At 71.5% G+C, this 115,081-nt stretch carries 103 protein-coding genes; 56 read left to right on the plus strand and 47 right to left on the minus strand.

Going from position 1 to position 115,081, the window contains the following annotated elements; all coding sequences use genetic code 11:
• The 10 genes from infB to ABD340_RS45770 all read left to right on the plus strand — a co-directional run.
• Positions 1-2,079: translation initiation factor IF-2 (gene infB / locus ABD340_RS45725; RefSeq protein ID WP_344598206.1), on the plus strand; the 2,079-nt coding region annotated here is incomplete at its 5' end.
• Between the two features lie 184 nt (positions 2,080-2,263).
• The gene (locus ABD340_RS45730; RefSeq protein WP_344598207.1) at positions 2,264-2,572 is read left to right on the plus strand and encodes a DUF503 domain-containing protein; all 309 of its coding nucleotides are present in this window, start codon (positions 2,264-2,266) and stop codon (positions 2,570-2,572) included.
• 37 nt (positions 2,573-2,609) lie between these two features.
• Positions 2,610-3,092: a 30S ribosome-binding factor RbfA gene (gene rbfA, locus ABD340_RS45735; RefSeq protein WP_344598208.1), complete on the plus strand. Its 483-nt coding sequence runs from the start codon at positions 2,610-2,612 to the stop codon at positions 3,090-3,092.
• Entirely contained in the window at positions 3,085-4,359 is a 1,275-nt protein-coding gene (locus tag ABD340_RS45740; protein ID WP_344598210.1) for a DHH family phosphoesterase, read from the plus strand. The genes rbfA and ABD340_RS45740 overlap by 8 nt, the downstream gene beginning before the upstream one ends.
• A gap of 73 nt (positions 4,360-4,432) precedes the next feature.
• A complete protein-coding gene (gene truB, locus ABD340_RS45745) occupies positions 4,433-5,326 on the plus strand; it encodes a tRNA pseudouridine(55) synthase TruB (protein ID WP_344598212.1) in 894 nt (297 codons plus the stop codon).
• A gap of 144 nt (positions 5,327-5,470) precedes the next feature.
• Positions 5,471-6,130: a PAQR family membrane homeostasis protein TrhA gene (gene trhA, locus ABD340_RS45750; RefSeq protein ID WP_344598490.1), complete on the plus strand. Its 660-nt coding sequence runs from the start codon at positions 5,471-5,473 to the stop codon at positions 6,128-6,130.
• A 151-nt stretch (positions 6,131-6,281) separates the two neighbouring features.
• Positions 6,282-7,223 carry a bifunctional riboflavin kinase/FAD synthetase gene (locus ABD340_RS45755; RefSeq protein ID WP_344598492.1) on the plus strand — a complete coding sequence of 314 codons (942 nt, stop codon included), beginning with the start codon at positions 6,282-6,284 and terminating at the stop codon, positions 7,221-7,223.
• Between the two features lie 281 nt (positions 7,224-7,504).
• Positions 7,505-7,774: a 30S ribosomal protein S15 gene (gene rpsO / locus ABD340_RS45760; protein ID WP_344598213.1), complete on the plus strand. Its 270-nt coding sequence runs from the start codon at positions 7,505-7,507 to the stop codon at positions 7,772-7,774.
• 598 nt (positions 7,775-8,372) lie between these two features.
• The gene (locus ABD340_RS45765) at positions 8,373-10,694 is read left to right on the plus strand and encodes a polyribonucleotide nucleotidyltransferase (protein ID WP_344598494.1); all 2,322 of its coding nucleotides are present in this window, start codon (positions 8,373-8,375) and stop codon (positions 10,692-10,694) included.
• A 674-nt stretch (positions 10,695-11,368) separates the two neighbouring features.
• Positions 11,369-12,694 carry a M16 family metallopeptidase gene (locus ABD340_RS45770; protein WP_344598215.1) on the plus strand — a complete coding sequence of 442 codons (1,326 nt, stop codon included), beginning with the start codon at positions 11,369-11,371 and terminating at the stop codon, positions 12,692-12,694.
• Here ABD340_RS45770 and ABD340_RS45775 read toward each other — a convergent pair.
• A complete protein-coding gene (locus tag ABD340_RS45775; protein WP_344598216.1) occupies positions 12,684-13,763 on the minus strand; it encodes an AI-2E family transporter in 1,080 nt (359 codons plus the stop codon). The two genes, ABD340_RS45770 and ABD340_RS45775, sit on opposite strands and share 11 nt — an antisense overlap.
• A 136-nt stretch (positions 13,764-13,899) precedes the next feature.
• Between ABD340_RS45775 and dapB the strand changes: the two genes are divergently transcribed.
• Genes dapB through ABD340_RS45790 form a run of 3 tightly spaced genes read left to right on the plus strand, consistent with a single transcriptional unit; the run spans position 13,900 to position 16,125 of the window.
• A complete protein-coding gene (gene dapB, locus ABD340_RS45780) occupies positions 13,900-14,643 on the plus strand; it encodes a 4-hydroxy-tetrahydrodipicolinate reductase (RefSeq protein WP_344598217.1) in 744 nt (247 codons plus the stop codon).
• Positions 14,640-15,233 carry a transglutaminase-like domain-containing protein gene (locus ABD340_RS45785; RefSeq protein WP_344598219.1) on the plus strand — a complete coding sequence of 198 codons (594 nt, stop codon included), beginning with the start codon at positions 14,640-14,642 and terminating at the stop codon, positions 15,231-15,233. The genes dapB and ABD340_RS45785 overlap by 4 nt, the downstream gene beginning before the upstream one ends.
• Positions 15,234-15,279: 46 nt before the next feature.
• Positions 15,280-16,125 (plus strand): SCO6745 family protein, encoded by an 846-nt coding sequence (locus ABD340_RS45790; protein ID WP_344598220.1) that lies wholly within the window; start codon positions 15,280-15,282, stop codon positions 16,123-16,125.
• A gap of 6 nt (positions 16,126-16,131) precedes the next feature.
• Here ABD340_RS45790 and modA read toward each other — a convergent pair whose 3' ends face one another.
• Positions 16,132-16,905 (minus strand): molybdate ABC transporter substrate-binding protein, encoded by a 774-nt coding sequence (gene modA / locus ABD340_RS45795; protein ID WP_344598222.1) that lies wholly within the window; start codon positions 16,903-16,905, stop codon positions 16,132-16,134.
• 124 nt (positions 16,906-17,029) lie between these two features.
• Here modA and ABD340_RS45800 point away from each other — a divergent pair, with 124 nt between their 5' ends.
• Positions 17,030-17,719, plus strand: a complete 690-nt coding sequence (locus tag ABD340_RS45800) for a uracil-DNA glycosylase (protein WP_344598224.1) — start codon at positions 17,030-17,032, stop codon at positions 17,717-17,719.
• Positions 17,720-17,774: 55 nt separating this feature from the next.
• Here ABD340_RS45800 and ABD340_RS45805 read toward each other — a convergent pair whose 3' ends face one another.
• From ABD340_RS45805 to ABD340_RS45820, 4 genes are all read right to left on the minus strand, one after another.
• A complete protein-coding gene (locus ABD340_RS45805) occupies positions 17,775-18,641 on the minus strand; it encodes a 1,4-dihydroxy-2-naphthoate polyprenyltransferase (protein ID WP_344598225.1) in 867 nt (288 codons plus the stop codon).
• Between the two features lie 34 nt (positions 18,642-18,675).
• Complete coding sequence (locus ABD340_RS45810; RefSeq protein ID WP_344598227.1) at positions 18,676-20,532, minus strand: MFS transporter; 1,857 nt, start codon at positions 20,530-20,532, stop codon at positions 18,676-18,678.
• Between the two features lie 192 nt (positions 20,533-20,724).
• A complete protein-coding gene (locus ABD340_RS45815) occupies positions 20,725-21,279 on the minus strand; it encodes a GNAT family N-acetyltransferase (RefSeq protein WP_344598229.1) in 555 nt (184 codons plus the stop codon).
• A gap of 28 nt (positions 21,280-21,307) precedes the next feature.
• On the minus strand, positions 21,308-21,901 hold the full coding sequence (locus ABD340_RS45820; protein ID WP_344598230.1) for a CGNR zinc finger domain-containing protein: 594 nt from the start codon (positions 21,899-21,901) through the stop codon (positions 21,308-21,310).
• Positions 21,902-22,053: 152 nt separating this feature from the next.
• Between ABD340_RS45820 and ABD340_RS45825 the strand changes: the two genes are divergently transcribed.
• Complete coding sequence (locus tag ABD340_RS45825) at positions 22,054-22,395, plus strand: VOC family protein (RefSeq protein ID WP_344598231.1); 342 nt, start codon at positions 22,054-22,056, stop codon at positions 22,393-22,395.
• Between the two features lie 28 nt (positions 22,396-22,423).
• On the opposite strand, the gene ABD340_RS45830 is transcribed toward ABD340_RS45825, so the two are convergent.
• Positions 22,424-23,818 carry an aminotransferase-like domain-containing protein gene (locus ABD340_RS45830; RefSeq protein WP_344598233.1) on the minus strand — a complete coding sequence of 465 codons (1,395 nt, stop codon included), beginning with the start codon at positions 23,816-23,818 and terminating at the stop codon, positions 22,424-22,426.
• 16 nt (positions 23,819-23,834) lie between these two features.
• On the opposite strand from ABD340_RS45830, the gene ABD340_RS45835 reads away from it, so the two are divergent.
• From ABD340_RS45835 to ABD340_RS45905, 15 genes are all read left to right on the plus strand, one after another.
• Positions 23,835-24,878 carry a DMT family transporter gene (locus ABD340_RS45835; RefSeq protein WP_344598235.1) on the plus strand — a complete coding sequence of 348 codons (1,044 nt, stop codon included), beginning with the start codon at positions 23,835-23,837 and terminating at the stop codon, positions 24,876-24,878.
• A 15-nt stretch (positions 24,879-24,893) separates the two neighbouring features.
• Positions 24,894-25,919: a hypothetical protein gene (locus ABD340_RS45840; RefSeq protein WP_344598237.1), complete on the plus strand. Its 1,026-nt coding sequence runs from the start codon at positions 24,894-24,896 to the stop codon at positions 25,917-25,919.
• A gap of 57 nt (positions 25,920-25,976) precedes the next feature.
• Positions 25,977-27,011, plus strand: coding sequence for a glycoside hydrolase family 18 protein (locus ABD340_RS45845; protein WP_344598239.1), 1,035 nt, complete (start codon positions 25,977-25,979; stop codon positions 27,009-27,011).
• A 245-nt stretch (positions 27,012-27,256) separates the two neighbouring features.
• Positions 27,257-27,445 carry a hypothetical protein gene (locus tag ABD340_RS45850; protein ID WP_344598241.1) on the plus strand — a complete coding sequence of 63 codons (189 nt, stop codon included), beginning with the start codon at positions 27,257-27,259 and terminating at the stop codon, positions 27,443-27,445.
• A 556-nt stretch (positions 27,446-28,001) separates the two neighbouring features.
• Positions 28,002-28,937, plus strand: coding sequence for a 4-hydroxy-tetrahydrodipicolinate synthase (gene dapA / locus ABD340_RS45855; RefSeq protein ID WP_344598243.1), 936 nt, complete (start codon positions 28,002-28,004; stop codon positions 28,935-28,937).
• The gene (locus tag ABD340_RS45860; protein WP_344598245.1) at positions 28,934-30,619 is read left to right on the plus strand and encodes a ribonuclease J; all 1,686 of its coding nucleotides are present in this window, start codon (positions 28,934-28,936) and stop codon (positions 30,617-30,619) included. The genes dapA and ABD340_RS45860 overlap by 4 nt, the downstream gene beginning before the upstream one ends.
• A 122-nt stretch (positions 30,620-30,741) precedes the next feature.
• Positions 30,742-33,429 (plus strand): FtsK/SpoIIIE family DNA translocase, encoded by a 2,688-nt coding sequence (locus ABD340_RS45865; RefSeq protein WP_344598246.1) that lies wholly within the window; start codon positions 30,742-30,744, stop codon positions 33,427-33,429.
• Positions 33,430-33,702: 273 nt separating this feature from the next.
• Complete coding sequence (locus tag ABD340_RS45870; protein WP_344598248.1) at positions 33,703-34,470, plus strand: helix-turn-helix domain-containing protein; 768 nt, start codon at positions 33,703-33,705, stop codon at positions 34,468-34,470.
• A gap of 77 nt (positions 34,471-34,547) precedes the next feature.
• On the plus strand, positions 34,548-35,948 hold the full coding sequence (gene rimO, locus ABD340_RS45875; RefSeq protein WP_344598250.1) for a 30S ribosomal protein S12 methylthiotransferase RimO: 1,401 nt from the start codon (positions 34,548-34,550) through the stop codon (positions 35,946-35,948).
• Positions 35,945-36,526: a CDP-diacylglycerol--glycerol-3-phosphate 3-phosphatidyltransferase gene (gene pgsA, locus ABD340_RS45880; protein WP_344598252.1), complete on the plus strand. Its 582-nt coding sequence runs from the start codon at positions 35,945-35,947 to the stop codon at positions 36,524-36,526. The genes rimO and pgsA overlap by 4 nt, the downstream gene beginning before the upstream one ends.
• Positions 36,527-36,532: 6 nt before the next feature.
• Positions 36,533-37,045, plus strand: coding sequence for a DUF1990 domain-containing protein (locus ABD340_RS45885; RefSeq protein ID WP_344598254.1), 513 nt, complete (start codon positions 36,533-36,535; stop codon positions 37,043-37,045).
• Between the two features lie 60 nt (positions 37,046-37,105).
• Positions 37,106-38,365, plus strand: a complete 1,260-nt coding sequence (locus ABD340_RS45890; protein ID WP_344598256.1) for a CinA family nicotinamide mononucleotide deamidase-related protein — start codon at positions 37,106-37,108, stop codon at positions 38,363-38,365.
• Between the two features lie 138 nt (positions 38,366-38,503).
• Complete coding sequence (locus ABD340_RS45895; RefSeq protein ID WP_344598258.1) at positions 38,504-38,857, plus strand: helix-turn-helix domain-containing protein; 354 nt, start codon at positions 38,504-38,506, stop codon at positions 38,855-38,857.
• A 288-nt stretch (positions 38,858-39,145) separates the two neighbouring features.
• Entirely contained in the window at positions 39,146-39,613 is a 468-nt protein-coding gene (locus ABD340_RS45900; RefSeq protein WP_344598260.1) for a Dps family protein, read from the plus strand.
• Between the two features lie 171 nt (positions 39,614-39,784).
• The gene (locus tag ABD340_RS45905; protein WP_344598262.1) at positions 39,785-40,198 is read left to right on the plus strand and encodes a hypothetical protein; all 414 of its coding nucleotides are present in this window, start codon (positions 39,785-39,787) and stop codon (positions 40,196-40,198) included.
• Here ABD340_RS45905 and ABD340_RS45910 read toward each other — a convergent pair.
• Complete coding sequence (locus ABD340_RS45910) at positions 40,182-40,589, minus strand: ATP-binding protein (protein ID WP_344598264.1); 408 nt, start codon at positions 40,587-40,589, stop codon at positions 40,182-40,184. The genes ABD340_RS45905 and ABD340_RS45910 overlap by 17 nt on opposite strands.
• Positions 40,590-40,760: 171 nt before the next feature.
• Here ABD340_RS45910 and ABD340_RS45915 point away from each other — a divergent pair, with 171 nt between their 5' ends.
• The 3 genes from ABD340_RS45915 to ABD340_RS45925 are packed head-to-tail and all read left to right on the plus strand — an operon-like array spanning position 40,761 to position 42,906.
• Positions 40,761-41,624: a helix-turn-helix domain-containing protein gene (locus tag ABD340_RS45915; RefSeq protein WP_344598265.1), complete on the plus strand. Its 864-nt coding sequence runs from the start codon at positions 40,761-40,763 to the stop codon at positions 41,622-41,624.
• A complete protein-coding gene (locus ABD340_RS45920) occupies positions 41,621-41,950 on the plus strand; it encodes a DUF397 domain-containing protein (RefSeq protein WP_344598267.1) in 330 nt (109 codons plus the stop codon). Before ABD340_RS45915 ends, ABD340_RS45920 begins: the two co-directional genes overlap by 4 nt.
• 59 nt (positions 41,951-42,009) lie before the next feature.
• Complete coding sequence (locus tag ABD340_RS45925) at positions 42,010-42,906, plus strand: helix-turn-helix domain-containing protein (protein ID WP_344598269.1); 897 nt, start codon at positions 42,010-42,012, stop codon at positions 42,904-42,906.
• Here the strand turns inward: ABD340_RS45925 and ABD340_RS45930 are convergent.
• On the minus strand, positions 42,793-43,974 hold the full coding sequence (locus ABD340_RS45930) for an MFS transporter (RefSeq protein WP_344598270.1): 1,182 nt from the start codon (positions 43,972-43,974) through the stop codon (positions 42,793-42,795). The two genes, ABD340_RS45925 and ABD340_RS45930, sit on opposite strands and share 114 nt — an antisense overlap.
• A 308-nt stretch (positions 43,975-44,282) precedes the next feature.
• On the opposite strand from ABD340_RS45930, the gene ABD340_RS45935 reads away from it, so the two are divergent.
• Positions 44,283-45,266, plus strand: a complete 984-nt coding sequence (locus ABD340_RS45935; protein WP_344598272.1) for a hypothetical protein — start codon at positions 44,283-44,285, stop codon at positions 45,264-45,266.
• Here ABD340_RS45935 and ABD340_RS45940 read toward each other — a convergent pair.
• From ABD340_RS45940 to ABD340_RS45955, 4 genes are all read right to left on the minus strand, one after another.
• Entirely contained in the window at positions 45,263-46,099 is an 837-nt protein-coding gene (locus ABD340_RS45940) for an undecaprenyl-diphosphate phosphatase (protein WP_344598273.1), read from the minus strand. The two genes, ABD340_RS45935 and ABD340_RS45940, sit on opposite strands and share 4 nt — an antisense overlap.
• Before the next feature lie 189 nt (positions 46,100-46,288).
• Positions 46,289-46,582 (minus strand): hypothetical protein, encoded by a 294-nt coding sequence (locus ABD340_RS45945; protein ID WP_344598274.1) that lies wholly within the window; start codon positions 46,580-46,582, stop codon positions 46,289-46,291.
• Entirely contained in the window at positions 46,579-47,151 is a 573-nt protein-coding gene (locus ABD340_RS45950; protein ID WP_344598276.1) for a hypothetical protein, read from the minus strand. Before ABD340_RS45950 ends, ABD340_RS45945 begins: the two co-directional genes overlap by 4 nt.
• 1 nt (position 47,152) lies before the next feature.
• On the minus strand, positions 47,153-48,073 hold the full coding sequence (locus ABD340_RS45955; RefSeq protein WP_344598278.1) for a LysR family transcriptional regulator: 921 nt from the start codon (positions 48,071-48,073) through the stop codon (positions 47,153-47,155).
• Positions 48,074-48,230: 157 nt separating this feature from the next.
• Here ABD340_RS45955 and ABD340_RS45960 point away from each other — a divergent pair, with 157 nt between their 5' ends.
• Entirely contained in the window at positions 48,231-48,668 is a 438-nt protein-coding gene (locus tag ABD340_RS45960) for a PaaI family thioesterase (RefSeq protein ID WP_344598280.1), read from the plus strand.
• On the opposite strand, the gene ABD340_RS45965 is transcribed toward ABD340_RS45960, so the two are convergent.
• The 6 genes from ABD340_RS45965 to ABD340_RS45990 form a co-directional block, all read right to left on the minus strand.
• A complete protein-coding gene (locus tag ABD340_RS45965) occupies positions 48,613-49,422 on the minus strand; it encodes a DNA-formamidopyrimidine glycosylase family protein (RefSeq protein ID WP_344598282.1) in 810 nt (269 codons plus the stop codon). The genes ABD340_RS45960 and ABD340_RS45965 overlap by 56 nt on opposite strands.
• Before the next feature lie 4 nt (positions 49,423-49,426).
• Positions 49,427-49,891, minus strand: coding sequence for an RrF2 family transcriptional regulator (locus ABD340_RS45970; RefSeq protein ID WP_344598284.1), 465 nt, complete (start codon positions 49,889-49,891; stop codon positions 49,427-49,429).
• A gap of 49 nt (positions 49,892-49,940) precedes the next feature.
• A complete protein-coding gene (locus ABD340_RS45975) occupies positions 49,941-51,395 on the minus strand; it encodes a glycoside hydrolase family 3 protein (protein ID WP_344598286.1) in 1,455 nt (484 codons plus the stop codon).
• A 5-nt stretch (positions 51,396-51,400) separates the two neighbouring features.
• Positions 51,401-52,261 (minus strand): carbohydrate ABC transporter permease, encoded by an 861-nt coding sequence (locus ABD340_RS45980; RefSeq protein ID WP_344598287.1) that lies wholly within the window; start codon positions 52,259-52,261, stop codon positions 51,401-51,403.
• On the minus strand, positions 52,258-53,262 hold the full coding sequence (locus ABD340_RS45985) for a carbohydrate ABC transporter permease (protein WP_344598289.1): 1,005 nt from the start codon (positions 53,260-53,262) through the stop codon (positions 52,258-52,260). Before ABD340_RS45985 ends, ABD340_RS45980 begins: the two co-directional genes overlap by 4 nt.
• 101 nt (positions 53,263-53,363) lie before the next feature.
• On the minus strand, positions 53,364-54,644 hold the full coding sequence (locus ABD340_RS45990) for an extracellular solute-binding protein (protein WP_344598495.1): 1,281 nt from the start codon (positions 54,642-54,644) through the stop codon (positions 53,364-53,366).
• Between the two features lie 278 nt (positions 54,645-54,922).
• Between ABD340_RS45990 and ABD340_RS45995 the strand changes: the two genes are divergently transcribed.
• Positions 54,923-56,134: an ROK family transcriptional regulator gene (locus tag ABD340_RS45995; protein WP_344598291.1), complete on the plus strand. Its 1,212-nt coding sequence runs from the start codon at positions 54,923-54,925 to the stop codon at positions 56,132-56,134.
• A gap of 76 nt (positions 56,135-56,210) precedes the next feature.
• On the opposite strand, the gene ABD340_RS46000 is transcribed toward ABD340_RS45995, so the two are convergent.
• Positions 56,211-56,369: a hypothetical protein gene (locus ABD340_RS46000; RefSeq protein WP_344598293.1), complete on the minus strand. Its 159-nt coding sequence runs from the start codon at positions 56,367-56,369 to the stop codon at positions 56,211-56,213.
• Positions 56,370-56,868: 499 nt separating this feature from the next.
• On the opposite strand from ABD340_RS46000, the gene secA2 reads away from it, so the two are divergent.
• Positions 56,869-59,142 (plus strand): accessory Sec system translocase SecA2, encoded by a 2,274-nt coding sequence (secA2, locus tag ABD340_RS46005; RefSeq protein WP_344598294.1) that lies wholly within the window; start codon positions 56,869-56,871, stop codon positions 59,140-59,142.
• Between the two features lie 172 nt (positions 59,143-59,314).
• Here the strand turns inward: secA2 and ABD340_RS46010 are convergent, their stop codons facing one another.
• Positions 59,315-59,887, minus strand: coding sequence for a TetR/AcrR family transcriptional regulator (locus ABD340_RS46010; RefSeq protein WP_344598295.1), 573 nt, complete (start codon positions 59,885-59,887; stop codon positions 59,315-59,317).
• Between the two features lie 94 nt (positions 59,888-59,981).
• Between ABD340_RS46010 and ABD340_RS46015 the strand changes: the two genes are divergently transcribed.
• The gene (locus ABD340_RS46015; protein ID WP_344598296.1) at positions 59,982-60,923 is read left to right on the plus strand and encodes a DMT family transporter; all 942 of its coding nucleotides are present in this window, start codon (positions 59,982-59,984) and stop codon (positions 60,921-60,923) included.
• 34 nt (positions 60,924-60,957) lie between these two features.
• On the opposite strand, the gene ABD340_RS46020 is transcribed toward ABD340_RS46015, so the two are convergent.
• Positions 60,958-65,574 carry an ATP-dependent helicase gene (locus tag ABD340_RS46020; RefSeq protein ID WP_344598298.1) on the minus strand — a complete coding sequence of 1,539 codons (4,617 nt, stop codon included), beginning with the start codon at positions 65,572-65,574 and terminating at the stop codon, positions 60,958-60,960.
• Positions 65,575-65,692: 118 nt separating this feature from the next.
• On the opposite strand from ABD340_RS46020, the gene ABD340_RS46025 reads away from it, so the two are divergent.
• Together ABD340_RS46025 and ABD340_RS46030 are read left to right on the plus strand one after the other, a co-directional pair.
• On the plus strand, positions 65,693-66,970 hold the full coding sequence (locus ABD340_RS46025) for an alpha/beta hydrolase fold domain-containing protein (RefSeq protein WP_344598299.1): 1,278 nt from the start codon (positions 65,693-65,695) through the stop codon (positions 66,968-66,970).
• Positions 66,971-66,979: 9 nt separating this feature from the next.
• Positions 66,980-67,174, plus strand: coding sequence for a DUF3046 domain-containing protein (locus ABD340_RS46030; protein ID WP_344598301.1), 195 nt, complete (start codon positions 66,980-66,982; stop codon positions 67,172-67,174).
• Between the two features lie 76 nt (positions 67,175-67,250).
• Here the strand turns inward: ABD340_RS46030 and ABD340_RS46035 are convergent, their stop codons facing one another.
• The 4 genes from ABD340_RS46035 to ABD340_RS46050 form a co-directional block, all read right to left on the minus strand.
• Positions 67,251-67,700 (minus strand): DUF350 domain-containing protein, encoded by a 450-nt coding sequence (locus tag ABD340_RS46035; protein ID WP_344598303.1) that lies wholly within the window; start codon positions 67,698-67,700, stop codon positions 67,251-67,253.
• A 90-nt stretch (positions 67,701-67,790) separates the two neighbouring features.
• Positions 67,791-68,951, minus strand: a complete 1,161-nt coding sequence (locus tag ABD340_RS46040; RefSeq protein ID WP_344598304.1) for a glutathionylspermidine synthase family protein — start codon at positions 68,949-68,951, stop codon at positions 67,791-67,793.
• Between the two features lie 4 nt (positions 68,952-68,955).
• Positions 68,956-69,333 (minus strand): hypothetical protein, encoded by a 378-nt coding sequence (locus ABD340_RS46045; protein WP_344598306.1) that lies wholly within the window; start codon positions 69,331-69,333, stop codon positions 68,956-68,958.
• Between the two features lie 181 nt (positions 69,334-69,514).
• Entirely contained in the window at positions 69,515-70,375 is an 861-nt protein-coding gene (locus ABD340_RS46050; protein ID WP_344598308.1) for an ATP-grasp domain-containing protein, read from the minus strand.
• 191 nt (positions 70,376-70,566) lie between these two features.
• Between ABD340_RS46050 and recA the strand changes: the two genes are divergently transcribed.
• The 3 genes from recA to rny all read left to right on the plus strand — a co-directional run bounded on the left by recA (position 70,567) and on the right by rny (position 75,014).
• Positions 70,567-71,694, plus strand: a complete 1,128-nt coding sequence (gene recA, locus ABD340_RS46055; protein WP_344598310.1) for a recombinase RecA — start codon at positions 70,567-70,569, stop codon at positions 71,692-71,694.
• A 642-nt stretch (positions 71,695-72,336) separates the two neighbouring features.
• Positions 72,337-72,924, plus strand: coding sequence for a regulatory protein RecX (locus tag ABD340_RS46060; protein WP_425547548.1), 588 nt, complete (start codon positions 72,337-72,339; stop codon positions 72,922-72,924).
• A gap of 515 nt (positions 72,925-73,439) precedes the next feature.
• Positions 73,440-75,014 carry a ribonuclease Y gene (gene rny, locus ABD340_RS46065; protein WP_344598312.1) on the plus strand — a complete coding sequence of 525 codons (1,575 nt, stop codon included), beginning with the start codon at positions 73,440-73,442 and terminating at the stop codon, positions 75,012-75,014.
• A gap of 4 nt (positions 75,015-75,018) precedes the next feature.
• Here the strand turns inward: rny and ABD340_RS46070 are convergent, their stop codons facing one another.
• The 7 genes from ABD340_RS46070 to ABD340_RS46100 form a co-directional block, all read right to left on the minus strand.
• A complete protein-coding gene (locus ABD340_RS46070; RefSeq protein ID WP_344598314.1) occupies positions 75,019-75,537 on the minus strand; it encodes a hypothetical protein in 519 nt (172 codons plus the stop codon).
• A complete protein-coding gene (locus ABD340_RS46075; RefSeq protein WP_344598315.1) occupies positions 75,534-75,749 on the minus strand; it encodes a helix-turn-helix domain-containing protein in 216 nt (71 codons plus the stop codon). The genes ABD340_RS46070 and ABD340_RS46075 overlap by 4 nt, the downstream gene beginning before the upstream one ends.
• A gap of 50 nt (positions 75,750-75,799) precedes the next feature.
• Entirely contained in the window at positions 75,800-77,764 is a 1,965-nt protein-coding gene (locus tag ABD340_RS46080) for a S9 family peptidase (protein WP_344598317.1), read from the minus strand.
• Between the two features lie 399 nt (positions 77,765-78,163).
• Positions 78,164-79,156, minus strand: a complete 993-nt coding sequence (locus ABD340_RS46085; protein ID WP_344598319.1) for an amino acid ABC transporter permease — start codon at positions 79,154-79,156, stop codon at positions 78,164-78,166.
• Entirely contained in the window at positions 79,153-79,854 is a 702-nt protein-coding gene (locus ABD340_RS46090) for an amino acid ABC transporter permease (protein ID WP_344598321.1), read from the minus strand. Before ABD340_RS46090 ends, ABD340_RS46085 begins: the two co-directional genes overlap by 4 nt.
• 179 nt (positions 79,855-80,033) lie before the next feature.
• Complete coding sequence (locus ABD340_RS46095) at positions 80,034-80,903, minus strand: glutamate ABC transporter substrate-binding protein (RefSeq protein ID WP_344598323.1); 870 nt, start codon at positions 80,901-80,903, stop codon at positions 80,034-80,036.
• Between the two features lie 198 nt (positions 80,904-81,101).
• Positions 81,102-81,905, minus strand: a complete 804-nt coding sequence (locus tag ABD340_RS46100) for an amino acid ABC transporter ATP-binding protein (RefSeq protein WP_425547549.1) — start codon at positions 81,903-81,905, stop codon at positions 81,102-81,104.
• A gap of 373 nt (positions 81,906-82,278) precedes the next feature.
• Between ABD340_RS46100 and miaB the strand changes: the two genes are divergently transcribed.
• A complete protein-coding gene (gene miaB, locus ABD340_RS46105) occupies positions 82,279-83,823 on the plus strand; it encodes a tRNA (N6-isopentenyl adenosine(37)-C2)-methylthiotransferase MiaB (RefSeq protein WP_425547550.1) in 1,545 nt (514 codons plus the stop codon).
• Between the two features lie 10 nt (positions 83,824-83,833).
• Positions 83,834-84,751: a class III extradiol dioxygenase subunit B-like domain-containing protein gene (locus ABD340_RS46110; RefSeq protein ID WP_344598324.1), complete on the plus strand. Its 918-nt coding sequence runs from the start codon at positions 83,834-83,836 to the stop codon at positions 84,749-84,751.
• A gap of 57 nt (positions 84,752-84,808) precedes the next feature.
• Here ABD340_RS46110 and ABD340_RS46115 read toward each other — a convergent pair whose 3' ends face one another.
• The gene (locus ABD340_RS46115; protein ID WP_344598325.1) at positions 84,809-85,042 is read right to left on the minus strand and encodes an antitoxin; all 234 of its coding nucleotides are present in this window, start codon (positions 85,040-85,042) and stop codon (positions 84,809-84,811) included.
• A gap of 111 nt (positions 85,043-85,153) precedes the next feature.
• On the opposite strand from ABD340_RS46115, the gene miaA reads away from it, so the two are divergent.
• A complete protein-coding gene (miaA, locus tag ABD340_RS46120; protein WP_344598499.1) occupies positions 85,154-86,074 on the plus strand; it encodes a tRNA (adenosine(37)-N6)-dimethylallyltransferase MiaA in 921 nt (306 codons plus the stop codon).
• Positions 86,075-86,084: 10 nt separating this feature from the next.
• Positions 86,085-86,939, plus strand: coding sequence for a diaminopimelate epimerase (gene dapF / locus ABD340_RS46125; protein WP_344598326.1), 855 nt, complete (start codon positions 86,085-86,087; stop codon positions 86,937-86,939).
• Positions 86,940-87,248: 309 nt separating this feature from the next.
• Here the strand turns inward: dapF and ABD340_RS46130 are convergent, their stop codons facing one another.
• Together ABD340_RS46130 and ABD340_RS46135 are read right to left on the minus strand one after the other, a co-directional pair.
• Positions 87,249-89,258 (minus strand): sensor histidine kinase, encoded by a 2,010-nt coding sequence (locus ABD340_RS46130; RefSeq protein ID WP_344598327.1) that lies wholly within the window; start codon positions 89,256-89,258, stop codon positions 87,249-87,251.
• Between the two features lie 357 nt (positions 89,259-89,615).
• Complete coding sequence (locus tag ABD340_RS46135; RefSeq protein ID WP_344598329.1) at positions 89,616-90,239, minus strand: TetR/AcrR family transcriptional regulator; 624 nt, start codon at positions 90,237-90,239, stop codon at positions 89,616-89,618.
• A 101-nt stretch (positions 90,240-90,340) separates the two neighbouring features.
• Between ABD340_RS46135 and ABD340_RS46140 the strand changes: the two genes are divergently transcribed.
• The gene (locus ABD340_RS46140) at positions 90,341-91,324 is read left to right on the plus strand and encodes a hypothetical protein (RefSeq protein ID WP_344598331.1); all 984 of its coding nucleotides are present in this window, start codon (positions 90,341-90,343) and stop codon (positions 91,322-91,324) included.
• A gap of 72 nt (positions 91,325-91,396) precedes the next feature.
• Here ABD340_RS46140 and ABD340_RS46145 read toward each other — a convergent pair whose 3' ends face one another.
• From ABD340_RS46145 to aceB, 5 genes are all read right to left on the minus strand, one after another.
• Positions 91,397-92,065: a hypothetical protein gene (locus tag ABD340_RS46145; RefSeq protein ID WP_344598333.1), complete on the minus strand. Its 669-nt coding sequence runs from the start codon at positions 92,063-92,065 to the stop codon at positions 91,397-91,399.
• 194 nt (positions 92,066-92,259) lie between these two features.
• Positions 92,260-93,579, minus strand: coding sequence for a (Fe-S)-binding protein (locus ABD340_RS46150; protein WP_344598334.1), 1,320 nt, complete (start codon positions 93,577-93,579; stop codon positions 92,260-92,262).
• A 31-nt stretch (positions 93,580-93,610) separates the two neighbouring features.
• Positions 93,611-94,867: an FAD-binding oxidoreductase gene (locus ABD340_RS46155; protein ID WP_344598336.1), complete on the minus strand. Its 1,257-nt coding sequence runs from the start codon at positions 94,865-94,867 to the stop codon at positions 93,611-93,613.
• Complete coding sequence (locus ABD340_RS46160) at positions 94,867-96,402, minus strand: FAD-linked oxidase C-terminal domain-containing protein (RefSeq protein ID WP_344598338.1); 1,536 nt, start codon at positions 96,400-96,402, stop codon at positions 94,867-94,869. Before ABD340_RS46160 ends, ABD340_RS46155 begins: the two co-directional genes overlap by 1 nt.
• Before the next feature lie 253 nt (positions 96,403-96,655).
• Entirely contained in the window at positions 96,656-98,263 is a 1,608-nt protein-coding gene (gene aceB, locus ABD340_RS46165; protein WP_344598340.1) for a malate synthase A, read from the minus strand.
• A 390-nt stretch (positions 98,264-98,653) separates the two neighbouring features.
• Here aceB and hflX point away from each other — a divergent pair, with 390 nt between their 5' ends.
• The 6 genes from hflX to holA all read left to right on the plus strand — a co-directional run bounded on the left by hflX (position 98,654) and on the right by holA (position 107,565).
• Positions 98,654-100,099: a GTPase HflX gene (gene hflX, locus ABD340_RS46170; RefSeq protein WP_425547551.1), complete on the plus strand. Its 1,446-nt coding sequence runs from the start codon at positions 98,654-98,656 to the stop codon at positions 100,097-100,099.
• 825 nt (positions 100,100-100,924) lie between these two features.
• Complete coding sequence (gene hutI / locus ABD340_RS46175) at positions 100,925-102,139, plus strand: imidazolonepropionase (RefSeq protein ID WP_344598343.1); 1,215 nt, start codon at positions 100,925-100,927, stop codon at positions 102,137-102,139.
• Between the two features lie 66 nt (positions 102,140-102,205).
• Complete coding sequence (locus ABD340_RS46180; protein ID WP_344598345.1) at positions 102,206-103,042, plus strand: DegV family protein; 837 nt, start codon at positions 102,206-102,208, stop codon at positions 103,040-103,042.
• 297 nt (positions 103,043-103,339) lie between these two features.
• Complete coding sequence (locus ABD340_RS46185) at positions 103,340-103,828, plus strand: helix-hairpin-helix domain-containing protein (protein ID WP_344598346.1); 489 nt, start codon at positions 103,340-103,342, stop codon at positions 103,826-103,828.
• Between the two features lie 440 nt (positions 103,829-104,268).
• Positions 104,269-106,377, plus strand: a complete 2,109-nt coding sequence (locus ABD340_RS46190) for a ComEC/Rec2 family competence protein (protein ID WP_344598348.1) — start codon at positions 104,269-104,271, stop codon at positions 106,375-106,377.
• A 228-nt stretch (positions 106,378-106,605) separates the two neighbouring features.
• On the plus strand, positions 106,606-107,565 hold the full coding sequence (gene holA, locus ABD340_RS46195; RefSeq protein WP_344598349.1) for a DNA polymerase III subunit delta: 960 nt from the start codon (positions 106,606-106,608) through the stop codon (positions 107,563-107,565).
• Positions 107,566-107,576: 11 nt separating this feature from the next.
• Here the strand turns inward: holA and ABD340_RS46200 are convergent, their stop codons facing one another.
• The 3 genes from ABD340_RS46200 to rpsT all read right to left on the minus strand — a co-directional run bounded on the left by ABD340_RS46200 (position 107,577) and on the right by rpsT (position 108,915).
• Positions 107,577-107,993 (minus strand): SRPBCC family protein, encoded by a 417-nt coding sequence (locus ABD340_RS46200; RefSeq protein WP_344598350.1) that lies wholly within the window; start codon positions 107,991-107,993, stop codon positions 107,577-107,579.
• A 16-nt stretch (positions 107,994-108,009) separates the two neighbouring features.
• Positions 108,010-108,555 (minus strand): RNA 2'-phosphotransferase, encoded by a 546-nt coding sequence (locus ABD340_RS46205; protein ID WP_344598351.1) that lies wholly within the window; start codon positions 108,553-108,555, stop codon positions 108,010-108,012.
• Positions 108,556-108,645: 90 nt separating this feature from the next.
• Positions 108,646-108,915: a 30S ribosomal protein S20 gene (gene rpsT / locus ABD340_RS46210; RefSeq protein WP_344598352.1), complete on the minus strand. Its 270-nt coding sequence runs from the start codon at positions 108,913-108,915 to the stop codon at positions 108,646-108,648.
• A gap of 249 nt (positions 108,916-109,164) precedes the next feature.
• On the opposite strand from rpsT, the gene lepA reads away from it, so the two are divergent.
• Positions 109,165-111,012: a translation elongation factor 4 gene (gene lepA / locus ABD340_RS46215; RefSeq protein WP_344598353.1), complete on the plus strand. Its 1,848-nt coding sequence runs from the start codon at positions 109,165-109,167 to the stop codon at positions 111,010-111,012.
• A 100-nt stretch (positions 111,013-111,112) separates the two neighbouring features.
• Positions 111,113-111,964, plus strand: a complete 852-nt coding sequence (locus ABD340_RS46220; protein ID WP_344598355.1) for a Uma2 family endonuclease — start codon at positions 111,113-111,115, stop codon at positions 111,962-111,964.
• A 1-nt stretch (position 111,965) separates the two neighbouring features.
• Here ABD340_RS46220 and ABD340_RS46225 read toward each other — a convergent pair whose 3' ends face one another.
• The 3 genes from ABD340_RS46225 to ABD340_RS46235 form a co-directional block, all read right to left on the minus strand.
• Entirely contained in the window at positions 111,966-112,385 is a 420-nt protein-coding gene (locus ABD340_RS46225; RefSeq protein WP_344598356.1) for a magnetosome magnetite crystal formation protein family, read from the minus strand.
• Between the two features lie 151 nt (positions 112,386-112,536).
• The gene (locus ABD340_RS46230; RefSeq protein ID WP_344598357.1) at positions 112,537-113,937 is read right to left on the minus strand and encodes a hypothetical protein; all 1,401 of its coding nucleotides are present in this window, start codon (positions 113,935-113,937) and stop codon (positions 112,537-112,539) included.
• Positions 113,938-114,028: 91 nt separating this feature from the next.
• Positions 114,029-114,982, minus strand: a complete 954-nt coding sequence (locus ABD340_RS46235) for a hypothetical protein (protein WP_344598359.1) — start codon at positions 114,980-114,982, stop codon at positions 114,029-114,031.
• Positions 114,983-115,081: the final 99 nt, after the last annotated feature.

Consider the following 115,081-nt stretch of genomic DNA (forward strand, 5'->3'; position numbering starts at 1 on the left):
CGTCCCGGCGGCGGTGGCCGTCCGGGCGGCGGCGGTCGTCCCGGTGGCGGCGGCGGCTTCGGCGGCCCGCGTCCCGGTGGCGGCGGCGGAGGCGGCCGTCCCGGCGGCTTCGGCGGTCCCCGCCCAGGTGGCGGCGGCCGTGGCCGCGGCGGCACGCAGGGCGCGTTCGGACGTCCCGGAGGCCGTCCGGCCCGCGGGCGCAAGTCCAAGAAGCAGCGGCGCCAAGAGTTCGACAACATGCAGGCGCCGGCGATCGGCGGCGTCCAGGCTCCGCGCGGCAACGGCAAGACCATCCGGCTGCCGCAGGGCGCCACGCTGACCGACTTCGCCGAGAAGATCGGGGCGAACCCGGCCGCGCTGGTCGCGATCATGATGCACCTGCAGAAGATGGTCACCGCCACCCAGTCGGTGCGGGAGGAGGACCTCCAGGAGCTCGGGCTGGAGCTGGACTTCGACGTCCAGGTCGTCAGCCCGGAGGACGAGGACCGCGAGCTGCTCGAGTCGTTCGACATCGAGTACGGCGAGGACGACGGCGGCGAGGACCACCTCCAGTCGCGTCCGCCGGTGGTGACCGTCATGGGTCACGTCGACCACGGTAAGACCAAGCTGCTGGACGCCATCCGGAACGCCGACGTCCAGGCCGGCGAGGCGGGCGGCATCACTCAGCACATCGGCGCCTACCAGGTGCAGACCGAGGTCGACGGCGACGAGCGCAAGATCACCTTCATCGACACCCCGGGCCACGCGGCGTTCACCGCCATGCGTGCCCGCGGCGCCGACACCACCGACCTGGTGGTGCTGGTGGTCGCCGCCGACGACGGCGTCAAGCCGCAGACCACCGAGGCGATCGACCACGCCACGGCGGCCGGGGTGCCGATCGTGGTCGCGGTCAACAAGATCGATGTGGAGGGCGCGGATCCGCAGCGGGTGCGGGCCCAGCTCACCGAGTACGGCCTGATCGCCGAGGAGTTCGGCGGCCAGACCCAGTTCGTCGACGTCTCCGCCCGCCATGGCACCAACATCGACGGGCTGCTCGAGGCGATCGTGCTGACCGCCGACGCCGAGCTGGAGCTCAAGGCCAACCCGGACATGCCCGCCCAGGGCTCGGCCATCGAGGCCAACCTCGACAAGGGCCGCGGCGCCGTGGCGACCGTGCTGGTGCAGCGCGGCACGCTGCGGGTCGGCGACTCGATCGTTTGCGGCGTGGCGCACGGCCGCGTCCGGGCGATGCTCGACGAGAACGGCAACAACGTCGAGGAGGCGCTGCCGTCGCGTCCGGTGCTGGTGCTCGGCCTGACCTCCGTGCCCGGCGCGGGTGACAACTTCCTGGTCGTCGAGGACGACCGGATCGCCCGGCAGATCGCCGACAAGCGGGTCGCCCGCAAGCGCAACGCCGAACTCCTCAAGAGCCGCAAGAGCAGCACTCTTGAAGAGATGTTCAAGGATCTGGAGAAGGGCGAGCGGGAGGAGCTGCTGCTCATCCTCAAGGGCGACGTGTCCGGTTCGGTGGAGGCGCTGGAGGACTCGCTGACGAAGATCGACGTCGGCGACGAGGTCAACCTGCGGGTCATCCGCCGCGGTGTCGGCGCGATCACGCAGGACGATGTCACCCTGTCGCTGGCCTCCGACGGCGCGGTCATCATCGGCTTCAACGTGCGGCCCGAGCGCAACGCGCAGGAGCTGGCCGACCGCGAGGGCGTGGACATCCGCTACTACTCGGTCATCTACCAGGCGATCGAGGAGGTCGAGCTCGCCCTCAAGGGCATGCTGAAGCCGGAGTTCGAGGAGGTCCAGCTCGGTACCGCGGAGGTCCGCGAGATCTTCAAGGTGCCGCGGATCGGCAACGTGGCCGGTTCGATGGTCACCTCCGGCATCATCCAGCGCAACGCCAAGGCGCGGCTCATCCGCGACGGTGCCGTGGTCTCCGACAACCTCACCGTGTCGTCCCTGCGCAGGTTCAAGGACGACGCCACCGAGGTCCGCGAGGGCTTCGAGTGCGGTATCGGCGTCGGTTACAACGACATCAAGCTCGGCGACGTCATCGAGGTCTTCGAGATGCGGGAGAAGCCCCGCGACTGAGGCCCCGCGATCGAGCGGGCCGTCGTGCACGCGTGACACGGCGCCAGGCGGACCTTCCGACCTGGCGCCGTGTCGCGTCGGCGGCCCATGCCGGCACCGGTCCCGCGGGTCGACGCCGCGCAGCACAGGGGCCCGGGGAACACCCCAGGCCCCGCCCGTCGTTCCAATCCAACAGAATCGCGAGGTGATCCATCAGGTGTACGTGGGCGCGCTGACACTCGATCTGCTCTTGGGGGACGTCCGGTCGCTGAAGCAGAAGCGCTCGGTCGTCCGCCCCGTCATCGCCGAGGTCCGCAAGCGGTTCCCGGGCGTGGCCGTCGCCGAGACCGGCGCCACCGACCTGCACCGCCGCGCGGAGATCGGGCTGGCGGTGGTGTCGGCCACCGCCGGCAACTGCACCGAGGTGCTGGACCAGTGCGAGCGGCTGGTGGCCGGCCGCCCGGAGATCGAGCTGCTGTCGGCACGGCGGCGGCTGTACAACGGCGAGGACTGACAACCCCTCGCGAGACCCATGGAAAGGGAGTGCGATCATGGTGGACGCAGCTCGCGCGCGTAAGCTCGCCGACCGCATCCAGCAGATCGTGGCGGAGATGCTGGAGCGGCGGATCAAGGACCCGCGGCTGGGTTTCGTGACCGTGACGGACACCCGCATCACCAACGACCTGCGCGACGCCACCGTCTACTACACGGTGTACGGGTCGGACGCCGAGCGGGCCGAGACCGCCGCCGCCCTGGAGAGCGCCAAGGGAGTGATCCGCACGGAGGTCGGCCGCAAGACCGGTGTCCGGCACACCCCGAGCCTGACCTTCGTCGCCGACTCCCTGATGGAGAACGCCGCGCACATCGACGACCTGCTCGCCCAGGCGCGGGAGAAGGACGCCGAGGTCGCCAAGGCCGCCCAGGGCGCCACCCACGCCGGCGACGCCAACCCCTACCGGGCGGACGATGACGACGATGTCGATGAAACCGGCGACGACAAGGGCGGCGAAGCGGGACACTCGTCACGTGAGTGAACCGGTGGCGGGGGGCGCGCGGACACCGGGGACCGTCTGGACCAGCGACCACGAGGCTCCTGCGCTGGGCTGGTGCGTACCGGCCACGTCCTGGGGCTACGCCGCCGAGCACGTGGATCATTCGCTGCGCTCGGCGGCCGGTCCCGCACCGCGCCTCCCGGACGAGTTGAACGTTCTGGTGGCGCCCGAACGCGCCGCCGTGCCGATCCGCCGAGCGGGGTCGCGCGAGCCCGCGCCGCCCGTGGCGGCCGTGCCGTCCGTCCCTGGCGGCGGCGGCACGGACGGTCCCGAGCTCGACTGGGACCGGGCCGTGGAGGTCCTGCACGCCGCCGAGGAGATCGTCCTGGCGTGCCACATCGCCCCGGACGGCGACGCGCTCGGCTCCATGCTGGCCCTGGGGCAGGCGCTGCGCGGGCTGGGCAAACGCTGCAGGGCCTCGTTCGGCGAGCCGTTCACCATCCCGGTGAGCCTGCGCTTCCTGCCCGGCCAGGAACTGCTGGTGGAGCCGTTCCGGGTGGCCGAGCGCCCGGAGGTCATGATCACGCTGGACGCGGCGGGCGTGGAGCGGCTGGGTTCGCTGGCCGGGCGCGCCGCCGCCGCGTCCGCGCTGATCGTCATCGACCACCACGCGTCCAACACCGGTTTCGGCGCGGTACGGCTGGTCGACCCGGACGCCGCCGCGACCGCCGTGCTGGTCGACGAGCTGATCCGCAGGCTGGGCGTGCCGCTCACCCGCGACATCGCCCAGGGCCTGTACGCGGGCCTGGCCAGCGACACCGGCTCGTTCAAGTACCCCTGCACGACCCCGCAGGTGCACGACCTGGCGGGCCGTCTGCTCGCCGCGGGGGTGCGCCCGGAGGCGGTGAGCCGCGAGCTGTGGGACCGCGCCCCGTTCGGCTACCTGATGGTGCTGGCGGGCGCCCTGGCGCGGGCCCGGCTGGAACGTGACGCGGCCGGCGGCATGGGCCTGGTCTGGACGACCATCGGCCGTGCCGACCGGGACAGCCGGGGCGTCCCCTACGACCAACTGGAAGGCGTGATCGACCAGCTCCGCCGCACCGACGAGGCCGAGGTGGCGGTGGTCTGCAAGCAGAACGACCAGGGCGACTGGTACGTCTCGACCCGTTCCAAGGGCCAGGTCGATGTAGGCCGCGCCTGCGTGGCGCTGGGCGGCGGCGGCCACCGTACCGCCGCCGCGTTCACCATGCACGCCGAGCCCGCCGCCATCATCGACCGGCTGCGGAACGCGCTGCGGGAGGCGGCATGACCGAGCGAAGCGAGGGCATGTCCGCTTGCTTTTGCCGGGGGGTGCGGGGGGTCGTCCCCCACAGGGAGGCTGCATGACCGGGCGGAGTGGGCGCGGGGCGGAGTCCGGGCTGGTGGTCGTGGACAAGCCTGCGGAGTGGACCTCGCATGACGTCGTGGGGAAGCTGCGGCGGCTGGCGCGGACCCGGCGGGTCGGCCACGCGGGCACGCTGGATCCGATGGCGACCGGGGTGCTGGTCGTCGGGGTGGAGAAGGCGACCCGGCTGCTCGGCCATCTGGCGCTGACCGAGAAGGGTTACGACGCCACGATCCGGCTCGGGCAGTCCACCAACACCGACGACGCCGAGGGCGAGATCACCGCGTCCGCGTCGGCGGCGGGTGTCGCCGACGCGGCCCTGGAGGCCGGGGTGGCCGCGCTGACCGGTGAGATCCGCCAGGTGCCGCCGCAGGTCAGCGCGATCAAGGTGAACGGCGAGCGCGCGTACAAGATGGCGCGCAAGGGCGAGCGGGTGGCCCTGGAGGCGCGTCCGGTGACGGTGCACGCGTTCACCGTGACGGCGGTGCGGCGCGAGGGCGACCTGATCGACGTGGACGCCTCGATCTCGTGCTCGTCGGGCACCTACATCCGGGCGCTGGCGCGCGATCTGGGCGCCATGCTCGGCACGGGCGGGCATCTGACCTACCTGCGCCGGACCCGGGTGGGCCCCTACGACCTGGGCATGGCCCGCACGATCGACCAGCTCGCCGAGAGGCTGGAGGTCGTCCCGATGGGGGAGGCGGTGGCGGCGGCGTTCCCGCGCCGCGAGGTGGACGCCGACGACGCGCGCAAGGTCATGCACGGCGGGCGGCTTCCGGCGGTCGGGCTGGGCCCGGGGCCGGTGGGGGTGTTCGCGCCGGACGGGACGCTGCTGGCGCTGGTCGAGGAGCAGGGGCGGGCCGCCAAACCGCTCGCCGTCTTCGTCCCGTAGCGCCGCGTCCCGGTGACGAGGTTCACTGCGCGAGGGTCCCCACAAGTAACCTACGGTCGCGTAACCTACGTATGCGTAGGTTATTGAGCGAGGAGGTTGCCCGTGGCCATATCACGCGATCGCCCGTCCACGGCGTCCCCGTCACTGCCCCGCTCCACATCGGTCTCGTCGCCGACCAAGCCCCGGCTGCGCGGCTGGCTGCATCTGGGAGCGTTCCCCGCCGTGCTGGTGGCGGGGCTGGTTCTGGTGGCGCTCGGCCCCACCGTGCAGGCGCGGCTGGCCTCGGCCGTCTACGTGGCCACCTCGGGCCTGCTGTTCGGGATCTCGGGCACCTACCACCGGCAGCGCTCCAGCCGGCTGGTCGAGCTGCTGCGCCGCTTCGACCACGCCAACATCTACCTGATCATCGCCGGGACGTACACGCCGTTCGCCGTGGTGGCCCTGGACGGCGCCGCCCGCGTCGGGGTGCTCGCCGTCGTGTGGACGGGTGCGATCGCCGGAGTGGTCTTCCGCACCGCCTGGGTCACCGCGCCGCGCTGGCTGTACGTCACCCTCTACATCGCCCTGGGGTGGGTGGCGGTGTTCTTCATGCCGCAGTTCCTCGACGGCGCCGGGCTCGCGGCCTGCGTCCTGGTCGCGCTGGGCGGGATCGCCTACAGCGTGGGCGGCGTGGTGTACGGCCTGCGGCGCCCTGACCCCTCGCCGCGCTGGTTCGGGTTCCACGAGGTGTTCCACGCGTGCACGCTCGCGGCGTACGTCCTGCAGTACATCGCCGTGTCGTTCGTCGTCTACCAGTCCGGCTGACGGGGCTACCCGCGGGTAGAATTCTTCAGCGGGAGCCCCTCGGTCAGCTCGGTTCCGGCCGCATGGCACTCTTTAAGGCGACAGCAACGCCTTCGGGCGACGGCAGACCGGCCCCGGGCCGGGCAGGCAGGTCCAACGCAGGGAGAGCATGGTGCGGCGCTGGCACGGCCTCGACGAGGTTCCCGCCGACTGGGGCAGGTCGGTCGTAACGATCGGCGTGTTCGACGGCGTGCACCGCGGTCATCAGCGGATCGTCCGCGCCGCCGCCGAGCTGGCCCGCGAGCGCGGCCTGCGCTCGGTCGCGATCACCTTCGATCCGCATCCGGACGAGGTGGTCCGGCCCGGCACCCATCCGCCGCTGCTGACCACCACCCGCCGCCGGATCGAGCTGCTGGAGGGGCTGGGCACCGACGCGGTCGCGGTGGTCCCGTTCACGCTGGAGCTGTCCAAGGTGCCGCCGGACGAGTTCGTCCAGTCGGTGCTGGTCGAGCGGCTGCACGCGGCGCACGTGATCGTGGGGGAGGACTTCCGGTTCGGGCACCGTGCCAAGGGCGACGTCGGGCTGCTGACCGAGCTGGGCGACAAGTACGAGTTCACGGCGGCGGGGATGCCGCTGGTGGCCAACGGCGACACGATCTCCTCCACCTACATCCGGGAGCGGCTGGAGGCCGGCGAGGTCGAGGAGGCCGCGCACGCGCTGGGCCGCCCGCACCGGGTGGAGGGCGTGGTCGTGCGCGGCCACCAGCGGGGGCGGGCGCTGGGCTTTCCCACCGCGAACCTGGAGACCCTGCCGCACACCGCGATCCCGGCCGACGGGGTGTACGCCGGCCGGCTGGTCGGCGGCTCCGACCGCTACGCCGGCTTCCGCTGGCCGGCCGCCATCTCGATCGGCACCAACCCCACGTTCGAGGGCGAGGAGCGGACGGTCGAGGCCTACGCGCTGGACCGCGACGACCTCGACCTCTACGGCGAGCACATGGGAGTCGACTTCCAGGCCCGGATCCGGGACACGCTCAAGTTCGACTCGATCGACGCGCTGATCGAGGAGATGCACCGCGACGTGGAACGCGCCCGCGAGATCACCGCGTCCTGAGGCGCCGATCGGGACCGCTCCAGGCCGCGACCGGCCGGTCCCGGTCGTTTCCGGACGGACCCCGATGATCTGGCAGTGATCGGTAAATGCCCTGATCAGGGCGGGTTCGCTCGCAGGGCCGGGGGGCCTGACCGGCATGGTACGGTGAAGAGTCGCCGGAAAAGGTCCCGGCGCGGTGAGCTGCACCCTCATGCGGCTCGCCACGATTTCCCCACGCACCATGCGGACCGCCGTGCCGAGCAGGCCCGATCTGCGGGTGACGATCCCATCGAAGGAGCCACGTGTCGCTGGACACCGCCACCAAGAACAAGATCATCGCCGAGTACGCGACCACTGAGGGTGACACCGGATCCCCGGAGGTCCAGGTCGCGCTGCTGACCAGGCGGATCAACGACCTGACCGAGCACCTCAAGGAGCACAAGCACGACCACCACAGCCGCCGCGGCCTGCTGCTGCTGGTCGGCCGTCGCCGCCAGCTCCTGAAGTACCTGAGCAACAAGGACATCAACCGCTACCGGCAGCTGATCGAGCGTCTCGGTCTGCGCCGATAGTCAGGTGAGGGAGTGGCTCGGCGGCCGGGCCCCGCGCCCGGCCCGCACGGGTGCCTGGGGCGTCCCCGGGCCCCGCGGCCGCTCCCTCCGTCGTATCGGCCGGAAGAGTTGCCCGCGGATCGCTCCGTGCGGACTTCGGCACTGGCCGTATCGGCCCCTGAGGCCGTACGGTCGTAAGCAGTCGCCCGGCGGCGTGGAAACGCCGCATCGGGGGAATGCGAGATCGCAGGGCGCGACCCCGTGATACGACGGAACCGCCGAGCGGCGGCCACGCGTGACAGGCGGAGCCGCCGACGCCGCTACGGCCCCGGGCCCACCCATGGCCCCGGCCGGCGGCCACCCGGGCGGCCGCCCCGATGGCGGCCGTGACCGGTCAACGGACGGCGCCACCGGCGCCCGCCCCGTACAACTGGAAAGCAAGCCCCGCGGACACCGCCCTGGTGCGGCCGGTCCTCGGTAGTGGCTTCCGGAACGCGCCCCGGCGGGGTGACCGCTCCGGGTGCTTCGATCGAAGACCGGCACTGCGCGAAGCCACGGGAGACGACCGCGGGAGACGACCGAAACCTGAGGAGGTTTCCCCGTGTCAGATGCCGTGCGCATCGACGGCGCCCACAGCGCCGAAGCAGTGATCGACAACGGTGCCTTCGGCACCCGCACCATCCGGTTCGAGACCGGCCGGCTGGCCCGGCAGGCCGCCGGCTCCGCCGTCGCCTACCTCGACGACGAGACGATGGTGCTGTCGGCGACCACCGCGTCCAAGAAGCCCAAGGACAACCTGGACTTCTTCCCGCTGACCGTGGACGTCGAGGAGCGAATGTACGCGGCCGGGCGCATCCCCGGCTCGTTCTTCCGCCGTGAGGGCCGGCCGTCCGAGGACGCGATCCTCACCTGCCGGCTCATCGACCGGCCGCTGCGCCCCTCGTTCGTCAAGGGCCTGCGCAACGAGATCCAGGTCGTCGAGACCATCCTGTCGCTGCACCCCGACCACCTCTACGACGTCGTCGCGATCAACGCCGCGTCGATGTCGACCCAGCTGGCCGGGCTGCCGTTCTCCGGCCCGATCGGCGGCGTCCGCGTCGCGCTGATCGACGGCCAGTGGATCGGCTTCCCCACCCACCCCGAGCTCGAGCGGGCCACCTTCGACATGGTCGTGGCGGGCCGGGTGCTCGAGGACGGCGATGTCGCGATCATGATGGTGGAGGCCGAGTCCACCCGCGACACCATCCGCCTGGTCGGCGAGGGCGCCGTGGCACCGACCGAGGAGACGGTCGCGCAGGGCCTGGACGCCGCCAAGCCGTTCATCAAGGAACTGTGCAAGGCGCAGAGCGAGCTCGCCGCCGTGGCGGCCAAGCCGACCACCGAGTACCCGCTGTTCCCCGACTACAACGACGACGTCCTGGAGGCCGTGACCGCCACCGTCTCGGCCGAGCTGGCCGAGGCGCTGACCATCGCGGGCAAGCAGGAGCGCGAGACCCGGCTGGACGAGATCAAGGCGTCCGCCGCCGAGAAGCTGGCCGCCGACTTCGAGGGCCGGGAGAAGGAGATCTCCGCCGCGTACCGCGCGGTCACCAAGAAGCTGGTGCGCGAGCGGGTCGTCCGCGACGGGCTGCGCATCGACGGCCGCGGGGTCCGGGACATCCGGCAGCTGACCGCCGAGGCGCACGTGGTGCCGCGGGTGCACGGGTCGGCGCTGTTCGAGCGGGGCGAGACCCAGATCATGGGGATCACCACGCTGAACATGCTCCGGATGGAGCAGATGATCGACACGCTCAACCCCGAGCGCACCAAGCGCTACATGCACAACTACAACTTCCCGCCGTACTCCACCGGCGAGACCGGCCGCGTGGGGTCGCCCAAGCGCCGCGAGATCGGGCACGGCGCGCTGGCCGAGCGGGCGCTGCTTCCCGTGCTGCCCACCCGCGAGGAGTTCCCGTACGCGATCCGGCAGGTGTCGGAGGCGCTCAGCTCCAACGGCTCCACCTCGATGGGGTCGGTGTGCGCGTCCACCATGTCGCTGCTGGACGCGGGCGTGCCGCTGAAGCAGATGGTGGCGGGCATCGCGATGGGGCTGATCCACGAGGGCGGCGAGCACGTCACGCTGACCGACATCCTCGGCGCCGAGGACGCCTTCGGCGACATGGACTTCAAGGTCGCCGGCACCCGTGACCTGATCACCGCGCTCCAGCTGGACACCAAGCTCGACGGCATCCCCGCCTCGGTGCTGGCCGCGGCGCTGAAGCAGGCCAAGGGCGCCCGGCTGGCGATCCTGGACGTGATGTCCGAGGCGATCGAGGCGCCCGCCGAGATGAGCGAGTTCGCGCCGCGGATCATCACCATCAAGGTCCCGGTCGACAAGATCGGCGAGGTCATCGGCCCGAAGGGCAAGATGATCAACTCGATCCAGGACGACACCGGCGCCGACATCACCATCGAGGACGACGGCACCATCTACGTCGGGGCCACCGACGGCCCGTCCGCCGAGGCCGCGCGGCAGGCGATCAACGCGATCGCCAACCCGCACATGCCCGAGGTCGGCGAGCGCTACCTGGGCACCGTCGTGAAGACCACCACGTTCGGCGCGTTCGTGTCGCTGCTGCCGGGCAAGGACGGCCTGCTGCACGTCTCGCAGATCCGCAAGCTGCACGGCGGCGCCCGGATCGAGAACGTCGACGACGTCATCGCGGTCGGCGAGAAGATCCAGGTGGAGGTCACCGAGATCGACCAGCGCGGCAAGCTGTCGCTGGTGCCGGTTGAGGTGGTGGAGCGCGAGGCCGCCGCCAAGGAGGAGGGCGGCGACGGCCAGGCCGCGCCCGAGGCCGGCGACACCGACACCGAGGGCGACGGCGAGGAGCGCCGCGCCCCGCGCCGCCGCCGCACCCGCCGCAGCGGAGGCGACGACGGCTCGCAACGCAACTCCTGAACGACCGCCGACCGACCGGCCTGCCCGACCCGGGCAGGCCGGTCGGCCGCGTTCCCCCCACCCCCCGACGAGCCCGCGTTCATGGATCAACGTTCAAAGACGCGACACCCCCAGCCGCCCTGCCCACCGAGCAAGGCCAAGCCTCCTGCCAACCGACCCCCGTCCCGGACCCGGCCTAACCAGGCCGTCGGCCAAGAGCAGGTCTACTCAGTCGGGCCGTGCTGCACGGTCGGGCCGCGAGGCGAGGCCGCGCTGCGTGCCGGGGTCGGGCTGCCAGACAGGAGCAGATTGTCTGCTCAACGGGCTTGTCGGGGAAGGCCGGGGCTGGGGCGGGCTGTCAGGCGGAACCAGACCTGGTCATACTGGGCGCCAGGCAAGGGCGGGTCGAGTGCCGGGGTTGGGCTGCCAGCCGGGCTGTGGGCGTCGGGCGCAGGAAGGCCGACGGGTTGGCTGTGCGCGCCTGGACGTTGCCGGTGGCGGACGGGATTCGCGACCGTCCCGTGTGGTTCGAGGATGTGTCCCCGTTGTCCGCGTTCGGAACGTGTGATGGCTGTGGGGCACAGATCTCGGGTGGCTCTGGCAGCCTTGGAGTTCAGGGACGAACTCGTTGGGCGGCGCGGGGTCGGGCCTTGTAGTTCTTCGTGTTCTGTTCGATCGATGATGGGAAGTGGCCAGTGACGCTGCCGGCCAGGGTGCAGGAACCCGGGACCACGCAAACGATTCACAGCGGTGAGGGCGGGGCCGGGGCGGTGCGGCGCACCGTGCTGCCCGGCGGGCTGCGGGTGATCACCGAGTCGATGCCGACCGTGCGGTCGGCGGCGTTCGGCGTCTGGGCCGCGGTCGGCTCCCGGGACGAGTCCCCGGAGGACGCGGGGGCCAGCCACTACCTGGAGCATGTGCTGTTCAAGGGCACCCGGCGGCGGTCCGCGCTGGAGATCTCCGCCGCGATCGACGCGGTCGGCGGGGACCTCAACGCGTTCACCGCCAAGGAGTACACCTGCTACTACGCGCGGGTGCTGGACGACGACCTGCCGCTGGCCGCCGACGTGGTGTCGGACATGGTGGCCTCGTCGGTCAACCGGCCGGAGGACGTCGAGGCCGAGCGCGGGGTGATCCTCGAAGAGATCCACATGCGCGACGACGACCCCGGCGACCTGATCCACGACGAGTTCTCCATCGCCCTGTACGGGGACGCCCCGTTGGGCAGGCCCATTCTGGGCACCGTCGAGTCGATCAACGCGCTGACCCGCGACCGGATCCACGGCTACTACGAGCACCACTACGTCCCCAGCGACCTGGTGGTCGCGGTCGCCGGGAACATCGACCACGACCAGGTGGTGCGGCTGGTCGAGCGGGCGTTCGCGGACCGGCTCACCGGCGGCGACCGGCCCTCGCCTCCGCGCGTGGACGGGGAGCCGGTGCCGGCGACGCCGTCGGTCCGCGTCCTGGACAAGGACACCGAGCAGGCGCACGTGGTCATCGGCGGGGTCGGCGTCTCCCGCACCGACGAGCGCCGGTTCGCGCTGGCCGTGCTCAACGCGGCCCTGGGCGGGGGCATGTCGTCGCGACTGTTCCAGGAGATCCGCGAGAAGCGGGGCCTGGCGTACTCGGTCTACAGCTACACGTCCCAGTACGCCGACACCGGGATCTTCGGCGTGTACGCGGGCTGCCAGCCCGGCAAGGTCGACGAGGTCCTGTCGATCTGCCGGGACGAGATCGCCCGGATCGCCGACCAGGGCGTCGAGGGCGAGGAACTCGACCGCGGCAAGGGCCAGCTGCGCGGCGCGATGGTGCTGGGCCTGGAGGACAGCGGGTCGCGCATGAGCCGCATCGGCAAGAGCGAGCTGGTGTACGAGTCGCTGCTTCCGGTGGACGAGGTGCTGGCCCGCATCGAGGCCGTGACGCCGGACGACATCCGCGCCGTCGCCCAGAGCGTGCTGGGGGCACCCCAGGCGCTGACGGTCATCGGCCCGTTCGGGGACCGCGACTTCACTCTTTAGGGCCGGGTCTTCGGCGCGCGGGTTCGCGGGCGGCGGGCTGGTCGACCGCCGAGGTGAGCAGGCCGGTCAGCCAGTGCTTGGACGGGTCGAGGTCGATCAGCAGGGCCCGTGCCAGGGTGCTGAGCGGGACGGCGAGGATCGCGCCCAGCGGGCCCAGGACCCATGCCCACAGGATCAGGGAGATCGACACGAGGGTGAACGACAGGCCCACCGCGTCGCCCAGGAACTTGGGCTGGATCAGCGACTGCAGCACGAAGTTGATGGCGCTGTAGGCGACGATGATCCAGATCATCGTGCCGACGCCGCCGGTGAGCAGGCCCAGGACGGCCGGCGGCGCCAGCCCGATGACGAAGCCGACGTTGGGGATGTAGTTGGTGAGGAAGGCCAGCAGCCCCCACAGCAGCGGCAGCGGGACCTGGAAGGCGTACAGCACGATGGTGTCGAACACGGCCACCACGAAGCCGAAGATCGTGCTGACGACCAGGTAGCGGCAGGTGTCGCGGGCGAATCCGCGCAGCGCCGCGACCAGTTCAGGACGGTCGCCGGCGAGCCGCTCCAGCTGGCGGACGGTGCCGGTCGCGTCGATGCACATGCCGAACAGCATCAGGACGATCAGCAGGATCGCGGACGAGGCGTTGAGCAGGCCGGCCAGGAAGCCCTGGACGAAGGTGAACAGCTCGCCCGGGTCGAGCCGGGAGACGGCGTTTCCCACCTTGCCCTGGTCGATGCCGTAGCGGGTGAGCGTCTTGGCGAAGGAGTCGACGAGCTGGTTGAACTCGTCGGTGTAGTCGGGCAGCAGGGCGGCCAGCTGGGCGACCGAGACCGCCAGCGCGGCGCCGAGCCCGAGCAGCAGCGCGATCAGCACGGCCAGGGGGACGGCGACGCAGACCCAGAACGGGGCGCCGCGCCGGTCCAGCCATCCGCGCAGCGGGCTGACCGCGATCGTGAGGATCAGCGCCAGGACGATCGGGCCGACGATGGCGGAGGCCGATCTGAGCCCGGCCAGCATGATCACGGCGGCGGCCGAGCCGATCAGGATCGCCAGGCTGGACGAGCGCACCGTCTCCATCCGTCACCTCCGGATAATCACTGACCGCAACATTATCGTTGCGCTCTGACAGAATCGCCGGTGGAGGGTCCGCGTGCCCCCTGAGCGGGCCCGACGCCGCGATAGCATCGCCCGGACGCCGGATCGGGAGGAACTTGTGATCAAGGTTGGGGTGCTGGGCGCGCGGGGCCGCATGGGGGCCGAGGTGTGCCGGGCCGTGGCGGGCGCCGACGGCATGGAGCTGGTCGCCGCCGTCGACGAGGGGGACGCGCGGGACGCGCTCACCGCCGCGGACGTCGTGGTCGACTTCACCCATCCCGGCGTGGTCATGGACAACCTGCGCTGGTGCGTGGAGCACGGCCTGCACGTGGTCGTGGGCACCAGCGGCTTCGATCCGTCCCGGCTGGACGCGGTGCGCGGGTGGCAGGCCGAGTCGTCCGGCGCGGGCAACGTGCTGATCGGGCCGAACTTCGGGATCGGCGCGGTGTTGATGATGCACTTCGCGCAGAAGGCGGCGCCGTTCTTCGAGTCGGTGGAGGTCGTCGAGCTGCACCATCCCAAGAAGGTGGACGCGCCGAGCGGTACCGCCTACCGCACCGCCGAGCTGATCGCGGCGGCGCGTGCCGAGGCGGGGGTGCCGCGGTCGCCGGACGCGACCACGTCCGAGCTGGACGGCGCGCGCGGCACCGACGTGGAGGGGGTGCGGGTGCACGCCGTCCGGCTGTCGGGGCTGATCGCCCACCAGGAGGTGCTGCTGGGCGGGCACGGCGAGGTGTTCACCATCCGGCACGACTCGATGAACCGCGAGTCGTTCATGCCGGGGGTGCTGCTGGCCGTCCGGAAGGTCGCGGAGCTGCCCGACCGGCTGACGGTCGGCATCGATCCGCTGCTGGGCCTTTGACGGCGCTGGAGTTCGCCGCCGAACCCTGGGACTACCTCGCCGCGAGCGGGGCGGTCGACCTTGAGCACGAGCTGGTGCAGTCGGCCGCGTCGGTGCTGCGCACCGGTGCCGACATCGCGTACGCGAAGGGCGCGTTCGAGCTGGTCCGCGACCGGATCACGCATTCGATGGACGTGCGCGACCGCAGGGTAACCTGGCGGGCGTCGGACGTGCTGCGCGAGGGTACCGGCCTGTGCTACGCGAAGGCGCACGCGTTCGTGGCGCTGCTGCGCGCGGGCGGCATCCAGGCGGGGTTCTGCTACCAGCGGTTGCGCGCGGACCAGGGGTTCGTCCTGCATGGTCTGGCCGCCGCCCTGATCGACGACAGGTGGGTGCGGCTCGACCCGCGCGGCAACAGGCCGGGCGCCGCGGTCGTCGAATTCTCCGCGGACGAGGACAGGCTCGTCTACACGCCCGACCCGGCGCTGGGGGAGTCCGACTACCGGATGGTGTACGCCGACCCGCACCCGGCCGTCCTGGACGTGCTGAAGGCCCACGACGACTGCGTGCGGATGTGCGAGACGGGCGGGCTCCCGTCCGCCGAACTGTGATCGCCGCTCTATCCGCGGTCCGGCCGGGCGCGGCAGAATGCCCGGCATGGAGGATTCGTACGCGCGGACGCTGTGGACGGCCATCGAGCCGGTGCATGTGGTCACCTACTTCTCGCCCGAGTGCGTGCAGGCGCACAAGGACGTGGGCCTGAAGGGCTACTGGATGGGGTACTTCGGGGGCCGGGCGGCTCCCATGGGGCCGGTCTCGGCCGGTGTGATCGACGCCACGTTCTACGGGTTCGAGCCGGAGCGGGTCCGCAGGGCCGTTCCCGACGCGTGGTCGTTCGCGTCCCCGCGGGACATCCTGCGTACGCGCGAGGCGGCCGCGGTGCAGGCGCTGCGCCGGCTCGCCCCGGCGGTCGACGACATCGCGCCGAAGGCGGCGCCGCTGCTGCGCGAGGTCGTGGAGGCGGCCGAAGGGCCGGGGCGCCCGCTGTTCTGCGCGAACCGGGACCTGCCCGTCCCGGACGACGCCGTCGCGGCCCTCTGGCTGGCCGCGACCGCGCTCCGCGAGCACCGCGGGGAGGGCCACCTGATGATCCTCACGGCGGAGGGCGTGAGCGGGCCCGAGGCCAACGTGCTGTCCGCGGCGGTCGCCGGGGACGGGTTCGACCTGATCCCCCTGAGCCGCGGCTGGACGGCGGAGGATCTGCGCGCGACCGTCGCCAGGCTGGCCGGCCGCGGGCTGCTGAACGCCGACGGCACGGCGACCGAGGAGGGGCGCGCGTTCCGGCGGCGCATCGAGGACCGCACCGACGCGCTGGCCGCGCCGCCGTACCGGGTCCTGGACGATCCCGAAGAGCTGTTCGCCCTCCTGGAGCCGGTCGCGCGCGCCGTGATGGACTCGGGCGAGATCCCCTTCCCGAACCCGATGGGCCTGTCCAGGGACTGACCTGCTTCAGGGCTGGGGCGTGACGAAGCCGTACTTGTTGAACAGCTTGCGGGCGGTGGGAGAGGTCAGCCAGGCGACGAAGGACGCGGTCTCCTTCTCGTGCTCGGTCTCCTTGACCGCCGCCGCGAGGTAGGTGGCGGTGACGTTCTCCAGCGCGGGGATCGGCACGCTGCTCGCGGCGGCGCCCGCCGACCTCAGGTCGGTGATGTAGACCAGCCCGGCGTCGGCCTCGCCGGTGCGGACCCGGTCCAGCACCGCGCGGACGCTGATCTCCTCCGACGACGGCCGCACCGTGATCCCCGCGCCCGCGAAGATCTGCCGGGCGTAGGTTCCGGCCGGGACGGTGGACGCCGCGACGGCGACCCGCAGGCCGGGCCGGGTGAGGTCGCGCAGCCCTTGGACGCGGCGCGGGTTCCCGGGGCCGACCGCGATCGTCATGGAGTTGTGCGCGACGATCCGGCGGCGTCCGGTGAGGTGGCCGTCGGCGCCGTTCATCGTCTTCTCGTCCGCGGTCACCAGCACGTCGCCGCCGGCCGGCTGCGACAGCCGCTCGGCGACCTCCTGCGAGCCGCCGAAGGCGAACCGCACCTGGACGCCGCGGTGCTCCTGCTGGTAGGCGTCCCCCAGTTCGCGCATGACCTCCTGGGTGGACGAGGCCGCCAGGACGGTGAGCGTCGCGCTCCCGGCGCCGCCGCCGCAGCCGACCGCGATCGCGCCGGAGACGAGAAGGATCAGCAGGGCGCATGCGGCGATACGCCGCGGGCGGGGGGTGTCGGGCATATATTCAGATCTTAGGGTCAGGGCCTCTTCGGGTTGTTCTGCTCCGGTGATTCGCCGCGCAGCGTGTCAGAGGCCGCCGCTAGGGTGCCGGTAGCGAACGACACCTTCCCCGGAGGCCTTCTTCATGTCCCTCGACCTCATGGAACTGCTGCCCGGCGACTGGCGGGAGCGGCTCGAGCCGCTCGTCGACCCGCTGGGCGTCGCGGCACTCGGCGCGTTCGTCGCCCAGGAGTACGAGGAGCAGACGGTCTACCCGCCCCGGGAGGACCTGTTCAACGCGTTCCGGCACTGCCCGTTCGACAAGGCCCGCGTGCTCATCCTCGGCCAGGACCCCTACCACGGCCCAGGGCAGGCGCACGGTCTGAGCTTCAGCGTCCGGGACGGCGTCAAGCCGCCGCCCTCGCTGCGGAACATGTACAAGGAGCTGGCCGCCGACCTGGACGTGCCGGTCGCCAAGACCGGCGATCTCACGGCCTGGGCCGACCAGGGCGTGCTGATGCTGAACGCGGTGCTGACGGTGCGGGCGTCCGAGGCCGGTTCGCACGCGGGCAAGGGCTGGGAGGACTTCACCGACGCCGCGATCCGCGCGCTGAACGCCAAGCAGGACCGGGTCGTGTTCGTGCTGTGGGGCGGCTACGCCCGCAAGAAGGCCAAGCTGATCACCGGCGAGCGGCACGTGGTGCACGAGTCGGCGCATCCGAGCCCGCTGAGCGCCAAGAAGTTCTTCGGGACGCGCCCGTTCAGCACCGTCAACAAGGCCCTGGCGGACGCCGGCGAGCCCGAGATCGACTGGACGGTCACGCCCCGCCCCTGACGCCGTCGTCCGCGGCGCCCGGTCGCTCCTCCACGCGGCCGGGCGCGAGCGGCGGTCAGAGGGCCAGGCCGACGGCCAGCAGGGCGCCGTAGGCGAGCTGGAGCCGTCCGGTGCCGCCGAGCACGGGGATGAGCGCGGGCCCGGTCGCGCCCTTCAGCACGGTCTGCGTCGGCGGCACCGACAGCGGCGCGGACAGCAGCGCCAGCAGCGCCCATGGGTGCGGGGCCGCGACGGCCAGCACGATCGTGTACGGCAGCGCGGTGCACGCGGCGTACAGGATCCGGGTCCGGCGGTCGCCTAGCACGACGGCGAGGGTGCGCTTGCCGGTGACCGCGTCGGTGGGGATGTCGCGCAGGTTGTTGGCCACCAGCAGCGCGCAGGCCAGCAGCCCGATCGGCACCGCCGCGGCCCACGCCTCCCACGGGATCCCCTCGACCTGGACGTACACCGTGCCGACCACGGCGACCAGGCCGAAGAAGACGAACACCGAGATCTCGCCGAGCGCCCGGTAGCCGTAGGGGGTCTTGCCGCCGGTGTAGAACCAGGCGGCCAGGATCGCCACCGCGCCGACCAGGATCAGCCACCAGGTGGTCACGGCGGCCAGCACGAGCCCGGCGACGGCGGCGGCGAGGAAGCAGCCGAGGGCGGCGGCCAGCACATGCCGGGGCTTGGCGACCTTGGAGCCGACCAGGCGGAGGGGGCCGACGCGTTCCTCGTCGGTGCCGCGGATGCCGTCGCTGTAGTCGTTGGAGTAGTTGACGCCGACCTGGAGCACGAGGGCGACGAAGGCGGCGAGGAGCGCGCGCCACCACACCGCCTGGCCCTCGCCGGCCGCGACGCCCGTGCCGACGACGACGGGGACGAGGGAGGCGGGCAGGGTGCGGGGCCGCGCTCCGGCGACCCATTGGGAGAGCGTTGCCACTGGTTACCGTTGGTTCTCGTGGGGCGACAGGAAACTAGCCTGCCAATTGTCCCGGATCGCGGGCCGGTCGCGCATTCCGCCCCGGCCTCGCGCCGGACGCGGGGCGCAGTCGCAGGGAGAGGACCAGGCCGAGGGCCAGGATCGCGGCCGTGGCGAGGACGGCCCGCCGGGTCGCCTCAGCCAGGCTCGCGTCGGCCGCCGCGGCCAGCATGCGGGCGCGGTCGTGGCGCCAGGGCGGCTCCGTCGCCGTGCCGCCGGAAGCGTCGGTGGCGATGACGGTGTCGTTCGGCCTGGCGGTGCGGACGAGGTCGGTGCCCCGGGCCACCCCCGTCAGGCTCTTGTCGGCCGCCGCGGCCATGCGGTCGCCGTCGGCGAGCTCGTGCAGGTCCCGGGCGTACGTGCCGGCGCTCTCCCGCAGTTCGCGGGCGATGGCGGCCTGCTGCGCGGCGGGCAGGTCGGTGCCGCGCAGCCGGTCGGCCATGGCGTGGCCGAGGCCGGTGGCGAAGACCGTCCCGATCAGCGCGATGCCCAGCGCGGCGCCGACCTGCCGCGCCGTCGACTGCGTGCCGGACGCCTGCCCCGCCTGCCCGGGCGGGACGTCGGCGAGCGAGACGTTGGTGAGCTGCGCGGAGGTCAGGCCCAGCCCGAAGCCGTACATCAGCATCCAGGGGGCCAGGCCGAAGCCGGTGGTGGTCGCGGTCAGCGTCAGCGCCAGCGCGGTCACGGCCGCCACCTCGAGCGCCATGCCCAGCTGGACGACCCGGTGCGCCCCGTACCGGTTCGCGAGCCTGCCCGCGCCGCCGCCGGACAGGAACGCCCCGGCGGCCAGCGGCAGCAGCGCCACGCTGATCTGCAGCGGCGCGGTCCCGTGCACGCCGAGCAGGAACAGCGGCAGCACGAACACCAGGCCCAGCTCGCCCACGTTGATCAAGGCGGAGGCGAGGTTGCCGTGCCGGAAGTTGGGGATGCGGAAGAGCGTCAGGTCGAGCATGACGGGACGGCCCACGGCGGCACGCGCGCGTTCCACCACGACCAGGGCGGCCAGCAGCACGGCGGCGAGGCCGAGCACGATCGGGACGGGTGACAGCCCGTCCCGCGGCCAGGTGAACGACCCCATCGTGAACGGGCGGGTCGCCGTCCACCAGCCGTAGGACTGGCCCTCGATGAGCCCGCAGACCAGGGCGCCGAGCCCGAGCGCCGAGAGAGCCCCGCCCGGCCAGTCGATCTCGCGCAGCGCGTTCCGGAGGGCGCCGCGCCCCCTGGCCGAGTCCGGCCGGGGGGCGCGGGTCTCGGGCATCAGGACGGCCGCGGCGGCGATCAGCGCCAGGCCGAGCGGCAGGTTGACCCCGAACGCCCAGCGCCAGCCCGCCGAGCTGGCCACCGCGCCGCCGATCAGGGGGCCCAGCGCGGCCATCCCCGCGATCAGCGAGCCCCAGATCCCGAACGCGGCCGCCCGCTCCCGTCCGGTGAACATCGCGTTCACGGTGGACAGCGTGGCGGGCATGAGCATCGCGGCGCCGACGCCCTGCAGGGCACGCGCGCCGATCAGCGCCGACCCGTCCTGCGCGAGCGCGGCGACCACGCTGGCGGCCGCGAAGACCGCGACGCCGGCCAGGAACGCGCGGCGCCGCCCGAACAGGTCGCCGGCGCGCCCGGACGGGATCAGCAGCGCCGCGAACACCAGCGCGTACACCGAGGTCACCCACTCGGCGTCCGAGGTGGTCAGGCCCAGCCCGGACACGATCTGGGGCATCAGGACGCCCACGATGGTGGCGTCCACGACGATCAGCGAGACGCCCAGGCTCATGACGACGAGGGCGAGCCTGCGGCGGCGGGACGCGGGGCCGGGCGCGGGAGCGTTGGACGACGTCGCGGAGGTGGTCACGGACACGGCTTCCAACTTAAGCCCGCCGTTCCGATGCTCTTCACCGACCCTGTACTTATTGCAATCACGGCCCAGGGGCTCGCCTGGCGGCTCGCTCCCTGACCGTGCTTGGGGCGAGCGCGACATCGCTTCGCGATCTGGCCGGTGAGGCTCGCCTCCGGCGTCGCCCCACCGGCCAGGTAGCGCGCTCGCGCGGCCCTAGGGCCCGGGGGCGGCTGTGATGTCGGTGTGCAGGCGGATCTGCCGTACCGGCTCGCCCATGTCCAGGTCGCGGGCGGTGCCGTCGGGCGCCCATCCGGCCGCGCCCAGGAACGCCCGCAGCACCTCGTCCCGCTCGAACGCCCAGGTGATCAGGGTGGTGAAGCCGTCCTCGCGCAGCAGGTCGACGGTCGCGGCCAGCAGCCGGCTGCCGTGCCCGGCGCGGGCGTGCAGGGGGTCGACCAGCAGGGTGATCAGCTCGGCGGTGGCTGCCGGGTCGTGGTCGGGGTCGTTCTCGGCCGGGCCGTGCGCGGCGAAGCCGACGACCAGGTCGGAGGAGACCGCGACCAGCAGCCGGTGCCGCGGGCCCGGCGGGGCGGTGACCGCCTCCGTCCAGCGCTCCCGCCACATGTCCCGGGCCTGCGGGCCGGTCACCTCGGCGAGCACCCCGGCGGGCAGCAGGTCGCGGTACCCCTGCCGCCAGGCGCGCACCTGGATGTCGGCGACGGCGGCGGCGTCCGCGCGGCGGGCGGGCCGTACGCCCACATCGGCCATGGTGTTCCACGTCCTCTCGTTCGGTGGTCTAGCGGGGCGCGGTGCGGGTGCGGCGGCGGGCGCGGTAGGCGCGGGTCTTGGTCCGGTTGCCGCACACCCGCATCGAACACCAGGAGCGGCTGCGGTTCTTGGAGGTGTCGAGGAACGCCCACAGGCAGGTGTCCTCCAGGCAGACCTTGAGCCGGGGCCAGCTGCCGTCGGCGGCCGACTCGGTGACGGCCGCGGCGATCCGCGCCAGGCCGCCGGCGGCGCCGCCGCCGAGGGGGATCAGCGCGGGCGCCCCGTCGGCGAGCGTGAGCCGCAGCGGCAGCCGGCCCAGGGCCCGTTCCAGTTCCTCGGGCAAGGTTGGCGGGGCCAGCGGCGAGGCGGGGTCGCCGGGGCCGTGGTGGGCGAGCATCGCGGTGCGCAGGCCTTCGCGCAGGATGCGGGCCAGGTCGACGTCGGCCTGGTCGGCGTGGACGCGCGGCGATGCCGGCCCGCGCGCGGCGAGCCATTCCGCCAGCCGCGCGGGCGTGTCGATCGCGTCGGTCGCGCACTCCACGTCGAGCGTGTTGACGAAGTCCCGCAGCAGCAGGGCTGCGGTGGACTCGGCCCGGCCGCCGGTGCGCCGCTGCTCGTCCATACGCTCCGTTCCTGCCGTCGGCCGCACTTTACCAGCTACGACACCGGCGTTTACCGATGGACGGTTGCACGTGGTTCGACACCTGCGTACCGTTTTAGGTGGTGTCGCAGCGAGAAGACCAGTCAGGGGTGAGGGCCGGGATGGTGCCGAAGGTGTCGAACGTCGTGATCGACTGCACGGATCTGGACGTCATGATCGCGTTCTGGGGCGGGCTGCTCGGGATGAAGGTGACCGAACGCCAAGACGACTGGGTCGACCTGGAGGCCCTCGGTACGGACGGGCCGCTGCTGGGCTTCCATCTCGTCCCCGAGTCCAAGAGCGGCAAGAACCGGGTGCACCTGGACATCGAGGTGCCCGACGTGCGCGCCGCCGGCGAGCGCGCCCGCGAGCTGGGCGCGACCCCGCACGGCGAGCCGATGGGCGAAAACCCCGCGCGGCCGTTCCAGGTCTGGCTCGACCCGCAGGGCAACGAGTTCTGCTTCGTCACCGCCTAGCGTCCACCACGCCTGGAGGTGGGGCGCCTCACCGCGAGCGGACGACCTCGGCGAGGCGGCGGACCCCCTCGGCCAGCTCCGCCTCGGTGGCCGCCATTCCGTAGCTGACCCGCAGGTACGGGCCGGGCGGCTCGGCCGGGAAGAACGGCCGCCCGGCGCTCACCAGCACCCCGGCGCCCAGCGCGGCGGCCGTCACTTCGACGTCGTCGGTGCCGTCCGGCAGCCGGACCCACAGGTGCGGCCCGCCGTCGGGACGGTCGACCCGCAGCTCCGGCAGTTCGCGGGCGAACGCCGCGCGGGCCGCGTCCCGGCGCGCCCGCAGCGCCGTCCGCACGGCTCTCAGGTGCCGCGCCCAGCCCGGGGAGCTGACCAGTTCGAGCAGCGTCTCCTGCAGCGGCCTGGCCGGGAAGAACCCTTCGACGAGCTGGGTCGCGCGGATCCGTTCGGCGACCGGGCCGCGGGCGATCACCGCGGCCACCCGCATGCTGGGCGCGGTGCCCTTGGTCGGCGAGGCGATGTGCACGACCCGGCCCTCCCGGTCCGCGCCGACCATGGGGGGCGGGACGGGGTCGATGGCGAGGTGGCGGGCGAAGTCGTCCTCGATCACGAACGCGCCGGCCGCGCGGGCCGCCTCGATCACCCGCGCCCGCCGTTCCACCGGGAGCACGGCGCCGGTCGGGTTGTGGAAGGTGGGCTGGAGGTAGACCGCGCGGGCGCCGGTCATGTCGAACGCCTCGGCCAGCAGGTCCGGCCGCAGCCCCGCCTCGTCGGCCGGGACCGGCACCGGATGCAGCCTCCCGGCCCGTGCGATCGCGAGCGCGCCCAGGTAGGTGGGGGACTCGACCAGGAGCGCGGAGCCGGGCGGCAGGAGCGCGCGCAGCACCGTGGTCAGCGACTGCTGCCCGCCGCCGGTGATGAGCACGTCGGCGGGCGCGATCTCACCGCCCGGCGCGGCCGTGCGGGCGAACCAGGCGCGCAGCTCGGGCAGCCCGCCCACCGGGGGCATGGCCCAGGCGTCCGGGCGGCGGGCGGCGCGGGCGGCCGCGGTCGCCAGCGCCCGCAGCGGCTGGAGCGAGGGATGCAGGTACCCGCCGCTGAGCGCGATCGCGCCCTCGGGCGCGGGGGTCAGGAGCCGGGCCACGCCGCCGGCGTCCACCGCGCGGTCGCCGAGCGCCACGGCCTGCCAGCCCAGGTCGGCGGGCCCGGCCGCCGCTCCCGGGGCCGAACCGGGACGTTCGGCGGCGAAGGCGCCGCTGCCCGGCCGCGTGACCACCAGCCCCTCCGCGGCCAGCAGCCCCAGCGCCCGCGCCACCGTGACGGGGCTGACCTGGTAGCGGCGGGTCAGCGCGCGGCTGGACGGGAGCCGCTGCCCGGGGTGCATCCCGTGCAGCTCCGCCCGCAGCCGCTCCGCCAAACTGGCCACACTGCTATCCTGTTGCATGAGCCATAAGGATAGCGCTACTGCACCCGGGTCGATAGCGGTCCAGGCCGCGTCCGAGTCCGATCCAGGGCCCGGTCCCGGGTTCGGTCTGGGCCTCGCAGGGCTCGGCGTGCTGGTCTTCTCGCTGACCTTCCCGGCCACCGCCTTCGGGCTGGAGGGTCTCGACCCGTACCTGATCGGCATCGGACGCTCCGCGGCCGCTACCGTCCTGGCGGTGGTCGCGCTGCTCGCGTTCCGCGGCGGGTCCGGGTCGGCGCGCCGGCCGCGCGGCCGGCAGTGGGGCGCGGTGGCCGTCACCGCCGCCGGGGTGATCTTCGGTTTCCCGGTGCTGTCCACGCTCGCCCTCGAGCACGGCTCCTCCTCCGCGCACGCCGCCGTGGTGGTCGGCCTGCTGCCCGCCACCACGGCGGTGTTCGCGGTGGTCCGGGCGGGCGAGCGGCCCTCGCCCATGTTCTGGCTCGCCGGCGCGGCCGGCGCGGTCCTGGTCACCGGATTCGCCGTGATCCGCGGCGCCGGCCATGTCACCGCCGCGGACCTGCTGCTGTTCGGCGCCCTGCTGTCCGCCGCGGTCGGCTACACCGAGGGCGGCCGGCTGGCCCGCGAGATGCCGGGCTGGCGGGTCATCTCGTGGGCGCTGGTGCTGGTCGCGCCGATCACCGTCCCGGTCACCGGCCGGCTGCTGGCCACGACGGACCCGCAGTGGACGGGCAGGTCCGCGTTCGGTTTCGGGTACGTCGCGCTGCTGTCGGCCTACCTGGGCTTCTTCGCCTGGTACGAGGGGCTGGCCCGAGCCGGGATCGCGCGGGCCAGCCAGGTCCAGCTGAGCCAGCCGCTGCTCACCTTGCTCTGGTCGGGGATCCTCCTGGGCGAGCTGATCGACGGCTTCACCGCGCTGGCCGCCGTGGGCGTGCTGGTCTGCGTCGCCCTGACCCAGCGCGCCCGGGTGGGGAACGTGCGGGTGCAGGCCGTGCCGGACGGTTCGGAGCTTGCGGAATGTGACACGTTCACGCACGATGGGAAGGAAAGCGTCACATCGTCGTGAGCGCAGGGAGCCCGCATGGACGACAAGGTCACCGTTCCCGAGGGCGGGTTCTGGCCCGCGCCGGAGATCCCGCAGCCGAACATCTATCCGATGGAGTGGCGGGTCGAGACCGACAAGCTCGCCGCCATCTACGAGAAGTCCAAGCGGACCGTGTGGAACCCCGCCGACCTGCCCTGGGACGGGATCCGCCCGGAGGACTTCAGCGTGGAGCAGCGGCTCGGGATCATGTACTGGTTCTCGGTGCTGGCCAACTTCGACGCCTCCGGTCCCGCCGTCTTCGCCCGCGCCACGATCCACGCGTTCGAGCAGCACGAGGAGGACCCGGTCCGCAAGTGCTTCTTCTCGATCACGCGGGACGAGATGAACCACGAGGAGTGCTGCCAGCGCACCATCGCGAAGATCTGGCCCGGCGGGCCGCTGGACTGGACGCCCGGCACCGGGCTCGAACACGCCGCGCACAACAACATCAACTGGCTCTACTACAACGGCGGGCGGTACTGGCAGGGATATAACACGGCCGTCCGCAAATACTCGCTGGCCGTTCTGTTCACCAGTTTCATGATGGGCGAGATGGCCGCGTCCACGCTGTTCCGCGGCATGGCGTCCGGAACCCGGCATCCGGTGTTCGGGGAGATGTTCCAGCGCATCGGCCGGGACGAGTCGCGCCATCTGCAGATCTGCATGACGATCCTCGACAAGGAGTGGCCCGGCCTGAACGAGGAGGTCAAGGACCAGATCACCAAGCAGTTGCGTGCGGGGTTCGTCTTCCTGTCGATGATCCTGTGGGAGCCGCCCGAGGGTTTCTGGGACCTGCCGCCCTACTTCATGGCCAATCACCGGGTGCTGATGAACCACGCGCGGGAAGCGGGCCTGGGCGTGCTGTCGTTCGAGGAGCAGGCGGAGAACTGGAGGCAGGCCATCGCCCGCGTACGCGCCATCGTCGAACGCTGGGGCATCGCCTTCCCCGCCATTCCGGAATTGGACATCGCAGGGGTCAAGGTCGATTTCATCGACCCGGAGGACATCATTCCGGTCTTCTGAAGCGGAGCCCTTGGCGCGCCTGGCGCGAGACGTCCGGTTTTCCGGGATCATGGCCCGATGACGTGGATGAGGAGGGGCGTTCGGGTTCTGCGCTGGGCGGGCTGGGCGCTGGCGTACGTGCTGGGCCTGGTGGCGCTCGTGTTCGCCGGCGTGTGGGTGTGGTGGCAGCCCGAGCCCGAGGCGCGCGGCACCGTCGTGAACGCGCTCTGGGCCCGGCACCAGTGGGTGGGGGAGGAGCACACCGAGCAGGAGTACCGCGACCTCGGCCGCCTCCTCCGCGAGAACCGCATCACCGACGTGTTCTTCCACGCGGGCCCGTTCGAGGCCGACGGCACCGTCCCGCCCGCCAAGTACCGCAACGCGGGCAAGCTGATCCAGGCCATGCGGAAGCACGCGCCGGGCGTGCGCGCGCAGGCGTACCTCGGGCAGATCCGGAAGGTGGACGGCTACGGCATCACCGACCTGGACGACCCGGCCGTGCGGGAGCGGGTGCTGCGCACCGACGCGACCTTCCTCGACCTCGGCTTCGACGGGATCCACTACGACTTCGAGCCGATCTACACCGGCGACGCCGCGTTCCTGGAGCTGATGGAGCGGACCAGGGAGCTGACACGGGCGAGGGGCCGGGTGCTGTCGGTGGCCATCGAGCAGCTCACCCTGGTGGACGCGGCGCAGCCGGTCTACCGCGCACTCATCCCGCGCGGCCACGGCCGGTTCCACTACCCGCCGCGGCCGACCAAGAAGTACCTGCGCGATCTCGCCGACAGGGCCGACCAGGTCGCCGTCATGACCTACGACGTGTCGCTGCCGACGCGGTCCCTGGCGGGCCGGCATTTCGCCTGGCACACAGAGCAGACCCTGCGGCTGATCGGCGACCGCACCACGGTCTTCATGGGAATTCCCACCTACCGCCCGATGTTCGATTGGGCGGAGGACCTTCCGGTCGCCCTCAGGGGCGTGCGGAGAGGGCTGGACGCCCTCGACCGGCCACCGGCCCGCCCCTACGGGGTCGGGATTTATGCGGAATGGACGACCATACCCCCGGAATGGGCACTTTATCGGGCTAACTGGCTACCGCGCGGGTCAGCATGATTTGGCCATGACGGCACCCTCCCCGTCACGTTTCCGCTCTCGCGTCCCCGCAGGTCAAAACGCTTGTTGAAGGTGCCCGCCGGGCGGGTAGGCAAGCAGCGGCGAAACCGGCAGGTCCGGACATACCCGTAGAGAGCGGGCAGAGCGAGCGGGCGGGCCGGTCGTGCCGGGCATGAGCGGCCGCCGCCGGGCAGAACCGGCGGGACCGGATAGGACGATGGCACAGGAGTGGGGGAGTGACGCCGATGGGCATCCAGCGGACCGCGTGGTACGAATCCGACCAGCTGACCGAGCTGTCGGCCGAATTCGCCGGGTGGCGGATCGGCCGCGGCGGCTCCGGCCATTGGTGGGCGGTGCGGGGCAACGAACTCGTCCGCACCCCGGACGTGGACGAGCTGCGCGCGCGCCTGTACGAACTCAGCGAGAGGCGGTGACACCCGCCGGCCGCCGGTGACCCCCGAGGACCGGTGACCCGCCGCGGCCCCGAGCCGCGGCCCGGGTGCCCTCCGGAGACGCGTCCGCGACCGGGGACGGGGCGGACGGCCCGCGACCGGCACTTACGGAAGGCCTTTCCGTAAGTCGGTTACGGAAAGTCGCTCCCCGCTGCACGGCCGCTGCGGACGCGTTATCCAACCGAGTCCGGGAAGTAGCCGGACTGACCCCGTAACGAGGCATTTGCGTGCCACGATGTGGAATGAGAAGCCGCCCGCCACGCGTACCCCCGAGCGTGTGGCGGGCGGCTTCTTCTCATTCCGGCCATTCCGGCCGGCCCGCCCGCGGGGTTGCGAATCGCGTGGCGCGTCCGGAATCGCACCCGCCCCGGACGGCCTCGTGGGCATACCGCCCCAAACCCCCACCGATGCCCCGTCCAGTCTCCCGGCTCACGCGCGACTCCGCTGGTCGGCGGCCCGCGTCACGGGTCCGCGACATTGCTCCTTAGTGGGGACCTGTGGGTCCAAGCCGGCCGCCCGGAACGGTACCGTTCGATGCATGGCACCCAGCACAACAAGCGGCGCTCCCTTCGGGAGGATGCTGACCGCGATGGTCACGCCGTTCCGGCCCGACGGCGGGGTCGACTACGACGGCGCCGCGCGCCTGGCGACCTACCTGGTCGACGAGCAGCGCAACGACGGCATCGTCGTCAACGGAACGACCGGAGAGTCGCCGACGACGAGCGACGCCGAGAAAGACCGCCTGCTCCGCACCGTCATCGAGGCGGTGGGTGACCGCGCCGTCGTGGTGGCCGGTGTCGGCACCAACGACACCGCGCACAGCCGCGCCCTGGCCCGGGCGGCCGAAGAGGCCGGCGCGGACGGCACGCTGATCGTCACGCCGTACTACAACAAGCCCCCGCAGGAGGGGCTGCTGCACCACTTCTCCGAGGTGGCCGACGCGGCCGTGCTGCCGGCGATGCTGTACGACATCCCGGGCCGCTCGGGGGTGCCGATCCTCACCGAGACGCTGCTGAAGCTGGGCGAGCATCCGCGCATCGTCGCGGTCAAGGACGCCAAGGGCGACCTGTTCGGCGGCTCCCTGGTCATGGCGGGCACCGATCTGGCCTTCTACTCCGGCGACGACGCGCTCAACCTGCCCTGGCTGTCGGTGGGCGGCTGCGGGTTCGTCAGCGTGGTCGGCCATGTCGTAGGGGCCGATCTCCATGAGATGATCGACGCGTATCTCGCCGGCGACCGGGAACGGGCGCAGCAGATCCATCGCCGCCTGCTGCCCGTGGTCGCGGCGATCATGACCCGTACGCAGGGCGCCATCGCCGTCAAGGCCGCGCTGAACCTGCTGGGGCTGCCGGGCGGCACGGTCCGCGCGCCGCTGGTCGACGCCTCGCTGGAGTTCGCGGCGCGCCTGCGCGAAGACCTCACGATTGGGGGAGTCAAAGTGCCGGAGGTAACCATTCCGGAGGTCGCCCGGTGAGTCATCCTCACCCCGGGCTGTCCGCCCCGCCCGCCCTTCCCGGCAACGGCCTGCGCATCGTTGCGCTGGGCGGCCTCGGGGAGATCGGCCGCAACATGACCGTGTTCGAGTACGGCGGGCGGCTGCTGATCGTCGACTGCGGGGTGCTGTTCCCGGAGACCGAGCAGCCCGGCATCGACCTGATCCTGCCCGACTTCGAGTACATCAGGGACCGGCTCGACGCGGTCGAGGCGGTCATCCTCACGCACGGCCACGAGGACCACATCGGCGCCGTCCCCTACCTGCTGCGCGAGCGGCCCGACATCCCGCTGGTCGGCTCCCGGCTGACGCTGGCGCTGCTGGAGGCCAAGCTCGCCGAGCACCGGATCAGGCCGCGCACGGTGGAGGTCAAGGAGGGCGGCCGGAGCTCGTTCGGCCCGTTCGACTGCGAGTTCCTCTCGGTCAACCACTCCATCCCGGACGCGCTGGCGGTGGCGATCCGCACCCCGGCCGGGCTGGTGCTGGCCACCGGCGACTTCAAGATGGACCAGCTGCCGCTGGACGGCCGGCTGACCGACCTGGCCGGCTTCGGCCGGCTCGGCGCCGAGGGCATCGACCTGCTGATGTCGGACTCCACCAACGCCGAGGTGCCAGGGTTCGTCACCAGCGAGCGCAACATCGGCCCGGTGATCGACGACGTGTTCCGCACCGCGCAGGAGCGGATCATCGTGGCCTGCTTCGCCTCGCACATCCACCGGGTGCAGCAGGTGCTGGACGCCGCCGTGGCCAGCGGCCGCCAGGTCTGCTTCATCGGCCGGTCGATGGTGCGCAACATGGGGGTGGCGCGCGAGCTGGGCTACCTGGACGTCCCCGAGGACATCATGGTCGAGCCCAAGCAGCTCGACGACGTGCGGCCCGACCGCTTGGTCCTGGTGTGCACCGGCTCGCAGGGCGAGCCGATGTCGGCGCTGTCGCGGATGGCCGCCCGCGACCACCAGATCCGCGTCACCGAGCGCGACACGGTCATGCTGGCGTCCTCGATGATCCCGGGGAACGAGACCGCGATCAACCGGGTCATCAACGGCCTCACCCGGTGGGGGGCGCGCGTCGTCCACAAGGGCAACGCGCTGGTGCACGTCTCCGGGCACGCCTCGGCGGGCGAGTTGCTGTACGTCCTCAACATGACCAGGCCGGGCAACTTCATGCCGATCCACGGCGAGTGGCGGCACCTGCGGGCGCACGCCAAGCTGGCCGCGCTCACCGGCGTCCCGGACGAGAACATCGTCATCGCCGAGGACGGCGTGGTGGTCGACCTGGTGGACGGCCAGGCCGCGATCGTCGGCGCGGTCCCGGCCGGGTACGTGTACGTCGACGGGCTGTCGGTCGGCGAGGTCACCGAGACCTCGCTCAAGGACCGCCGGATCCTGGGCGAGGAGGGGTTCGTCTCCATCGTCGTCGGCATCGACTCGACCTCCGGCAAGGTGGTTGCGGGCCCGGAGATCCACGCCCGCGGCGCCGGCATCGTCAACGAGGACTTCCAGGAGGTCATCGAGCGGGTCGAGGCGGTGCTGCGGGACGCGGGCGCCGACGGCGTCAACGACCTGCACCAGATGAACCAAGTGGTGCGGCGCACGGTCGGCAAGTGGGTCAACGACAACTACCGCCGCCGCCCGATGATCATCCCGGTGGTCGTCGAGATCTGATCGCCCGGCCGCCCACCCGCCCCTTACGCACTGTGGTTTCCGGTGCGTGCGGGACGGGTGGGCAACACGCCGGGTGCGGTTATTGACGGGAACGCGCGAGGTCCTTGGTTAGTCTCATAACCATGGCCACACGTGCGTCCGGGGGAGCCAAGGCGTCCTCGCGTACCCGGTCCGGCGCCGGTGCGGCCCGCAAGACCGCGGGCTCGGCCCCCCGCAAGCGCCCCAGCGGCGGTGCGAAGGGCGGCGGAGGCCGCGGCTCCGGGAAGGGACGTCCCCCGCAGAGACCGGATCCGATCCCCCAGCTGTTCGTCGGCTTCTTCAAGCTGCTGTTCAAGCTCTACCACCTGGCCGCGGTGACGGTCGGCTCGGTCTTCCGCGCGTACCGGCGCGGCGCCCAGGGCCTGGACGCCGAGCACCAGCGCGACGGGCTCGGCCTGGCGCTGCTGGGCGGCGCCATCGTGCTGGCCTCGGTGACGTGGTGGCGGCCCGAGGGCGTCGTCACGGTCGCGATCGAGCAGGTGGTGCGGGGCGGCATCGGCGTGCTGGCGATGGCGCTGCCGGTGATGCTGGCCGTGCTGGCCTGGCGGACGCTGCGCCATCCTGAGCACAACGACGACACCGGGCGCATCGTCATCGGGCTGACCGCGCTGGTCGTCGGCGCGCTGGGCATCGTGCACATCGCCGCGGGGATCCCCACCCCGGCCCGCGACATGGCCGGGGTGCGGCGGGCCGGCGGGGTGGTCGGCTGGCTGTCGTCGGCCCCGCTGGAGGCGGGGCTGAGCGGCTGGGTGGCGGTGCCGCTGCTGATCCTGCTGTCGTGCTTCGGGATGCTGGTGATCACCGCGACGCCGATCGCGCGCGTCCCGGAACGGCTCAACGAGCTGTGGTCGGTGGCCACGCTGCAGGGCCGTCCCGGCCGGGCCGTGGAGCGGGACGAGGACGACGGCGAGGCGGGGGAGTCGCCCAAGCCCAAGCGCCGCCGCAAGAGCAAGGCCGCCAAGGACGGCGCGGACGGCGAGCCCGGCGACGGCGAGCTGGAGGTCGGCGAGCACTCCAAGCCGTACGACACGCCCGTCCTGGAGGACGCGCCCAAGAAGGGCAAGGGCGCGCGCGACCTGGCCGACGACCTGTTCGAGCCGGACCCGTTCGGCTCCGCCCCCCCGCCGCCGCCCGAGCCGGAGCCGGACGCGGCCGGGGACGCCGGGGACGTCTTCGAGCCCGAGACGGTGCCCGATCCGGCCGCCTCGTCCGAGCGGCGCACACCCGACCCGACCCCGGCGCCGCGCCGCGTGGAGCAGCTGCCGCTGTCGTCGTCCGGCGAGATCTACGAGCTTCCCGACGCGGCGATGCTGCGTCCGGGCAGCGTCGCCAAGCCGCGCACCAAGGCCAACGACACGGTCGTGAACGCGCTCAGCGGGGTGCTGGAGCAGTTCGACATCGACGCGCAGGTCACCGGGTTCACCCGGGGGCCGACGATCACCCGGTACGAGATCGAGCTGGGACCCGCGGTGAAGGTCGAGAAGGTCACCGCGCTCACCAGGAACATCGCCTACGCGGTGAAGAGCGCCGATGTCCGGATCATCTCCCCGATCCCCGGCAAGTCGGCGATCGGGGTGGAGATCCCCAACGTCGACAAGGACATCGTGAGCCTGGGCGACGTGCTGCGCTCCCCGGCCGCGACCAACGAGCACCACCCGATGATCGTGGGACTGGGCAAGGACGTCGAGGGCCGTACGGTCGTGGCCAACCTGGCCAAGATGCCGCACATCCTGATCGCGGGCGCGACCGGGGCGGGCAAGTCGACCTGCATCAACGGGCTGATCACCTCGGTGCTGATGCGGTCCACCCCGGACGAGGTGCGGATGATCCTGGTCGACCCCAAGCGGGTCGAGCTCACGATGTACCAGGGCATTCCCCATCTGATCACTCCGATCATCACCAATCCGAAGAAGGCCGCCGAGGCGCTGGACTGGGTGGTCGGCGAGATGGACCGCCGGTACGACGACCTGGCGGCCTCCGGATTCCGGCACATCGACGATTTCAACAAGGCGGTGCGCGCCGGGAAGCTGACCGCTCCGCCCGGCAGCGAGCGCGTTTACCAGCCCTACCCGTACATGCTGGTGATCGTGGACGAGCTGGCCGACCTGATGATGGTCGCGCCGCGCGACGTGGAGGACTCGGTCGTCCGGATCACCCAGCTCGCGCGGGCCGCCGGGATCCATCTGGTGCTGGCCACGCAGCGGCCGAGCGTGGACGTGGTGACCGGGCTGATCAAGGCGAACGTGCCGTCCCGGCTGGCGTTCGCGACCTCCTCGCTGGCCGACAGCCGGGTCATCCTCGACCAGCCGGGCGCGGAGAAGCTGGTGGGGCAGGGCGACGCGCTGTTCCTGCCGATGGGCGCCAGCAAGCCGATGCGGCTCCAGAACGCCTACGTCGCGGAGAAGGAGATCCACGGTGTCGTCGACCACTGCAAGGCGCAGATGGAGGCGGTGTACCGCGAGGACGTCACCGACGTCGCCGGTCCGAAGAAGGAGATCGACGAGGAGATCGGCGACGACATGGACCTGCTGGTGCAGGCGATCGAGCTGGTCGTCAGCACGCAGTTCGGGTCGACGTCGATGCTGCAGCGCAAGCTGCGGGTCGGGTTCGCCAAGGCCGGACGGCTGATGGACCTGATGGAGAGCCGCGACATCGTGGGTCCCAGCGAGGGGTCCAAGGCACGGGACGTGCTCGCCAAACCCGACGATCTGCCCGGCGTGCTCGCCGAGCTGCGCGGTGGAGGCGGCGCGGGCGGGGACGCCCCCGGATGAACGCGGCCGCCGTTCCCAGGTCGGGGCACCCAGACGTTTTCCTCGATTTCCGGACGCGTTCCCGGTCAGGCCGATTCCCGGCGTACCTTCCAGGCGATCTTGAGGCCGTTCCGCGATGATCTCGTAACGGGGTTCTCGCCGTCCTGGCGGAATGATGCGAAATCTTGCCCTGTTTCGAACGTGTTGCCGCTCGCTGAGTGGGCATTGCGGTTCCTAGACTGGTGTCGCTGGAGTGTGGGGTTTCGGTCATGGTGCGCTCTAAGGAGGCCCGGCGTGAGCATCGGTGAGACCTTGGCGAGGGAGCGCGAGCAAGCCGGTCTCACCCTGACTCAGGTGAGTCTGCAGACCCGGATCCGAGAATCGGTGATCCGGGCGATGGAACAGGACGACTTCAGCGGCTGCGGCGGGAACTTCTACGCCCGCGGGCACATCCGGTCGGTCTCCCGCGTGATCGGGATCGATCCCGAGCCGCTCGTCCGCGAGTACGACGACGCGCACGGCGGCGCCCCGATGCCGCTGTCGGCGGTGGCCGCGTTCGAGCCGGAGCGGGCGGTGGTGTTCCGCGAGCGCCGCTCCCCGAACTGGAGCGCGGCGATGGCGCTCGCGCTGGCCCTGGTGGTGATCTACGGGGTCGTCCAGGTGGTCGGCACCGGCGGCGACCGTGAGCGGCGCACCGCCCGGCAGGTCGCCGGCACGCCGGCCGCGCCCGGCCGCGCCCCGGCGTCCCCGACGCCGACCGCGGCGCCGCCGAAGGCCAACGACCCGGTCGCGGTCGCGCCCCGCAAGAACGTCAAGATCCAGGTCAAAGGAGTCCGCTCTACCTGGGTGAACGTGCGCGGCGACAAGGGCCGTCAGCTGTACAGCGGCATGATCCGGGCCGGCCAGACCCGGCGCTGGACCGATCCGAAGAAGATCAGCATCCTGATCGGCAACGGCGGCGGGCTGCGGCTGGTGGTGAACGGCGAGGACCTCGGCACCCCCGGTGAGGGCGGCGGCGTCTACCGCATGAGCTTCACCCCGGACGACCCCGACGAGGCGTGAGCCCGACGCGGGACCGGCCCCCGGTGAGAGACGGGTACCGGTCGGCGTAGGGCACGGAGACCATTACCGTTAGGGGCATGTCCACTCGCCGTACGGTCTCCCTCGTCACGCTCGGTTGTGCCCGCAACGAGGTCGACTCCGAAGAGCTCGCCGCCCGGGTGGAGGAGGCGGGCTGGGGCCTGACCGACTCCGCCGACGACGCCGACGTGGTCGTGGTGAACACCTGCGGGTTCATCGACGCGGCCAAGAAGGACTCCATCGACACGCTGCTGGCCGCGCACGACTCCGGCGCCAAGGTGGTCGCGGCGGGCTGCCTGGCCGAGCGGTACGGCGCGCAGCTGGCCGCCGAGCTGCCCGAGGCCGACGTGGTGCTGAGCTTCGACGACTACGCCGGGATCGGGGAGCGGCTCGACGACGTCATGGCGGGCCGCAAGCGGGCCGCGCACGAGCCGCGCGACCGCCGCAAGCTCCTGCCGATCAGCCCGGTGGAGCGGTCGGCGGCCCAGGTCGCGATTCCTGGACACGGCGAGCTTCCGGACGGCGTCGCCCCCGCGTCCGGCCCCCGGGTGCTGCGGCGGCGGCTGGGCGGCGGCCCTGTCGCGCCGCTGAAGCTGGCCTCCGGCTGCGACCGGCGCTGCACGTTCTGCGCCATCCCGGCCTTCCGCGGCGCGTACGTGTCGCGCCCGCCCGCGGAGGTGCTGGCGGAGGCGGGCTGGCTGGCCGAACACGACGTGCGCGAGCTGGTGCTGGTCAGCGAGAACTCCACCTCCTACGGCAAGGACCTGGGCGACCTGCGCGCCCTTGAGACGCTCCTGCCGCGGCTGGCCGCGGTGGAGGGGATCGAGCGGGTGCGGGCCAGCTACCTGCAGCCCGCCGAGCTGCGTCCCGGGCTGATCGAGGTGCTGGCCGGCACCCCGGGCGTCGCGCCGTACTTCGACCTGTCGTTCCAGCACGCCAGCGGCCCGGTGCTGCGCTCGATGCGCCGGTTCGGCGACCGGGAGCGGTTCCTGGAGCTGCTGGACCGCGTCCGCGACCTGGCGCCCGAGGCGGGGGTGCGGTCCAACTTCATCGTCGGCTTCCCCGGCGAGTCGGAGGACGACCTGGAGGAGCTGATGGCCTTCCTGACCGACGCCCGGCTGGACGCCATCGGCGTCTTCGGATACTCCGACGAGGACGGCACCGAGGCCGCGTCCCTGGCGGGCAAACTCGACCCGGCCGAGGTCGCCGCGCGGGTGGAGGAGGTGACCGTGCTGGCCGAGGAGCTCACCGCGCAGCGCGCCGAGGACCGGATCGGCACCGAGATCCACGTGCTGCTGGAGGAGAAGGCCGCCGACGGGATCGAGGGCCGGGCCGCGCACCAGGCCCCCGAGGTCGACGGCACGGTTCTGGTCCGCGGCGACGGCCTGCCCTTGGGCGAGATCGTCGCGGCGCGCGTCGTCGCGTCCGACGGCGTCGATCTCGTGGCGGACGTGACATGACCGCCGGCGCCGCGGGCACCGCGGACTCGACCCCGCCGCAGGCCGGGCTGTGGAACATCGCCAACGTGCTGACGCTGGCCCGGATCGCGCTGGTCCCGCTGCTGGTCTGGCTGCTCTTCCTGGAAGGCGACGGCGCGCGGCTGGCCGCGTTCGCGGTCTTCGCCATCGCCTCCATCACCGACAAGATCGACGGCGATCTGGCGCGCAAGCGCAACATCGTCACCGACTTCGGCAAGATCGCCGATCCGATCGCGGACAAGGCGCTGACCGGCGCCGCACTGATCAGCCTGTCGATGCTTGGCGAACTGTGGTGGTGGGTGACGATCACCATCCTGGTCCGCGAGATCGGGATCACCGTGCTGCGGTTCGTGGTGATCCGGTACGGGGTCATCCCGGCCAGCAAGGGCGGCAAGCTCAAGACGATGCTGCAGGTCATCGCGATCGGCCTGTTCATCCTGCCGGGCCCGTTCGACCCGGTCCGCTGGGCGGCGATGGCGGCGGCGATGGCGGTCACCGTGGTCACGGGCGTCGACTACGTCGTCCAGGCGTGGCGGCTGCGCCACGAGGCCCGCTCCTAAGGGCGGATGCCCGTGCACGAATTCACCTATGACGAAGTCGGCGCGACGCGGAACGCCGACATCCCGTCCGGCTACCGCTGGCTGCGGGTGCGCACCGAGCTGGGCTCGGGGCCCGAGGTCATGCGGAACGCGGCGGACGCGCTGATGGAGTTCTGGATGCACCGGGCCCTGCCGGCGAAGGTCACCGCGTCCGCGCCGCGCGCGGCCGCCGGCGTCGCCGTCGAGCTCCGCCTCGGCGCGGGGCCGCTGCGTGTGTCGGCGCCCTGCCGCGTGGTGTGGGCGGAGGACGGCGATCGCCGCGCCGGCTGGGCGTACGGGACGCTGCCCGGCCATCCCGCGTCCGGCGAGGAGGCGTTCGTGGTGCACATGGACGACTCGGGGGACGTATGGCTCACCGTCACCGCGTTCAGCCGCCCAGTGAGCCGTGTGATGCGCCTGGCGGGCCCGCTGGCGCCGATCTTCCAGCGAGCCTACGCCCGCCGCTGCGGAGCCGTGCTGAGCCGTCTGGCGCGCCCCTGAGCCCTACTGCGGCACCGGCTTGCCGTACATTCGGACCTTCCGTCACGCGAGGAGGACGCGATGCGCGTCGAACTGGTCACCATCGGGGACGAGTTGCTTCTGGGCGACACGGTCAACGGGAACGCGGCCTGGATCGGCCGGCGGCTGGCCGAGCACGGCCTGGAGGTCACCCGCAGCGTCGTCGTGGGAGACGAGCTGGACGTGATCATCGAGGCCGTGACCGAGGCACTGGCACGCGCCGACGCCGTCATCACCACCGGCGGCCTCGGCCCCACCTACGACGACCTGACCCGGGACGCACTGGCCAAGGCTGCCGGGGCCGCGCTCGTCCGCGATCCCGGACTCGAGCGGCGGCTGCGGGAGCGGGTCGCGGCGGCCGGGCGCGAGCTGCAGCCGATGGCGCTGCGCATGGCCGACGTCCCGGACGGCGCCGGGATCCTGGTCAACTCCGCGGGCAGCGCCGCCGGGCTGCGGGTCGAGCTGGAGGGCGGCGCGGTCTACGCGCTGCCGGGCGTCCCGTTCGAGATGCGGACCATGATCGACGAGGTGGTGCTGCCGGAGCTGGCCGGGGAGCACCGGGTGGCGCGCCGAACACTGCGCACCGCGCTGCTCTGGGAGTCGGTGGTGGCCACCCGGCTGGCCCCGGTCGAGGCGATGGACGGGATCAAGCTGGCCTACCTGCCCGACTCGCCCGAGGTGCGGATCCGGATCAGCGCGACCGGCCCGGACGTCGAGGCCCGGCTGGCGGAGGCCGAGCGGCAGGCCCGGGAACTGCTCGGCGACGCGGTGTACGGCACGGGGGAGGAGACCCTCGACCGCGTCGTGCACGGGCTCCTGGCGGAACGGTCCGCGACGGTCGCCGCCGCCGAGTCGCTGACCGGCGGCCTGATCGGTGCGGAGCTGACCAGGATGCCGGGATCGTCGGCGACCTTCGCCGGGGGAATCGTCGCGTACGCCACGGCGTTGAAAGAACAGTTGCTGGGCGTCCCGGCGGACCTGCTGGAGGCGCACGGAGCCGTCCACCCGGACGTCGCGGCGGCGATGGCCGTCGGGGTGCGGGAGAGGCTTGGAGCGACGTACGGGGTCGCCGTGACAGGTGTGGCGGGACCGGACGCGCAGGACGGGCGACCCGTCGGAACGATTTTTGTCGGAGTGGCCTCACCCGGCGGTGAACCCAGAGTGGCGAGCCCATCGCTCCCGGTTTCCGGCACGAGCCCCGAGAACCGCGCCGTGATCCGCAGGATGACCGTCGCGCACGCCCTTGAGCAGCTACGACGCGTGATTCTCGGGCTCGGCACGGGCCCGGCGCAGAAGGAGTGAGCACGACGTTCGGGAAGAGTTCCCCTGATTACAGCGTTACGTTTCCAGCGAACACGAAATCCACGGTCTGCCACGGTCACCTCTGGGCCGGGTACGGTGGAACCCAAGATGGTCCGAACTGAGGGAGGGAGCGAGACGATGGTCCTGCTTCGCCAGCTGCTCGGTGATGTACTGCGGCAGCTGCGGCTGCGCCAGGGACGCACCCTCCGTGAGGTGTCCGCGGCGGCACGGGTCTCCCTGGGCTATCTCTCCGAGGTCGAGCGAGGGCAGAAAGAGGCGTCCTCCGAACTGCTGTCCTCGATCTGCAAAGCCCTGGGAGTGCCGCTCTCGCACGTGCTGCGTGAAGTCGCCGACCAGCTCGCGCTGGCCGAGCTTCAGCACGAGCCGGTCATGGCCGGCGCGCCCGAGCACGAGCGCATCACCACCGAAAGCATTCCAGCCACACCAGAGGGAATCGCCGACGAGTTCCGCGCGGACATGGTAGCGGCCTGAGGGGCCGGGATTGGGGGAGGTGTGTCCGCGGAGAGCGCGGACCGATGCCCCTCCGTCATGTCGCCCAGGGGGGCGACCCCCTGGAACCCCCGTGTGGTGCACGGGGCGGGTGTCTGCGAAGGTCAGGGACCGTTGCCCCTTGGCCCTCGGAACGCCTGATGTGGGGGTTCCGCCCCCCTTTGGGGCTTCGTCCTGAGATGTGGGCCGGTTCACGAGTGAACGCGGCATGACCGGGGACTTCTGTGTGTTGTAACGCCTAGATCGCTACAACGCGGAAGGAGCCCAATCATGGTGGCGGTGAAGAGCCCGCTCTCGGACCAGGCCCAGAAGACCGCGGGGAACGCGCTTCAGGGGTCGCTCATCGATCTGATCGACCTCGCGCTGCTGGCCAAGCAGGCGCACTGGAACCTCACCGGCCGCAACTTCAAGGTCGTGCATGAGCACCTGGACGAGGTCGTCGACCTCGCCCGCCAGTACCAGGACGAGGTCGCCGAGCGCGCGGTGGCGCTCGGGGTCAACCCCGACGGCCGTTCCCGCACGGTCGCCGACCGCACCCCGATACCGCAGCTCGAGGCCGGTTACCTCGCCGACGACAAGGTCGTCGCCCTGGTGACCGACGTCCTGGCGCAGCTGATCGGCCGGTTCCGGGAGCGCGTGGCCGCGACCGACGAACCCGACCCGGTGACCCAGGACCTGCTGATCCAGGTGACGGCCGCACTCGAGAAGCAGCACTGGATGTTCCAGGCTCAGGTGTGAACCGACGAAATCCCCGGCCTCGCGCCGGGGATTCGTCATGTCCGGACGCAACCACCGCGGCCGCCACCGCGTCCAACCGTGATGGGCCCCTATTTGAAAGCCGCGGCACTGGTATCCGGCCTGGCATTACTGACCGCATGCGGCACCGGCGCGCAGTCGCGGCCGTGCACGATGATCGCGTCCAGGCAGGGAGTCGGCCTCGACATCCGCCCCCCGCAAGCCGCGAAGGTCGCCGAGGCCACGATGAAGGTCTGCTGGAACGGCACCTGCCAGCAGCCGAAGATCCACCTGATGGACGGCGGCACGTCGGTGCCCCAGGGGTGCACGGGCGACGACTCCGACGACGTCTGCGGGGCGTCCGCCTCACCCGACGGCAGCAAGCACGGATTCGCCGAGCTGGACGGGCTGTCCACCACACCCGTCCAGGTCACCGTGATCCTGCGCGATGCCCGGGGCAAGCGGCTGCTCGACCAGAAGGTCGACGTGACACCGCAGGCCACCTACCCCAACGGCAAGCGCTGCGGCAAGGGCGCCCCCCAGGCCGGCCTGATCGTGCAGGACGGCAAGGTCACCGTCCGCCGCTGACGACGAACCACACCCGGTGCCCGGGATCCACCCGCTCGACCCCCCACTCCGCGGCCATCGCGTCCACGATGAGCAGCCCCCGGCCGCGCACCTCCGTCCCGCCGGGATCGCGCAACCGCGGCGCGGACCGCGAGCCGCCGTCGTCGGTCACCTCCACCCGCACCCGTTCCGGGGCGGCGAACACCTTGATCAGGATCTGCCCGCCTCGCCCCGAGTCGGTGTACCTCAGCGCGTTGGTCATCAGCTCCGACACGCACACCGTGCAGTCGTACAGCCTCGGGTCGTCCTCCAGGAAGTCGCGCAGCCACCGCCGCACGTCCCCCACCGCCCGCTCCACCCCGGGGACGAGCATCCCCTCAAGCCGTTCCGTGGACGTGCCGTTCGCGTGCATCTACAGGTCCTCTCCTCGACGACGTCCCCGCAGGATGAACCGGCCTCCGCACGAATCATGATGAGATCGGCCCGAACGGCCGCTGTTCCCCAGCCACACCCGCCCCCGGTCACATGTGACAGTTAGCCGGAACCGCTGGTCAAATGCGCTGTGTAGTCGCACGATTACGTCATGTCGGATCAACGTCGCCCGACCCTCCGCCGCCGCAGACTCGGCAACGAACTCCGCCGGATCCGTGAGGAACGCGGCCTGACGCTCCAGCAGGCCGCGAGGATGCTGCACCGCAGCCACTCCGCCATGTCCAAGCTGGAGACCGGCAAACGCGGCATCTACCGTCCCAGCCTGGAGAACATGCTCGACCGCTACGGCATCGAGGACCCTGCCCAACGCGAAGCCCTCTTCCGCCTGGCCGAAGAGGCCCGCAGCGACGCCAAAGGCTGGTGGCAGGCCTACGACGGCACCGTCTCGCCAGAGACCATGGACCTGATCAGCCTCGAAGCGGACTCCACGCTAATCGAGTTCTTCGACCTGGTCCTGATCCCTGGGCTGCTCCAGACCGAGGACTATATGCGGGCGGTGATTCGCGCTCGTCGTGTTGAGCAGTCACCCGAACGCATCGAGCGCATGGTGGATGTCCGGATGAGGCGTCAGCAAGTAATCAGGCGGGCCGCCCCGACTCGGCTGCACTCGGTCGTGGACGAGGCAGCGCTGCACCGCATGGTGGGCGGTCCGAAGGTTATGCGAGGTCAGTTGCAACACCTCACGGAGGTGTCACTACTCGGCCATGTGGCACTCCAAGTGGTGCCCTACGGTGTAGGCGCACACGCTGGTATGACATCCAGCTTTCAACTTCTGCATGTCGGAGTTCACGAAGATCTGCGGGTTGTGGTCGTCGATTCCCTGACGCAGATCGCGTACAGCGAGGAGGCGGATGAGGTCCGTGCTTACTGCGAAGCATTCGAGGCACTCAAGGCAGATGCGTTTTCGCAAGCGGATTCCGGAACGCTGATCGAGCGCCTACTGTCTGAGATATGACCAGTCAAAATCCTTTGCTGATCACATGGCGAAAGAGCAGCTACAGCGGTGGCGAGGGCGGGAGCTGCGTCGAGGTCGCCGCTGGTTGGCGCAAGAGCAGCCGCAGCGGTGGGCAAGGTGGCCAATGCATCGAGGTGGCGCCGGGGTGGCGGAAGAGTAGCCACAGCGCTGAGCAAGGCGGTCAGTGCGTCGAGGTCGCGGTGGGGGAGCGGGTGATCTTGGCGCGGGACTCCAAGATGCCGGACGGGGCGGTGCTGTCCTTCGAGGCGGCGGAGTGGACGGCGTTCGTCCGGGAGGTCAAGCAGGGCGGCCTCGATCTGGTTTGAGTTCGGGAATAGGCGATGGCTCGGGCTGTGCTGCTTCTCGTGTGACCAACGTCGTGGAGATGACACGAGCACGAGCGGATGCGGCCGTACCGGAGATGACGTGGGAGATGTCGAGCCTGCACCGCTTCCGGGTTCAGGCCGATGCGATGCTCACCGAACTCGCGGGGCCGCGATGGGCGCTGGTATTGGCGGGTGGTGTCGAGCTCGAGACGGTGGCAGGACATCACCTTCTCGCCGAAGGCGACGCGGCCCTCGTCGATGCTCGCACCGCCCACCGGATCACCGGGTCAGGGCGGGAGTCTTATCTCGCTGTCGCTGATCTTCGTGTGGTCGCCCCGGCGTATCGGCTGCCGAGTCCGCTGGTCGTGCGTGGCTTCGGGACCCGGCACGACGGTGTCGCGGCGCTCGTCGGGAAGTGCCCGCTTGAGAACGAGTGCCGGCCGTCCCTGTTCGCCGCGAGCTACGGCAACCTCATCGGCGCGGCGATGACCACGTCCTGGCTCGAAGACCAGGGCACCCCCGCCACCGAGCGGGACGAGGCCGTCGCGGCCGTGGTCGCCGCCGTGACCGCCCGGCCGGGAGAGAGTTGGACCGTCGAACGGATGGCGCGCCTGGTGCACCTATCGCGCTCCGCTCTTGGCGAGCGGTTCCGCCGCGCCCTGGGCCGCGGCCCCGCGGAGGTGCTCCGCGAGGTGCGGATGCGGGAGGCGCGGCGGCTGCTCGGCGACCTCTCGTCTCCGGTGGAGCACGTGGCGTTCGCCGTGGGGTACGGTTCCACCGCCGCTTTCAGCAGAGCGTTTTCGTCCCACCACGGGGTCGGGCCGCAGGCCTGGCGCGACGCCTCACCCGCGCGGGACGCGGAGAGTCGCGAACACCACCCCGGCCGCGGCGGCGGACGCCGTGCCGACCAGGAACGCGGTCGTGACGCCGTGGGCGTCCAGGAGGACGCCTCCTGACGCGGACCCGAGCGTGATCGCCACCTGGAACGCGGTCACCTGCAACGACAGGGCCGACTCGACGCGCTCCGGTTCGACGCGGGTCACCCACAGTTGGGTGGCGACGGGGACCATGTTGAATCCCAGACCCCACACCACGACCCCCACCGCGAGCAGCGGCATCGACGTCGCCGTCGTGGTGAGGACGAGACCGGCGCCGAGCAGCACCGGTGCAGCCGTGACCACGGCCCGCAGCCGGCCGGCGAACCGTCCGGCCGCGAGGTTGCCGACCAAGCCGCCCACGCCCCAGAGCAGCAGCAGCCACGCCGTGCTCCCGGGAGCGGTCTCCTCGATCGCGAGCCTGATGAAGGGGTAGGCGGCGAAGTTGCCGAACGCGACCAGGACCACACCTGCTACGCCGGCCATCAACCACCGGTTGGCGACCGCCTGCCGCAGCATGGTGAAACCGGCGGACGGGTGCGCGGGCACCGGCGGCAGCACCGCGGCCAAGGCCAGCGCGCCCACCGCGCTGAGGGCGGCGGCGCCGCCGAAGACGGTGCGCCAGCCGACCTGGTCGCCGACCAGGGACGCCAGCGGGACGCCCGCGATTGTCGCGATGGTGACGCCCAGCGCGATGGACGTCGAGATCACACTGTCGCGGCCCGGAACGGCATGGGTGCCCGCGCCGAACGCGAACGACCAGTACCCCGCGATGGCGATACCGAGGACCAACCGGCCGGCGAGCAGGACGGCGAACCCTGGAGCGACCGCGACGGCCAGGTTCGCGACCATCGCCGCGACCAGCAGCCCGACGAGCACCGTCCGCCGGTCGGTCCGCGGCAGCAGCACCGCGATGCTGGGAGCGGTGACCGCGCCGGCGACCGCGGTCGCCGCGACCGCCAGGCCCGCGGTGCCCTCGCTGACCCCGAGGTCGGCCGCCATCGCCGGCAGCACGCTCGCGGGCAGGAACTCGCTGGCCACCAGCACCGCGATCCCGGCCGCGAGCGCGACTATCGGTGACCAACCGGCACGACTACGGGACGACAGTGCGAGGGGCGGAGAATCAGAAGACGACTGAGTAGTTGGCATGAACACAGCCTCGCCGCGCCCGCACCCTCGTGGTTGATCGTGTGACGCGTACGGTTGATCGCCTGACCGGCATGGGGAACCTTCGGTCGGCGCCGATCACGGGGACGTCGCACGCCGACCAGGACTTCGAACGGGCCCTGACAGGACGTTTGGGGCGTACTCCCGAGCCGGAGGCGCGGCCATGCTGCACGATCTTCGGTATGACGAATACGCCCCCCACCGCGGACCGCAGGATCTCTTCCCAGGCAGGCATCCTCATTGGCAGCTTCGGATCCCTGTTTCTGATCTTCCTGTGCGCGGTGCCATGGATGTGGTGGAGGCTGGCGAAGGCCCTGGCCGTCGCTGAGGAGGATCACCCTGCGCCGCTCAACCCGTGGCTTGTGCTGGGATGGGCGATCCTGGCCGGCGGGTTGACGGTTGGCGCGGGCGCGGTGCTGTGCCTGCCGCGGTTCTTCCGCCGCTTCCCCGGTTTGGGCCCCCTGATGGTCTTCAGTTGGGTCTTCGTCTCGCTGGTCTCCCAGGGCGCCTTCACCGGCCTTCACCCCGCGCTCTACGACACGATGCGCGATCTCGACTCGTGGCGGAGCGGTGACACCCGCACCGACCCGGCCGTTCTGGCCGCGCGGATGGATCGCCTGCTGGTGGACGTGCTCTCCGCGTCACCTGGAGCGGTGGTCTTCGCGCGGCCCGCCTTCGCGGGGAAGGGGCGCAAGGGCGGCAGGCTCGGCCTGCGGGCGGGCGGCGCGATCGTCCCGGTCAAGGGGCGGGAGCCGGACACCTGGCAAGTGCTGGAATCGTGGCTCGCGGGCCGCATGACCAGGCTGAAAGCGGGTGCCGGTGGCACTGCATTCAAGGCGAGCGAGGACATCGTCGTCGAGATTCGCATGGACGACACCCGGAGCCTGTTCTCCCTGACCATCAGCACGCCGAAGCCCACCGGCCGTTTCACCCGGCCGCGGACGGCCCGGGACGCCGCGACGGCCGCGCAGGTCGCCGGGCTCGCCCGCGTGCTGGACCCGAAGAACAGACCCGCGGTGCCGGAGGGCGTGGCGACCTTGCCCTGCTCGGCCGGAAAGGCCACCGTCTATTCCGCCAGCGACGATCTCAGCGAGGCGGTGTCCTCGGCGCTGCTCGTCCGGGGCGGTGCCGCCCTCACCACCCCGGACGGACGACGCGGAACGCTCACCCACATCACCGACTTCGGCGCCCGCGTGGCCGTGGGCACGATGGACGGGCTCCATGTGGGAGTCCGGCAGGGTGAGATCGTCAGCGTCTTCCAGCGGTGTCGCTAGGAGGCCGCGACCGCGCCGGTGGCGACCAGTGCGAGCACGATGACGCCCAGGATCACGCGGTATCCGATGAAGACGCTGTAGGTGTGCTTGGCGACGAACTTGAGCAGCCAGGCGACCGCGACGTAGGCGACGATGAAGCTCACCACCGTGGCGGTGATCGTCGCGGGCCATCCGACGCCGTTGGTGATGGCCTCGAACTCGGTGACGATCTGGAGTCCGCCGGCGGCGGTCAGCGCGGGGACCGACAGGAAGAACGACAGCTTGGTGACCGTGACGCGGTCCAGGCCGCGCAGCAGGCCGGCGGACATCGTCGCGCCGGAGCGGGAGACGCCCGGGATCAGCGCCAGGCACTGGACGACCCCGATGATGAGGGTGTCCTTCCAGGTGACGTCCTTCTCGTTCCTGGACTGGGTGGCGGTCTTGTCGGCGAAGTACATGACCCCGCTCCAGAGGATCAGCGCCGATCCGACGAACCAGAGGTTGCGCAGCGTCGTCTCGATCTGGTCCTTGAACAGCAGGCCGACGATGCCGATCGGGATGGCGCCGAGGAGCACCGCCCATGCCTGGCGGTAGTCGAGGTCGTTGCGGTGCTCGCGGCTGAACGCGCCTCGTAGCCATGCGCCGATCAGGCGCACGAAGTCGGCGCGGAAGTAGATCAGGGTCGCCAGGACGGCGCCGACCTGGATGATCGCGGTGAACGCCGTGATGTCAGGGTCGTCGGGGGAATATCCGAGCAGGCTCTCCAGGATCGTCAGGTGCCCGGTGCTGGAGATCGGCAGGAACTCGGTCAGCCCTTCCACAGCACCGAGGAAGACCGCTTCCAGGATGTTCAAAGGTGGCCCTCGTATCGCTCATTGGTGTACGCCACGACACAGGCACGCTCGTCCACAGCGACCGGTTCGATCGCGTGTGCAGGGGGTGTGCGCCGCTCGCCGGGAAGCCCCCCGTCGGCGATGCCGGATCGAGGGACTCTTCAGCGCCAGAGGGTACGGTACTGGTCATCGCCAGATGGACAAAACCCACTATCGGCACGGGGTGCGCCGGTGCCGGCCTTGCTCCAGCAGGCCGGCCACCTGTGGGTGCTCCGCAGCGCGTTCGGGCAGGTTCTGCTTGGGATAGTGCTTGCGCCAGGCGCGGTGCTCGGCCAGCCAGGTGAGCAGGGCTATGGGGAGCAGGATCACGCCTGCGATTGCGTCGTATTCGCTCGTGCATTCGGAGCAGGAGGGGATGTCGACCGTCCGCGGGGGTTCGCCCAGTTCGATCGGGCAGGTCTGGTCCGGGCGGACGGCGTGCTCGCAGAACCAGCAGGCGGTCACGTGGGGCCGGGGGAGGGGCTCTCAGGAATCAGGTCGGCCCCCTTGCATTGCGGGGACGTCTTGTACACCTGGTTGAGCGCCGGGTTCTGGGCGAAGAGCTGCTGCATCCCGTTGTCCTTCGGGACGGCCGATTGGATGGTGTTGGCGACGACCGCCGGGCTGGGGACGTCTTCCTTGGTCTTCTCGAGCTTGGCCACGGCGGGTTTCAGCGCGTTGATGTAGGCGGCGACGGCCTGGTCTCCCCCTGCTACGGGCGAGGGGCCCGTCTTCTCGAACATCTCCAGGGTCTCCTGGAGGTCCTTGTGGGACACCTTGGCGAAGTGGACGATCTGGTCGCGGCTCGGCCGGCGCGGGACCATGCTCAGGGCGGCGATGCGGGACGCGTGCCTCTGCACCTGAAGGTCGGCGTCGGCGGCGCATACCTTCCCCAGCCACGTGATCACGGCCTGGCCGGGGGCCGCGGACTTGGAGCGGGTGTCCTCGGCTTTGGACGGGGTGTCCTCGCCGGAGCACCCGGTCAGGACGGCTGCCAGCAGCGGGAGCGTGGCCCAGAGGAGTGGTCGTCGCATCTCAGGAGGGTAGGAGTCCGGGTCCGGGAGGGGTCCCAGGGCGCAGGTGTGCCAGGACGGTCTCGGCGAACTCGATGGCCAGGGGGCTCAGGTCCGTCCAGCGGCGGGCGGCCCAGCCCGCGGACAGCGGGGACAGTTCGGGGATCGGGATGAGGCGGACGATGCTGCCCGGTCCGTACGTCCAGCCGGGCAGGGCGGGCAGGATGGCGCGGCCCAGGCCCAGTTCGGCCAGGAGCAGCGCGGTGTCCCAGTCGGCGACGCTGGCCGTGGGCATCAGCCGGACGCCGTGCCGCTGGAGCTGCCCTTCCAGCTGGACGCGGGACGTGGCGTGCTCGGGCAGTTCGATGTGCGAGATCCCGTCGAGATCGGCGAGTGTGATCGTCTCCCGGTGCGCTATGGCGTCGTCGGTGCGGGCGACCAGCACCCAGGGCATCTCGTAGGAGGCGTGCTGCTCCACCCCGTCCAGCTGCGGGCCGATCGTGACCCAGGCGAGGTCGGCCTGCCGGGTCTGGACGGCCTCCAGGCAGCGGCGGCTGGAGCCGGCCGTCTCGAACGCCAGCCCCACCTCGGGGTGGCGTTCGCGGAAGGCGGCGACGCCCGCGGACATGAAGTGGCGGACGGTGGTCGCGCCCGTGGCGATCCGTACGGTGCCGCCGACGCCGCGGCGGATGTCGTCCAGGCGGCGCAGCGCCGCGGCCAGCCCGCCGAGTCCTTCCGCGGCGGCCTGGTAGAGGATCTGCCCGGCGCCGGTGGGGGCGACACCGCGGGGCCGCCGTTCCAGCAGGAGCAGTCCTGTCTCCCGTTCGAGGCGTTTGACGTGCTGGCTCACCGCCGACTGGCTGCACGACAGGTCCCGCGCGACGGCGCTGAGGTTGCGCGCCTCGCACACGGCCACGAAGACGCGCAGATCGTCCAAGGTCATGGTGTGCAAGGTAGGACTGGGGGATTGTTAAGTAAACCCTAGAATTGACTTGGGTAAAGGGTGAGGCGAGGATTTTCGTGCGGGCGCAGGATCCGGCGACCCGTATAAGGCGGCGACCCGTTCGGGGGCGGGCGCCGACCCGGCGGACGGGAGGGCCATGGCGGATCTCCGCGAGCTCGGGCGCGCACTGGGCGCGACCCGGCAGGGGCTGGACGAGCGGATGGGCATCGAGTTCCTGGAGGCGACCGCGGAACGCGTCGTCGCCCGCATGCCCGTCGACGGCAACAACCAGGCGTACGGCACGCTCCACGGCGGCGCGTCCTGCGTGCTCGCCGAGACGACCGGCTCGCTGGGCGCCGCGGTGCACGCGGGCGCGGACCGGATGGCGCTCGGCATCGAGATCAGCGCGACCCACCACCGGACCGCGGCGTCCGGCCACGTCACCGCGGTGGCCACGCCGCTGCACCTGGGCCGGACGCTCGCGACGTTCCAGGTGGTCATCACCGACGATCGGGACCGGCGGATCTGCACCGCCCGCGTCACCTCGCTGCTGCGCCCTCGCCCGGAGGCTGGCAGCGGGGGCACCAGAAAGTGACGCGCTTGCGCCCTTCGGGCCCCTGGTCGGCGCGGCGGACGCGGGTGCCGCAGCGGCGGCAGGGGCGCCCGGCACGGCCGTACACCCAGTGCTCGTGGCCGGGACGGCGGTCGCCGGTGGTGACGTGCCCGTGGCGCTCCTTGTTGGCGTCCAGGGCACGGTGGCACAGGTCGACGATGCCGGGCAGATCGGGGACGTCGCGCACCGGGGTCCAGGGGTCGATCCCGCGGAGGAAGAGGATCTCGGCTTTGTAGACGTTGCCGATCCCGGCCAGCCGGCGCTGGTCGAGCAGGGCATCGCCGATGGCGTCGCCGGGCTGCCTGGACAGCCGCCGCACGGCCTCGGCGGCCAGTTCGGGCGACCAGCCGGGGTCGAGGAGGTCGGGGCCGAGCCGGTCGACGACCCGGGACTCCTCGGTGGACGCGAAAAGTTCGACGACGCCGAGGGAGTAGCCCAGGGCCTGGGACTCGGCGTTGCCCAGGACGACCCGCAGCCTGTGGTCGCGGGGCGGTGGCGGCCCGGCCTCGCGCACCCGCCAGTGGCCGTCCATGAGCAGGTGGGTGTGCAGGGTCAGATTGCCCTCGAACCGGAGCAGCAGGTGCTTGCCCCGGGACACCACCTCGCGCACGGTGCGGCCGCGCAGGTCGACGGTGGAGTACCGGGGCACGCGGAAGTCGGTCAGCGTGAGCTCCCGCCCGGCCAGCGCCTCGCGCAGGCGCCGGGCGGTCAGCCAGACCGTGTCGCCTTCGGGCATTCGATCAGATGAAGGACGGGCTCTCCCAGGCGGCGGGGTCTTCGGTCAGCTTGCGGATGGGCTCGGGAAGCTCGCCCTCCGCGATGTGGGCGAGGCTCACCCGCTCCAGGATGGCGCGCTCGCTGGCGCGCAGCGCGATCCAGACCTCCTGGAGCGAACGCGCGGGGCCTTCGTACCCGACGTGCTCCGGGCGCTCGCCGCGGACGCCGAGCAGCGGGCCGTCGATGGCGCGGATGATGTCGGCCATGGAGATCTGCCCCGCCGGACGGGCCAGCCAGTAGCCTCCCTCCGGGCCGCGCTGGCTGCGGACCAGGCCGGAGCGGCGCAGCTGGCCGAGGATGTTCTCGAGGAACTTGGGCGGGATCTGCTGCGCTTCGGCGAGCTGGACCGCGGTCACCGGATGACTTCCGGCGACCGCCAGCTCCGCGGCGGCACGCAACGCGTAGTCGACCCGGGCGGACAATCGCATGCACTTATTATCCCTTGCCGATCGGACTGGTCTGGCTTACCCGGCCCGTTCAGGCCAGGCCGAGTCGTTCCGCGGCCGCCTGGGCGTTGGCCTGCGCGGCGCCGTAGGTGGCCAGGTGGACGGCCCCTTCGGGGGCCCAGACCGGCAGGCCCATCTCGACCAGGACGGCGTCCGGCCGGGCCGCCAGCAGGGCGGTGGCGAGGGCGCGCTGGGCGGCGTGCCGGTGCGCGTCCCGCAGCACGATGATCAGACCGCGGCCGGTGGCACGTTCCAGCACCGAGTCCGCCGCCCCGTCCGACCCGCCGGTCCGCACCGCGTCGGGCGCCCACGGGCCGAGCCCCCAGGGCGTCGGGCCGACCGCGATGTTGGCGGTCGCCTCCAGCTCGACGACCAGCGGCGCGGTCCCGCCGTCCCAGCGGGGCGGCTCGCCGGACAGGCGCAGGGCCCGCCGGGCCGCCTCCAGCCCGGCCGCCCGGTCGACGATCGCGGCGCTGTGCCCGGCCAGCCAGTCCTTGAGCCGCCCGGTCCGCTCCGCCGCGTCCGCCAGGCGCTCCAGCGGCAGCCGCCCGCTCCGCACCGCCTCCTCCGCGGCCGCGACGACGGCCCGCACGCTCACCTCGTGCTCGCCCGACCCCAGGCACAGCAGGTCGGCCCCGGCGATCAGCGCCCGCACCGACGCCTCGGGGAGGCCGATCGCCCCGCTGGCGCCGTCCATGTCCAGCGCGTCGGTGACGATCACGCCGTCGTGGCCGAGCCGCCCGCGCAGCAGCCCGGTGATGGCCGCGTGCGACAGCGTGGCCGGGACGCCCGCGGTGATCGCGGGCAGGTCCAGGTGCGCGGTCATCACCGCCCGCGCCCCCGCCTCGATCGCCGCCCGGAACGGCGGGAACTCGCGCCGGTCCAGCAGGTCGAGGCCGGCGTCGACGATCGGGACGCCCAGATGCGAGTCCTCGACCGTGGCGCCGTGCCCCGGGAAATGCTTGGCGCAGGCCGCCACGCCCGCTTCTTGCGTCCCGGTGACGGCCGCGGCGGCGTGCCTGGCCACCAGCGCCGCGTCCGGGCCGAACGAGCGGGTCCCGATGACCGGGTTGTCGGAGGCGGTGTTGACGTCCACCGAGGGGGCGAAGTTGAGGTTCACGCCGACCTCGGCGAGCTCGGCGCCCAGCGACCGGTAGACCCGCCGGGTCAGCGCGGGATCGTCGACCGCGCCGAGCGCCGCGTTCCCCGGGTACGGGCTGCCGGTCAGATGCCCGCCGAGCCGGGTGACGTCGCCGCCCTCCTCGTCGATCGCCACCAGCGGCGCGGCCGCCTTCCGCAGCCTGGCGGTCAGCGCCGCCAGCGCCTCGGTGTTCGGCACGTTGCCGTTGATCGCGAACAGCGTCACCCCGGCCAGGCCGCGCTCCAGCTCGTCCAGCAGCCAGCGCGGCGGCACCGCGCCGGCGAACGCGGGCAGCAGCGTGCCGCGGACCATCCGGGAGATCTCCGCGCTGTTCTGATCAGCCATACTGGTCATCCCTTAACCGCCCCCGCCACCAGGCCGGAGACCATCCGGCGCTGCACGATGAGAAAGAAGATCATTACTGGGATCGTGAACAGCGTGGACGCCGCCATGATCGAGCCCCACTCCACCTGCGTCCGCCCGAAGTGGTAGGACAGCGTCAGCGGGAGCAGGAACGTCTCCTGGTCCTTCAGGAAGGCGAAGGCGATCACGAACTCGTTCCACGCGGTCACGAACGAGAAGATGCTGGTCGCGACCAGGCCCGGCGCCACCAGCGGGAAGGTGATCCGCCAGAAGACCGTGCGGCCGGACGCGCCGTCGATGGCCGCCGCCTCCTCCAGCTGCCGCGGCACCGCCGCCACGAAGCCCCGCAGCATCAGGATCGAGAAGCCCAGCGACGAGCCCACGTAGACCACGATCACGCCGGTCAGGCTGTTGAGCAGCTGCAGCCGCTGGGCGTTGAGCATCAGCGGCAGCAGCAGCGCCTCCAGCGGCACCATCTGCACGATGATCAGCATGATCAGGAAGCTCGACCGGCCGCGGAAGCCGGTGCGGGCCACCGCGTACGCCGCCAGCAGCGCCAGCGCGCCCGAGACCGCCACCGTGACCAGCGCGACGATCAGGCTGTTGAGGAAGAAGTGGCCGAGCCCGAACTCCAGTCCCTGACCGCTGATCACGTTGCGGAAGTGGGAGAGCGTCCAGTGCACGGGCACCGGCAGCGGCGTGTCGGAGTTGATGTCCTCGTCGGTCTTGAACGCGGTCATCACCATCCAGAAGACGGGGAACACCGCGAACAGGAAGACCAGCAGGCCCGCCGTGTTCAGCCCGATCCGCGCCGCCCGGCGGGACGGGGCCTTGCTCGACACGGTCACGTGACCTCCCCCTGCCGGACCATGACCCGGACGTAGAAGCCGGTGAAGACCAGCAGGATCACCGTGAGGACCAGCGCGATCGCGCCGCCGAGGCCGTACTTGGCGGGGAAGGCCACCGCCGCCGAGTAGGCGTACATCGCCAGGTTGAACGAGTCGCGGTTGGCGGTCCCGCCGGACAGGAAGTACAGCTGGGTGAAGACCTTGAAGTCCCAGATGATCGACAGCACGGTCAGCACCAGGAACACCGGCCGCAGCATCGGGAAGGTGATCCGCCAGAACGTCCGCCACGCGCCGGCGCCGTCCACCCGGGCCGCCTCGTACAGCTCGGACGGGACGCTCTTGAGCCCGGCCAGCACCGACACCGCGATGAACGGGAACGACTGCCACACCACGCACAGCACCAGCACGAAGTAGGTCGTCCCGCGGCTGCCGAACCAGTTGTAGTCGTCCCAGCCTGAACCGGCCAGCCAGTCCGGCAGCGCGTCCAGGAGCCAGGGGACCAGGCCGCCGCCCGGCGTGAACAGCCATTTGTAGACGATCGCCGCGGAGATCCCCGGCGTCGCCCAGGCCAGCAGCGCGCCGGACGACACCAGCAGCGACATCTTGCGGCCCAGCCGGTTCAGCAGCAGCCCCACCAGCGTGCCCAGCACCATCGTGATGACCACCATGGCCGCGGCGGAGACGACGGTGTTGACCAGCACCCGCCAGAAGAACGGGTCGCCCAGGACGGTCCGGAAGTTCTCCAGGCCGACGTTCTCGGCCGGTGCCACGCCGCGGGCCTCGCGCGACCCGATCTTGTGGAACGACATCCAGAACAGCTGGCCGATCGGGTACAGGATCAGCACCGCGATGACCGCGACGGTGGGCGCGATCAGCAGGTACGGCCCCCATCGCCCGCGGGTGCGGGGGCGGGGCCCGGAACGTGGGCGGCGGCGGCCCGCGGGCGGACCGGATCCGGTCCGGTCCGGCGCGCGGCCCGCCACCTGAACGGTCTGCGCCATCGGCGGCCCATCCTCAGTGGCTCAGTGACTGTGGAGATCTGCGCGGGGTGGTCGGCCGGGCGCACGCGCGCGGGCGTGCGCCCGGAGGGCGTGCCGGAGGGTCAGCTCTGGTTGAGCGTGTCGGCCAGGTCCTTGTTGGCCTTGGCGACCGCCTGGTCCAGCGGCGTCCCGTTCATGATCTCCTTGAGCATGGTCGGGATGATCTTCTTGTTCATGTCGGCCTCGGTCCAGTTCGCCGTCTTCGGCGAGCCCTTGACGTTGGCCATCTGCCGCGACGCGGGCCCCTGCACCGGGTCGGAGCCGTAGCCGCCGCCCTGCAGGAGGTCGTTGAACTGGGGGAAGAACTTCAGGCCGTCGGCGAACGCCTTGGCGTTCTTCTTGCTCGTCACCGAGGTCAGGTAGTCGAACGCGACGCCCTGGTTCTTTCCGTCCTTCCACACCGCCAGGTGCGAGCCGCCCGCGAACGCGGGGCCGAGCTGCCCGGTCGGCGTCGGGATCGTGAACGCGCCCATCTTCGGCGTGTACTTCTTGCTGATCTTCTCGATCTGCGGCAGCGTCCAGGCGCCGTCGATGTACATCGCGAGCTTGCCGTTGGCGAAGTCGCGCTGCGGGCCGGCCAGCTCGTTCACGCCGATGTACTTCTTCGGCGCGACGCCGTCCTTGACCAGCCCGGTGTAGAACTGGATCGCCTGCTTGGACCCGGGAGTGTCCAGCTTGGCGACCCACTTGCCGCCTTCCTTGGCGGCGATGTCGCCGCCCGCGCCCCACAGGAAGCTGGCGAAGCCGTTGGTGAAGTCGCTGGGCGCGGCGATGCCGTCGACGTCGCCGCCCTCGGCGTCCTGGATCTTCTTGGCCGCGGCCTTCAGCTCGTCCCAGGTCTTGGGCGGCTGCACCTTGTGCTTCTGGAACAGGTCGGTGCGGTACCAGACGACCCGCACGCCCGCGTACCACGGCACCGCGTAGGTCTTGCCGTCGAGCTGCCCGAGCTCCAGCGATCCCTTGACGACGTCCTTGCCCTCGGTCCAGCGGCCGTACATCTTGGTCACGTCCGCCAGGGCGTCCTGGGCTGCCCAGGTCACGGCCTGGTCGTTGCCGATCTCCACGACGTCGGGGCCCTGGCCGGTGTTGAGCGCGTCCTGCAGCTTCTTGGTGGCGTCCGGCCAGGGAACGTACACGACCTGGACGTCGGTCTTGGGGTGCTGCTTCTGGAAGTCCGCCTTGGCCTGGGCCAGGACCTTGTCCTGGGGCTCGTTGGCGGCGCCCATGAACCACGCGGTGATCTTCGCTGGGTCCTTGCCCGTGGAGCTGTTCTTGTCGTCGCCGCCGCCACCGCAGGCGGACAGGCCGATCGCCAGGGCGGCGCCCAGGGCCGCAAATCTCACGATCTTCAAGGGGGTCTCCTTTTCCGGCAGCGGCCGCGCGGGCCGGGCTTCCCGGGACGGATGCGGTGGCCAGGGGCGGGACCGTCTAGGGTCCAGCCATGCCCCCTCCTGGCCGCGTCTCGTCCGCGGAGTGCCCGGCCCGCCGGCCGGTGCGTCGCCTGCGTCCGTGCCGTTCACCGGGGCGGTGGGACGCTTGCTGTAAACTAACAAGAAACTTTCCTAAACAAAACGTCCGTTAGCGGCCGTTAGCGGATTGAGACTTCGAGGGGACGCCAAGCATGGCCCAACGCCCAGGGACCCCCCGGCTGCTGCGTGAGCTCAACGACCGGGCGGCACTGGACCTCCTCGTCAGGCGCGGACCGCTGACCCGCGCCCAGATCGGCGAGCACACCGGGCTGTCCAAGGTCACCGCCTCGCAGCTGCTCTCCCGGCTGGAGGAGCGCGGCCTGGTCGAGGTCGCCGGGGAGCAGGCGGGCGGCCGCGGGCCCAACGCCGCGCTCTACGCGGTGGTGCCCTCCACCGCCTACGTCGCCGGCCTGGAGGTCGGCCCGGACGGCGTCACCGCCGGCGTCGCCGACATCACCGGCACCCTCCTCACCCAGGTCACCGCCGACCCCAACGGCGCCGACGACCCGGTCAAGCTCGTCCACAGCGCCGTGGCCAAGGCATGCCGGTCCGCCAAGGTCGCGCTCAAACGGCTCAACGCCTTCGTCATCGGCAGCCCCGGCGTCGTCGACCCGCGGTCGGGGGACGTGCAGTTCGCCTTCGACCTGCCCGCCTGGCACGAGGGCGTCCTGGCCGCGCTGCGCACCGACCTGCGCCGCCCGGTCACGATCGAGAACGACGCCAACCTCGCCGCCATCGCCGAGCGCGCCTACGGCGCCGCCAAGGACGCCGACGACTTCGCCCTCATGTGGCTCGACCGCGGCATGGGACTGTCGATCATGCTGGGCGGCCGGCTGCACCGCGGCCGGTCGGGCGGCGCCGGGGAGATCGGCTACCTGCCCGTCCCGGGGGCGCCCCTCCCGGTGGGCAAGGCCCGCCCGGGCAAAGGCGAGGAGGGCGTCACCGAGTCGAGCACCTGGGACATCCCGGCGCTGGCCGGCGGTTACGGGTCGCTGGTCGGAGCGGACGCCGTGCGGGGCCTCGCGCACGCCCACGGCATCCACGAGCCGACGGCGATCGAATGCGTCCGCGCGGCGGTCGCCGACGAGGAACGCGGCGGGGCCTTCCTGGACGAGCTCGCCAACCGCGTCTCCTACGGCGTCACGTCGGTCAACATCGTCCTCGACCCGGGCCTGGTGGTGCTTTCCGGACGGCTCGGCCACGCCGGCGGGCGCCCCCTGGCAAGCCGCATCGAGGAGGCCGTGGGACGCATCAGCCCCACCCGTCCCCGGATAGCGGTGACCGAGGTGGAGGGGAACTCCGTCCTACGCGGAGCCCTGCACGCCGCCCTGGAACAGGCCCGAGACGAGGTCTTCTCCACCTGAAGTGCCCGAGCCGTTCTGGACGGTGTGGACGGGCGACGCCACCGGCGCGGGCGGCGTCGCCCGGACGGGACGGTGGCTACTTGGCGGTCGTGGTGGTGGCGTGCGTGCGCGCGGGCGTCCGGGAAGAGGACGCGTGGACCCGGCGCGGATCGCGCAGGGCGCGGTCGATGACCGTCTGGTTGATGACCTGACGCTTGCGCCGCTGAGCGGCGGCCCACCGTGTGGTCGGTGTCATGGCGATTTCCCCGTTCCGCGGTGACCACATCGCCACCGCAACCCCATGCCCTGATCATGGCAGGAAGGGCCGAGTCCGGGGATCCGCCGCAGGGATGAAATCGTCGTCAGACCTATTGCCGAGGTCTCATAAACCCAGGTACCCGGCCGTGTAGGCCAGCGCCCGTACACAGCACGGCAGAGTCCGCAGGGGGACGTCGGGGTGATCATGGGCGTGGACGCAAGGACGGTCCAGCGGGCTGAGGTCGGTCGTGGCGAGGGCGTCCCGATGAACGGGCACCATGCTCGCGGGCGAGCCCGCCATGGTCGAGCGTGCCGTCGTCCTTCAGGTACACCGTTGCTCCTGGTCGCGGCGAAGCGGGCCTCCTGATCGTTCGGACGGGCCGGGCCGGGCCGGGACCGGGCTCCGCCCGACCGGACGAGCAGGTGCGGGGCGCTGGGATCATGGAGGGGCGTCCGTTCCGACGGCCGCGTCCGTCGAGATGCCGGGGAGTTGATTCATGGCCTTGCGTGATCGGCTGCGCCGCGTGCTGCAGCGTCCGGGGAGCGTGGACCTCGGGCCGTACGAGCAGGTGGTCGCCGCCGCGGGCGAACGGGAGCCGCGGATGCGGGACCTCGCGGACGCGGAGCTGGCCGAGGCGGCCCGCAACGGCCGCGACGACCCGGCGGAGCTGTGCGCGGCGGGCCGCGAGGCCGCGCGCCGGGCGCTGGGGGAGCGGCCCTACGACGTGCAACTGCTCGGCACCCTCGCCCTGCTGTCCGGGCACGTCGCGGAGATGGCGACCGGCGAGGGCAAGACCCTGGCGGGCGCGCTGGCCGCCGCCGGGCACGCGCTGCGCGGCAGGCGCGTCCACATCATGTCGGTGAACGACTACCTGGCCAGGCGCGACGCCGAGTGGATGGGGCCGCTCTACGCGCTGCTGGGCGTCACGGTCGGGTGGGTCGGGCAGGAGTCCACGCCCGATGAGCGCCGCGCCGCGTACGCCGCCGACGTCGCCTACGCGCCCGTGAGCGAGGTCGGCTTCGACCTGCTGCGCGACCGGCTGGCCACCGACCCGTCCCAGATCGTCCTGCCCGAGCCCGAGGTCGCCCTCATCGACGAGGCCGACTCGGTGCTCGTGGACGAGGCCATGGTGCCGCTGGTCCTGGCCGGCGCGACCGGCTCCGGCGCCGCCGATCCCACCTATGCCGAGCTGGTCAGGCGGCTGCGTCCGGGTGTGCACTACACGACCGACGAGGAGGCGCGCAACGTCGGGCTGACCGCGGCCGGGGCGCGCGAGGTGGAGCGGGCCCTCGACGTCGACCTCTACGCCCCCGACCGGCTGGACGTCCTCACCGCAGTGAACGTGGCCCTGCACGCCGAGGCGCTGCTGCACCGCGACGTGGACTACATCGTCCGGGACGGCGCCGTGAAGCTGATCAGCGGGTCGCGCGGCCGGGTGGCGCTGCTGCAGCGCTGGCCGGACGGGCTGCAGGCCGCGGTCGAGGCCAAGGAGGCCCTCGACGCCTCGCCCACCGGGGAGATCCTCGACTCGATCACCGTCCAGGAGCTGATCGGCCGCTACCCGGTGCGCTGCGGGATGACCGGCACCGCGCTCGGCGTCGCGGGGCAGCTGCGGCAGTTCTACGAGCTGGACATCGCGGTGATCCCGCCGAACCGCCCCCGGGTGCGGGTGGACGAGCCCGACCGGCTCTACGCGACCGGCGCCGACAAGGAGGTCGCGATCATCGAGGCGATCGAGGCCGCGCACGCCGCCGGCCGCCCGGTCCTGGTGGGCACCCTGGACGTCGCCGCGTCCGAGCGGCTGTCCAGGAGGCTGGACCGGGCGGGACTGCGCCATGTCGTGCTGAACGCCAAGAACGACGCCGAGGAGGCCGCGATCATCGCCCGTGCCGGGGAACGGGACGCCGTGACCGTCTCCACCCAGATGGCGGGCCGCGGCACCGACATCCGGCTGGGCGAGGGCGTCACCGAGGGCCTGCTGGTGATCGGCACCGGCCGCTACCACAGCGGCCGACTGGACGACCAGCTGCGCGGGCGCGCCGGCCGCCAGGGCGACCCCGGCGGGTCGGTGTTCTTCACCAGCCTGGAGGACGACCTCGTCACCCGTTACGCGCCGGACGAGAAGCCGGGCGGTCGGCGCGGGCCGTCGGCCGACGACGAGGGGAGGATCGGGGACAAGGGCGCGCACTGGCTCGTGGGGCACGCGCAGCGGGTCGCCGAGGGCGTCGACGTGGAGATCCACCGCAACACCTGGCGGTACCACCACATCATCGGCCTGCAGCGGCGCGAGCTCCTCGCCGAACGCGACCGCATGCTGCGCGGCAAGGGGGCCGGTGAGCTGATGGCCGCGCGGGAACCGTCCCACCACGAGGAACTGGCGGGGATCGCGGGCGCGGACGCGGTGAACGAGGCCGCCCGCCTGCTCCTGCTCTTCCACATGGACCGCTGCTGGGCCGAGCACCTCGCCTACCTGGCCGACCTTCGCGAAGGCATCCACCTCCGTTCACTAGGCCGCGGCCTGGACCCGATCGTCGAGTTCAACCGCGAGGCCGTGCCCGCGGGGAAGAAGCTCCTCGCGCGTTCCCAAGACCGGGCCACCGAGGACTTCGCGACCCTCACCGCCACGGAGGAGGGGGTCGACCTGGCCGCGGTCGGGTTGAAACGGCCGTCGTCCACGTGGACCTACGTCGTCCACGACAACCCCTTCGGCTCCCTGGACGAACGAGCTCTCCGCGGCCTCATCTCCCTCGTCCGAGGCCGTCGCCGTTAGGGCGCTGTGTTTATTCAATCCCGGCCCAGGGGCTCGCCTGGCGGCTCGCACCCTGACCGTGCTTGGTGCGAGCGCGACATCGCTTCGCGATCTGGCCGATGACGCTCGCCTTCGGCATCGCACCACCGGCCAGGTAGCGCGCTCGAGCGGTACCTGATGACTTCGCGGGGCGTTAGCGGAGCAGGAGGTCGGCCGTGTCTCGGGCGGTGTCCGTTGCGTGCGCCATGCGGCCCACACTGAACATGACGACCGCGCCCTCGTGCAGGACGATCAGCCGGTCCGCCAGGGACGCGGGGTCGTCGTAACCCGCCTCCGTGGCCAGCTCTACGTAGAGGCCGCGCAGCCAGGCCTTCTGCTCGGCGGCCGTCAGGTGCACCGGATGGCCCGGGTCGGGGACTTCGGCGCACGCGTTCACCATGGAGCAGCCCCGGCTGCCGTTGGTGCGCAGCCATTCGCCTATGGCGTCGAACGTGGCCAATATGCGGTCGCGCGGGTCGTCCGCCGCCGCCAGGCGTTCGTTGAGGAAGGCGCGCCAGCGTTCGTCCCGGGTCCGCAGGTAGGCGAGGATGAGCGCCTCCTTGGAGCCGAAGCGGTCGTACACGGTCTTCTTCGTGACGCCCGCCTCCGCGGCGATGAGTTCCATGCCGACCTGTCCGATACCGCGTTCGTAGAAGAGCGCGGCGGCGACGTCCAGAACGCGGCGCCCGGCCGGCGTGAGCGGGCGTTCCCGAGCTGTGGCGGACATTCTGTGACCAACCTCTCCCAGTGACTACCCGCTCAGTATACATACCGGTATAGCTACCGTAGTAGCTATACCGGTATGTATACGTCTGGAGGTCATGATGCGTAACGGTCGCACCGACGCCCTGCTCGGCGGCGCCTTCGTGGTGATGTGGAGCTCCGGCTTCATCGGCGCAGCCCTCGGATCCGGCAGCGCACCGGCCACGACGCTGCTCGCCTGGCGCTTCATCCCCGCCGCCGTGCTCCTGGCCGGCTGGCTGGCCTGGCGCCGCCGCCGGATCCCGCCGCGCGACCTCGCCCTGCACGCCGCGATCGGCCTGTTCGGGCAGATGGGCTACCTGTACGGCGTGTTCGCCGCCGCCGAGCACGGGGTCGCCGCCGGCACCAGCGCCCTCATCTGCGCCCTCCAGCCCATCGTCGCGGTCGCCCTCGCCGTCCCGCTGCTCGGCGAGACCGTCGTGCCGCGGCAGATCGCCGGCCTGGCCGTCGGGCTGGCGGGCGTCGCGCTGGTGGTCGGCGGCGACCTGGGCGCCAACCCCGGCGTACCCGCCTGGGCGTACGCGCTCCCCATCGGCGCCATGCTCGCCCTGGTCGGGGCCACCCTCCTGGAACGCCGCACGCGGCCGTCCATCGGCGTCGTCGAGGCGCTCGCGGTCCAGGGCACCGTCAGCATGATCGGCTTCTCCGCGCTCGCCGCGCTGACCGGCACCCTCGCACCGCCCGCCGACCCCGCCTTCTGGGCGGCGGTCCTCGTGCTGATCGTGCTCTCCATGTTCGGCGGCTACGGCCTGTACTGGGTCAACCTCGCGCGCGGCGGGGTGGCCCGCATCTCGGCCCTGCTCTACCTCACCCCGCCCGCCACGATGGTCTGGGCCTGGCTGATGTTCGGCGGCTCCCTCGCCCCGCTCTCCGTGGCGGGCATTGCCGTGTGCGCCGTCGCCGTCCCGATGATCCGCACCCGAACCGCCCCCGAACCCCGCGACACGCCACGGCCGGCGGCCATCGACTCCTGCGCCCCGCTCAGACACCCCGCCGCGTAAGGGCGTGCCTTGCGGACCTGCGATGAAACACCGCCTAGGAGCGCAGGCGGAGGCCGCGGGGGGTGGGGTGGAAACCGGCGGCCTCCAGGGCGGATGCCAGCGGGGAATTGTTGATCGACTCGCCGTCGGCCCGCTCCACCGTCAGCCGGCCCAAGGCGCCCTCCCGGACGGCCAAGGCCAGCGCGTCCACGGCCGGTTGCAGCGAATCGGGGTCGTCGACCCAGGTGAGCAAGGTCCGGCCGCCGCGCTCGACATAGAGCAGCAGGGCGCCGTCGACGAGCACCACCAGCGCCCCGGCCTTGCGGCCCGGCTTGTGGCCGCTGGCGACTTCGTCATCGCGTTCCGGCCAGGGGAGGGCCGCGCCGTACGGGTTGGCGGGGTCGGCGGCGGCCAGCACGAGGGCGCGTCGCTCGTTCCGCGCGGGCTGTGGAGTCTCCCACGGGTCGGCCCGGGGAGCGGCCTGGGACGGGCGCAGCGCGCGCAGGCGGTCGACCGCACCGGGAAGGGCGAACTGGGCCGCCCCCAGCCCTTCCACGAAGTACCCGCGGCGGCAACGGCCGCTCTCCTCGAACGCGCGCAGCACCGGGTACACGGCCGCGAAACCTCCCGGAGTGCGCTCGGCCGCCACCGCGCCCCTGATGACGATGCCATAGCGGTCGAGCAACGCCTCGGCCAGCGCGTGCGAGCGCAGGGTGGCCTGGGTCTCCCGCTCGGGAAGCAGCCACCAGCGCCCCGCCACCGTGGGCGGACCCGTACGGGAAGGCAGAACCGGCCGTCCGCGACGCGTCGTCCTGGAACGATGCGTCGGACGGCCCGCCCCCAAGGCCGAACGCAGCGGTGCCAGGGTGTCGTTGGTGAGACGACCTGCCCAGACCAGATCCCAGACCGCGGTGACCAGATCCTGGTCGTTGACCGTGACCTCCGCGTTGACGCGGTCGGAGAGCGTGCGGAAGAACAGCGCCCCGCCGCCGGAAAGGGCGTCGAGGACCGCCTGGTGCGCGGGCGTCAGCGTGATCTCGGCGGGCTCCGGCATGAGCAGTGGCGCCGTATCGGCCAGGTGGAGGGAGACCCAGCCGTCCCCGCCCGGCAGGCCGCCCTGCCCCGCCCAGACGACCTCGCCCGCGGAGGTGAGCTCGTCGAGCAGGGCGGGAGAGTAGTCCGGAACACGGGCGGGCAGGATCAGCGACTCCAGCGCCGACGCGGGCACCGCCGACCCCTGGAGTTGCTCGACGGCCTGGACGAGGGCGTCGATGCCGCGCAGCCGCGACCCGCCCGCGATGCCATGCCACACGGGCAGGAACCGGCCCAGCGCCTCCGGCGGAGACGGCTCCACCTCGGCGCGCAGCCGGGCCAGCGAACGGCGCCGCAGCGTCCGCAGCACGCCCGTGTCGCACCATTCGGTCGTCAACGGGCCGGAGACCGCCTCGACGGGCAGGAACTCGCCTTCCACCACGCGGCCCGCGCCCGACAGCCGCCCCAGCGCCTCGACGACCACGGCCGGGCCCAGGCCGAACCGGACCGCGGCGGACCCGGCCCGGAACGGCCCGTGGGTGCGCGCGTAACGCGAGACGAGATCGCCCAGCGGATCGTCGACCGGTTCCAGGAACGCCTCGGGGATACCCACCGGAAGCGGCGCCCCCAGGGCGTCCCGCAGGCGCCCCGCGTCTTCGACGGCGGCCCAGTGCTCCTTGCCCGCGATCCGGACGCGGATGGCGCGGCGGGTCGCCTCCAGGTCCGACAGCCACACCGACGCCAGGGCCGCTCCATCACCAGAGGAGACGCCTTCAGCAGGCGGCCCGGGCAGGGCGGTGCGCTCGGCCACCTCGGCCGTGGTCAGGGGGCCGAGGCCGCGCAGCAGGTCGGCGACGCCTTCCAGGTTTTGAGCGCGACGGTCCTCCGCCAGGCGCTGCAACTCCCGTTCGGTGTCGGCCACCACCGCCGGATCGAGCAGCTCGCGAAGGTCGGCCTGCCCGAGCAGTTCCGCCAGCAGAGCCGAATCCAGGGCCAGTGCCTGGGCGCGACGCTCGGCGAGCGGCGAATCGCCCTCGTACATGAACGCGCCCACGTAGTGGAACAGCAGCGAGCGCGCGTAGGGCGAGGGCTCCGGAGTCTCCACCTCGACCAGGCGGACCTTGCGGCCCGACAGGTCGCGCATCAGCTGGACCAGCCCCGGGACGTCGAACACGTCCTGCACGCACTCCCGCATCGTCTCCAGAACGATCGGGAACGAGGGGTATTTGCTCGCCACAGCCAGCAGTTGCGCCGCGCGCTGACGCTGCTGCCACAACGGCATGCGCTTGTCGGGACGGCGCCGCGGCAGCAGCAGCGAACGCGCCGCGCACTCCCGGAACCGCGCCGCGAACAGCGCCGACCCGCCCAGCTCGTCCACCACGATGCGCTCGATGTCCTCGGGGTCGAAGACACCGAGATCCAGGCTGGGCGGCTCGTCCATGTCGGGGATGCGGATGACGATGCCGTCGTCCGCGTGCATCGCCTGTGCGTCCACGCCGTAACGTTCGCGCAGGCGGCCCGCGATGGCCAGCGCCCAAGGGGCGTGCAGCCGCGCACCAAGAGGGGAGTGCACGACCATCCGCCAATCGCCCAGCTCGTCGCGGAACCGCTCCACGACCAGGGTGCGGTCGTCCGGGACATGGCCGGTCGCCTCGCGTTGTTCGGCCAGATAGGACACGAGGTTGGCGGCGGCCCACTCGTCCAGGCCCGCCGCGCTGACGCGTTCGCGCGCGGCGTCGGCGCCCATACCGGCCAGCTCGCGAGTGAACGCCCCCAGCGCGCGCCCGAGTTCGGCTGGACGGCCCAGGGTGTCCCCATGCCAGAACGGCAGCTTGCCCGGCTGTCCAGGGGCGGGCGACACCAGCACCCGATCGGGGGTGATGTCCTCGATCCGCCACGAGCTGGCCCCCAGGACGAAGACGTCGCCCACACGCGACTCGTACACCATCTCCTCGTCCAGCTCGCCCACACGGGACGACTTCTCGCCCACGAGGAAGACCCCGAAGAGCCCGCGATCGGGGATGGTGCCGCCGCTGGTGACGGCCAGCCGCTGCGCACCTGGACGGTCGCGCAGCACTCCGGTGACGCGGTCCCACACCAGGCGGGGGCGCAGCTCGCCGAACTCGTCGCTCGGGTAACGGCCGGCGAGCATGTCCAGCGTCGCCTCCAGCGCCGAGCGGGGGAGCGTGGCGTACGGGGCGGCCCGTTTCACCACGGACTCCAGCCCGTCCACCGTCCACTCGTCCAGCGACACCATCGCGACGATCTGCTGCGCCAGGACGTCGAGCGGGTTGCGCGGGTAGCGCATCTCCTCGATCTCGCCGCCGCGCATGCGCTCGGCCACCACGGCGGTCTGCACGAGGTCGCCCCGGTACTTGGGGAAGATGACGCCCTTGGAGACCGCGCCCACCTGGTGGCCGGCCCGGCCCACGCGCTGCAGGCCGTTGGCGACCGACGGCGGCGACTCCACTTGCACCACCAGGTCCACGGCGCCCATGTCGATGCCCAGCTCCAGACTGGACGTGGCGACGACCGAGGGAAGACGACCCTGCTTCAGGGCGTCCTCGATGCCGGCCCGCTCCTCCTTGGACACCGAGCCGTGGTGCGCGCGCGCTATCTCGATGGGCGCGCCCTTGGTCGCCCCCGCCTGCGCCATGGTCTCGGCCGGCGCATGGTTCTCCGGCAAGGGGCCGGCGCTGCGTTCATAGGCCAGCTCGTTGAGACGGCCGCACAGCCGCTCCGCCAAGCGGCGCGAATTGGCGAAGACCAGAGTGGAGCGGTGCGCCTCGATGAGGTCGAGCAGGCGGTCTTCGACATGGGGCCAGATGCTGCGCTGCCTGGGATCGGCCGTGCCCGACTCGTCGGCGAACTGCCCGCCGGGGGTGGACACGGCGCCCATGTCCTCGACCGGGACCACGATGTCGAGATCGAAGACCTTGTCGGACGGCGGCTGCACGGTGGTGGCGGGGCGGGTGCCGCCGAGGAAGGCCGCGATCTCCTCCACCGGCCGCACCGTCGCCGACAGGCCGATGCGCTGGGCGGGCCGGTCGAGCAGGGCGTCCAAGCGCTCCAAGGAAAGCGCCAGGTGCGCGCCCCGCTTGGTGCCCGCGACCGCGTGCACCTCGTCGACGATCACCGTCTCCACCCCGCGCAGCGAGTCGCGGGCCTGCGAGGTGAGGATCAGGAACAGCGACTCGGGGGTGGTGATCAGGATGTCCGGGGGGCGCGCCGCCAGCCGGCGGCGCTCGTCGGCGGGGGTGTCGCCGGAGCGGATCCCGACCCGCACGTCCGGCTCGGGCAGCCCCAGCCTGCGGGCCGCCTGGCGGATCCCGGTGAGCGGGGCGCGCAGGTTGCGCTCGACGTCGACGGCCAGGGCCTTGAGCGGCGAGACGTACAGCACGCGGCAGCGCCGCTTGGGATCGGGCAGCGGCCCCGCCTCCGCCTCCGCCGCGAGGCGGTCGAGGGACCACAGGAAGGCCGCCAGCGTCTTGCCGGAACCGGTCGGGGCGACGACCAGGGTGTTGTCGCCGCCGGAGATGGAATCCCACGCGCCGGCCTGCGCCGCCGTGGGCGCGGCGAACGCCCCCGTGAACCACGCCCGCGTGGCCGGGGAGAAGCGTTCGAGCACGTCAACGCTCATCCCCCCATCCTGCATCCTGCCTCTGACAGAACGCGCCAGAGTGTCCCGCATCACGTTGTAACGAATGCTTGCTTGGGTCATTCTGAGGGGTCCGGTCACCCGCAAGGAGCCGAGCCTGATGTCGTACGCCCTTCTCGCAATCGGCGTGGCGGCCCTCCTGCTCACGCTGAACGCCAGGTTCCCCCGGCGCCACCCCCTGCTGCTGCTTCCGAGCTTCTTCTCCGGATGGCTCAGTACCGAGCTTGCGCCCCACCTGCTAGTGGCAGAAGCCGCGGGCATCGCGGCCACGGTCGCGTACGGGGGACTGGAGGGCTGGGCGGGCTGGACGGGCCTAGCCCTGGGCGCGGCCGGGACGGCGGGCACGATCGCCACCATCCTCAGAGCCCGCCGCACCGTCGTCACCTTGAGGGAATGCGGTGTCCCCCTGGACCTGGACCCCGAACGTGCCCCGCGCTATCCGCTCACCCACCTCATCGTCCCGCCGCTGTGCCTCATCCCGCGCCGGGGCGTGCAGGCCCGGCGCAACGTCGTCTTCCACGAGCAGGGCCGCCTGCGCCTGAAACTGGACGTCTACCTGCCCGCCGAGGCGAACAGCGAGGAGAAGGGGCCGCGGCCTGGCCTCATGCAGATACACGGAGGCGCCTGGATCATCGGTGACAAGCGCGAACAGGGGCTCCCCCTGCTCAACCACATGGCCGCGCAAGGATGGGTGGGCTTCAACGTCAACTACCGGCTCAGCCCACGCGCCACCTGGCCCGAGCACCTGATCGACCTGAAGCACTTCCTCAAGTGGTACCGGGAGCACGCCGCCGAGTATGGGGCCGACCCAGAGTTCCTGTGCGTGACCGGAGGATCCGCGGGGGGACACCTGACGGCCATGCTCGCGCTCACCGCCAACGTCCCGGAGTTCCAACCCGGCTTCGAGGACGTCGACACCAGCGTCCAGGGCGCCGTCCCCTTCTACGGCGTCTACGACCTCGTCGAACCGGGACCATGGCCCGTTCCCATGGGAGCGACCGCCCTCATGGAACGAATGGTGGTCAAGAAGCCCTTCCGCCACGAGCCAGAGGCGTACGCCAGAGCGTCCCCTGCGAACTACCTCCGGGAGGACGCGCCCCCCTTCCTCGTCGTCCACGGCAGCCACGACTCGCTCATTCCAGTCGCGGAGGCCCGCCGCTTCGTGGAACGCCTGCGCGCAACCTCCGCGTCACCGGTCATCTACGCCGAGATGCAGGGCGGCCAGCACGCGTTCGACGTCTTTCCGTCGTACCGCACGGCTCGTGTCATAGAAGGCGTGGAACGCTACCTGACCGGCCTCCACCGCCAGTACGTGACGGGCGCCCGGCCCAGCGCACCTCCGTCCATTCCGGACGAGGTCAGCGACTCGCTGGGATAGCGTTGTCGTGTGCGGCTCACAGTGTTCTGGGATCGGATGAAGCAGCAGTTCGGCGAGAGCTACGCGGAAAGCGTGGCCAAGGACTACGTCCTGGCCGAACTCGGTGGCCGCACCGTCGAACAGGCCCTCGCCGACGGAGAATCCGCCAAGAAGGTCTGGCAGGCGGTCGTCGCCACGTTCGACGTCCCCCAGCGCCTCCGCTGAACGCTCTCCGGGCACACCCGCGGCATGTCAAAGGGGCGGCGCGACGAACCGCGACCGCCCCTTTGAACCGTGCCGCTCAGTAGACCGCGACGGCGGTGACGAACCCGATCATCAGGTTGGCGACCGCCAGCAGGATCGCCGCCGGCTCCAGCCGGTCCTCCTCGTCGTCGGCCAGCTCCTTGATGCTGATCCCGATCAGCCGGTCGAAGATCAGCGTGGCCACGGTCATCGCGACGATGCCGACCGCGCCGAACACCAGCGTGCGGGTCAGCCCCTCCAGCAGGTCCCCGCCCGAGGCGAAGATCGAGACCGCCACGATCAGGCCCACCCCGACCGTCGAGGCGCAGGCCAGCAGCGTGGCGTTGGGGTTGCGGTGCTGCCGGATCACCGTGATCAGGCGGCCCGGGATGGCCAGGTCGGTCATGTAGAAACCGACCACGAACAGCACCAGGCCGACCGCGGCGTAGGCCAGCAGCGCCCCTGTCCCGTCCAGCAGGATCTGGCCGAGATTCTCGTCGGTGTTCATGGATCTCCTTAGCGGAACGCGCGTCCGCCGCGGTTCATCGGGAGCGGCAGCGGGACGCCTAACAGGGGGTGACAGGGGAGAAAGCAGTGCTCAAAGCGGAATGCGGTGGGGGACGAAGGACGAAGTGTCATCGGTGACGAGCCCTGCCGTCTCGCGGATGCCGAGACCCGCGGACTCGTCGTGGACCACCCAGGCGCCCAGCACCGGGTGCTCCCCGTCGAATTCGGGAAGCGCGCAGAACTCCTGGAAGACGAAGCCCTCCTTGCCGTAGTCGCCCTGGGTGCGCTGCTCGCTGCCGTCCGGGGTGACGATGCGCATGCTCGCGCCCTCCCGGCCCAGCAGCGGCTTCTGCACGTACGCCGTCAGGCTGGACGGCGTGTTGAGATAGGTGGGAAGCAGATTCGGATGCCCCGGGAACAGCTCCCACAGCAGCACCAGCAGCGCCTTGTTGGAGAGCACCATCTTCCAGATCGGCTCGATCCACTTGGTGGGCGTCGCCGGGATGTTACGGCCGAACGGCTCGTTGACGATCCACTCCCAGGGGTACAGCTTGCACAGAGTGTGGATCTCCTCCTCGTCGAGATCCACGAAACGCTTCCGTGCCGGATCCCAGCCGATGTCCTCCATCGCGATCGCAAGCCCTGGCAAGCCCGCCTCCTCGGCGGTCTGCTGCATATAGGCGATCGTCATGACCTCTTCGCCGGTCTCGTCGCCATGGGTCCAGGCGAAGTGGGCGGAGCCGTCGTGGTCCAGACCAGAGGCGATCTCCTTCCAGCGGGCCACCAGCCGCTCGTGAATGGAGTTCCACTGGTCGTCCTCGGGGAAGACCTCCTGCAGCCAGAACCACTGCACGATGGAGCTCTCCACCAACGCCGTAGGGGTGTCGGCGTTGTACTCCAGCAACTTGGCGGGGCCTTTGCCGTCGTAACAGAGGTCGAACCGGCCGTACAGATGCGGATCGCCGCGACGCCAGGACTCCTCGATGAGCGGCGCGACCCAATCGGGAATGCCCAGCGTGTGATAGCGGCCGGTGGTCACCACATGCTCGACCACCTGCAGGCACATCCCGTGGAGTTCCTCCACCGCCTCTTCGAGCGCCAGGACCTCGTCCATGTCGAAGACGTAGTGAACCGACTCGTCCCAGTAGGGGCGGGGCAGGTGCGCCGGATGCGCCGTGCGGTGGAACGCCAGGCCGTGCGACTCGACCTTGTCGGCCCAGTCGTCGCGCGGGTCGGAACGCTCTCGCCGCACGCCTTCAGCTCCCGCTCTTGCCGCTGCCGCCGAAACCGCCGCGGCTCAGCGTCGTCCCGGCCTTCGTCTTGATCTTGCCCTTGCTGGGGCCGTACGAGCTGCCGCCGGAGACGTAGCCGTCGCTGCCGCGCTTGCCGCCGTAGTACCAGAAGTAGCGGCCGTAGGAGACCGTCCCGCGCGAGACGTCGCGGCTGTCACAGAAGTAGTCCGAAACGACCCGGTACCCGCCCTTGGTCTTCCCGACCGCGGGGGCGTAACGGTCCACACACCAGGCGGTGGTGGTCTTCGAACCGCACGCTGCGACGGTCAGCGACAGCGCGCCGACCATCCCGATCTTGACGGCCCGGGAGCTGAGCCGGCGCTTCTGTTCCTGTGGGGGCAAGGCGAACACGTCCTTCGAAACGAGGCGATTTGCAGCCGATCGGTTCCACGGCACGGAGCGCACGCGCCCTTACGGAATGGGAACTCTCGGTTGCGAGGCCATAGCTTAGGGGTGGTCGATCCTCGGACGGAAGGGACACGCTTCCCGTTCCCGCCAGGACGGATCAATATGGCGGGAGGGGTCAGTCGGGGACCGGAAGATGGGCGTACAAGTCCATCGGGTCCACGGTGGAGGGCAGGTCGCTGACCTGGCCGTCGCCCACCTCCACCACGCGCCATTCGCCGTCCTCCCGGCGCGCCAGGTCGGTCGTTATGAAACGGCAACCGAGCGCCCGGACGGAAGGGGCCACCGAATCCAGCCGCGGGTCGGGCTCCAGCTCCGGGCTGTCGGGGTGGGGACCCACCAGGGCGGGCTCGCCGTCCACCCACCACACGCGCGCCTCGCCCTCCCCGTCATACGGCTCGTACTCCCGCACGACCACGCCGCCCGCCAGGAACTCGTCCTGCAACGCGATCATCTTGGCCACGACACCGCGCAGCAGGGCGAGGTTCTTCACGTCCGGGACGAAACACGCCTCGTTCCACTCGTGCTTACGGGACTTCACGTAATCCTTGACGACCCCTGGCCCGCCCCTGAGGGGGCGCACCAGCTCCCCCAGGTCACCCGGGTCCTCGCCAGGGGAGAGGGGGCGCCACACGCTCTGCGGCGTCAGCCCCGCGAAGGTGTCGTGCCAGCCCGGCAGTTCATGTGCCCGTTGGTAATCGTCCGGGTGCGTGAGCAGCAGAGTTCCGCGACGCTTCAAGAAGCCGGCCATCGCCGCGTACTCGGCGCTCGTCAGCATCCAGCCCCGGTACCAGACGGGTCCCAGATCACGCGGAACGGCCCGTACCGCCGCCTCGACGTCGCCGTGCTGCAGCGCGTCGTGATCGATCAGGGCGATCTCGCCGTAGTGGTCCCGCACCGCGGCGGCCTCGCGGGCGAAGTGGGGGTCAACGCGCCGGGGGCGGAGCGGGTCGACGCAGAAGAGGACGGTCAGCGTCATGATGGAACCCTCCGTGGACGGCGCCAGCGTACGGGTCTTGAGTGTCGCCCGCACGGAGATTCCCGGGCAAATCCGCGGCCACGACCATGATCGAACGGATGTTCGGTAAAGTCGTGGGGTCGGGAACTGTCGGTGGCTCCCCGTAGCGTCGCCTCCGACACCGCAACGACGGAAAAAGGGACGGACACCTCATGGCAGCGAACGACCGCGAGAAGGCTCTCGAGACCGCACTGGCCCAGATCGAACGGCAGTTCGGCAAGGGCTCGGTCATGCGGATGGGCGAGGAGGCGCGACCGCCGGTCGAGGTGATCCCCACCGGCTCCATCTCGCTCGACATCGCGCTGGGCATCGGCGGCCTGCCGCGCGGCCGCGTGGTCGAGGTCTACGGGCCGGAAGGCTCCGGCAAGACCTCCATCGCGCTGCACGCGGTGGCCAGCGTCCAGAAGAAGGGCGGCATCGCGGCGTTCGTCGACGCCGAGCACGCCCTCGACCCCGAGTACGCCCGCAAGCTCGGCGTCGACATCGACGCCCTGCTGGTCTCCCAGCCCGACACCGGCGAGCAGGCGCTCGAGATCACCGACATGCTGATCCGCTCCGGCGCGATCGACATCGTCGTCATCGACTCGGTGGCGGCCCTGGTGCCGCGCGCCGAGATCGAGGGCGAGATGGGCGACAGCCACGTGGGCCTCCAGGCCCGGCTGATGTCCCAGGCGCTGCGCAAGCTCACCGGCGCGATCAACCAGACCCGCACCACCGCGGTCTTCATCAACCAGCTCCGCGAGAAGGTCGGCGTGATGTTCGGCTCCCCGGAGACCACCACCGGCGGCCGCGCGCTGAAGTTCTACGCCTCCGTCCGGCTCGACGTGCGCCGGATCGAGACCCTTAAGGACGGCACCGAGGCGGTCGGCAACCGGGTCCGCGTCAAGGTGGTCAAGAACAAGATGGCCCCGCCCTTCCGTGTCGCCGACTTCGACCTGCTCTACGGCCAGGGCATCTCCCGCGAGGGCGGGCTGATCGACCTCGGTGTCGAGCACGGCTTCGTCCGCAAGTCCGGCGCCTGGTACACCTACGACGGCGACCAGCTCGGCCAGGGCAAGGAGAACGCCCGCAACTTCCTCAAGGGCAACCCCGACATGGCCGACGAGATCGAGAAGAAGATCAAGGAGAAGCTGGGCATCGGCCCCAAGCTCGACAAGGAGGCCGAGCCGGCCCCGGCCGCCAGCACCCCGCCCCCGGCGGCCGCGCCCGCGACCACCTCCCGTGCCGCCTCGACCACCACCGCCCGCAAGGCCAAGACCCCCAAGCCGGGAGACTCCTGAGGAAGGGTGCTTCCTGACAGTGATTCCGCCGACCAGGGTGACTCTTGACGAAGGTTGGGGAATGATCTCGTCCGCAGGGCGGCGGCGCCCTATCCGTCACCGGCCGCCGGCCGGTGCACGGACCTTCCCCGATGGCGCCGCCGCTCCACTGGACCCGGGCGGTCACCCATGACCCGCCCGCCCAATCCCTGGTCGGCCGACGACCCGCCCGAACGGGAGGAGCCCCTCCCCTGGGAGGCTGCTCAGGAACCGGCCACCAACCCCTTCATCACCGACTGGTCTCGCAACGCCTGGACCACAGCGGACGAGCCGAGCGGCACCCCACCCGGCCACGCGGCCTCTTCCAGCACGCCGCCCCTGCCCGAAACCAAGCCCGACCCCGGCGAAAACTCGGAGACATCCGCTGGGCCGTCCGAAGGCGAGGTTTCTGCGCCCCGTAAGCCTGATCCCCCGGCTGCGGAGGGGCGTGACTCGGTCTCGCCCGGGACTCGCGAAGACGCGCAGGGGGCCGCGGGGGAGTCCAAGGAGATGGTTTCCCCGCCCAATGGGGCTGGGCCTCCCTTCGAGGGGGCGGGCGACTCGACCTTGCGGGCGGCTGCGGGGCTGCGTGAAGAGGAGGGGACGGCGGTCCGCTCGGGTGCGGTGAAGGCGCGCGAAGGTCGGCGGAGGGGCGATAGGGGGCGCTCTAGTCGGGCCGAGGGCGATGGTGAACGGGGGCGGCGTGAGGACCCGGAGAAGTGGGCGCGGGAGGTTTGCCTGCGGCTGCTTGAGCGTGGGCCCCGGACGCGGGCTCAGTTGGCCGAGGCATTGCGGCGCAAGGACGTCCCGGACGAGGTGGCCGAGCAGGTGCTCGGCAGGTTCACCGAAGTCGGCCTGATCGACGACGAGGCGTTCGCGCAGGCGTGGGTGCAGTCGCGGCACACCGGGCGAGGGTTGGCCAGGCGGGCGCTGGCGGTCGAGCTGCGGCGGCGGGGGGTGGCCGAGGAGACCGTCAGTGATGCGGTGGAGACCCTCGACGACGAGCAGGAGGAGGAGACCGCGCGGCGGCTGATCGCCCGGAAGGCGGCGGCCACACGCGGTGTGGAGCCGGCCAAGCGGACGCGGCGGCTGGTCGGCGTGCTGGCGCGCAAGGGGTATCCGCCGGGGCTGGCCTACCGGGTCGTGCGCGAGGTCCTCGAAGAGGAGGGCGCCGAGGTCGAGGAGCTCCCGGACGGAGTGGAGTTCGACTGAGGGTGACGGCGGGGCGACACGCCGGGGAATGACCGGGGTGCCTGACGCCGGGGCGGGTCTTCCCTGACTGTGATCGGGCAGGTCACGGGCTTACGTGGGGCGGTAAGGGGTTCCTCACGCATCGGCGCGGTTAGTCCGGAATGCCCGGGGTTTGCTTGCTCATTACCTCCATGCCGCTTACCGTTACGGCAGTGAGGAGTTACTCCGCGCACCGCGGATTGTCATACGACCGACCTTTTTCGCACAGCTGAGGGGCATAGAGGACAGACGTTGGCCTACCTCGGAGGAGGGGCCGGGTGCGGTTCGCCGCGGCCTGGCGGTTCCATCACCGAGTGCAGGTCGAATGACGCCACGGGCGGTTCCGCGCAGTGCCCGACGACTGGGTCAGGCCCGGGGCGCTGCCGTGCCGTGCCCTGTGGCCGGGTGTGCGGCGGTCCGCCGGGACGCGGGTAAATCCTCGCAGAGCAGGGCTTCGATCCCCGACGGGGCCCGCGAGCGAGGAAGAGGTCTGCCTCATGGAGAGCGTCCTGCTGGGTGCCGCGCTACTGGTGACCCTGGTCGCTCTCGTGATCGTGGTGCTGCGCCGCCCAGGCGTGCCCGCGGGCCCCGACAAGGGCGAACTCGACCAGGCGCAGTGGGACGCCGACGAGATCAAGGCCGCGGCCCGGACGCAGGCCCAGCAGATCCTCGCCGAGGCCGAGGCGGAGGCGCAGCGGATCGGCAGCGCCACGCGCGGCGATCTGGAGGAGGAGGCCCGCGGCGTCCGCGAGGACCTGCGCACCCTGCGCGAGGACCTGGAGCGCAGGGAGGCCCGCCTCGCCGAACGCGAACAGCGACTGGACGGCGAGGTCCGGCGCCTGGAGGAGTGGTCCGGCCGCCTCGCCGAGACCAAGCGGTCGCTGGAGACCCGCCGCGGTGAGCTGGGCGAGCTGGAGGAGGAGCGCCGCCAGGTCCTCGAACGCGCCGCCGGCCTCACCACCGAGGAGGCCAAGAGCGAGCTGGTCGCCGTCCTGGAGAACCAGGCCAAGCGGGAGGCCATCCCGATCACGCGGGAGATCGAGAACGCGGCCCGGGCGGAGGGCGAGAAGCGCGCCCGCAAGATCGTGACGCTGGCGATCCAGCGGGTGGCCAGCGAGCAGACCGCCGAGTCGGTGGTGTCGGTGCTGCACCTGCCCGGCGACGAGATGAAGGGCCGCATCATCGGCCGTGAGGGCCGCAACATCCGCGCGTTCGAGTCGACCACCGGGGTCAACCTGATCATCGACGACACGCCCGAGGCGGTCCTGCTGAGCTGCTTCGACCCGGTCCGCCGGGAGGTGGGCCGGCTCACCCTGGAGAAGCTGGTGCTGGACGGCCGGATCCACCCGCAGCGGATCGAGGAGGTCTACGAGCGCAGCCGCGCCGACGTCGAGCAGCTGTGCGTCCGGGCCGGCGAGGACGCCATCGTCGAGCTGGGCGTCACCGAGATGCATCCCGAGCTGATCACGCTCCTCGGCCAGCTGCGCTACCGCACCTCCTACGGCCAGAACGTGCTCAAGCACCTGATCGAGTCGGCGCACATCGCCGGGATCATGGCCGCCGAGCTGCGGCTGCCGGTCGAGCTCGCCAAGCGCTGCACGCTGCTGCACGACATCGGCAAGGCGCTCACCCACGAGGTCGAGGGCAGCCACGCGCTGATCGGGGCCGAGATCGCGCGGCGGTACGGGGAGCATGAGGACGTCGTGCACGCGATCGAGGCGCACCACAACGAGGTCGAGGTGCGTACGGTCGAGGCGGTCCTCACGCAGGCCGCCGACGCCATCAGCGGCAGCCGCCCGGGCGCGCGCCGCGAGTCGCTGGAGGCCTACGTCAAGCGGCTGGAACGGCTGGAGGAGATCGCCCGCGACAAGCACGAGGGCGTGGAGAAGGTGTTCGCGATGCAGGCCGGGCGGGAGATCCGCGTCATGGTCAAGCCCGACTCGGTCGACGACATCCAGGCCCAGGTGATCGCCCGCGACATCGCCAAGCAGGTGGAGAGCGAGCTCACCTACCCCGGCCAGATCCGCGTCACGGTCGTCCGGGAGTCCCGCGCGATCGAGTTCGCCCGCTGAGTCGTCAGGCTGCTTTCAGGGTGGTCCAGAGGGCGCGGACGTCGACTCTGTGGCGGTGAAGGGTTTGGACGGCGTTGTTGGAGGCGTCGGCCAGGAGGCCCCACAGGAGGTCTTCTCTGGTCGCCTGGGCGCGCCCTTGGCGGCGGGCGGACCAGAGGGACACCTCCAGGGTCTTGCGGCCTGCCTCGTTGAACGTGAGCTGCTTGGCCGGGCCGCTCAGGGTGACGCGCAGGGGAAGGAAGGGCGAGCGCCGCAGCCGCCATAGGGATGGGTCGTCCAGGCGCAGTGAGGTGGCTTCGGAGGCGCGGCGGTGGACTTCGTCCACGTCGATGCCCAGGGTCGCCAGTAGCGCGCGGTCAGGGGCGCCCGGGGTGGTGAGGGTGAGGTCCAGGCCCGCGACGGGTCCGCCTTGGGTGAGGGCCAGGAGGAGTGGGTCGGTGCCGAGGGTGGGGCCCTCGGCCTGGATGCCCGCTCGGATGAGGGTCTGGCGGGCGGCGGGGGCGAAGTCGGCCAGCGTCATCATGCGAGGCGCCTCGCGTGCTTCTTGTGGACGGACTGGCGGCGCACGCCCAGGGCGGACGCTATGGCCTGCCAGGACCATCCTTGGGTGCGCGCGTTGGCGACGTGGAGGGCTTCCAGTTCGTCCGTGAGCCTGCGCAGGGCGGCGACGGCGGCCAGGCCGGTGGCGGGGTCGCGGCTGTCCACGGCCTCGGCGAGTTCCATCATCGTGGTCATGCTGTCAGCCTAGGCTGACAATTGCGATTTGTCAGCCCAGGCTGACAAGATCACCCGACGGTCAGGTCGATCGGGTCCACGCCTCGCGGCTTGAAACCCAGCGTCTGGCCGTAGAAGGCGAGTTCGGCCTCCAGGGCGGCGATGACGGTCTCGGCGCGCCGGAATCCGTGGCTCTCGCCCTCGAACGTCAGGTACGCGTAGGGGGTCTTCTTGGCCGCCATCGCCACCGCGAAACGCTCGGACTGGTCAGGCGGGACGACCGGGTCGTCCATGCCCTGCAGAAGAAGGACGGGGCAGGCCGTGCGGTCGGCGCTGTTGAGCGGGGAGCGCTCCTCGTAGGCGCGCTCGAAGCCGGGCAGGGGCCCGATCAGGCCGAACAGATAGCGCGACTCGAAGTCGTGCGTGGCCTCCACGAAGCTCTGCAGGTCGCTGATGCCGTAGTAGGACGTGGCGGCCTTGAACACGTCGGTCTGGGTGATGCTGGCCAGGGTCGTCCAGCCGCCCGCGCTGCCGCCCCGGATGGCCAGGCGCTGCGGGTCCGCAATGCCGCCGTCCACGAGCGCCTTGGCGGCGGCCACCGCGTCTTCGACGTCCACCACGCCCCATTGGCGGCGCAGGCGTTCGCGGTACGCGCGGCCGTAACCCGTGGAGCCGCCGTAGTTGACGTCGATGACGCCTATGCCGCGGCTGGTGAAGTAGGCCCGCTCCAGGTTGAGCACGCGTGTCACGCGGCTGGTGGGGCCGCCGTGCACGAAGACCACGTACGGGGGCAGTTCCTTCTCCACGCCGGTGAACTCCGGGTTCGACGGCGGGTAGACGTAGGCGTGGACGGGCCGGCCGAAGGGGCCTTCGAGCTGCTCCGCGCGCGCTTTGGGAAGGTAGGCGACGTCGGGGAGTTCGGCCAGTTCGCGCCGGAGGCCCTCCACCCGGCCCGTGGTCGTGTCGATGCGCACGACCGACGGCGGAACGGTCGCGCCACCCGCGATGCCGACGATGGTGGAGCCGTGGGCGGACAGGGCGAGCTGCCAGTCGTCGTAGGGCACCTCCAGGTCGACCAGCTCCAGGGTCTCGGGGTCGTAGATGCCGAGCCGCTGGTCGCCCTCGCCGTGCAGCACCGCGAGGCGGCCGTCGTCCAGCAGCGCGTAAGGCATGCCGCCCAGCTGCCAGAGGGGCCCCGCGAATTCCTCTTCCGCGGGGTAGAGCGCCTGGGGCGACTCCCCGTGCAGGCCGACCTGGTAGATGTTCCACCAGCCTGGCCAGTCGGAAATGACGTAAAGCGATTCATCGTCGCGCCACAGCGGGGCCAGCGCCGACTCGGTGAGGCCGCCCTTGACGGTCCGGGGTGCGACGGTCTGCCCGTCCTCGATCGCCGCCACGCGGATCTCGGTGCCGTCCCAGGGCATCCGGGGGTGGTTCCACTGCACCCAGGCCAGGTGGCCCCCGCCGGGGGAGGGGGCGGGGTTGGCGTAGAAGTCGGCGCCGGTGACCAGCTCGCGGATGGCGGAGGCGTTGGCCGCGGCGCTGCCGTCCAGGGGGACGGCCACGATGGCGCGGCGGATGCCGTCGGGGGTGTGCCCCTCGCACACGCACCAGATCTCCGTGGAGTCGGGGGAGAGGGCGAAGTCGGCGTACCGCAGCCCCCCGGGGACGGCCGGCTCGGGGGTGAGCGGGTGCGGCTTGGGGTCCCCCGGATCGAGGAGGTGGAGCCGCTGGTCCTCGTAGTTGGCGAAGACGATCGCGGGCCCCTCGGCGGTGCGGACGGGCAGGTAGGACCGGCCCCCGTACTCGTGGACGCGGGTGCGGGCGTCCCACGGTGCCTGCAGGAGTTCGGTACGGTGACCGCCCTGAAGGTGGATGACCGTGGTCCGGCCGCCCTCCTCCGGGCGGGTCTCCTGCCACCACACGTCGCCGTCGTGCACGGTGGGGAAACTGAGTCGCAGCCGGCCGCGGGCGACGTCGGCGGCGGAGATCGGAGAGGGCCAGGAGCCGTAGGGGAGGGTCGCGCGAGCGGTCATACGCGAATCGTCCCGCATACGGGGATCCGTTGGGGCCATGACGGGGCCATTGACCTCGGAAAGATACAACCCGTTCACAAGGGGCAGGGATGAGCATGTGCGGACGTTGGTACGGCTGTGGAAAAAACGGACATCCTGTGTTTCTTGGCAATCTGTGACGGCCCGGCTCAGGTCCCCCCGCGCCGCCCGCTCGAGCGCCTGACGGCCCGGTACGGGGCGAACAGTCCCTGAACCCACGTCCGGGCCGCCGTGTCACCCGTGTCGCCTCAGCGGCCCTCTCAGCGAGCTCCATGAGTGCCTGCACGCCCGCCGTGGACCGCGACGCGCCGCCGCGCGGGGCATGGCATGAGGAGGGGCCACCGGAATCCCGGTGGCCCCTCCTGTCCAGCGCGTTCCCGCTCAGGGGCCGCCCGGCGCCCCCGCCATCGACACGCCTGGGGCGGGTGGAGCCCCGGTCCCCGTGCCCATCGTCTTGGCGGACGTCTTGCGGCTGCGCCGGCTGCGGCGCTCCAGCCGGTTCGCCACCGAGCTCAGCGCCATGTTGATGGCGATGTAGACGACCGCGACGACGATGCCGGCCTGGATGACGTTGTTCTCGTAGTTGGCCGGGACCTGCTTGAACCCCGCCTGGAGCAGTTCGCCGTAGGCGATGATGAAGCCGAGCGCGGTGTCCTTGAGCAGCACCACCATCTGGCTCACGATCGCGGGCATCATGACCGTGATCGCCTGAGGCAGCAGCACCAGCCGCAGCACGCCGTTCTTGCGCAGGCCGATGGAGTAGGCCGCCTCCGACTGGCCTCTCGGGATGGAGTTGACCCCGGCCCGGACGATCTCGGCGAGCACCGAGCCGTTGTAGAGCACCAGGCCGAACACCACCGCCGCGAAGGCCGGGACGGTGATCACGCCGGCGTTGATCTCCACCCCGAAGATCCCGCCGAAGGTGTCGACCATGACCCGCTGGAAGGTGCCGAACGGGGTCTCGGCGATCACCGGGCTGACCTTGTTCGGCACGAAGAACGCCAGGAAGATCAGGATCAGCAGCGGGATGGCCCGGAAGAACTCCACCACCGCGCCCGCCGGCACCCGGATCCACGCGTGGTCCGACAGCCTGGCCAGGCCGAACACCACGCCGAACAGGATGGCCAGGACCGAGGCGACGACGGCGGCCTTCAGCGTGTTCCCCAGCCCGGGGAGGATCAGATTGGCCCACACGTCGCCGTTCAGGAACGGCTTCCACAGCCGCCAGGCGAACTGCCCCTGGTCGTTCATCCGCAGCGCGGCCACCGTGACCAGCGCGAGCAGCAGAAGCGCCGAGACGGCGGTCAGGAGGTTGTTGCGCCGGCGTGCCCGCGGTCCGGGCGCGTCGAACAGAACGTTCGCTTCCTTGCTCATCGCGCCACCGCCGTCCGCTTGGCCAGCCAGCCGAAGAAGAACCCGGTCGGCAGGGTAAGGATCATGAAGCCCACCGCGACGCCGATGAACAGCGGCAGCGCGCCGCCCTGGAACGTCGGGTCGTCCATGAACTGCTTCATGACGACCGCGGTCTCGGCGTAGCTGGCGGCCGCCGCCACCGTGGTGTTCTTGATCATGGCGATCAGGATGCTGCCCAGCGGTGCGATCACCGCCCGGAACGCCTGCGGCAGGATGATCATGCGTAGCGACTGGCTGAAGGTCAGTCCGATCGACCGGGCCGCCTCGGCCTGGCCGAGCGGCACCGTGTTGATGCCCGAACGCAGCGCCTCGCAGACGAACGCGCCGGTGTACCCCGACAGGCCCAGCACGGCCCACCAGTAGTAGTTGACGCCGGAGTCCTCGGAGAAGACCAGGCGCAGGGTGTCGCTCAGCCCCAGGCTGCACATCAGCAGCACGAGGGTGAGCGGGGTGTTGCGCAGGACGTTGACGTAGGCGGTCCCCACGGTTCGCAGCACCGGCACCGGGGAGACCCTGAAGCTCACCAGGACGATGCCGATGATGAGCGACAGGATCCCGGCCGCGATGGACAACCGGATGGTCGCCCAGAAGCCGTCCAGGATCGCGTCGATGTTGTCGAAGAACGGACCGAAGTCAAACAGGTCGAGTAGCTGTTCCATGGCGTTCCAGGGGGTCTGGGCTATACCGGCGCGCGCCCCGTATCGGGTCTACCGGGGAGCTGGCCGACACGGCGGGCCTCAGTCTGGGAGCAGGCGCGGACCCGGCGCCGGGCGCGGCGTCCGGCGGAGGCGTGCTCCACCGGCGGGACGCGGCCCGGCGGCCGGGTGCGTACCTGGCCTCAGGCGCAGCCCTCGGCCGGCGGGGCGGTGGTCTTGAACTGGAGCCCGGTGCCCGCGAAGTGCTTCTCCAGGAGCGTCTTGGCGGTGCCGTCCTGGTACATCTTCGTGACGGCCTTGTTGACGGCCTCGCAGGTCTCGGTGTCGCCCTTCTTGATGCCGACGCCGTACTTCTCCTCGGAGATGGGCGAGTTGATGACCTTGAACTTGCCCTTCTGCTGGTTGGCGAAGCCGGCCAGGATCAGGTCGTCGGTGCTGACCGCGTCCAGCGCCCCGGTGCCCAGCTTGGCGGTGCACTCGGAGTAGCTGGAGGCGTCCACCAGGTTCACGCCCTTGATGCCGAGCTTGCCGTCCGGCGGGCCCTCGGTGACCCGGCGGAAGGAGTTGGACCCGGCCGCCTTGCACAGCTTCTTGCCCTTGAGGTCCTCGGGCTTCTTGATCTTGTTGTCGTCCGCCCGGACCATCGTGTCCTGCTGCGCGACGTAGTAGGGGCCGCCGAAGGTGACCTGCTTCTTGCGCGCGTCGGTGATCGAGTACGTGGCGATCACGAGGTCGACCTGCCCGCCGCCGATGAAGGACTCGCGGTTCTCCGACCGGGTCTCCTTGAAGGTGACCCCGCTCTCCGGGACGCCGAGCTCCTTGGCGATGTACTTGGCCACGTCGACGTCGAAGCCCTCGAACGTGCCGTCGGGCTTCTTCAGCCCCAGCGCCGGCTGGTCGTACTTGACGCCCACGGTGATCTTCTTGGTCTCCTTGGCCTTCTGGGCGACCGTCTTGGCCTCGGTCTTCTCGGTGTCGCTGCCACAGGCGGTCAGGGCCAGCGCCAGCGCGGTCGCCGCGCCGATGGCGGCGCCGAAACGACTTACTCGCATTGCTCGTTCTCCCTCTGCGTTTCTGCCGGCTGCTATCTGCCGGAGCCGCGGCTCAGCCAGTGCGTGGGGCCTGGTACGGGCTCGGTACGGGCTCTGTGCGGGGCTCTGTGCGGGGCTTGGTCCGGTCTCCAGTTGTCGGGGGCGTGACCGGGGTCCGTGCGCGGCCGCTCCCGCCGCCGCCCGGCCCCGGCGACGGGGTCAGTGCGTGAGGATCTTGGAAAGGAAGTCCTTGGCGCGGTCGGTGCGCGCGTTGGTGAAGAACTCGTCGGGGGTGTTCTCCTCGACGATCTGGCCGTCGGCCATGAAGACCACCTTCTGCGCCGCGCGCCGCGCGAAGCCCATCTCGTGGGTGACCACGATCATGGTCATGCCGTCCCGGGCCAGTCCGGTCATGACGTCCAGCACCTCGTTGACCATCTCCGGGTCCAGCGCCGAGGTCGGCTCGTCGAACAGCATGACCTTGGGCCGCATGGCCAGCGATCGCGCGATCGCGGCGCGCTGCTGCTGGCCGCCCGAGAGCTGGGCGGGGTACTTCTGCGCCTGGTTGGCGATCCCGACCCGGTCGAGCAGCTCCATGGCGTGCTTCTCGGCCTCCTGCTTGCCCGACTTGCGGACCTTGACGGGGCCGAGCGTCACGTTGTCGAGGATCGTCTTGTGCGCGAAGAGGTTGAACGACTGGAACACCATGCCCACGTCCGCGCGCAGTTTCGCCAGCTCGCGGCCCTCTTTGGGGAGTTCCTTGCCGTCCACTTTGATCGTGCCGTCATCGATCGGCTCGAGCCGGTTGATCGACCGGCACAGGGTCGACTTGCCGCCGCCAGAGGGGCCGATGACCACCACCACCTCGCCGCGGTCCACGGTGAGGTTGATGTCCCTGAGCACGTGCAGGTCGCCGAAGTGCTTGTTGACGTGCTCGACCACCACGAGGGGCGCGCCTTCGCCGCCGTCGTTCCTGGGCCCGCCGTCCTTGGTGAGCTCGGGCCCGCCTCCGCTGTCCGTCATGGAGCGGGACTTTACGTCATCGTTCTCCACGGTTGATTCTCGGCGTGGTACCGATCCGATCACGAATCCCCACGTAAGCGTCATGATCGTCCAAATCGGCGGCCGAAGCCGGGGCCGCCGCGACCCCAGTGGCGGCAGGGGATCGAGTGCACCGCCCGTAGCCGCCGGTGACGCTGCGAGAACACCCTCGGTAGGCGCCGCGGGCGTGTCCGGGACGGCGTCCGGACGTCGCACTACTGTGACCGGCCGGTGATCCTTTGGTGACCCTCTCGCCCGGATCACCTGCCGGAGCGACCCATCGGACCGCCGAGCCGGGGCGGACCGGCCGACGCGTACGCCCGGGTGGTCACGACGCGTACCCTTGGTGACTGTCATGAGTGCGCCTATGGAGATCGGCGCCCGCACGTACGAGATCCGTACCTACGGGTGCCAGATGAACGTCCACGACTCCGAGCGGCTGGCCGGCCTCCTGGAGGACGCGGGCTATGTCCGAGCCGGGGACGCCGAGCCCGATGTCGTCGTCTTCAACACCTGCGCGGTACGGGAGAACGCCGACAACCGGCTGTACGGCAATCTCGGCCATCTGCGGCCCGTCAAGGACGGCCATCCCGGCATGCAGATCGCTGTCGGCGGTTGCCTGGCGCAGAAGGACCGGGACACCATCGTCGAACGCGCGCCTTGGGTGGACGTGGTCTTCGGGACGCACAACATCGGGTCGCTCCCGGTGCTGCTGGAGCGGGCCCGGATCCAGGACGAGGCCCAGGTCGAGATCGAAGAGTCCCTGGTGACCTTCCCCTCGACGCTGCCGACGCGCCGCGAGTCGCCTTACGCCGCGTGGGTGTCGATCTCGGTGGGCTGCAACAACACCTGCACCTTCTGCATCGTCCCGGCACTGCGGGGCAAGGAGCGGGACCGCCGGCCGGGCGAGATCCTGGCCGAGGTGGAGGCGCTGGTCGCCGACGGGGTCCTGGAGATCACCCTGCTCGGGCAGAACGTCAACGCCTACGGATCGGGCTTCGGAGCCCTGGCGTCCGCGCCGCGCGAGGTGCGGGAGATGACCGGGGACGGGCAGTCGGCCTTCGCCGGCCTCCTGCGGGCCTGCGGCGGAGTGGACGGCCTCGAGCGGGTGCGCTTCACCTCCCCGCATCCCAAGGACTTCACCGACGACGTGATCGCCGCCATGGCCGAGACGCCGAACGTGATGCCGTCGCTGCACATGCCCCTGCAGTCGGGCGCCGACCCCGTGCTGCGCGCCATGCGCCGCTCGTACCGGCAGGAGCGCTACCTCGGCATCATCGAGAAGGTGCGCGCCGCCATCCCGGACGCGGCCATCACCACCGACATCATCGTGGGCTTCCCCGGCGAGACCGAGGAGGACTTCGAGCAGACCCTGCACGTCGTGCGGGAGGCGCGTTTCTCCGGGGCGTTCACCTTCCAGTACTCCAAGCGTCCCGGCACCCCCGCGGCCACGATGGACGGGCAGGTGCCCAAGGAGGTCGTGCAGGAACGGTACGAGCGGCTCGTCGCCCTGCAGGAGGAGATCTCCTGGGAGGAGAACAAGAAGCGACTCGGCCACACCCTCGAAGTGCTGGTCGCCGAGGGGGAGGGGCGCAAGGACGGCGCCACCCGCCGCCTGTCGGGGCGCGCGCGGGACAACCGCCTGGTCCACTTCCAGGCCCCGGACGAGCCGGTCCGCCCAGGCGACATGGTCACGGTCGAGGTCACCTACGCAGCGCCGCACCATCTGGTGGCCGACAAGCCGGTCGCGGGGGTGCGCCGTACGAGGGCGGGGGACGCGTGGGAGGCCAGGCAAGGCGCCGCCGCTCCGAAGGGGGTCTCGCTGGGGATGCCGGGTATCGGCCGTCCCGCCGTTTCAGCGGTGCAGGCGGGGTCTTCCAGTTGCTCCACGTGCTCGTAGGCCGCCGGCCATGTTGATCTATGCGGCGGTGTGCCCGCATCCGCCTCTGCTCGTCCCGGAGCTGGCCGGGGACGCGGCGAAGGAGCTGGACGCACTGCGGGCCGCGTGCGGCACCGCGGTGCGAGGGCTCGAAGAGGCCGTGCGCGCGGCGGGCGGCGATGCGGCGATCGTGGTGGTCGGGGGCGGAGCCGGGACGCGCGCGTACGGCCCGGACGCCGTCGCGACCTTGGGTCCTTACGGCCTGGTCCCTACCGCGAGTTATAGGCCGTCTGAAAACGGCGTTTCGGGCACTGTTGGGGGCGCTGATTCCGTTTTCGGCGAGCCCGTAAAACCCGCCGAGCTCCTGCCCCTGTCGCTCACGATCGGTCGCTGGCTGCTCCGCGACCTCCCGCCCGGCGTGCCGGTCCGGTTCCAGTCGGTGGCGTACGACGCCGCGCCGCGCGAGTGCCTGGCACTGGGCCGGAAACTGGCCGGTCAGGCGGACGAAAGGGTCGCCCTCCTGGTGATGGGGGACGGCTCGGCCTGCCTGTCCGCGAAGGCCCCCGGCTACCTGGACCCGCGCGCCGAGCCGTACGACGCCGGCGTGGCGGAGGCGCTCCGCCTGGCCGACACCGGCACCCTGGCCGACCTGGACCCCGGGATCTCCCGCGAGGTCCAGGCGGCCGGGCGCGCAGCCTGGCAGGTCCTGGCGGGCGCAGCCGAAGCACCGCGCACACCGCACGAAGGCGCACCGCACGAGGGCACGCCGCACGGGCGCGTTTCGGACGGGCGTGCGTCCGGCGAGCGTGCCTGTGCGGATGCGGCGGGTACGGTCCGAGAGCGCTCGGGCCGTTCACAGCCCTCGTACGACGCCGAGCTGCTGGCCTATGAGGCTCCCTACGGCGTCGGTTACTTCGTGGCGACCTGGAACGGACTCACAACGCCGTGACCGCACCGCGCACCGGTCGGCCCTCGTCCCACCAGGACCGGGGGCGTCCCGCCTGCGTCAGCCGGCCGGGGTGTCGCCTCCGGGCCGCTGGCCCGGCTGCTGCTGCTCACCAGGTCCGGCGTCCCCCTGGCGGTCGACGTAGTCCGAGGCCTTCTGCTGTGCTTGGTCGATCTTGTCGGTGTGCTTGCCGCCGGTCTTCCGGTCGGCCATGCCACCGCCCTTCTCGACGCCCCGCTTGGTCTTGTCCCCGTGCTGGCCGAGCATTTCCTTCACCTTGTCGACGATGGACATCTGGTACCCCCCTGGTCCTTCGTCCCGTGGCGCCGGACGGAGCCCGTCCGGCACCCCAACGCCCGCATTCCTACCCATTCGGCCGGACCTAAGCCCGTGACCTCCAGAGACGTGATCGCCGTCGTGGGACCGACCGCGGCGGGAAAGTCCGATCTCGCCGTCGAGCTGGCGCTGCGCCTCGACGGCGAGGCGGTCAACGCCGACTCCATGCAGCTGTACCGCGGCATGGACATCGGCACCGCCAAACTGGCGGCCGCCGAGATGCGCGGCGTCCCGCACCACCTCCTGGACATCTGGGACGTCACCGTCACCGCGAGCGCGGCCGAGTACCAGCGCCTGGCCGCCGCGGCGGTCGAGGAGATCAGGGGGCGGGGCCGGGTCCCCGTGCTGGTCGGCGGGTCCGGCCTGTACGTGCGGGCGGCGCTCGACCATTTCGCGTTCCCCGGCACCGATCCGCTGGTGCGGGCGCGGCTGGAGGGGGAGCTGGCGGAGTCCGGGCCGGCCGCGCTGCACGAGCGCCTGCGCGGCCGCGATCCGGAGGCGGCCGCGGCGATCCTGCCGAGCAACGGGCGGCGGATCGTCCGGGCGCTGGAGGTCATCGAGATCACCGGGGAGCCGTTCAGCGCGACCCTGCCGGAGCACCGCTACCGGTACGACGCGGTGCAGATCGGGCTGACCGTGCCGCGCGCGGAGCTGGACGCGCGGATCGCGCTGCGGGTGGAGCGGATGTGGGAGGCGGGCCTGGTGGACGAGGTCCGCGCCCTGGAGAAGGCCGGGCTGCGCGGCGGCCTGACGGCGGGTCGCGCGCTCGGGTACGCGCAGGTCCTGCGGTTCCTGGCGGGGGAGTGGACCGAGGAGCAGGCGAAGGCGGAGACGGTCCGGCTGACCCGGCGTTTCGCGCGCCGGCAGGAGTCGTGGTTCCGGCGCGATCCGCGGGTGCGGTGGCTCCCCTACGACGCCCCCGACCTGGAGGACCGGGCCGTGGCCCTGGCCTCGGCACCGCCCGGAGAGGACCTGCCGGAAGGCCCCTAGGATGGGCCGCATGCGGTTTGTCAAGGGGCATGGCACGGAGAACGACTTCGTTATTCTGCCCGATCCGGACGGTGCCCTGGAGTTGGCACCGGCGGCGGTGGTGCGGCTGTGCGACCGGCGCGCCGGGATCGGCGGTGACGGCGTGCTGCGCGTCGTCCGGACCAAGGCCGCCGGCGACCCGGCCGTCGAGGCGATGGCGGGCGAGGCCGAGTGGTTCATGGACTACCGCAACGCCGACGGCAGCGTCGCCGAGATGTGCGGCAACGGGGTGCGGGTGTTCGCCCGTTACCTGGTCGACGCGGGCCTGGCCGCTCCGGGCGAATGGGACCTGGCCACCCGCGCCGGGCTGCGCCGTGTGACGCTCGGCGCGTCCGGTGACGTGAGCGTCGACATGGGGCCGCCCGAGCACCTCGGCACGGGCGAGGCCTCCCTCGCGGGCCGGTCGTTCGCGGGTGAGCGCGTGTCGATGGGGAACCCGCACCTGGCCTGCGCGATCGACGAGCCCGTCGCGGGGCTCGACCTGTCCCGCGCCCCCGGGTTCGATCCCGCCGTGTTCCCGGACGGGGTGAACGTGGAGCTCTTCCGCCGGGTCGGCGCGCGGCATGTGGAGATGCGGGTGTACGAGCGAGGCTCGGGCGAGACCCGTTCCTGCGGGACCGGGACGGTGGCCGTGGCGGCCGCCGCCGCGCTCGCCGAGGGCCCCGAGAACCGCCATGGCCGAGACGATCATGCCGACCAGTGGACGATTGACGTCCCGGGCGGGCGCGTGGTAGTCACACTGGACGGCCGTACCAGCCATCTGCGCGGTCCCGCGGTGCTCGTCGCGGACGGAGAGTTCCGCGCCGATTGGCTGACCGGTTCCTGAGCGTCCACCGGCCCTTCACACGGCACGTGAACAGGTCTTTTATGTGGTGCTGTACGGGATTCCCGGGGTGTGACCGGGTGCGCCCCGGATCGTCCCGGCACAGTCGGGACGGGTGTCCCTGACCACTGGGACCGAAAGGCGCTACCTTCAGTAGTGCACACCCTCTGGTGAAGGCCCGCTCGGATCGGGATGGGAGCCCCGGTCCGGGTGGTGCCGAGGGCCGGTGGCTCCTTCTTGGCGGGGGGCGGCCACCGGCCCTCCACGCTTTCCACGGCAGAGCGGGAGACCGAACGCCGGCGGCCTCAAGCGCTAAGACCGGACGGCCTTCCCACCGTTACTCGAAGTGCTCCCGTTGCCGGTTCCATTGAGACCGACGGGAAGCCTCGCGCGGACCATGGTGCCCCCTTCGGGACCTGGACCGACGGTGCACGAGCCCCCGATCTCGGCGGCGCGCTCCTGCATCGACGACATCCCCACTCCGGAACGCGCGTCCGGGGCCATGCCCACACCGTCGTCGCCGACGCAGACGTGCAGGTCCCCGTTCAGGTACAGGCGCACGACGGCGCTTCCCGCCTTGGCGTGGCGGTACACGTTGGTGAGGGCCTCCTGCACGATCCGGTACGCGGCGACCTCTGCCGCGGCGGGCAGCTGGTCCAGGTCGCCGTCGACCTGGACGTCCACCCTTGGGCCGTCCCCGGTCGCGACGACCCCGCCCAGGGCCCGGATCGCGCCGGCCAGGCCGAGGTCGTCCAGAGCGGGCGGGCGCAGGCCGTACACCAGCTCGCGGATGTCGCCGATGGTGCGTCCCATGGTGGTCCGCAGGTTCTCCAGGAGGGCGTCCGCGGCGGCCGGGTCGGTCTTGAGGGTGATGCGCGCGGCGTCCACCGTCATGGCCAGGCTGGCCAGGGTGGGGCCGAGCCCGTCGTGCAGGTCTCGGCGCAGCCGCCGGCGCTCCTCCTCGCGGGTCCGCAGGATCCGCTCCCGGGACCGCTGGACGTCGGCGGCGAGCCGGGCCGCGCTGGTCAGCTCGGCCAGGTTGCGGGACAGCACGCCCGCGAGCCTGGCGTTCGGCGGCCGGGTGACGCCGAACAGCAGCCGTCCCACCGGCTCGCCGTGCCAGACCAGCGGGATCAGCTGGGGACGGTCGCCGAGGACGCCGTCCTCGGTGGTGGCGGTGACGCGGCCGTCCCGGTCCAGCACCTCCAGCACCACGCCGGACGCGCGCAGCGCCTCGCGCACCACGGCGACGGCGGTGGCGAGCGCGGCGGACGGGTCGGAGGTGGTCTGCAGCCGCCGGTTGAGCAGGTCGGCGATCCGGTACGGGTCGCGCTCGCCGTGGATCAGCCGGTCCATGGCGCGCTGGAGCCGCCGCCGGACGGGCTCGAACATCGCGCCCGCGGCGATCGCCCCGATCAGCCCGGCCAGCGGGCCGCGCGCGGCGACCACGTGGCTGACCGCGCCGACCAGCGCGAAGTAGACGGCGGTGAGCACGATGACCAGCCCGGCGTAGACCAGGGTCCGGCTGACCACCAGATCGATGTCGTACAGCCGGAACCGGGTGATCGCGATGGCGATGCACAGCGGCACGACGGCGATGGTGAGGTTGCGCAGCGGGTCGCCGATCGGGGTGGTCTCGCCCAGATAGATGATCGCCTGGGCGAGCACTCCGGGGTAGATGACCCAGCCGACCTGCCGCCGCACGTCCGGTGCGGACGTCACGAAGCGGACCGCGATCGAGACCAGTGCGAGCAGCAGCGTGCCGAGGATGAGCGCGCTGATCGGCAGCGGGATGTCCTGGAACGGGTAGACCGAGACGCCGTTGTGGAACCGCCGGGCCCCGGGATCGATGGTGAGGTGCGCGCAGACGACCACCGGGACCGCCAGGGCCGCCGCCAGCACCGGGCGGAACCAGGCCGACACCAGCCGCCCGTCCGGGAAGATCAGCGGGAGGACCAGGGTGAGGCCGAAGGTGTCGACGGCCCACAGCCACACCCCGAGCCAGTTTAGGAAATCGGCGCCGGGCCAGCCGCGCATCTCGAACAGCGGGCCGAGGTTGAGCGCCAGCACGTAGACCGCGGCGGCGACCCCGCAGACCAGCATCAGCCGGCCGACGACCAGGCCGGGCCGGTGGCGCAGCAGCAGCGCGGCGACCGGCGTCCACAGGACGGCCACCACGATCTCGGGGTGCCACCAGACCATGCGGCGCGGTTCGGGCAGCCAGAAACCCGTGATCAGCGAGGCGGCCACGGCGCATACCGCGGCGAGGGCGAGCGGCGGCGCCCAGCGGGCGGTCCCGCCCTCGTGATCCTCGGTGACCATGCGCTCTCCCCGGGGTCAAAAGTAATGGAATGTTAAAACGGCCTGCTGGGTGTCCTGTCGATCCAAGGGCGACCGCCTCAGGACAGCGGGACTCCATTCCGTTGACACTGACGACGCTTCACGGGCCCCGGTGGATCACTTGGGCATCGCTCTTGCGCCGGTCGTGCGCCGGCAGGGGCGGCTTCGAGCTCTTGCAGGGGCGGGTTCGAGCCCCCCCGGTCGGCTTCGGCGCGCCGGGGCATGCGGGAGCGCGGGAACGGCGATGGCCCGCTCGGATCGGTTTCCGAGCGGGCCATCGTTGTCACAGGCCGTGGGACGGGACCGCCTGGAGGACGCCGGGCGGATGAGTGAGCGGGGTCAGGTCCGGCCCGCGGCGCCAGGGTTCAGCATGACGGCGTTGCACACGGCCTGGACGCCCGCTCGGAGTTCATCGGCGTCCACGTCCTCGGTGATGAGCCGCTGCAGGACGAAGCCCGGGAGGATGCCGAAGAGGGCCTTGCCCGCGGCCACCGCGTCGGTGCCGGGGGGCATGAGGCCGGCCTCGACGCAACGCCGCACGTAGGTGATCCAGTGCTCGCGGAGATTGGCGATGTTCTCCCGGACGTAGCGGCGCAGATCGGGCTCGTACATCGCCAGCGACCAGGCCTGCGGGGCGAGCCGGATGGTCCCGTTCGGGCCCGCCATCGCCTCCGTGCGGCGCGCCATCCGGACCACCACCTCGTCCAGGGGGAGGATGGGGTCGTTGTTCACGAGTTCGGCGAGGAACAGGTGGAGATCGCCGATCACCGTGGTGGTGATGGCCTCGATGATCTCGGTCTTGCTCTTGAAATAGCGGTAGACGGCCCCGGCCGACAGCCCGGACTCGGTGAAGATGTCCTGCATGGACGTCTCGTGGACGCCCCTGCGGATGAAGCAGGCCCGGGCGGCGTCCAGAATCTGCTGCCGGCGCCGTGCGAGGTGCTCCTCGCTCACTCGTGGCATGGGCCCAATATAAAACGGACGTCCGTTCTTGACAACTGGACGCGCCGGTGCGACGCTGACGGCGTCATAGAGAACGGACATTCGCTTTATTGGAGGCGGCCGTGAAATCCTCCCCGGTCCAGCGCGCGGTGGGTGTCGCTCTCGGCGCCGCCGTGCTCCAACTGGTCATGATCATCGCTTTCTCGTGGCCGGCCGTGCGCAGCGAACCCCGCGATGTGCCGATCGTGACCGCGGGCCCGCAGGCCGCCGCGGTCGCGCAGCGGCTCGACCGCGAGCGCCCCGGTGCGTTCGAGGTCACGACCGTGGCCGACGAGGCCGCGGCGCGCACCGCGCTGACCGAATACGACGCCTACGGCGCCATCGTCACCACGCCCGCGGGCCCCCGGGTGCTGGTCGCCTCGGCGGCCTCCCCGGCGGTGTCCCAGCAGCTCACGCAGCTGGCGCAGCGGTTGTCGGACGCCCGTCCCGGCGCGCCCGTCCAGGACGTGGTGGCCACCGACGCCGACGATCCGCGCGGGTCCGGCTTCGGCTCCCTCGCGCTGCCGCTGATCATGTCGAGCCTCGCCGCCTCGGCGCTGATCGTCTTCGGCGTCCGGGAGCTCGCGGGACGCGCCGTCGCCCTGACCTCCTTCGCCGTCCTGGGCGGGCTCGGCAGCGCCTGGCTGGCGCAGGGCTGGCTGTCGGTGCTGCCCGGCTCGTACCTGGCCGTCGCCTCGGTCATGGGGCTGGCGATACTGGCCGTGGCCGCGACCATCGTCGGCCTGGCCGCGCTGATCGGCCGCGCCGGGATCGGCCTCGGCGCGCTGACGTTCCTGCTGCTGGGCAACCCGCTGTCGGGGGCCGCCTCGGCGCCCGAACTGCTGCCCCAGCCCTGGGGCGAGCTCGGCCAGCTGCTGCCCCCGGGCGCGGCGGTCACCCTGCTCCGCTCGGTGGCCTACTTCGACGGCGCCGGCTCCACCGGCCCGCTGGTCGTGCTGCTCGGCTGGACGGCGGCCGGGCTGGTGTTCTTCGGGCTCGGCGGCATCCGCTCCCGCGGCCAGGACGAAACCGAGCCCGGGCGGCGGGAACCCGCGATGGCGTCCTGACCCGCCGCGGTTCGGGGGTGCGCCGGGCGGTGACGATCACATTTCGTCGCCGGCCGGCGCTTTCGCCGTCCGTCAGGGGAACGCGATCTCGATGCCCTTGCGGTCGCTGGTGAAGCGGGCGTCCCACACGTAGAGCTTGAGGTCCTCCGGCTTGACGCCGTCCTTCACGGGCAGCTCCGCCGCGATCCGCACGACGTAGGACGCGCCCGCCGGGATCAGGCTGTCGCCGGCCTCGCTGATCGGCGGCTTGGAGCCGTTCACGCGCGCGGTGACCCGGCTGCGGTTGGGCAGCGTGCACATGTCGTCGGGGATGCCCGGCTGCGGCATGCAGCGTTCGCGCGCCGAACCGGGGACCTGGGACACGGGCATGAACAGGTCGGCGGGATGGTCGAGCAGGGCGGCGCGCCGCTGGTTGTTGGTGAGGACGTAGTCGGCGTACGCGTAGGTGGTGCCGGGCTCGGTGAGGGGCTTGCTGTCGTCCAGCGGCTTGTCGTCCGTGCCCGCCTTGACCGCCGCCAGGCCGTACCCGTACCCCTCCGGCGTGGTGACGTTCAGCACGGGACCGGTCGCGGGCGCGCCGACGGAGCCGAGAGTGCGCTGGGACGAGGCGTCGCCGGCGGTGGGCGTCGGACGGCCGGAGTCCCCGCCCGAGTCGTCCGGACGGAAGAAGACGATGCCGACGGCGATCACGACGATGCCGATCGTGCCGGTGAGGGCCCCGGCGAGGCCGAGCCTGCCCACCGGTCCCTTCTTGCGCCGGCGGCCGCGCGAACGGCGGCTTCCGGGCAGCGGTCCCGGTCCTGGGGGAGTCGTCCCCGGGGGCCGTCCCGGGGGCATCGGCCTGTTGGACATGGTTTCCCGGTGCAGTCTGGCTGAACGGGCCCGCCCACGATACCGGATGTCCTAAATGCGGGCCTAGCGATGTCGCGCTCGCCTCAAGCGCGCCCTGGGCCGGGATTGAAAGGAACACAACCCCGGAGCGAGGCGTCCAGGATCTCGGCCGTGTGCGCCACCGGCAGCCGGACGCCCTGCCGTTCCAGCGCGGTCGCGATCTGCATCGAGCAGCCGGGATTGGCGGCGACCAGCAGCTCGGCGTCCGTCGCGCGCACGCTCGCCGCCTTGCGGTCGCCCAGCTCGGCGGCGGCCTCGGGCTGCAGCAGGTTGTAGATCCCCGCCGACCCGCAGCAGATCTCGGGATCGGCGATCTCCCTGACCGCCAGCTCGGGGATCCCGGCCAGAAGCGCGCGCGGCTGGCTCCGGATGCCCTGCGCGTGGGAGAGGTGGCACGCGTCGTGGTAGGCGACGGTCACCGGAAGCGGGTGCCGTTCCGCGCGCGGCCCCAGCTCCACCAGGAACTCGGCGAGGTCGCGGGTCTTGGCCGACAGCGCCTCGGCCCGTCCCGCCCACTCGGGATCGTCCGCGAGCAGCGCCCGGTACTCCTTCATCGCCGAACCGCAGCCCGCCGCGTTCACCACGATCACGTCGACCGCCTCGAACGCCACCACCGTGCGGCGGGCGAACGCCCTGGCCTCCTCCTCGCGCCCGGCGTGCAGCGACAGCGCGCCGCAGCAGCCCTGGCCGGCGGGGATGACCACGTCGCAGCCCTCGAGGGCCAGCACCCGCGCCGTCGCCGCGTTCACCCCGGGGAAGAACTCGCGCTGGACGCACCCGGTGAGCATGCCGACGGTGGCCCGCCGGCCGCCGCGCGCCGCCACCCGCTCCGGCAGCCGCGGGGCGCGGGAGAGCGGGGGCGCGAGCCGTTCCATCGCCGCCAGGGACGGGGACAGCCGCTCCAGCAGGCCGGTGCGCCTGACCAGGCGGTCGAGGCCGGTCGCCTGGTACGCGCGGAGCGGCCCGCGCAGGACGCGCAGGCGGTTCGGGTACGGGAACAGCCTGAAGATCGTCTCGCGGAGGGCGCGTTCGGGCAGCGACCGCGGATGCTCCCGCTCCACCTCGGCCCGGGTCATCTCGATCATCCGGTCGTACTGGACCCCGGACGGGCAGGCCGTCACGCACGCCATGCAGCCCAGGCACCGGTCGAAGTGCTCCACCATCGGCGGGGACATCGGCTCGCCCTGCACATGCTGGTCCATCAGGTTGATCCGTCCGCGCGGGGAGTCCATCTCCTCGCCCCACAGGACGTACGTCGGACAGGTCGGCAGGCAGAAGCCGCAGTGCACGCAATCGCCGATCAGCTGCGGAAGCCCCGGCGTCTCCTGAGACTCCCGCGGCTCCGGCGTCCTCCCGTCGTTCACCGCCGACCTCCTCGCCGCGTCGCCGTCGTCATCAAAGACCTCCCACGAAGCGGCCCGGGGACATCCGCCGCTCCGGATCGAACTGGTCCTTCACCCGCCGCATGAGGGGCAGCGCCGGGACCGGACCCCACAGGTCGAGTTCCTTCCGCACGGCCCCGGGCGCGTACCGCACCACCGCTCCGCCGCGATGCGGGGCGCCCGCCAGGACGGAGCGCAGGCCGCCCAGGAGCTGCGCGGCCGCCTCGGAAGTCGTTCCGCCGGACAGCCCCACGTGGCCGCGGCCGTCGGCGGACCAGACGAGCGCGGCACCGGGCCCGGCGTCCCCGACCGCGGACAGCAGGTCGGGGAGCGCGGTCGGCGGTGCGGCGACGTCGATGAGCGTCGTGCCGTCCGGATAGGCCCCCCACCACTCCGGAGGCTCCTCGCCGGTCTCGGCGTCCCCGCCGAGCAGCGCCGTGATCTGGGCGGTACGGGCCGCCACGCCCGCCTCGACGCCCTCCAGCAGCACCCCGACCACGATGCCGCCGTGCCCGGCCGGCGCGACCACCTCCAGCGCGCTCGGGACGGCGGGGGAGCGCAGCACCGCCCGGACCGCCTCGCGGGCGCCGGCCGCGTCCGGGACGGCACGCGTGATGAACGCCCGCGCGGCCGGAACCGGATGGAGCCGGAACGTCGCCTCGACGATCAGGCCGAGCGTCCCGAACGAGCCGCTGAACAGCCGCCCCAGGTCATAGCCCGCGACGTTCTTGACGACCTTGCCGCCCGACCGCGCGATCCGGCCGTCCGCGCGGACCACCGTCAGCCCGATGACCAGGTCGCGGGGCGAGCCGTACAGCAGGCGCAGCGGCCCGGCGGCGGCCGTGGCGATCGTCCCGCCGACGGTCGAACCGGGCAGCGGGCCGTCGAGCGCGAGCCGCTGCCCCTGCTCGGCCAGGATCCCGGCGAGCCGGTCGGTGGCCAGCCCCGCCCGCGCCGTGACGACCAGGTCGCCGGCGGCGTGCTCGACCACGCCGTCCAGGCGGGAGGTGTCCAGCAGGAGATCGCAGCGGGCCGGCGGCGTGCCCCAGTCGAGCCTGGTCTCGGCGCCGCGCGGCACGACGGCCAGCCCCTTCTCCGCGGCGGTCCGCATCACCTCGGCCGCCTCCGCCACGGTCGCGGGCGCGGCCACCACCTCCGGGACGACGCCCAGCACGCCCTCCTCGGGCTCGCCCGGCCGCACGTCGCCGCACACCTTCGCCAGCGCGTCCAGTGCCTTCGGCTTCGACTTCGCGGACCTCCTCGGCGGCATCAGAACTGCTCCGCCTTCCCCTGCTCGACCAGGGGGTGCACGCCCTTGCGGAACCCGGGGACCTCTCCGCACAACCGCGGCGTGGGGAAGACCTTCCCCGGATTGCACAACCCGGCCGGATCGAAGCCGCAGCGCACCATCTGCATGGTGTCCAGATCGGTCTCGGTGAACATGCGGGGCATGTAGCGGGACTTGTCCACACCCACCCCGTGCTCCCCGGTGATCGAGCCGCCGTGCTCGATGCACAGGTCGAGGATCCTGCCGGAGACCTCCTTGGCGCGCTCGGCCGCGCCCTCGACGGCGTCGTCGAACAGCACCAGCGGATGCAGGTTGCCGTCGCCCGCGTGGAACACGTTCGCGACCCGCACGCCCGACTCCGCCGACAGCGCGTCGATCCCCGCCAGCACCCGGGGCAGCGAGGTGCGCGGGATGACGCCGTCCTGGACCAGGTACGCGGGGCTGATCCGGCCCACCGCCGCGAACGCCGACTTGCGGCCCTTCCAGATCAGCGCCCGCTCGGCGTCGTCCGCGGCCACCCGTATCTCGAACGCCCCCGCGTCCCGGCACAGCTCCTGGACGCGCGCGAACTGGTGCTCCACCTCCGCCGCGGGGCCGTCCAGCTCCACGATCAGCACCGCGCCCGCGCCCGGCGGGTACTCGCAGCGCACCGCCGCCTCCGCCGCCTCGATCGACAGCGCGTCCATCATCTCGATCGCCGCCGGGACCATCCCCGCCCCGATGATCGCCGACACCGCGGTCCCGCCCGCCTCGATCGAGGTGAACGCCGCCAGCAGCGTCTGCACGGTCTCCGGCAGCCGGGTCAGCCGGACCGTGATCTTGGTGGTGATGCCCAGCGTGCCCTCCGCGCCGACGAACACCCCCAGCAGGTCGTAGCCGGCGCCGTCGGCGGTCAGCTCGGTGATCGCCCCGTCCGGGGTGACGATCTCGCAGGCCAGCACGTGGTGCGCGGTGAACCCGTACTTCAGGCAGTGCGCGCCGCCGGAGTTCTCCGCGACGTTCCCGCCCACCGAGCAGATCTGCTGGCTGGACGGGTCGGGCGCGAAGTAGTAGCCGTGCGGGCGGGCGGCCCGGCTCACGTCCAGGTTGATCACGCCCGGCTCGACGACCGCCCGCCCGTTCTCGGCGTCGATCTCCAGGATCCGGCGCATCCGGGAGGTCACGATCAGGACCCCGTCGGTGCGCGGCAGCGCCCCGCCCGACAGCCCGGTGCCCGAGCCGCGCGCCACGTACGGGATCCCGGCCGCGGCGCAGGCCCGCACGATCTCCGCGATCTGCTCGGCGGTGCCGGGCAGCACGACCAGGCCGGGCATGGCCCGGTGCGTCGTCAGGCCGTCGCATTCGTAGGTGCGCAGCCGCACCGGGTCGGCGACCACCGAGTCCGCGCCCAGCAGCCGCGTGAAGCGATCGGCCAGCCCGCGCAGCGCCGCATCGTCCCGCGGCGGCGGCCCGGCCGGTTCGGCGGCCGGCGCCGTGGCCGGCGCGGCGGCCTGGGAGTCCTCGGATATCGGTTCCATCACATCCACCATGCTCCCCTGCGTGAACGACCGCAAGATCAGCGTTGCCCGCCACGGCGAGGGCCGGAGCGGGGACTGTCTCGAAGTGGCCTCAGCCACCGCGCGAGCGCGCTACCTGCCCTGTGGGGCGATGCCGGAGGCAAGCCCCACAGGGCAGATCGCGAAGCGATGTCGCGCTCGCACCAAGCACGGTCAGGGGTGCGAGCCGCCAGGCGAGCGCCCCTGGGCCGGGATTGAAATGAACACAGCCGCGTCAGGGCATCCGCTCGTACGCGGGGGTCGTGAGGAACTCGGAGTACTCGTCCGCGAGCGTGACCTCCTTGAAGAGCGCCACCGCCTCGTTGTAGCGCGGCTCGTTGAACGCCTCGCCCAGCTCCGCGCGGATCGTGCCCAGCTCCTCCGCCAGCAGCCGCTCGACCAGCTCCTTGGTGACCTTCTCGCCCTCCTTCAGCGTGACCCCGTTGTAGATCCACTGCCAGACCTGCGAACGGGAGATCTCCGCGGTGGCGGCGTCCTCCATCAGGTTGTGGATCGCCACGGCGCCCGCCCCGTCCAGCCAGGTCGCCAGGTAGCGCAGCGCCACGTCGATGTTGTTGCGCAGCCCCGCCTCGGTGATGTCGCCCGGCGTCGCGGCGATGTTCAGCAGGTCGGCGGCCGAGACCCTGACGTCCTCGCGCAGCCGCTCGCGCTGGTTGGGCCGGTCGCCCAGCACGCCGTCGAAGACCTCGCGGCAGACCGGCACCAGATCCGGGTGCGCCACCCACGACCCGTCGAAGCCGTCGCCCGACTCGCGCGTCTTGTCCGCCCGCACCTTCTCCAGCGCGACCTTGTTGACCTGCTCGTCCCGCCGGGACGGGATGAACGCCGCCATGCCGCCGATCGCGTGCGCGCCGCGCTTGTGGCAGGTGCGCACCAGCAGCTCGGTGTAGGCGCGCATGAACGGCGCGGTCATCGTGATCGCGTTCCGCTCCGGCAGCACGAACTCCGGGCCCCGGTCCCGGAACTTCTTGATCACCGAGAACAGGTAGTCCCACCGGCCCGCGTTCAGTCCCGCCGAGTGGTCGCGCAGCTCGTACAGGATCTCCTCCATCTCGAACGCCGCCGGGATCGTCTCGATCAGCACGGTGGCGCGGATGGTGCCGCGCGGGATCTCCAGGTGGTCCTGGGCGAGGTTGAACGCCTCGTTCCAGAGCCGCGCCTCCTGGTGGCCCTCCATCTTCGGCAGGTAGAAGTAGGGGCCCTTGCCCTTCTCCAACTGCCGCCGCGCGCTGTGGAAGAAGTACAGGCCGAAGTCGAACAGCGACCCCGACATCGGCTTGCCGTCGACGAGGAGGTGCTTCTCCTCCATGTGCCAGCCGCGCGGGCGGACGACGATCGTCGCCAGCTCGGCGTCCGGCCCGAGCGCGTAGGACTTGCCGCTGCCGGGGTCGGTGAAGTCGATCGTGCGGTCGAGGGCGTCGCGCAGGTTGAGCTGGCCCTGGATCATGTTGTCCCACAGCGGGGTGTTGGCGTCCTCGAAGTCGGCCAGCCACACCTTGGCGCCGGAGTTGAGCGCGTTGACGGTCATCTTCCGGTCCGTCGGCCCGGTGATCTCGACCCGCCGGTCCTCCAGTCCCGGAGCCGGCGGGGCGACTCGCCAGCTGTCGTCGGCGCGCACCGTGGCGGTGTCCGGCAGGAAGTCCAGGGTGCCGCCCGCCGACAGCCGCCGCTGCCGTTCTTCGCGCGCCCGCAGCAGCTCCTCGCGCCGCCCGCCGAACTCCCGCTGCAGGGCGGCGAGCAGGCCGAGCGCTCCGGGCGTCAGGATCTCGTCGAATCGCTCGCGGAGGGTACCGGTGACCTCGACCCCTTCGAGTGCAGCCATCTGCCTGCCCTTTCGCATCGTGAAATTAGACTTCTGTTGTATGGAGAAAGCTACTTGGCGGCCCGGACGACGGTCAAAGCACCCCCGGCATCTCGGCCGTCCACCGGACACGCGCCGCCGGACACACGCGGTGCGGGCACGGGGACGTCCTTCCCAGCCAGCGGACGCCAACCGTGCACCTGACGGGCGGTCGGCACCGGCATGCCGCGAAGGGCCGTCCGGAACGCGTGCCGAGCGTCGTCCGCAAGACGACCGCGGGAGCGGCCGTGACCGGCCTTCCGATCGTGCGTGAGCTGGAGGATCGGCGGGGATAATCGCATGACCAGCGCGGGCCCGCGTGAGACCATCACGGGGAAGACTCAGCCGCTTCGCGGCGTTAACAGAGGACATATGACTCAAGCCTTCTCTGCAGAACATGAGCCCCGAGTGACCGGTACGTACGAGGACGGCGACCCGCTGACCGGCGAGCTGGACCTGGAGGACCGGCGGGCACTGCGCCGCGTCGCGGGCCTCTCCACCGAGCTGACCGACGTCACCGAGGTGGAGTACCGCGCCCTCCGGCTGGAACGCGTCGTCCTGGTCGGCGTCTGGACCGAGGGCACGGCCGAGATGGCCGAGAACTCGCTGCGCGAGCTGGCGCTACTGGCCGAGACCGCCGGTTCGCAGGTGCTGGAAGGACTCGTCCAGCGCCGCACCCGGCCCGACCCGGCCACCTACATCGGCTCCGGCAAGGCCGCCGAGCTGCGCGACATCGTGATCTCCACCGGTGCCGACACCGTCATCTGCGACGGCGAGCTGGCGCCCAGCCAGCTGCGGCACCTGGAGGAGACCGTCCAGGTCAAGGTGATCGACCGGACTGCGCTGATCCTGGACATCTTCGCCCAGCACGCCAAGAGCCGCGAGGGCAAGGCCCAGGTCGAGCTGGCCCAGCTCAACTACCTGCTGCCGCGGCTGCGCGGCTGGGGCGGCAACCTGTCCCGGCAGGTCGGCGGGCGGGCCGCCGGCGGCGTCGGGATCGGCGGCCGCGGCCCCGGTGAGACCAAGATCGAGCTGGACCGGCGCCGGATCCGCACCCGGATGGCCAAGCTGCGCCGCCAGATCGAGGGCATGTCCAAGGCGCGCGACACCAAGCGCGGCGAGCGCCGCCGCCACCAGGTGCCGGCCGTGGCCATCGCCGGCTACACCAACGCCGGCAAGTCGTCCCTGCTCAACCGGCTCACCGGCGCGGGCGTGCTGGTGGAGAACGCGCTGTTCGCCACCCTCGACCCGACCGTGCGGCGGACCGAGACCCCCGGCGGCCGCGTCCACACCCTGGCCGACACGGTCGGCTTCGTCCGGCACCTGCCGCACCAGCTGGTGGAGGCGTTCCGGTCCACGCTGGAGGAGGTCAGCGACGCGGGGCTGATCCTGCACGTGGTGGACGGCTCCGACCCCGACCCCGAGTCGCAGATCGACGCGGTGCGGGAGGTGCTGCGCGAGATCGGCGCGGACCATATCCCCGAGATCATCGTCATCAACAAGGCCGACGCCGCCGACGAGCTCGCCCTCACCCGGCTGCAGCTGCGCGAGCCGCACAGCGTGGTCGTCTCGGCCCGCACCGGTTCCGGCATCGAGCGGCTCCGCGAGGCCATCGAGGCGGACCTGCCGCGTCTCGAGCGCGAGCTGCGGGTGCTGCTGCCCTACGACCGCGGCGACCTGGTCGCCCGCGTGCACGAGCGCGGCGAGGTGCTGAAGCAGGACCACGTGGCCGAGGGGACGGTCATGCACGCGCGCGTCCCCGACACGCTGGCGAACGAGCTGGAGCGCTACGAGGACCTCGCCCCCACCACCGGCTGAGCCGCCAGGCGGCCACGAATCACAGGGCGCCGTTCCGTCCCATCAGGGGAGGAACGGCGCCTCTTCGTATACGGAGGGTTGGGGCGTCCGGTTTGACGACGAGGTGATGGCGGTTTTCGGTCAGGCCAATGGTCGTTCGATGACTCATCCAAATATGGGTAAGGGTGTGGGTGGAATATCGAATGCCGGTCGCTGAACGGTGACAGCTTCTGCATTCCGCTTGACGTCGTCTCTGGAATCCGTACGGTCGTAGGACCAGGGCGGGGCGAGGGCGGCGATGCGCGATGACCGGATGGTGCATGGGTTTTTTGGTATTGTGCGACCATTGTCCGGTTGTCGGACGCCGGTGACCAGTGTGAACGCATGGCCGTCCCAGCCTGCCGCCATCCGCTCCCCTGGAACCTTTCCCGTGGGGGCCGCGTTTGCCGAACAGAGGTTGTCGGCCGGGCCTTCAGTGCACTACCGTGACGAAACCGATATCTCCGGTCTCGTTGCTCATGGTGATCATTTGATCACCCGACCCTCCAGTGGTGAATCGCCGGCACCCAGTCGGCATTCCGGAACGAGAGCAGGTGGCCTACGTCATGGCAGGTAACTACCCGCGCGCAGGGATTTCGCTGCGGCGCGCCATGGCACGTCCGCACGGCGTCGCGGGGACGAGCCGACCGCCCCGGCCCGCCCCGCCGGCCACGTCCACGTCCCGGCTCTCGAATGGCGCGTTCCAGCGCGCGCCCGGCATGCCTCCCCACCCGGCCGCCACGCCCGCCCCGGCCTCCGGTTCCGCGCGCCCGCACGGCGCCCTGACCGCCCAGGGCCGGTGACCCTATGACCGTACGGCTGTTGACGAACATCGGCAGGCTCTGGACGGGCACCGACGTCTGCAGCAACGCCGCGGTGCTGATCCACGACGACCGGATCGTCTGGGCCGGTCCCGCCTCGGACCTGCCGCAGAGCGTGCCCGGCATCATCGACGACATCGTCGACGTCGACCACGTGGAGAACCTCGGCGGCGGACTGGTCACCCCGGGCCTGATCGACGCGCACTCCCACCCGGTGTACGCGGGCAACCGCTGGGCCGAGCTGGCGATGCGCACCAGCGGCTCCTCCCACTCGGCGATCGCCGCGGCCGGCGGCGGGGTCAACTCCACCGTGACCGTCACCCGCGGCACCGACCCCTGGACGCTGTGCAACGGCGTCCGTGAACGCCTCCGCCAGTGGATCCTCGCGGGCACCACCACCGTCGAGGCCAAGACCGGCTACCACCTCACCCGCGACGGCGAACTGGCCGACATCCGGATGCTGCGCTCGCTGGAGGGCGAGCCGTCCATGCCCCGCATCCACGCCACCTTCCTGGCCGCCCACATCCTCCCGCCGGAGTTCTTCGGCCGCCGCCGCGACTACATCGAGGCCGTCCGCCAGTGGGCCGGCGACGCCGCCGTGGCCGGAGCCGACAGCATCGACGTCTACTGCGACGAGGGCCACTTCACCGCCGAGGAGGCCCGTGCCCTCCTCCTCACCGGCAAGCGCTCCGGCCTGAAGGCCCGCATGCACGCCTGCGCCAACGAGCGCGTCGGCGCCGCACAGGTCGCCGCCGAGGTCGGCTGCGCCTCCGCCGACCTGCTCACCCAGGCCAACGAGGACGACATCAAGGCCCTCGCGCACGCCGGCGTCACCGCCACCGTCTGCCCCGGCAGCGCCCTCAACAGCGCCCGCCCACCGGCACCGGTGCGCGCCATGCTCGACCGCGGCGTCACCGTGGCACTCGGCACCGACCACAACCCGGGCCAGTGCGGCATCACGTCCATGCCACTGGTGATCGGCCTGTCGGTCGCCATGTTCGGGCTGAGCGTCACCGAGGCCCTGCGCGCCGCCACGCTCGGCGGAGCGTCCGCGCTGCGCGTCGGCGACCGCGGCTCCCTGGCACCGGGCATGCTGGCCGACATCGTCCTGTGGGACGCCGACCACGAAGGCGCCTTCGCCTGGGCCTTCGGCCTGCGAGCGCTACGCGTCTGGCGAGGCGGCGTCCCCGTCCAGGCCTGACCTGCCTGTTACACAGCGATACATCGCGGTCACCCTCGACGCCGTCCCGAGGAGTAATCTCCTGCCATGGGAAGCGCGGTCGCGGTCGTCACGGATTCCACTGCCTACCTGCCACCCGGCCTGGCCGAACGGCAGCGCCTCACCATCGTCCCGCTGCAGCTCGCCATCGGCGGCGAACTGCGCGCCGAAGGTGAGATCACCGCCGCGGAGGCGCTCAAGGACCGGCATCCCGTCACCACGTCCCGTCCCGCCCCCGAGCGCTTCGCCCACGCGTTCAAGGCCGCCGCCGGCGCGGGCGCCGACGCGGTCGTGTCGGTCCACCTCGCCGCCTCGATGTCGGGCACGATCGAGGCCGCCCGCCTGGCCGCGAAGGACGCCCCGGTACCCGTCCATGTCGTCGACTCCGGCACCATCGGGCTGGGCCTGGGCTTCGCCGCCCTATCCGCCGCCGCGGCCGCCCTCGACGGCGCGTCCGCCCCCGACGTGATCGCCGCCGCCGAACGCCGCGCCGAGCTGTCCCGCTCCCTCTTCTACGTCGACACCCTCGAACACCTCAGACGCGGCGGCCGCATCGGCGCGGCCGCCACCCTGCTCGGCTCCGCCCTGATGGTCAAACCCCTCCTGGGCATCGACGGCGGCAGGATCGCCCCGCTGGAGAAAGTGCGCACCTCGTCCCGCGCCCTGTCCCGGCTGACCGAGATCGCCGTGGCCGAGGCCGGTGAACGCCACGTCGACCTGGGCGTCCAGCACCTCGCCGCCCCCGCTCGAGCCGAAGCCCTCGCCCAGAACCTCCGCGAACGCATCCCCCATGTCGGAGACGTCTACGTGGGCGAGGTAGGCCCCGTCATCGGCGCCCACGTGGGACCGGGCATGCTCGGCGTGGTAGTGGCCCCGCACCTCTGAGTTATCCACAATTCCCCGGCCCCCTGCCGCCCCGCCGTCCGACTCCTTACCGTCGGACGAATGAAACCCACCGACCTGCGTTCCACACCAGGTAACGACCTCCCGCCGGTCGCCCATTTACGCTCATCCCCATTTCTCCCGAATTCACCGTCAGAAACACTTCCACAAGATCCCGCGAACCAAGAAGAGCCGGACCCACCCCATGGCAGAAGCGCGCGGGTCCTGATCGTCTTCGCGCTGGTCGCGGTCCTGGCCGCCGGTGGCTACCTCTGGGCGGCACATCCGAAACCCCAGCCCGTGCCAGAACAGTCCGTCGTCCCGGCCGAGCCGACGCCCGTCTCGTCGTCCCAAGGCGGGCAGGTCGTCGTCCACGTGCACGGCAAGGTCCGGCGCCCCGGCGTGGTCACACTTCCCAGCGGCTCACGCGTGGCCGACGCGATCAAGGCCGCGGGTGGAGCGCGTTCGGGTGCGGCGACGGGTTCCCTCAACCTCGCCCGGAAACTGGTCGACGGCGAGCAGATCCCGGTAGGGGTGCGTGCCCCCGCATCCCCCCAGGCCGCCGCACCCGCAGGGCCGTCCGCGGCAGGCCCGGGAACGCCGCTCGACCTCAACGCCGCGACCGTCGAGCAACTCGACCAACTGCCGGGGGTCGGCCCGGTGCTCGCACAACGCATCGTCGACTACCGCACACAGCACGGCGGCTTCCGCTCCGTGGACCAACTCCAGGAGGTCTCCGGTATCGGCGCCCGACGCTTCGCCGACCTGAAAAGCATGGTGCGCGTATGAAGCAGGACGACCACGACCTCCGCCTGGTGGGCCCCGCCCTCGCCACCTGGCTGGCCGCCGCCCTCACCATCGGCACGCCACCGTCCGTCGCGTTCACCATCTCGGCCACCGCCACTCTGGCGTCTCTGGCCCTACTCCCCAAAAGCAACCCTTTTTCACGCCTTTACCGAAAATACACACCAAAGGAAAGCTCAAAGATCAGCCCGCCACCCCCAGGAGACCAGAACCGCCGCAGAAACAGACCCACCCGAGCCAAAGGACGCATTGCAACTGCGGCGACCCAAACAGGTCGGAGAGCGGTTTCTTCGTGGCGCGGAAGCAGGGCCGCTGCGCTGTTCAAGCGTTGGAACGGGCGGGGCCTGGGCGGCGCGGGCTTCATTGAGGGCGGAGCTCGGCGAGCGGGATCGGGCCGTGTGGTTGCGGGGGTGATGCTCGTCTGCGTGGCGGCCACCTCCGCGGCCGTGGGGCTGCGCGCGTCGGCGGTCGGCTCCGGACCGGTCAGGGAACTGGCCGTCGAACGGCGGCACGCGATCGTTGAGGCGGTGCTCACCGGTGATCCGCAGGCGGCGATACGTCCTGGCCGCCCGATGATCCTGGCGAGGGCCAGAGTCGAGGCGGTCATCCTCCGCGGCCGTCGCGTCCACGTTCGCGTGCCAGTGCTCCTCATCGCGGCCGATCGGCGCTGGCTCGGGCTGGTGCCCAGCCAGCGGGTCCGCCTGAACGGGCGCACGGCGCCTCCGCGACGAGCCGAATTGCTGGCGGCCACCGTGTTCGTACGAGGGCCGCCGGTACGGCTCGGGCGTCCCTCTGCCATGCAGCGTGCCGCCGAGACCGTGCGGGCCCGGTTGCGCCAGGCGACCGAGCGGCTGCCGCCCGACCAGCGGGGCGCCCTGCCCGGCATGGTCGTGGGCGATACCTCGCGGCTCGATCCCGAACTGGCCGAGGACTTTCGCGCCTCGGGGCTGTCACACCTGCTGGTCGTCTCCGGAGCCAACCTGGCGATCATCATCGGGGCGGTCCTCGGGCTCTGCCGGTTCGCCGGGCTCGGACGGTTTCACGCACCACTGCTCGCCGTGGTCGCGGTGCTGGCGTTCGTGGTCGTCGCACGCCCCGAGCCGAGCGTCCTGCGTGCCACGCTCATGGGCTTGATCGGCCTCCTGGCCCTGGTGACCGGCCGGCGCCGTCAGGGCCTGCCCGCGCTCGGCGCCGCCGTCCTCATCCTGGTGCTGATCGACCCGGCCCTGGCCCGCTCGTACGGATTCATCCTGTCGGTGCTCGCCACGGCGGGGCTGCTCGTCCTCGCGCCCCCTTGGCGGGACCGCCTCAGGAAGCGCCTGCCGGGCCCGATCGCCGACGCCCTGGCCGTCGCCGCCGCCGCACAGGTCGCCGTCGCACCCGTGCTGGTCATGTTGTCGGGAGAACTGGGAGTGATCGCCATCGTGGCCAACCTGCTGGCGGCCCCCGCCGTGGCCCCCGCCACGCTGCTGGGGGCCCTCGCCGCCCTCGTCGCCTTGGTCTCCATGCCGGCGGCCCGGCTTCTCGTCTGGCCGGCGGGGCTCGCGGTCGGCTGGATCACCGGCATCGCGCGCACCACGGCGGACCTCCCGTACGCCACCATCCCGTGGCGGGGCGGAGGCCTGGGCGCGGCGGGCCTGGTCGTCGCCGCCGTCGCGGCCGTCCTCATCCTGCGGAACCGCCGGCTGCGGCTGACCGCCGTGGCGGCCATGGCCGGAGTCCTGATCGCCGTCGTCGCCCTCCGCGTCGCCGCCCCCGGGTGGCCCCCGCCCGGCTGGACGATGGTCGCCTGCGACGTCGGCCAAGGCGACGCCCTGGTCCTCGCCACCGGACGAGGCGGCAGCGGTGTCGTCGTCGACACGGGCCCGGATCCGGGGTTGGTCAACGGCTGCCTGGAACGCCTTGGCGTACGAGAAGTCCCGATACTGGTCCTCACTCATCCGCATGCCGATCACATTGTGGGCACCCCCGGGGTGAGACAGGGCAGAGCCGTCCGCATGGCTCTGATCACGCCATCCGGTTTCGGCCGCGAGGCCCGTCACGCGCATGGCCTCACCATTCGGCCGGCGTCGGCCGGGCAGCGCTGGAGCATCGGCCACCTCACCCTGACGATCATCGGCCCGCCTCCCACCACGCCGCGCCTGTCCCCGTCCGACGACGGCAGCGCGCTGAACAACGCGAGCATCGTGCTCGTCGCCCGCAGCCCCGGGTTCAGCGGACTGCTGGCGGGCGACGTCGAGATCGAGGCGCAGCGGGCGTTGATCCCGAGCGTGCCGCGGGTCCAGGTCCTCAAGGTTCCGCACCATGGCTCCCGCAGCCAGGATCCGGGCTTCTTCGCGGCGGCCCGCCCCTCGATCTCGATCGTCTCCGCCGGAAAGGGGAACGACTACGGCCACCCGTCCCCGCCCACCCTCACCCTCCTCCGCAACCTGGGCACCCGCATCCATCGAACCGACCTGAACGGAGACATAGCCGTCGTCCGCACCACCACCGGCCTGTCAGTGGTCACCCGGCAGTCGACTACCCGCCCCTAAAGGGGTGGGCTTGCGGCTCGTGACCGCCCTTGACGCTGGGGCGGTGACACGGCTGCATGGGGCGGGTTGACGAACGCCCACGCCGTTCGTGCGCGCCTCCCGGCGAGATTCCTCCCGGTCCTGAAGGGCCGCCGGGATTCCTCGCTGGAAGCCCGTTGAACGGGGCTTGAGGGTCCATGACGAGCGATACGGGCTTGGGGAGGGGGCGGGGCGTGGCATGCTGCTGGGGTGCCAGCTGATGCCATCACCCTGATCGTGGGAGACGAAGAACTGCTCGTGGACCGGGCGATCGGTGAGGTCGTCGCCTCGGCGCGGGCCGAGGATCCCGAGACCGAGGTGATCGACCTGGGGCCCGGCGGGCTGGAGCTCGGACGCCTGGCCGAACTGACCTCGCCTTCCTTGTTCGGGGGCGGGAAGGTGCTCGTCCTGCGGTCGGCGCAGGACCTCGGCAAAGACCTGAGCGCCGAGGTGCTCGCGTACGCGAAGCGGCCCGCGGACGACGTCGCACTGGTGGCCGTCCACCACGGCGGGGCCAAGGGGAAGGCGCTGGCCGACGGGCTGGCCAAGGGCGGGGCGCGCAAGGTGTCCTGTCCCAAGGTCACCAAGGTCGGCGACCGCGTCGACTTCGTGCGCGGCGAGATCCGGCGGGCCGGAGGGAAGATCTCGGCGGACGGGGCCCGGGGGCTGCTCGACGCGGTGGGGAACGACCTGCGGGAACTGGCAGGTGCCTGCAGCCAGCTGGTCGCCGACACCGGAGGGAAGATCGATGACGCGGCCGTCGCCCGGTACTACCGGGGACGCGCCGAGGTCAGCGGGTTCACCGTCGCGGACAAGGCCATCGAGGGGCAGCTCGCCGAAGCGCTCGAGCAGCTGCGCTGGGCATTGGCGACCGGTGTCGCGCCGGTGCTGATCGTCAGCGCTCTCGCCCAGGGCGTCAGGGGCCTCGCGAAGGTCGGCGGTGCCCCCCGCGGTGCTCGGGGCGCGGCCTTGGCCAAGGAGCTCGGCATGCCGCCGTGGAAGATCGAGCGCGTGCAGCGGCAGCTGAGGGGCTGGTCGGGCGATGGCGTGGCGCGCGCGCTCAGCGCCGTGGCCGAGGCGGACGCCCAGGTCAAGGGAGGCGCCGCCGACCCCGCCTACGCGCTGGAGAAGACGGTCGCCGACATAGTGGCCGCGCGCCGAATCCGCTGACCGCGCCGCCGTCAGGATTCGGAGGTCTTTTTGAGGCCCTCGGCTTCCATGGTCACGTAGCGGCGGGTCAGGCGGCCGTAGAGAAGGCCGATCAACGGGGCGCCGGCGCCTTTCTGGTCCAAGGTCAGGCGTGCGGAGACCTTGTCCGCGGACTCGGTGAGGATGTGGGCGCCGCTCGTCACGACGCCGGGGCTGCGGGATTCCCACGTGAACGCGCGGCCCGGTTCGAATTCGGTGACCGTCCAGACCGCGGCTGGGAGTTTCGGCTGGTGCACGCGGGCCTTCGAGCCTTTCCCGAACGGGCCGTCGTCCAGGCGCTCGGCCCGGGTGATCGAGGCCGTCATCCGCGGCCACCGTTCGATGTCGATGAGGTGGGCCCAGACGGTCTCGAGGGGAGCGTCGACGTCCACCGTGATCTCGAAGCGCATGGCGCGATCCGTTCGTTCAGAGAATGGTGATGAACTCTGGGGGGACGGCGTCGACGAGCCAGACCCCGTTGGCGCTGACGCGGAACTCGTGGCCCGCGGCCGTCATGCGCGCGGTTTGGACGCAGAGGATGACCGGGCGTCCGCGCCGCGAGCCCACGCGGGTGGCGGTCTCCTTGTCGGGGGAGAGGTGCACGGCGTGCCGCCTCATCGGGCGCAGGCCGTCCCGGCGGATGTCGGGCAGCGAACGGGCCACCGTGCCGTGGTAGAGGACGGGCGGTGGCTGCGTGACCGGCAGGCCGAGATCGATGGGGATCGAATGGCCCTGGCTGGCCCGGACGTGTTCACCGGTGTCGTCGAACGCGAAACGCTGCTTGTCGTTGGCCGCCACGACTTGGTCGAGCTCGTCCCGGGTGATGGGGAAACGGTGGTCGGCGGTGGCGCGCAGCAAGTCCTCGACCTTGGCCCAGCCGGCCGGATCGAGGGTGAGGCCGATCCGCTCGGGCTGGTGCCGCAGGTGCTTGGAAAGGTACTTGGAGATCTTCACCAAGCGGCGCTCGTCCATGGCGATCAACCGTAGCCAGAACGAGCCGCTGCGAACAGGGAATTTCGGGCCGGGTCGTCTGGCCCGGAGGCAGACGGCCCGGCCTTGCGGTCAGGCCGACTGGAGGGCGGCGGCGCGCTTGGCGATCGCCGACTTGCGGTTGGCCGCCTGGTTCTTGTGGATGACGCCCTTGCTGGCGGCCTTGTCGAGCTTGCGGGCGGCCTCGCGCTGGGCGACCACGGCCTTCTCGACGTCACCGGCCTCGGCGGCCTCGCGGAACTTGCGGATCGCCGTCTTCAGCTCGGACTTGACGGCCTTGTTGCGCAGGCGAGCCTTCTCGTTCTGCTTGTTGCGCTTGATCTGGGACTTGATGTTAGCCACGTCGTAGTGCCTCAGCCTTGGTTGCGATCCTCGCCTCCCGCACAGCGGGCAGGCTCCAACGTTCGATAGACGGGGCGACGGTGCCCCGAGGCACGACGGTACGCCACACGCAGTGGCACAGCTTACCAATCGCGGGGCACGGCCCCAAACCCGGCCGCGTTCGGAGCATCGGACGGGGCATGGGACCATGGGATACGGCTGACCATGCCATCGTTCCCTGTCCACCAGTGAGTTTGCGAACGGACCCCGGTGCCAGCGCCTGAGCCCAACAAGACCGATCCCGCGATCATTCGGAACTTCTGCATCATCGCGCACATCGACCATGGCAAGTCGACGCTCGCCGACCGGATGCTGCAGCTCACGGGGGTCGTCGAGGAGCGCCAGATGCGCGCGCAGTACCTCGACCGCATGGACATCGAGCGCGAGCGCGGCATCACGATCAAGAGCCAGGCGGTGCGGCTGCCCTGGACCGGCGCGGACGGCACCGACTACGTCCTGAACCTCATCGACACGCCCGGCCACGTCGACTTCTCCTACGAGGTGTCGCGGTCGCTGGCGGCGTGCGAGGGCGCGGTGCTGCTGGTGGACGCGGCCCAGGGCATCGAGGCGCAGACGCTGGCCAACCTCTACCTGGCGATCGAGGCCGATCTGCACCTGATCCCGGTGCTGAACAAGATCGACCTGCCCGCGGCGCAGCCGGACAAGTACGCCGAGGAGCTGGCCGGGATCATCGGCTGCGACCCGTCGGACGTGCTGCGCGTGTCCGGCAAGACCGGCGCGGGCGTCCCCGAGCTGCTCAACCGGATCGTGGAGACGGTGCCGGGCCCGGTCGGCGACCCCGACGGCCCCGCCCGGGCGCTGATCTTCGACTCGGTGTACGACACCTACCGGGGCGTGGTCACGTACGTGCGGATCGTGGACGGGCACCTGTCCCGGCGCGAGAAGAGCATGATGATGTCCACGGGCGCCGCGCACGAGACCCTGGAGGTCGGGGTGATCTCGCCCGAGCCCAAGCCGGTGGCCGGGCTGGGCGTCGGCGAGGTCGGCTACCTGATCACAGGGGTGAAGGACGTCCGGCAGGCGCGGGTCGGCGACACCGTGACCAGCGCCTCGCGGGGGGCGCCCGAGCCGCTGGGCGGCTACCAGGACCCGAAGCCGATGGTGTTCTCGGGCCTTTACCCGATGGACGGCGACCAGTACCCCGAGTTGCGCGACGCGCTGGACAAGCTGCGGCTGAACGACGCGGCGCTGATCTACGAGCCGGAGACCTCGGCGGCGCTGGGCTTCGGGTTCCGCTGCGGCTTCCTCGGGCTGCTGCACATGGAGATCGTCCGGGAGCGGCTGGAGCGCGAGTTCGGCCTGTCGCTGATCTCCACCGCGCCGAACGTGGTGTACCGGGTGATCATGGAGGACGGGACCGAGCACACCGTCACCAACCCGAGCGAGTTCCCCGAGGGCAAGATCGGCACGGTGTACGAGCCGGTGGTGCGGGCCACGCTGCTGTCCCCGAGCGAGCACATCGGCGCGATCATGGAGTTGTGCCAGGGGCGGCGGGGCGTGCTGCTGGGCATGGACTACCTGTCGGAGGACCGGGTCGAGATCCGCTACACGCTGCCGCTGGCGGAGATCATCTTCGATTTCTTCGACCAGCTGAAGTCGCGCACCCGCGGCTACGCCTCGCTGGACTACGAGCCCAGCGGCGAGCAGGAGGCCGACCTGGTGAAGGTCGACATCCTGCTGCAGGGCGAGTCGGTGGACGCCTTCAGCCAGATCGTGCACAAGGACAAGTCCCGCGAGTACGGGCTGATGATGACCTCCAAGCTCAAGGAACTGATTCCGCGGCAGCAGTACGAGGTGCCGATCCAGGCGGCGATCGGTGCCCGCATCATCGCCCGCGAGAACATCCGCGCCATCCGCAAGGACGTCCTGGCCAAGTGCTACGGCGGCGACATCTCCCGTAAGCGCAAGCTGCTGGAGAGGCAGAAGGAAGGCAAGAAGCGGATGAAGACGATCGGCCGTGTCGACGTCCCGCAGGAGGCCTTCGTCGCGGCCCTCTCCACGAGCGAGCCGTCCTCGTCGGACAAGGGCAAGAAGTAGCGGCCGGCTCGGCCGAGCCGGTACCGGCCGGGTGAAGCCGAGTCCTCCCGAATCGGCAAAACGGCGGTGACCTTGTGTCCTTGGGTGGACACTGGGTGTTGTGACTCACACGTTGCTGCACCAGGTTCTCGTCGCCGGCCTGGTGGTCCCGGTCGGGCTGGCGGCGAAGGCGGAGCAGCGGTCGGCGACGGGGGCCGTGGTCCGGTTCGAGGACGACACGCTGGTCCGCTGTGACCTGGTGGTCTACCGGAAGGGGCAGGCCGGGGCCGCGCCGGGTTCGGTGCTGGGCCCTCCGCTGCTGGCCGTCGAGGTGACGTCGGACGTCTCGCGCCCGGTCGATCTCGGCCCCAAGAAGAACCTGTACGAGCGGTACGGCGTGCCCTCGTACTGGGTGGTGGACGTCCGGGGCGACGAGCCCGAGCTGGTGGTGTACGGGCTGGGCGGCGACGGCCGGTACGCCGAGGAGGCCCGGGTGGCGTGGGGCGAGTCCTGCGCGCTGACCCGCCCGTTCCCGATCGAGCTCGTCCCCGACCAGATCTTCGCCCGGCTCCCGCGCCGGGTCGTCCCCAGGAGGATGATCGCTGTGCCCGACGAGGTGAGACCGCACGCGTCCGGTCCCGATCTGCCGGGCAGCGAGGAGCCGATCCTCATCGACGCCTTCGGGCGGCGGTGGCCGACCGGCGCGGAGAAGGTCGAGCTGTGGGACGGCTGCCCCGTCTTCTACGGCGCCTGGGACGACCGGGACGTGGAGATCGCGGCCCGCGCCTATCCGGGGCGCGTCGTGCGCCTCGACCAGGCCCCTGGGGAGCCGGGCACGATGACGATCCTGCCCGGCCCCGCGCGGCGGCCCGTCCTGGACGGGCGCGGCCTGGACGCGGAGGAGCCCTCCGTCCCCGAGGACCTCGTGTGCGGCTCCGTCGAGCGGCTTCCGGTCGAGGTCGAGGCGTCCTGACCTACCTGGTCTTGAACAGGGGCCAGGCCACCAGCGACGGGACCTGGCGGAACTCGCCCCGGTTGGCGGCCCTGGCGGCGAACACCAGGAAGAACATCACGACGGCGGTGAAGACCAGCGGCACCCAGATGAGCACCTCGAGGAGGAGCGACAGCAGGCCGCCGACGATCCAGACGGCGATCGCGGCCAGGCCCATGTTGATGCCCTGCGCGGCGTGGCGGCGGACGAAGGCGGAGCGGCCCTTGCCGAAGAAGACCACTGCCGGGGCGATCGCGCCGACCAGGAACTGGCCCAGGTAGGCCATCAGGGCCCAGGTCTTGTCGTCGTGGGTCACGTGGCCGGGGTACCCGGACATTCCTTGGGGCTGCTGCCAGCCGGGCTGCTGACCGTAGCCGGGCGACGGGGGAGGCCCGTAGGCCATGGCGCGTGTCCTCTCCGAGTCCGCTTGACGTCCTGCACGCTTTGGGCTCTGCGGTAGAGCTTTGGCGCAGTCTACGACTACTTGGACGCGCCCGGAGTTAGGCGGTTCCTATGGGTCTTGAACGGCTTGGTAACGATCGGTGCGCGGTGCCTCACGGCCCTCGCCAGAGGGGTGCCGTGGGGGACTGCGGGGTCAGGGTGACCGATCCGTTCCAGGTGATGGCCGACGCCTGGGGGAGGTAGGAGCGGCCTAGGAGGAACCCCCGGTGCAGTGTGGTGACCGTTGCGGGGGCGCCGTTGTCCCCCAGGCCGACGGGTTGGCGGATGGCCTCGATGGAGGCGATGTCCTGGACAGCGGTGCCCTCCGGCAGTTCGACCGTGGTGGCGGCCGGGCCGTCGCGCTCGATCGACCAGGTGCGTTCACCGTGGTCGGACCGGTAGAGACGGGACGTGTCCTTCTTCAGACGAACTCCCAGGGACACTCCTGGCGCGGAACCCCAACCTTGGGTCGGGCCGCCGGTCTTCTTGGCGAGTTCCACGAAGAGGTAGGTACGGGGGTCTCCGACCTCGCGGGTGGCCGGATCGGAGGTTTTCTCTAGGCGGCCCTCCCGCAACAGCTCTTGGGCCATGACGCGGTATGTCCAGGGCTCGCGGTCCATGACGACTTCGCGTGCGCGGTCGGTGGGACGTGTTCTGGACGCGTCCGGGAGGAACCGGAGAGGCGCGCCAGGCGATATGACATCGCACATGTTGTTGTTGGACGTGCAGGTCTGCAGCAGGGGATGGTCGCCCTCGTAGCGTCCGGTGAACTTCAGAGTCAGGTGCTGTGGCCCTTGGTACACGCCGCTGCCGTCGACCCTGCGCCCGGCCGCGTCCACCTCGACCCGGTAGACCCACTCCACGTCGGTGGTGCGGCCCCATCTGGCCATCAGGGCAGGTGTGTCGGTGCCGCCGTCCTCATTGCTCCACACCATGGAGTACTCCAGGACGCGGTGCCCCGGGGTGGTGGCGGGCCGCGATTCGTGCCACGCGACGAGAGGCGTGTCGGTGCGAACGTTCTGGTACGGGTCGCCGAACGGCCAACCGGTCCGGCCCACGACGATGGGGGCGTGCCGCAGGGCGACCTGGTCGGCCGTTGGCATCTGCACCTTCGGCCGTACGAGGTTGACGCGTCGTGCGGCGGGGGCGCTGGCGTTGAGGAAGCGCAGGGTCACCCGGTGGTTCCCCTGGCGTACGGGCCCGAGCCCCAGGGAACGCGGGGTCGGCTCGGCGGCGGGGACGACAAGGTCGGTGACGTGGCGGCCGTCCACCTCGATGGCCAGGACGGCCGATTCGGCGCCCTGACGGGCCCAGGAGACGCCGGGGGCGGACGCGGCGAACCGGATGACCGCCTCGCCGTCCCGGGCCGCCGTGAAGGTGATGGAGCGCGCGGGGCCGTTCCGTTCCACGACAAGGGTGTCAGAGGCCAGAGCCGGGGTGGGGGAGTGAGCGAGCAGGGGCGCGCCGCCGGCGGCGGCGAGCACGAAGGCGGTGTCACGCACACGGGCTCTCATGGGCGGCGAACCTAGAGAGCCAGGATTGCGTTCGGGTGACGAACGGGTCCCTCGTGGGTGTCGAGACCGTTGCCGCCGCCGGGCCGTCGCTCTAGCGGTTCAGGTACCAGGAGGCCAGGGCCGTGGGAAGGCCCAGGGAGGCGCCTGAGAAACGTCCGTGCGGACCTTCCGGCCTTGGCGCCGCCAGGCCGCTACGGCTCCTCCTGCGGTCGCTTGTGTGGTCTCGGGGGGTATCCGGGCGGTGGAGGGCCAGTCCCATGGCGGGGATGTGGAAGCCGTAGTGTCCCTTTGGGAGGACCTCGTGTCCGAGGTCGCGGAAGAGGGCGACGACGTCGTCGGCGGGTTCGTTCAGCAGGTCGATCCCGTCCAGCCGCAGGCGCAGCTCCGGGTTGCCGCCCCAGCCCTCGCCCCGGTGGCCGTAAATCTCGGCGATCCGTTCTGTGCCGTCTTCGCCGCGCAGGGTGGAGACGTTGAGACTGCCACGCCCGATGTGGACGCTCCGGTGGTCGGTGTAGCCGCAGAGGAACGAGGCGCGCGGCGGGGCGGTGCCGCAGCGTTCGGACACGGCCGCCAGGGTCGTCCAGGCGTCCGAGGCGACTGTGGAGAAGAAGAGGTGGGCGTCGGGCAGCAAGGCACCGCGTCCAGGTTCCAGGGTCACGACGAAGGGCGGCACCTTGCCCGGGAAACGCGCGGGGTCGGGCTCCCCAAGCGTCACGAGGCCTTCCCAGGTAATGGGCTCCTCCACGGCGAACCATGCGATTCGGGCCTCGGCACCCAGTTCGATGAAGGCCTGGTCCGTGAGCGCCCGTCCTATGTGGTCACGCAGGGCCTCTGCGGTTTCCTCGAGACGGCGACCCCACCAAGGGGGTTCGGGGTCACGGTTCTTCCGCCCTGGAGGCTGCCAGTGGACGCCCGGCCCGCCCAAGGGAAGGCTCTGCTCGTCGCCGTGCTGATCGATGACCGTGTAGCGCCAGCCGTCCGGCTCGCCGTGCAGCAGCACGCGGGTGGGCACTCGCCCGAACTTCACCGCCCCCTGATCAGCCACCCGGCGACCCTATCCGTCCAAAAGGCCTTAACGGTGCCAAGGCAAGTCGCGACACGGCGGGCGGTCGCTCAGCTCTCGGGGCCGGATGGATACGGTCGG

Source organism: Actinomadura vinacea (assembly GCF_039532545.1).
Lineage (GTDB): Bacteria > Actinomycetota > Actinomycetes > Streptosporangiales > Streptosporangiaceae > Spirillospora > Spirillospora vinacea.

Coding starts and splice junctions, on each gene's coding strand:
- rbfA (WP_344598208.1), top strand. CDS start 2,610: ATGGTGGACGCAGCTCGCGCGCGTAAGCTCGCCGACCGCATCCAGCAG.
- truB (WP_344598212.1), top strand. CDS start 4,433: ATGACCGGGCGGAGTGGGCGCGGGGCGGAGTCCGGGCTGGTGGTCGTG.
- ABD340_RS45775 (WP_344598216.1), bottom strand. CDS start 13,763: ATGGAGACGGTGCGCTCGTCCAGCCTGGCGATCCTGATCGGCTCGGCC.
- ABD340_RS45790 (WP_344598220.1), top strand. CDS start 15,280: ATGGAGGATTCGTACGCGCGGACGCTGTGGACGGCCATCGAGCCGGTG.
- modA (WP_344598222.1), bottom strand. CDS start 16,905: ATGCCCGACACCCCCCGCCCGCGGCGTATCGCCGCATGCGCCCTGCTG.
- ABD340_RS45800 (WP_344598224.1), top strand. CDS start 17,030: ATGTCCCTCGACCTCATGGAACTGCTGCCCGGCGACTGGCGGGAGCGG.
- ABD340_RS45815 (WP_344598229.1), bottom strand. CDS start 21,279: ATGGCCGATGTGGGCGTACGGCCCGCCCGCCGCGCGGACGCCGCCGCC.
- ABD340_RS45820 (WP_344598230.1), bottom strand. CDS start 21,901: ATGGACGAGCAGCGGCGCACCGGCGGCCGGGCCGAGTCCACCGCAGCC.
- ABD340_RS45835 (WP_344598235.1), top strand. CDS start 23,835: ATGAGCCATAAGGATAGCGCTACTGCACCCGGGTCGATAGCGGTCCAG.
- ABD340_RS45840 (WP_344598237.1), top strand. CDS start 24,894: ATGGACGACAAGGTCACCGTTCCCGAGGGCGGGTTCTGGCCCGCGCCG.
- ABD340_RS45845 (WP_344598239.1), top strand. CDS start 25,977: ATGACGTGGATGAGGAGGGGCGTTCGGGTTCTGCGCTGGGCGGGCTGG.
- ABD340_RS45850 (WP_344598241.1), top strand. CDS start 27,257: ATGGGCATCCAGCGGACCGCGTGGTACGAATCCGACCAGCTGACCGAG.
- dapA (WP_344598243.1), top strand. CDS start 28,002: ATGGCACCCAGCACAACAAGCGGCGCTCCCTTCGGGAGGATGCTGACC.
- ABD340_RS45865 (WP_344598246.1), top strand. CDS start 30,742: ATGGCCACACGTGCGTCCGGGGGAGCCAAGGCGTCCTCGCGTACCCGG.
- rimO (WP_344598250.1), top strand. CDS start 34,548: ATGTCCACTCGCCGTACGGTCTCCCTCGTCACGCTCGGTTGTGCCCGC.
- pgsA (WP_344598252.1), top strand. CDS start 35,945: ATGACCGCCGGCGCCGCGGGCACCGCGGACTCGACCCCGCCGCAGGCC.
- ABD340_RS45885 (WP_344598254.1), top strand. CDS start 36,533: ATGCCCGTGCACGAATTCACCTATGACGAAGTCGGCGCGACGCGGAAC.
- ABD340_RS45890 (WP_344598256.1), top strand. CDS start 37,106: ATGCGCGTCGAACTGGTCACCATCGGGGACGAGTTGCTTCTGGGCGAC.
- ABD340_RS45895 (WP_344598258.1), top strand. CDS start 38,504: ATGGTCCTGCTTCGCCAGCTGCTCGGTGATGTACTGCGGCAGCTGCGG.
- ABD340_RS45900 (WP_344598260.1), top strand. CDS start 39,146: ATGGTGGCGGTGAAGAGCCCGCTCTCGGACCAGGCCCAGAAGACCGCG.
- ABD340_RS45905 (WP_344598262.1), top strand. CDS start 39,785: ATGATCGCGTCCAGGCAGGGAGTCGGCCTCGACATCCGCCCCCCGCAA.
- ABD340_RS45910 (WP_344598264.1), bottom strand. CDS start 40,589: ATGCACGCGAACGGCACGTCCACGGAACGGCTTGAGGGGATGCTCGTC.
- ABD340_RS45915 (WP_344598265.1), top strand. CDS start 40,761: ATGTCGGATCAACGTCGCCCGACCCTCCGCCGCCGCAGACTCGGCAAC.
- ABD340_RS45920 (WP_344598267.1), top strand. CDS start 41,621: ATGACCAGTCAAAATCCTTTGCTGATCACATGGCGAAAGAGCAGCTAC.
- ABD340_RS45925 (WP_344598269.1), top strand. CDS start 42,010: ATGACACGAGCACGAGCGGATGCGGCCGTACCGGAGATGACGTGGGAG.
- ABD340_RS45930 (WP_344598270.1), bottom strand. CDS start 43,974: ATGCCAACTACTCAGTCGTCTTCTGATTCTCCGCCCCTCGCACTGTCG.
- ABD340_RS45935 (WP_344598272.1), top strand. CDS start 44,283: ATGTGGTGGAGGCTGGCGAAGGCCCTGGCCGTCGCTGAGGAGGATCAC.
- ABD340_RS45950 (WP_344598276.1), bottom strand. CDS start 47,151: ATGCGACGACCACTCCTCTGGGCCACGCTCCCGCTGCTGGCAGCCGTC.
- ABD340_RS45955 (WP_344598278.1), bottom strand. CDS start 48,073: ATGACCTTGGACGATCTGCGCGTCTTCGTGGCCGTGTGCGAGGCGCGC.
- ABD340_RS45960 (WP_344598280.1), top strand. CDS start 48,231: ATGGCGGATCTCCGCGAGCTCGGGCGCGCACTGGGCGCGACCCGGCAG.
- ABD340_RS45965 (WP_344598282.1), bottom strand. CDS start 49,422: ATGCCCGAAGGCGACACGGTCTGGCTGACCGCCCGGCGCCTGCGCGAG.
- ABD340_RS45970 (WP_344598284.1), bottom strand. CDS start 49,891: ATGCGATTGTCCGCCCGGGTCGACTACGCGTTGCGTGCCGCCGCGGAG.
- ABD340_RS45975 (WP_344598286.1), bottom strand. CDS start 51,395: ATGGCTGATCAGAACAGCGCGGAGATCTCCCGGATGGTCCGCGGCACG.
- ABD340_RS45985 (WP_344598289.1), bottom strand. CDS start 53,262: ATGGCGCAGACCGTTCAGGTGGCGGGCCGCGCGCCGGACCGGACCGGA.
- ABD340_RS45995 (WP_344598291.1), top strand. CDS start 54,923: ATGGCCCAACGCCCAGGGACCCCCCGGCTGCTGCGTGAGCTCAACGAC.
- ABD340_RS46000 (WP_344598293.1), bottom strand. CDS start 56,369: ATGACACCGACCACACGGTGGGCCGCCGCTCAGCGGCGCAAGCGTCAG.
- secA2 (WP_344598294.1), top strand. CDS start 56,869: ATGGCCTTGCGTGATCGGCTGCGCCGCGTGCTGCAGCGTCCGGGGAGC.
- ABD340_RS46010 (WP_344598295.1), bottom strand. CDS start 59,887: ATGTCCGCCACAGCTCGGGAACGCCCGCTCACGCCGGCCGGGCGCCGC.
- ABD340_RS46015 (WP_344598296.1), top strand. CDS start 59,982: ATGATGCGTAACGGTCGCACCGACGCCCTGCTCGGCGGCGCCTTCGTG.
- ABD340_RS46020 (WP_344598298.1), bottom strand. CDS start 65,574: ATGAGCGTTGACGTGCTCGAACGCTTCTCCCCGGCCACGCGGGCGTGG.
- ABD340_RS46025 (WP_344598299.1), top strand. CDS start 65,693: ATGTCGTACGCCCTTCTCGCAATCGGCGTGGCGGCCCTCCTGCTCACG.
- ABD340_RS46035 (WP_344598303.1), bottom strand. CDS start 67,700: ATGAACACCGACGAGAATCTCGGCCAGATCCTGCTGGACGGGACAGGG.
- ABD340_RS46050 (WP_344598308.1), bottom strand. CDS start 70,375: ATGACGCTGACCGTCCTCTTCTGCGTCGACCCGCTCCGCCCCCGGCGC.
- recA (WP_344598310.1), top strand. CDS start 70,567: ATGGCAGCGAACGACCGCGAGAAGGCTCTCGAGACCGCACTGGCCCAG.
- rny (WP_344598312.1), top strand. CDS start 73,440: ATGGAGAGCGTCCTGCTGGGTGCCGCGCTACTGGTGACCCTGGTCGCT.
- ABD340_RS46070 (WP_344598314.1), bottom strand. CDS start 75,537: ATGATGACGCTGGCCGACTTCGCCCCCGCCGCCCGCCAGACCCTCATC.
- ABD340_RS46075 (WP_344598315.1), bottom strand. CDS start 75,749: ATGACCACGATGATGGAACTCGCCGAGGCCGTGGACAGCCGCGACCCC.
- ABD340_RS46080 (WP_344598317.1), bottom strand. CDS start 77,764: ATGACCGCTCGCGCGACCCTCCCCTACGGCTCCTGGCCCTCTCCGATC.
- ABD340_RS46085 (WP_344598319.1), bottom strand. CDS start 79,156: ATGAGCAAGGAAGCGAACGTTCTGTTCGACGCGCCCGGACCGCGGGCA.
- ABD340_RS46090 (WP_344598321.1), bottom strand. CDS start 79,854: ATGGAACAGCTACTCGACCTGTTTGACTTCGGTCCGTTCTTCGACAAC.
- ABD340_RS46095 (WP_344598323.1), bottom strand. CDS start 80,903: ATGCGAGTAAGTCGTTTCGGCGCCGCCATCGGCGCGGCGACCGCGCTG.
- ABD340_RS46100 (WP_425547549.1), bottom strand. CDS start 81,905: ATGACGGACAGCGGAGGCGGGCCCGAGCTCACCAAGGACGGCGGGCCC.
- miaB (WP_425547550.1), top strand. CDS start 82,279: ATGAGTGCGCCTATGGAGATCGGCGCCCGCACGTACGAGATCCGTACC.
- ABD340_RS46110 (WP_344598324.1), top strand. CDS start 83,834: ATGTTGATCTATGCGGCGGTGTGCCCGCATCCGCCTCTGCTCGTCCCG.
- ABD340_RS46115 (WP_344598325.1), bottom strand. CDS start 85,042: ATGTCCATCGTCGACAAGGTGAAGGAAATGCTCGGCCAGCACGGGGAC.
- dapF (WP_344598326.1), top strand. CDS start 86,085: ATGCGGTTTGTCAAGGGGCATGGCACGGAGAACGACTTCGTTATTCTG.
- ABD340_RS46130 (WP_344598327.1), bottom strand. CDS start 89,258: ATGGTCACCGAGGATCACGAGGGCGGGACCGCCCGCTGGGCGCCGCCG.
- ABD340_RS46135 (WP_344598329.1), bottom strand. CDS start 90,239: ATGCCACGAGTGAGCGAGGAGCACCTCGCACGGCGCCGGCAGCAGATT.
- ABD340_RS46155 (WP_344598336.1), bottom strand. CDS start 94,867: ATGCCGCCGAGGAGGTCCGCGAAGTCGAAGCCGAAGGCACTGGACGCG.
- ABD340_RS46160 (WP_344598338.1), bottom strand. CDS start 96,402: ATGGAACCGATATCCGAGGACTCCCAGGCCGCCGCGCCGGCCACGGCG.
- aceB (WP_344598340.1), bottom strand. CDS start 98,263: ATGGCTGCACTCGAAGGGGTCGAGGTCACCGGTACCCTCCGCGAGCGA.
- hflX (WP_425547551.1), top strand. CDS start 98,654: ATGACTCAAGCCTTCTCTGCAGAACATGAGCCCCGAGTGACCGGTACG.
- hutI (WP_344598343.1), top strand. CDS start 100,925: ATGACCGTACGGCTGTTGACGAACATCGGCAGGCTCTGGACGGGCACC.
- ABD340_RS46180 (WP_344598345.1), top strand. CDS start 102,206: ATGGGAAGCGCGGTCGCGGTCGTCACGGATTCCACTGCCTACCTGCCA.
- ABD340_RS46200 (WP_344598350.1), bottom strand. CDS start 107,993: ATGCGCTTCGAGATCACGGTGGACGTCGACGCTCCCCTCGAGACCGTC.
- ABD340_RS46205 (WP_344598351.1), bottom strand. CDS start 108,555: ATGGACGAGCGCCGCTTGGTGAAGATCTCCAAGTACCTTTCCAAGCAC.
- ABD340_RS46225 (WP_344598356.1), bottom strand. CDS start 112,385: ATGGCCTACGGGCCTCCCCCGTCGCCCGGCTACGGTCAGCAGCCCGGC.
- ABD340_RS46230 (WP_344598357.1), bottom strand. CDS start 113,937: ATGAGAGCCCGTGTGCGTGACACCGCCTTCGTGCTCGCCGCCGCCGGC.